The following is a 115,343-nucleotide window of genomic DNA, read 5'->3' on the forward strand; positions in this document are numbered from 1 at the left end:
CCATATACAGGGAGTCCTGCATAAACTACTTCGGAACTGCTTAAGGGGTGGAAAAGATGAAATTCTTTTTGGAGACTGCCAGCCTGGAGGAAATCAAGCTTGCTGATGCACTTGGTGTATTGGCGGGGGTGGCGATAAAACCGATGTCGATGGTTGGCGGGAATGTGTCGTTTCATGATAGGATCCGGGAGATGACCGAAGAGGTGTCAGGCCCTGTCGATGCAGCGGTTGTTTCGGAGCAAGCGGACGGAATGGTGGCAGAAGGCAAGGCCCTTGCCGGGATTTCTCCGAATGTCACGGTGAGAATACCGATGACAATAGAAGGTCTGAAAGCAGTCAAAATCTTATCTGGATTGAATATAAAGACGCATGTGACACTGATCTTTGATATGAATCAAGCGCTGCTGGCTGCCCGTGCCGGGGCTACATATGTATCGCCATGCATCGGGAGGCTCGATGATATCGGTCATAGCGGAATGGAACTGCTTGATGTCATAGCGGATGTTTTCAACCGGCATCAGATCAAGACAAGGATCATTGCGGCTTCCATCCAGCATCCCATCCATGTAACAGAGGCTGCAAAGCAGGGAGCGCATATCGCGACCGTTTCTTTTGAGGTTCTGAGGAAATTGGTCGAGCATCCGTTGACAGATGCTGGAATCGAATGATTTCTTGCAGACTGTAACAGTTGTATATAGTATAATTATGGTAAAATAGAGGAAACTAACGTTGCTGTTATCCTAAATGTGAGGAGTTCCTTATGCAGAAAATATTAGTAGAGGGCGGAAACCTTCTTAAAGGAAGAGTAAAGATCAGCGGAGCGAAAAACAGTGCAGTCGCACTGCTTCCTGCTGCTATACTGGCTGAGTCTCCGGTAACAATAGAAGGGCTGCCCGAAATTTCAGATGTTGAGACGTTAAGTCACTTGCTTGAAGAAATCGGCGGCAAAGTATCCAATACCGATCACGGTCTTACGATCGATCCATCTGCCATGACGTCCATGCCTCTTCCGAACGGAAAAGTGAAGAAACTCCGGGCTTCCTATTATTTCATGGGAGCGATGCTCGGACGATTCAAGCAGGCAGTCATCGGCTTGCCTGGCGGCTGTTATCTGGGCCCTCGACCTATCGACCAGCATATCAAGGGCTTTGAAGCATTGGGAGCAAAGGTGACAAATGAGCAAGGGGCGATCTACCTGCGAGCGGATGAACTGCGCGGAGCACGTATTTACTTGGATGTGGTGAGTGTTGGTGCGACTATCAATATCATGCTTGCTGCAGTGCGGGCGAAGGGGAAGACAGTGATTGAAAACGCGGCAAAGGAGCCGGAAATAGTCGATGTGGCCACCCTTTTGACCAGTATGGGAGCGAAAATCAAAGGTGCCGGCACCGACGTGATTCGCATAGAGGGTGTGGATCATCTTCATGGCTGCCATCATACGATCATCCCTGACCGGATCGAGGCGGGAACGTATATCATCCTTGCAGCTTCCCAAGGGGAAGAGGTTGTCATTGATAATGTCATCCCTGAGCATTTGGAGTCCTTGCTGGCAAAATTGCGGGAGATGGGCGTGGAGATCGCAGAAGGCGAGGAACAGCTGACTGTGCGCCCAGGGGCAAGGCTGAATAGTGTGGACGTGAAGACTCTGGTTTATCCTGGCTTCCCGACCGATCTGCAGCAGCCTTTTACAGCTTTATTGACCAAAGCGCATGGGACGGGTGTCATAACGGATACCATTTATCAAGCTCGCTTCAAGCACATCGACGAACTGCGGCGGATGAACGCGCAGGTGAAAGTGGAGGGCGGAGCCTCCATCGTCACTGGTGCTGTACAGCTGGAGGGAGCCAAAGTGAAAGCCAGTGATCTTCGGGCCGGAGCGGCATTGATCATCGCTGCATTGATGGCTGAAGGTGTGACGGAAATCACAGGCGTGGAGCATATAGATCGCGGCTATGAACATATCACGGATAAACTCCATGCACTGGGTGCCAACATATGGCGGGAAGATATGAGTGAACAAGAAGTCGAACAGTTTCAGAATTCCTGATCATGCAGAAAACAAAAGGCTGTACAAAGCAGGTGATGAGCAGCTGGTCTGTCCCATACGTGTCCTGCTTGGAAATCGAATTTTGTCGTCTGAACTTCATGATGAAAAGACTGGCGCGAGCCAGTCTTTTTTGAATCCCTCATTCAACTGAAAAATACAGTTGAATATTCAAGTGCGAAAATGTATTATTAGTTATGCTAAAAACGCAGCAAGTTTAAAAAAGCTGTATTGTGGTAAAAAATGATAGTTATAATCTTCTATTCTAGTTATACACTACCATCCTTCCTTTTCTTCCAGAGCTATGCGGGGACTCAAGCAAAACCTTGCACCTCTCTCGGTCCAAGATTGAATTAGATTCCACCAGTTTTGAAGCACCAATGAAGGATCATGATTTATACAGCCAAATAGATAAGGACAAGTCCTTAAATACAATAGGTGTGGTGATTTTGTGGCTGAACTATCCATTTCTCATCTAGAAACATTGACATTGAAAGAATTATACGCGATGGCACGTGAATACCGTGTTTCCTATTATGCGAAACTGACAAAACGCGAATTGATCTTCGCTATCCTGAAAGCGCAGGCAGAAAAGGATGGTTTTCTTTTCATGGACGGTATCCTGGAGATCATTCCATCAGAAGGTTTCGGATTCCTGCGGCCGATCAATTATGCTCCGAGCGCGGAGGATATCTATATCAGTGCGTCACAAATCAGACGCTTTGATTTACGTAATGGGGATAAGGTTTCCGGCAAGGTCCGTCCGCCGAAAGAGAACGAGCGTTATTACGGTCTCCTGCATGTGGATGCAGTGAATAACGAGGATCCGGAAGTGGCGAAGGAGCGTGTGCATTTCCCTGCGTTGACAGCTTTGTATCCGGATAAGCAGATGAAGCTGGAAACCGAGACCCGTAAAATTTCAACTCGCATCATCGATTTGATGACACCGGTTGGTTTCGGTCAGCGCGGATTGATCGTAGCTCCGCCAAAAGCAGGTAAAACAATGCTGCTGAAACAGATTGCAAATAGCATTACAACCAATCATCCCGATGCCAAGCTGATCATCCTGCTTGTGGATGAACGCCCGGAGGAAGTGACGGATATCGAACGCTCCGTTCATCCCGATGTCGATGTGGTCAGCTCCACATTCGATGAAGTACCGGAAAACCATATCAAGGTTTCGGAGCTAGTATTGGAACGTGCGATGCGCTTGGTCGAGCACAAAAAGGATGTCATCGTGCTGATGGACAGCATCACGCGCCTTGCCCGTGCATATAATCTGGTCATTCCGCCGAGCGGACGCACGCTTTCCGGCGGTATCGACCCAGCAGCCTTCCACCGTCCGAAACGTTTCTTCGGTGCCGCCCGTAATATCGAGGAAGGCGGCAGCTTCACGATCCTTGCAACGGCACTTGTCGATACAGGATCCCGGATGGACGATGTCATTTATGAGGAATTCAAAGGGACAGGCAATATGGAGCTGCATTTGGATCGTTCCCTTGCCGAAAGACGTATCTTCCCGGCAATCGATATGCTTCGTTCCGGTACACGGAAAGAAGAGCTGCTCGTACCTAAGGGACAGCTGGATAAGATGTGGGCGATCCGTAAAACCATGCAGGATTCCCAGGACTTTGCCGAACGCTTCCTGCGTCGTTTAAGGGCATCCAAGAACAATGAGGAGTTCCTTGCAAATATGGAAGAAGAAATGAAACGAAAAGGCACGAATAAGCGCGCCTGATTACATTGATTTCCTCTTGCATTGGAATGGGGAGACTGTTATAATCACGTTATGTGAGCTTTCACGACAGTTATCGGTCTCTCACAATAAACTCTGTTTCCTAGGGATTCAGGGCAAAAAGGAGTGCTAACGAATGAAAGAACAAATCCATCCGAAATATAACAAAGTTGTATTTCTAGATACTAGTTCTGACTACAAATTCTTGACTGGTTCTACTCAAACTTCCGACGAAACAATCGAATGGGAAGATGGCAACACTTACCCATTGATTCGTGTGGAAATCAGCTCAGCTTCTCACCCGTTCTACACTGGTAAACAAAAAGCTGATAAAGCTGGCGGCCGCGTAGATCGCTTCAAGAAGAAATACAACTTGAGCTAATAGCTTGAGATATGAAGAAGAAACAGGCAAACACCCTTTGCCTGTTTTTTCTGCTTCTAATGCCTTTCCAAGTTACCATTGCATGTACACTGATCATCCAGATATACATAAGTGGGATAGATATAGTATGGATAAAGATAGTGTACTTCGGCACTATCTTTTTTATTTGACAAGGAGAAATGACATGGCACAATTATTTTTCAAATATGGCGCAATGAACAGCGGGAAGTCGATCGAAATACTGAAAGTGGCCAATAATTACGAGGAGCAAAACAAGTCGGTTCTAATATTCACTTCCGGCATCGATACAAGGGATGAAGTCGGATATGTTTCAAGCCGAGTCGGGTTGCGCCGTAAGGCCATTCCGATTTTCGAGGAAACCGATATCTTGAAAATCGTGAAAGAACATGAACCGACACCGCATTGTGTATTGATCGATGAAGTGCAGTTTTTAAGCAAGGAGCATGTGCTTCAGCTGGCCGCAATCGTCGATGCATTCGATATTCCTGTCATGGGCTTCGGTCTTAAGAATGATTTCCAGAATGAGCTGTTCGAGGGAAGCCGATATATGCTCATTTATGCAGATAAGATCGAGGAGATGAAGACCATTTGCTGGTTCTGCGAACGGAAAGCAACCATGAACCTGCGGGTGGATGACAATGGCAAGCCTGTATACACAGGAGATCAGATACAGATCGGCGGCAATGACTCTTATTATCCTGTCTGCCGCAGATGCCACAGCAACCCGCCGCTTTGACCTTTACTCGATTGCCCAAGACCCGGGGAGAAGCTATAATAAAGCAAGGAAAGAGGTGTCGATATGCTAGATCGTTTACAAGCACTGGAAGACCGATATGAGAAATTGAACGAATTATTAAGTGATCCGGATGTGATCAGTGATACGAATAAATTGCGCGAGTTCTCCAAAGAGCAAGCTGGGCTGACAGACGTCGTGCAGGCTTATCGTGAATACAAAGATATCAGCACACAGGTGGAAGACGCCAAAACGATGCTTGCCGAGGAAAAGGATCCGGAAATCCTGGAAATGGCAAAAGCAGAGATTGCCGAATTGTCACCGCGCCTGCCGGAATTGGAAGAGCAGATGCGTATTTTGATGCTGCCGAAGGATCCGAATGATGATAAAAACGTCATCATGGAAATTCGCGGCGCAGCTGGCGGAGATGAAGCAGCGCTGTTCGCGGGCGATCTGTATCGTATGTACAGCAGATTCGCAGAAACACAAGGCTGGAAAACAGAGTTGCTGGAAGCGACTTCTACTGGAGTAGGCGGCTACAAGGAGATCATCTTCATGATCAACGGCGCAAATGCCTATTCCAACCTGAAATTTGAAAACGGTGCCCATCGCGTCCAGCGTGTGCCGGAAACGGAGTCCGGCGGCCGGATTCATACGTCGACAGCGACAGTGGTGGTGATGCCGGAAGCGGAAGAGGTCGAAGTGGACATCCACGATAAGGATATCCGGGTGGATACATTCGCATCCAGCGGTCCCGGGGGACAAAGCGTAAATACGACGATGTCCGCGGTCCGGTTGACGCACATGCCGACCGGGATCGTCGTGTCGATGCAGGATGAGAAATCACAGATCAAGAACAAAGAAAAAGCCATGAAAATCCTGCGTGCCCGGATACATGATAAGTTCCAGCAGGAAGCCCAGGCTGAATATGATGATGCACGGAAATCAGCTGTAGGTACAGGTGACCGATCGGAACGTATCCGGACATATAATTTCCCGCAAAACCGGGTGACGGATCACCGGATCGGGCTTACCATCCAGAAGCTGGACCAAATCCTCGAAGGAAAGCTCCATGAAGTCATCGACGCATTGATCATGGAAGAGCAGGCAAGAAAACTTGAGCAAATCGGAGAATAACCAGCCAAGCCTCATGGAGGCGCTGCAGGAAGCGGCGGCGTATTTACAAAGCCACAGCCGGGAGGACAGGGTGGCGGAGCATTTACTGTTATTCCATCTTGGAATCGATAAGACTGCGCTGTTGATGAAGCTGAGGGAGCCCATTGATCCAGTCCTCTATGCCGCCTTCCGGAAAGATGTTGAAGAGCATGCCAAAACAGGCATTCCGCTGCAGCATCTGACTGGAGAAGAGGAATTCCTTGGCAGGCGCTATTATGTGAACCGGGATGTGCTCATTCCGAGGCCGGAAACGGAAGAGCTGGTACTGGGTGTCGAAGCCATGATCAAAGAGCGTCTTGCCGGGCGTGATTTGACAATTGCCGATATCGGTACAGGAAGCGGAATCATCGCCACTTCTTTGAAGCTTGCTTTTCCGGAGGCTTCCGTCATTGCCACGGATATTTCCGAGCGCGCTTTGCTTATAGCAAAGAGCAACAGCCGTACATTGGGAGCTGACCTTACGTTGAAGCTCGGAAGCTATTTGGAGCCGCTGCGGGAGCTTGGCAAACGCGTCGATGTGCTTGTTTCGAATCCTCCTTATATTGATGAGGCGGATAAGGAACATATGACAGACACGGTGAAAAACTTTGATCCGGGTCTTGCTTTGTTTGCAGACGACAAAGGGCTTGCCGCTTATAAGGAAATCATAGCTGGGCTCCCTGAAGTACTCGCTTTTCCGGCTGTCGTCGCCTTTGAAATCGGCTGGCAGCAAGGAAGGGCAGTCCGTGACTTGCTGGCAGGGAGGTTCCCGGAGGCGGAAGTGGAAGTAAGACAGGATATCAATGGCAAGGATCGTATGGTATTTGCTTGGATACAAAAATAAGGGACCGTCCTTTTTGGGGCGCGGTCCTTTTTTGTATGCAAAAAGATAGATTCATAGGTTTAAATTGGGCCAAGCTGTTCATACTGGTACCATCAAACAAAAGGAAAGAGGTACCAATTATGAAGAAGCTTTTATTTTCCCTGACTGCAATTGTTCTATTATTCCTATATATCTTCTATCCGGGGAATAGTACAGAGGCTCAGGTGAGCAATGATTCCCAAGCAGTGAAAGAAATACCGGATGAAGCGATTCGTCTCCGCATCCTGGCTAATAGTAATTCCGATGAAGATCAGGAGCTGAAGCGACTCATCCGCGATGAAGTGAATGCCCAGATCAATAGCTGGGTAAAAGATATGACGGATATCGAAGAAGCTCGGAAGCTTATAGAAGAGCAGCTCCCAGAAATCAAGAAGACTGTTGCCCGTGTGTTGAATGAGCAAGGGAAAGCCCAGGGATTCAATGTGGAATATAGTGACAGGATTTCTTTTCCGGCAAAGCTTTATGGTTCCTATTTGTATCCGGCTGGTCAATATGAAGCTGTATTGATCACCCTTGGAGAAGGAGAAGGCGAAAACTGGTGGTGTGTGCTGTTCCCGCCCCTTTGCTTTCTGGATTTCTCGAGCGGTACGAGTGTGGCGGAGGCAGAAGGAAATGCCGATGCAGAGCCTGTGGATGTAGCTGCGGAGGAGACGCCCGAGGAAGAAAAGCCGAAGGTGAAGTTTTTCCTATTGGAATGGTTCAGCTAGATTCATATCGTGTTCCTCCCGTTCATATACTCTATCAGCCAGAAGTAGACGGGAGGAATTTTTGTGCAGTTGATACCTGCAAAAGCATTCGAGCTTTCCGAACTGGATGCTTTTTTCGGAAACAGTCTGCCCCGGTGGGAAATGGAGCAGCAGAAGCTGTATGAAGAAGGCTATATCATAGACACGGCGAATGGGTGGCGCGCTTTTTTCTGCTTGGAACAGCAGGACAAGGCTGTCCGGATCCACTCCATGTACGTCAGGCCGCCAGCCAATGGAACCATCATTTTGACTTGCATGGAGCTTGCCAGCATGGAAGCTAGGAGGCGTGAGGCCAGCAGCTTGCGGCTGATCAGTCATCATGAATCGCTGGATCAGCTGATGGATCTATACGGTTTTGAACCGAAGCAAGGCTGGTGGGAGAAAACGCTCTGACATTGGGGAATGGCATTCCATGTGGTATCATAGCTCATAGTGATATTTAGCAGAAGGAGCATCTGATCCATGATGGAAACGAAGCATTGGACTGTTTCGCAGCAGTCTCTCGACACAAACGCAATGGAGGAGGCAGCAGCCCTTCTTAGGAAAGGGGAAGCTGTTGCTTTTCCGACCGAGACAGTTTATGGCCTTGGTGCTGACGCAACGAATGAACAAGCTGTCCGGAAAATATTCGAAGCCAAAGGACGTCCATCTGATAATCCGCTCATCGTCCATGTAGCGGATAAACATCAGCTGAAGGATCTTGTCGAAGACGTTCCGGAAGTGGCGTACAAACTTTTGGAAGCATTCAGTCCGGGCCCGATTACACTTATATTGAAGAGTAAAGGAACAGTGGCGCCGAATGTCAGCGCAGGTCTTGATTCCATCGGTGTCCGGATACCAAGTCATCCGGTGGGCTTGCGTCTTTTGCAGGAAGTGGCTTTGCCGATTGCCGCGCCGAGTGCGAATATCTCTGGCAGACCGAGTCCGACCAAAGCGGTGCATGTGACCCAAGATCTGGATGGACGTATTGCCGGAATCATGGATGGAGGCCCGACAGGTATCGGCTTGGAATCTACCGTGGTAGACTGTACGGAAGCAGTGCCGGTGATTCTCCGGCCAGGCGGTGTAACGGCGGAAGCAATCCAGGAGGTGATCGGGACGGTGATGGTGGATCCGGGACTGGCAGGCAATGAAAAGGAGAAACCAAAAGCACCCGGGATGAAATATACGCATTATGCGCCGGAGGCCCCGCTGTATCTGGTGGATGGGAATATGCAGCAGCATGTGGAAAAGCTTACTGCAGCTGGTGAGAAAGTCGGTATCATTGCCACGGAGGAGCTTGCGCAGATGCTGAAGGATGAGCAGGTTCAAATCTGCGGGACAAGACAAGATCTTTCCACAGTGGCGGAACATCTTTATGATGCACTCCGACATTTCAAAAAATCGGATGTATCGATAATCCTTTGTGAAAGCTTTGAAAAGACAGGGGTCGGCACAGCTATCATGAATCGGCTGGAAAAAGCCGCGACAGGATGGATATAAGGAAAAGGGAATGTGCCTGATGGTCACGTTCCTTTTTTATTCCAATACAAGGAGGGAGATGATATAGCCGGATGCCGGCATAATCTGGTCAGTTTCTCTTACTTTCCTAAAGGACTTATTGCCATAATGGCCGATAGAGGAAGAAATAATATCATTTCGATATAGAATGGAGATTGCACTTACACAATAAAATAGCATGATGCTTATCAAGACGGCTGTTTTTCCTCGCATTCCTTCCCACCTCCACTTCCCGATCACGATTAAAAAGCAATAAAGGTTCCATTCCCATGACATGTAAGAATGCTTCACCTGTTGTATACTACTAGTAGCACCATTTTAGAAGCAAGGAGATATCTGGATGAAACTATTATTTGTTTGTACTGGCAATACGTGCAGAAGCCCGATGGCAGAAGCACTTGTACGGAAACGGCTTCCGCAGGTGGAGGTACAGTCAGCTGGTATATTCGCCCATGACGGATCCCCTGCTTCCCATCAGGCAGTGACAGTCATGGAAGAGGCGGGGGTGCTGTTCGACCACCAATCCAAGCCTGTCACGAAAGAACGAGTGGATTGGGCAGATTTGATCCTGACGATGACAGAACAGCATAAGCAGCTGTTGCTGGAGCAGTACCCGCATGCTGCCGGGAAACTGTACACATTGCCGGAGTATGCTTCCCAGGAGGCTGCCGGATCCTGGAAATCCCTGCAGGAAGCCTATGCCGACTTGGAAACGAAGCGAGTCCGTTTCGCCAGCAGCTACCAAGGGGATCCTGATGATTTCCAAAGTGATTTCATGCACGCCCATCAGCAGGAGATCCAGTATATCCAGGAGCTTGAGGCAAGTATGCCGGCGGCCGATATCATGGATCCTTTCGGACGGTCCGTGGAAGTTTATCGGGATACGCTGCATGAATTGGAATTCTATGTTGATAAATTGGCAGAAAAGATTCACAATGAGAAGTAGGTAAAAAGACTCTCATACCAAAATATCAGCATGGATGGTGGATTATGTCATGAAAAGCTTCAGTCTGCGTTTCAAACTGGCGATTTTCGCCACGGTTTTGGCATTGGTGACGTATAGTGTCAGTGCATTATTCATTTATATCGTGCACCCCTTTGTACAGCGATATTGGGATGTCGCCTCCCCAGTGCTCGTCCTGCTCACCCTTTTTCTAGGTGTGGTGTGGACCGGGATACTTGCCTTTTCAGCAGCGCGTTTCATTACGAAACCCTTGAAGGATTTGGAGAGGGTTGCAACAAAGGCGGCGGATGGCAGCCTGGATGAAGAATGGGAGGTTGTCCATTCCAATGATGAGATTGGTGCATTGGCAAGCGCCTTCCAAAAAATGCTCCATAACCTGAAATCGGTGATCAGTGACATCGATGCAAATGCAAAGGCGAATGATCAGTATGCCAAGCGGATTCAAAATGAAACATTGACTGCGTCTGAAAAGGTGATCGAGATCGATGAGATCATGCAGACTATGGCCGAGGGAGCTCAGTCTACCTCCGGGGCAGTCGGCAGTATTGTACAGTCTCTTGATAACGCTACGGCTTTGTCCGAGGATGTGCGTACAAAAGCGGACCATTCCCAGGATTTATCCAATGGCATGGTTGGGAAATTACACAGTTCGCAGGAAGTGGTAATGGATTTGGTGCATGGTATTCAGCGTATTGCCAAGAAGCAGGAGCATTCGATCGGGAATGTGAAGCAGCTTGAGAAGAATGCGTCGCAAATCGAGCAGATCATCCTCCTTGTCAGTGACATCGCAGAACAAACGAATCTACTTGCACTCAATGCTTCCATCGAAGCGGCGCGTGCAGGCGAGCAGGGCAGGGGCTTCGCAGTCGTGGCCGAGGAGGTCAGGAAACTTGCTGATGAAAGCAGGCAGGCAGCACAGGACATTTCCGTCAACATCAAGGAAATCCAGCAGAATATCGGACAGGTCGTGACGGAGATCGATGAACAGTTGGCGCTGGCCCGGAGTGAAGCAGAAAAAGGCTCCCAAAGCAGCGTAGTCATGGAGGAAATGACAGCTGCCATCACGCAGGTCGCCTCTTCGATCCGGGAGATAGGGAAGCTTACCCAGCAGCAGCGGGAAGAGATCGCTTCGGTTACGGAACAGTCCAAGGATGTGGCGCAGTTGGCAGAACAGGCATCCGCCGGTGCGCAGGAAGTGAGTGCATCTGTACAGGATCAAGCGTCCGTCATGCACAATCTTGAACAATTATCAGCATCGCTTGAGGAACAGGCAGGCAAGCTGAGGGATCAGATGAAACAGTTCCAGTTATCAAAACAAGCATCCGTACAACATGCGGAATTCGGAAGGAAGGATGAACAAAATGAAAGTGATTCTGACATCAGACCACGGTGGAGTAAATCTTCGTAAGGAAATTGCAGATCTTTTGACGGAGCTTAATATCGAATTTGAGGATACCGGCTGTGATTGCGAAGGTTCCGTAGACTACCCTGATTACGGGATACCGGCAGCGGAGAGAGTTGCAAGCGGCGAGTTCGATCGCGGTATCCTGATTTGCGGTACAGGAATCGGTATGAGTATTTCGGCAAACAAAGTACCAGGAATCCGGGCAGCTCTTGTACACGATGTTTTCAGTGCCAAAGCCACCCGCGAACATAATGACAGCAACATGCTGGCAATGGGTGAACGAGTGATCGGTCCTGGTTTGGCACGCGAAATCGTTCAAACATGGCTGGGAACGGAATTCACGGCGGGACGGCACCAGAACCGCGTGAATAAAATCACCGAATACGAAAACAAGTAAAAGCGAGGATGTACATGAAAGCAATCGCAGATCACACCAGGATCGTTGTAAGAGAGCTTGCATCATGCGGACATTTACATGAAGGGGATTTATTCCTGGTCGGGTGTTCGACAAGCGAAGTCGCCGGGGAGCGGATCGGCAGTGCCGGCAATATGGAAATTGCAGAACTGCTTTACCAGCAGCTGGAATGGCTGAAAAAAGAAACTGGCATAAATCTCGTATTTCAGTGCTGTGAACACTTAAATCGTGCTATTGTAGTAGAGAAGCATATCAGTCGGCAATACGGTTTGACCGAAGTTTCCGCGAAACCTGTTGCAAGAGCCGGTGGAAGCATGGCTGCTTGCGCTTATGAGCAGTTCGAGGACCCTGTATTGGTTGAAGATATCCGGGCGGATGCAGGAATGGATATCGGGGAGACGATGATAGGGATGCATCTGAAGCCTGTGGCAGTACCATTCCGTCTGAAACAGCGCTATATTGGCGGTGCCCGGATCAATACAGCCTATACAAGACCTAAACTGATCGGCGGCGCAAGGGCTGTGTACCCTGACTGACATCGGCGACGACATACATCAACAATACACGAGGAGGCATGTTTCGATGAAACATATTCAAGCGAATGATCCAGAACTATTCCAAGCTATTGAAGACGAGAGAGGACGCCAGCATGACAAAATCGAGCTGATCGCATCCGAGAACTTCGTATCCCAGGCTGTCATGGAAGCGCAAGGCTCCGTACTTACGAACAAATATGCGGAAGGCTATCCTGGCCGCAGATATTATGGCGGCTGTGAATATGTTGATGTAGCAGAAAATCTGGCAATCAACCGAGCCAAGGAAATCTTCGGTGCAGAACATGCCAACGTACAGCCGCACTCCGGGGCACAGGCGAATATGGCTGTCTATTTTGCCTTTTTGGAGCCAGGCGATACAGTTCTGGGCATGAACCTCAGTCATGGCGGCCATCTGACTCACGGCAGTCCAGTGAACTTCAGCGGTAAGCTGTATAACTTCACGGAATATGGTGTGGATCAGGAAACAGAGCAGCTGGATTATGAAGCAGTGCGTGCCAAAGCGCTCGAAGTGAAGCCGAAGCTGATCGTAGCTGGTGCCAGTGCCTATCCGCGTGCCATCGATTTTGCGAAATTCCGTGAAATCGCTGACGAAGCCGGTGCGTATCTTATGGTTGATATGGCGCATATCGCTGGTCTTGTGGCAGCGGGCGTACATCCTTCGCCAGTTCCTTATGCAGATGTTGTCACGACAACGACGCATAAAACATTACGCGGGCCGCGCGGCGGTATGATCCTGACAAAGGAAAAGTATGCTAAACAGATCGATAAAGCAGTTTTCCCGGCAATGCAGGGCGGTCCGTTGATGCATGTCATCGCAGCAAAAGCAATGAGCTTCAAGGAAATCCTCGATAATGATTTCAAAGCTTACGCACAGCAAATCGTCGATAATGCACAGAGGTTGGCGGAAGGTCTGACAAAAGAAGGCATTCGTCTCGTATCAGGCGGTACAGACAACCACTTGCTGCTGCTTGACGTGAGCAAGCTGGGTCTAACGGGCAAAGATGCTGAGCATGCCCTGGATGAAGTCGGTGTGACAACGAATAAAAACACGATTCCATTCGACAAAGAGGGTCCATTCATCACAAGCGGTGTCCGCATCGGTACAGCAGCCGTCACTACCCGCGGATTTGAGCTTGCGGAAATGGATGAGCTTGCCGGTATCATTGCCGATACATTGAAACATCATGATGATGAAGCCAAACTCGAAGAAGTGAGAGGCCGCGTCAAAGCGTTGGCTGATCGTTTCCCGCTTTATAAGTAAGCGAAAAAAGACAGCCGTGCACGGCTGTCTTTCAGATTGTAGAGAAATCCCAGTTTCTCTACAATCTTTTTTTATTCGATACTCTTCTGCTTTCTTTAAAGGGCTGTTTTATAAAAAAGATAGCCAGCCACCTACCTATCCTAGCTTTGCTAGGTGGTTGGCTATCTTTTTTATGTTCTGACAGGTCGCTGTCATCAGCGCCTGTTCCTGCACTTTTTCTCTTCCTCGTAACCTACAATAGCGAAGCCCGTGGAGTTGTTTCGCATCCGCAAAGCTTCGCTCTATCGTTTCTTTTCGCAATTTATATAATAACTTTCCTGAGTGGCTCAGGCGATTTTCCCGCACCCAATCTTTACTACCTTCCCAAACATGCCTTGTGATAACTTTTCGATGATTTCTTGATTTCGTACATGTGGCCAACAGTGGGCAAGCAGTACATTGTTTAGGGTCAGATGCGTATTCTTTATACCCTTCTCGATTTGTTGTTCGCAGAGGTAATGTTTGTCCGTTTGGACAAACATAATGATCTTTCTCTGGGACATACTTGAACTTCCATTTAGGCATTAATCCTTTAGTAGGATGAAAACGTCGGTGACCGATGACAGCGAAAATATTCTGTTCATTCAAGGCGTGACAGATTGGCGTAGTGAGATAACCGGAGTCCAGAGCGACAGCTTCCACATCAAAATTAAAGCGTTCCTTCTGTCGTTCAAGGCGCTCCAAATAAGGCCGTGAATCGTGCACATTTCCGGCCGTGACATGGACATCGGTAATAATATTATATTTCATATCCGTAGTTCTATGATCTAAGTAGAAAAAGCCTTCAGGCTTTCCTTCTCGATACATATAGCCACTCTCTGGATCAGTCGTGCTTTCTTTCACTACTTTCGTTTCTGTCACCTCCTCTCGTGACTTTAAAGCTTTTTTCCTTGTTTTGTACGTTCTTCTTGGATTGCTTTATCCAATTCTTCCTGATATGAACGAGTAGCTTCCTGTACTTCCTTCTTGATGAACTTTCTTTTATTCGCATTGGCTTTTAAGTGGGTGGAATCAGTGAATAAGACGCGTCCTCCAACCATACGATGCTTCATTGCCTGTTCTACAATTTCATCAAAGATTTGTTGGAAGATATCTGTGCCCTTGAATCGATTACAACGATTCCAGCTTATTGTAGAGTGGTGAGGGACTGGGTCCGTGAGTTTAAGTCCTAAAAACCAACGGTAAGCAATGTTTGTCTGGATTTCTTTCTCTAATTGCCTTTCGGAACGGATACCGAAAAGGTAGCCGATAAAGATCATTTTAAAGAGGACAAGAGGATCTAGGGAAGGACGGCCATTGTCCGCCGAATAATAAGGACGAACTTTTTCACGGATGAAGGAGAAATCTATGTGGGTTTCTATCTTACGCAATAGGTGGTTTTCAGGGACAAGTTCTTCTATAGTTACGATTTCAAGAGCTGTTTGGTCATTCTCTCTGGAATTTAACATCTTGGCACCGCCTTTTAGTCGTTTCTTCTATTATAAAAAAGTAAGAAAAAGAAGTGAACTCAAAATAAAAAGGCTGTCGAGACTTTCTCGACAGCCTGAAAGACAGCCGTGCACGGCTGTCTTTTTTTGTATGTGAATAAAAATTTGCTGGAGCAAGGAGCATGGGAGGATATTTTTGCAGAAGTTTTCATTTCATCGCTTTTGTCTCTTTCAGACCTTTACGCAATAAAAATAGGGAAATGCCGTAGACTATGATTGTGATTGGCAATAACATCGTCATGAAATTACGATAAACCTCCAATGAAAGAGATGGGGCGAATCGCCCAAAGACTTCCATGACGGACCATCCGATAGGGAAAATAACTGCTGAGAAGCTCATTGCTTTATAATTTGCCATTTCACCTTTCGTACTTTTAGATTCCTTCCTTTTGAAAGAACTGAAAATGATAGATAGAGCAATAAAATATAAAGGAACTACAATCAGCGCACTCATATAGCGGTGGACCCTCCCTCCTCATTTGTACAATCCAAATCATCAAAGTGATTCGTGAATTCCATTTATCTGGAATTGGCTATGCACTCCCAATATAACATAAAACCCTTCTATATTATGAAAATTTTACTTCATTATCACTCAACGCGGGGCATTTTCTGCTTTTCGGTTGATGTCCAGCTCCAAAAGCCAGGAACTGCGCCGGAAGCGATAAATCCCTGCGGAAGGAAAATGCGCCTACCTCCGTGCTTTCTGGCTTCCTTCTCCGTTCCTTACCGGCTTTTTCCGCTTTTCGGGTTTTCATTGCGTTCCTTATTCTCTTTCTGTATACTATTAAAGATTTGAATATTTTTAGAGGGAGTGTTCGGAATGGGTAATGTTTTTGTTTTGGATCATCCGTTAATTCAGCATAAGCTTACGTACATACGCGATAAGAATACAGGCACGAAGGAATTCCGCGAGCTGGTGGATGAGGTCGCGGCGCTTATGGCGTTTGAAATCACGCGTGATCTGCCGATGGAAGAGACTACGATCCAGACACCTGTCGTGGAAACGAAAACGAAGGTACTTGCTGGGAAGAAAATCGGTCTTGTGCCGATATTGCGTGCCGGTCTTGGGATGACAGAGGGTATCCTGCGTCTGATTCCAGCTGCTCGTGTGGGGCATGTCGGTTTGTATCGTGATCCGGAGACACTGCAGCCGGTGGAGTACTATATCAAGCTCCCTTCTGATATTGAAGAACGTGAATTGATTGTCATCGATCCGATGCTTGCAACGGGTGGATCTGCCAATGATGCTATCCACTCCCTGAAGAAGCGCGGGGCGAAACAGATTCGGCTGATGTGCCTGATTGCAGCACCTGAGGGCGTGGAAGTGATCAAGAAGGAGCATCCGGATGTGGATATCTATTTAGCTGCTCTGGATGAAAAGCTGGATGATCATGGCTATATCGTACCAGGTCTTGGCGATGCAGGGGACCGTCTGTATGGCACCAAGTAAAAAGAAAGTCATGCTAGTCTTCGGGACGCGACCCGAAGCGGTCAAGATGGCTCCGCTTGTGCTTGAATTGAAAAAGCGGCCGGAGCAGTTCGAGACGATTGTGACGGTGACGGCGCAGCAGCGTGAGATGCTCGATCAAGTCCTGGATATATTCGATATCAAGCCAGACCATGATCTGAATATCATGAAAGCACGCCAGAGCCTGGCGCATATCACAACCAAGGTGATGGAAGGACTGGACAAGCTTTACCAGGAAGCAAAGCCGGACATCGTTCTCGTCCATGGTGATACGACTACGAGTTTTGCGGCATCGCTGGCTGCTTATTATAACCAGATTCCAGTCGGTCATGTCGAAGCAGGCTTGCGTACATGGAATAAATACTCACCATTTCCAGAGGAGCTCAATCGGCAGCTGACCGGTGTGATTGCCGATTTGCATTTCTCCCCGACTGCCCAAGCCCGAAAAAACCTGCTTGAGGAAAATAAGGACGCAGAAACCATTGCGGTTACAGGAAATACGGCGATAGATGCTTTGAAGACTACCGTTGCACCGGATTATCGGCATCCCATCCTGGAGCAGGCGGATGGCAGACGCTTGGTGCTTGTCACGGCTCATCGGCGGGAGAATCTTGGTAAGAATATGGAGCATATGTTCACTGCAATCAGAAGAATTGCAGATGCACATCCGGATACACTGATCGTCTATCCGGTGCACTTGAATCCGGCTGTACGTGAAATAGCGGATCGGATCCTTGGGAACCATGAACGGATTCAGCTGATCGATCCGCTTGGGCTGATCGATTTCCATAACTTTGCTTCCCGGGCATACTTGCTTCTGACGGATTCCGGAGGCGTACAGGAAGAGGCGCCGTCCCTTGGGGTTCCTGTGCTTGTATTGCGGGATACGACAGAACGTCCGGAAGGAATTCAAGCCGGAACGCTGAAGCTTGCCGGAACGGATGAAGAAACGATATTCGATATGGCTGATCATCTGCTGACAGATGAACAAGCCCATGAAGAAATGTCACAAGCATCCAATCCTTATGGGGATGGACAGGCTTCGATACGAATCGCAGATTATCTCCAATATTATTTCGGGTTGCAGGCGGAACCTCCTGCACCTTTTGAACCAGCTGACTGAGTCAGCTGGTTTTTTTGTATAGGGAGTCATCACTCGTGCATCCTAATGGCACAAGGGGGGAGAGGCTGTGAAACGATTCAGCTTGTTGTTTATATTCGTATTCATCATGACAGGTTTCCAGCCGATTCAGGCAGCTGAGCAAAGGACAGTGATCATTGAACTGGATGAGGATGCAGCTGCCTATCGCAAGTATGTGGAACTGCATCACCCATTCATTGAAATCGTGGAAGAATTCGATACCCTGTTCCAGGGATTGGCACTCCGCGGGACAGATGCGCAGCTGCGTGTATTGTTTCAGAAGGGTCATCTCCTGCATATCCATCCTGTACAAACCTATGAGGCAACCTCGAGGGAAGGAGATATTCCTTTTGTGACACAGGAGTTCCTCGGATCAAAAGAAGCGGGTGTGACCGGCAAAGGGGTGAAGGTCGGCGTAATCGATACCGGCATCGATTACAAGCATCCTGATTTGAAGCGAAATTATAAAGGCGGCTTTGATGTGGTGGATTGGGATGATGATCCGATGGAGACAACGCCAAAAGAAGGGGAGGCAACCATCCATGGGACGCATGTCGCTGGTATAATCGCGGCAAATGGCCAAATGAAAGGCATTGCTCCCGATGCCGAGATATATAGCTATCGAGCATTGGGACCGGGCGGAACCGGAACATCGGTCCAAGTGATCGCAGCCATCGAGAAAGCCGTGGAAGACAAAATGGATATCATCAATCTATCCTTGGGAAGTTCCGTCAATGGACCGGATTGGCCGACAAGTCTTGCGGTGAATAAAGCGGTGGAAATGGGAGTGAGTGTCGTGACAGCCAATGGCAATGAGGGGCCAGCCAATTGGACGGTGGGATCCCCGGCGACTGCGACCAAGGCATTGTCTGTCGGTGCCATCACAACTCCCCAAAAATCAGCCGTTTTACATGAAAGCTTCCATAAGAAACTGATTCCGATAGTGCCGCTTCAAGGATCGGAACCGTGGCAGCAGCGCCGATCTTTGCCTATATTGGATGGCGGTACAGGAGAAAAAGAGCTTCCCGATGCAGCAGGAAGGATTGTCCTATTTAAAAGAGGGAAAATTCCATTTGCAGAAAAAGCCAGGGCGGCCGAGCGTGCAAATGCAGCTGCTGTCCTTATTTATAATGATGGAAGCGGTCCTTTGGAAGCTTCGATTGAAGATGGGAAGGAGCCGATATCCATTCCGGTTGCCGCTGTGACAAAAAAAGACGGCCAATGGCTCCTGGAAAATGAGGGGACTGTCCAGTTGGCGGCGAGGCAGATAGAGCTTCAGAACCGGATGGCCGCATTCAGTTCGAGGGGTCCTGTCACCAGGAACTGGGCAATCAAGCCGGAGATAGCGGCACCTGGGGCACCGGTTTGGAGTACCGTACCTGGCTCCGGCTATCAGGCACTGCAAGGTACCAGTATGGCTGCCCCTTATGTGGCCGGCGCGCTCGCACTGGTCAAGGAAGCACATCCGGAATGGACAGACGCGCAGCAAATCGGTGCGTTGCTGACAACAGCCCAGAAGCTCCTGAAGCCTGATGGGACACCCTATGACCCCATCGAGCAAGGCATGGGAAAAATGCAGCCGGCAAAAGCGATTGCCGCACCGTTGATCATCGAAAATCCATTGCTTCGGTTTGGAAAGTTCGATTCAAAGCAGGAAGCTGAGTATACACTGGTTGTCCATAATGTCAGTGACGTCCAGCAGCAGCTGCAGTTCGATTCTCCAAAAGCGGAGAGCGGAATCCGCTGGCAGCTGCCAATGAACGTTAAAGTGAATCCGCATGAAACAAAACGAATGAAAATCGGTCTTTCTGTCAATCCTGATATTCAGAAGGCTGGTTTGCATCAAGGCTATCTAGCGGCCAAGTATGGTAAACTGGAGCTGCAGCTGCCTTATTTATTTCTTGTGAAGCAAGCGGATTATCCGAAGGCGATGGGGCTCGAGATGGAATGGAAGCCTCTCGACCGGAAAGGTGAATATCGTTATCAGATCTATTTGCCGGAAGGTGCTGCTGAACTTCGGATAGATTTGTATGATCCGGATACACTTATCCATGACAGACGGCTTCTGATTAGAAAACATGTGGATGCAGGGCTGCTGAAAGGAAGCATGAGTAAAAGGGAGGCCGGGAAGCCCGGTGTCTATCTGGCAATGGTCCAGCTTCGCACAGAGGATGGAAAGTATGTGAATATCGAGCTGCCATTGTATTTGTCAGACCAGATGCTCGGTAAATAGTACAGACAAGTGAAGTATGTGTCACAGAATTGTCATATATGAGCTGTCGATAATCCTATATAATAGTAAGCGAAGGCCTATGCGTTTGAAGACGGATAGACCTTTGCTTATACGCCATAGTGGAAGCGCATCCAATGCTGTCATGGAAGGTAATTATTAACTTTGTAATTTATTTCACAATCTTGTATTGACACCATGAATAGGCCTATTGTATTCTATACATTGCGTGTGGTGGGCAGCTTGTATGATAAGTGAGGCGTGATTTGCGCGCAGCGTCCCTGTCGATCAGGCAATACACCGGCGCAGTAGAAGAATAATGGTGGACTAGCTATTATTATATACTTTTTATGGTTCGCAGGTTTATCCATCCTTCTTGTATTTGCCGCTTTCCATACATAAGTATCAAAGCAGTGAATGTATGTCTTAGACGCATGGGAGTAATGAAGATGCAGCAAGTCAATAAGATGATCCGTGCACGACAATACAAATGGATGCTATATCTACTGGCACTTTTGATGCTTGGGGCGGGCTTCACCCCGTACCAGCGCATTTTCCTCGGATTGTTTCTGGGGACCTCCGTCAGCTTCTTCTCCATGTGGCTTCTCCAACGGAAAGTAAGGCAGTTCACTGAAGCTGCCGCTACACATGGCAGAATACCGACCTTAGGCACCTTATCCCGCATGGCAGCGTCTGTGCTGGCAGTGATGCTTGCACTTCGTTTCGACGCTTATTTTCATCTTACTGCAGTGGTTATTGGTTTAGCTGCTGGCTACATCATTATCTTTATAGATAGTTTCTTCACGAGTTTAAAAGACTAGTAACGAAAGAGGTGAATTTAATTGAATCACGGATCACCAATGTGGAATAATGCATTCGGTATCGAATGGCTCGACTTCAACTTGTCGACATCTCTGATGACCATCATCTCCTCTGTAATAGTCTTTATCATTTGTGTACTGGGCAGCAGGAACCTGCAGCGCAGGCCTCGTGGATTCCAGAACGTGATGGAGATGCTAGTCGACTTCGTAAAGAAAGTGATTGGCGACGCAATGGACTGGAAGACAGGACAGCAATTCCTCCCGTTGGGTCTGACGCTTTTCATGTACATTTTTGTCAGTAACATGCTTGGTGTCATCGTCATGGTTGTAGTAGGCCACGATCTTTGGTGGAAATCACCCACATCCGATGCTGCAGCCACTATCACATTATCCACGATGGTCATCTTGCTCACCCATTTTTATGGAATCAAGATGCAAGGTGGAAAAGGGTACCTCAAGGGCTATCTCCGGCCGGTGCCATTCCTGCTTCCTATGAATTTGATCGAGGAAGTAGCGAATACATTAACGCTTGGATTGCGTCTTTTTGGTAACATTTTTGCAGGGGAAGTATTGTTATCCCTGATTGGGGAGTCCCTGGCTGGTTCCTATCCGCCATTTACGACGATCGCGGCAGTTGTGCCTATGGTCGCATGGCAGGGCTTCAGTTTATTCATCGGGACAATCCAGTCTTATATATTCCTTGTGCTGACGATGAATTACATGTCGCACAAAGTATCAAAAGCACATTAAAACAGTTTTCTTAAATATAAGGAGGAAATTTAACATGAGTTCATTAGCAGCTGCAATTGCAATTGGTTTAGCCGCACTAGGCGCAGGTATTGGTAACGGTTTGATCGTTAGCCGCACAGTAGAGGGGATCGCTAGACAGCCAGAACTTGCTGGAAGACTGCAAACTACAATGTTCATCGGTATCGGACTAGTAGAGGTCATCCCTATCTTCGCTCTAGTTATCGCGTTCATGGTAATGTAATTCACTTATCGCAAGTACTCTATAATTTGAATGAATGGCGAAATTCTATGTCTTGAATATTCGCCATTCTTTTTGTAAAGCCCGAAGGATCGGGAAAATGACAGTTCAGCTCGAAAGGAGTGGCACAGTTGCAAACACTTACGATTGGTGCTGCAGTAGGTGGATTACCTATCGGTAGCATGTTGGTTCAACTTATCAGCTTTATCATCCTGCTTTTGCTTCTGAAGAAGTTTGCATGGAAACCATTGATGAAAGTCATGCAGGACCGTCAGGAGTATATATCGAATGAAATCGATATGGCGGAAACAAGCCGCAAGGATGCTGAAGCAGCAGCAAAAACGGCTGCGGAAGAATTGAAACAGACGCGTGCTGAAGCACAGTCCATTATAGAAGAAGCCAGAAAAGCGGCTCAGCAGCAGGAAGAGAATATCATCGCTGCAGCACGCCGCGAGGCTGAGCGTCTGAAAGAGGCGGCGGTCGAAGATATCGCCAACGAAAAGGAAAAAGCGATGCAGGCATTGCAGGCACAAGTGGCCTCCCTTTCCGTACAGATCGCAAGCAAGATCATCGAGAAGGAAATTTCCTCCGAAGATCAGGATAAGCTTATCAGTGACTATGTGAAAGAATTGGAGCGATAAGCCATGCGTGATGTGACTATTGTAAAACGATACGCAGAAGCGCTATTCGAAGTGGCAGAGAACCGCGATATCGCGGAAACCGTGAGAACGGAATTGCACACAGCGAAACAAGTGGCACAAAACGATGCTGCCTTCCTCCGTTACCTGTCAGAGCCAAAGATAAGCTTGGATAAAAAGAAAGCATTGATTGAATCCAGTTTTGCCTCTGCAAGTATCGAAATTCGCAATACCCTGAAACTGTTATTGGATGCTGGACGCATCAGCAGCATCCCGCAAGTTGCGGATGCTTACGAAGCGCTGTATGAAGAAAAGCAGGGTACTGTCCAAGCAACAGTCCATTCCGTACGGGAGCTTTCCGAAGAAGAGCGCCGGACAGTGGCAGAGACTTTCGCGAAGAAACTCGGGAAGAAAACCGTTTCCATTGATAATAAGATCGATCCGGCACTGCTTGGCGGATTGAAAGTACGGATCGGCAATACCATCTACGACAGCTCGATTAAGAATAAGCTGACTCGTATCGAACGAAATTTAGTAAATGTGAGCAAATAAGGATAGAGGTGAGACCGCATGAGCATGAAAGCTGAAGAAATCAGCGCGTTGATCAAACAGCAAATCGAGAATTATGACGCTGAAATAGAAGTAAGTGATGTTGGCACTGTCATTCAAGTTGGTGACGGTATCGCACGTGTCCATGGCCTGGATAATGTAATGTCCGGAGAACTTATCGAGTTCGCAAACGGTGTCATGGGACTTGCACAGAACTTGGAAGAATCGAATGTCGGTGTCGTCATTCTGGGAGAATACAAAGGCATTCGCGAGGGTGATGAAGTTCGTCGTACAGGACGCATCATGCAGGTTCCTGTCGGACAGGAGCTCATTGGCCGTGTCGTGAATCCACTTGGACAGCCTATCGATGGCAAAGGCACGATCGAAGCGAGCAAGACACGCCCGATCGAATCCCCGGCACCAGGCGTAATGGATCGTAAATCTGTACATGAGCCGCTTCAGACCGGTATCAAAGCAATCGATGCCCTGGTACCTATCGGCCGCGGTCAGCGTGAGTTGATCATCGGTGACCGTCAGACTGGTAAGACTTCCGTTGCAATCGATGCAATCCTGAACCAGCATGACCAGGATATGATTTGTATTTATGTGGCAATCGGCCAGAAGGAATCGACTGTACGCGGTACAGTAGAAACCCTTCGCAAGCATGGTGCCCTTGACTACACCATCGTAGTTGCAGCAGGTGCTTCCGATCCTGCACCATTGCTTTACTTGGCACCTTATGCAGGTGTGGCAATGGGTGAAGAGTTCATGTATAACGGCAAGCATGTCTTGATCGTATATGATGACCTTTCCAAGCAAGCAGCAGCATACCGCGAGCTTTCCTTGCTTCTTAAACGCCCGCCGGGCCGTGAAGCATTCCCGGGGGATGTATTCTACTTGCACTCCCGTCTATTGGAACGTGCGGCTAAGCTAAGTGACGCCAAAGGCGGCGGTTCCATCACAGCCTTGCCATTCGTAGAGACGCAAGCTGGCGATATTTCCGCTTATATCCCGACAAACGTCATCTCCATCACTGATGGACAGATTTTCTTGCAATCCGATTTATTCTTCTCCGGTGTACGTCCTGCGATCAACCCAGGTCTTTCCGTATCCCGTGTAGGCGGATCTGCACAGATCAAGGCGATGAAGAAGGTTGCCGGGACATTGCGTCTTGATTTGGCTGCATTCCGCGAGCTTGAATCATTCGCACAATTCGGATCTGACTTGGATGCTTCCACACAAGCTCGCTTGAACCGCGGGGCACGCACAGTGGAAGTTCTGAAGCAAGGCCTGCATGAGCCGCTTTCTGTTGAAAAACAAGTGACGATCATCTATGCGCTCGTAAATGGCTACTTGGATGATATCCCTGTTGAGCAGGTTGTCCGTTTCGAGAAGGAATTCCATACGTGGTTCGCAGCTAATAAAGCGGACTTGCTGAAAGGTATCAGAGAAACCGGGAACCCGGCTGATCCTGAGCAGCTGAACAATGCTATCGAAGAATTCAAGAAGACATTCGTCGTAAACTAACATTTTCTATAAATTCCGGAATGCTGCACGTATTCCTTAGCGAAGGGAGGCTGCATGCGCCTTGGCATCCTTAAGAGATATCCAGAGCAAGATAAACTCTACCAAAAAGACGAAACAAATTACGAAAGCGATGCAGATGGTTTCAGCTTCCAAACTGACTCGTGCTGAGCAGAATGCAAAAGCTTTCGTACCATATAGTGAAAAAATGCAGGAAGTCGTGTCGCAGATCGCCGCATCAGGTGATGCGACACATCCAATGCTGCAGACACGCGCAGTCAAAAAGACAGGTTATTTTGTCATCACGGCTGACCGCGGTCTTGCTGGCGGTTACAATAACAACGTCATTCGTGAAGTGTATCGTACCATCCAGCACCAGCATGCTTCTGCGGATGAATATACGGTGATAGCTGCCGGACGATTCGGCCGTGACTTCTTCAGGAAGAATGATATGCCGATCGCCAAAGAAATCATCGGATTGCCTGATCAGCCTGATTTTGCTGATATCAAGCAGATTGCATCCGAAGCGGTGGAAATGTTCCTGGAAGAGGAAATCGATGAATTGGTATTGTTCTATAACCATTTCAACAGCGCCATCTCCCAGGAAGTGACTTCCCAGAAGCTGCTTCCATTAACAGATCTTTCTGCGGAAAACGGTCGTTCCGTACAGAGTATGTACGAATTCGAGCCGGATGCAGAAGGAATTTTAAAGGTATTGCTGCCTCAATATGCCGAGAGCTTGATTTACGGTGCGCTGCTAGATGCGAAAGCAAGTGAGCACGCAGCCCGTATGACAGCGATGAGAAATGCGACAGATAATGCCAACGAGCGGATTGATGAGCTGACACTTACTTATAACCGTGCACGTCAAGCAGCTATTACACAGGAAATCAGTGAGATTGTCAGCGGAGCGGCTGCGCAGCAATCTTAAGAATACAGATAGGAGGGATCCAGATGAGCAAAGGTATCATTACACAGGTTATGGGTCCGGTTGTGGATGTACGTTTCCCGAACGGCCACCTGCCTGCCATCTATAATGCACTAGTTGTCCAAGTGAACGAAACGACTTCTTTGACTTTGGAAGTGGCACTTCATCTTGGTGACGACAGTGTTCGTACAATCGCGATGTCTTCTACGGAAGGCGTACAGCGCGGAAAAGAGGTAGTGGATACAGGAGCGCCGATCAGCGTACCTGTAGGGGAAGCTACACTAGGACGTATTTTCAACGTATTAGGTGAAACGATCGATTTGGATGAGCCTATCCAAGGTGAAATCAAGAAGGATCCGATTCACCGGGAAGCTCCGGATTTTGAGAATCTGGCAACAGAAACGGAAATCCTTGAAACAGGTATCAAGGTTGTCGATCTGCTGGCTCCATACATCAAGGGTGGTAAAATCGGTCTCTTCGGAGGTGCGGGTGTAGGTAAAACCGTACTTATCCAGGAACTGATCAACAACATCGCGCAAGAACATGGCGGTATTTCCGTATTCGCTGGGGTTGGTGAGCGTACACGTGAAGGAAACGACTTGTACTTCGAAATGAAAGATTCCGGCGTTATCTCAAAAACAGCAATGGTCTTCGGTCAGATGAACGAACCGCCTGGAGCACGTATGCGTGTAGCCTTGACTGGTTTGACAATGGCAGAACACTTCCGTGATCAGGAAGGTCAGGACGTATTGCTGTTCATCGATAATATTTTCCGTTTCACACAAGCAGGTTCCGAGGTATCCGCATTGCTTGGCCGTATGCCATCTGCAGTAGGCTACCAGCCGACGCTTGCCACAGAAATGGGGCAGCTTCAAGAACGGATCACATCCACGAATGTCGGTTCCGTTACTTCCATCCAAGCTGTATATGTACCAGCCGATGACTATACAGATCCGGCTCCGGCTACGACATTCGCGCACTTGGATGCAACTACGAACCTTGACCGTAAGCTTTCCGAGCAAGGTATCTACCCTGCGGTGGATCCGCTGGCTTCCACTTCCAGAGCATTGGATCCGAATATAGTCGGCGAAGAGCATTACAATGTAGCGCGTCAAGTACAGCAAACATTGCAGCGTTACCGTGAATTGCAGGATATCATTGCGATTCTGGGTATGGATGAGCTTAGTGAAGAAGATAAACTTGTCGTTGCCCGTGCGCGTCGCGTACAGTTCTTCCTTTCACAGAACTTCCACGTTGCCGAGCAGTTCACCGGCCAAAAAGGTTCTTATGTACCTGTAAAAGAAACAATTGCAGGCTTCAAAGGAATCCTGGAAGGCAAATACGATCATATCCCGGAAGATGCCTTCCGCCTTGTTGGACGTATCGAGGAAGTGCTTGAACAAGCTGGCGTCAACCAGTAAGCAGCAATCATGCAATAGTAGGATAGGAGGGGCTCCTGATGAGTACCGTAACAACAAGCATTGTTACTCCTGATGGTCCTGTTCTGGAAGAAGACTATGAAATGGTTAGCTGTACAGCGGAAAATGGGGAACTCGGCATCCTGCCGGGCCACATTCCGTTGGTGGCACCATTGAAGGTTAGCTCGGTTCGTCTACAGATCCAAGGTCGTACGGATTGGGTTGCTGTCAGCGGAGGATTCCTCGAGGTCCGTCCTGACAGGATCACAATCCTTGCTCAGTCTGCTGAAAGAGCAAGTGACATTGATGTGGACCGTGCAGAACAGGCGAAGCAGCGCGCTGAGAAACGTCTGCAGGAAAAGCAGGCCAACTTAGATAAAATCCGCGCTGAACAAGCGCTTAACCGGGCAATCAATCGATTAGATGTCGCAACGCATGCCCGTTAAAGAAAAACAGCATTCCTGTCGGAATGCTGTTTTTTTTACTTGATTTCCTGGGCAATAATGATGGCGGACAATGGCATTTGCCGTTATAATTTGTAGGAAAAGCGTTTAATGGAACGGAAATTAGGATAAGAGGGTATTACATGTCTGACCTAGCAGCATGTACCTGCTTATCCGCAAAGGAGTGTAAGTTATGTTTGCTGTTTTAGGGCAGGACGCGCTGCTTGGGATAGCTTCCCATATTGCGTTCATGGCAATTACTTGGCGTATTTTGATGGGGATCAATGTAGATGCGTTGATAAAGAAGGGAAAAGTCTTCGAAGCAAGGATGCTGGTTATCTTCCTGACCATTGTCATCGGAACGACTGTCAGTAATGCGTTCCTTCAATTGGTCGGCTGGACCAAACAGCTTCAGTATCTATTCTAGTAATCTAGCAAGCATGTATAATCTCCATCTCCTGTGTTCATACTGTTTCTAAAATGGACGGACAGGGGAGAAAAAAATGAAACATTATCTTGCATTGATCGTAGTATTCATTATGTTGATCGGCAATGGTTTGGAGTCCCAAGGGGCGGGGATAGCTGAGGTATCAGAGGATTTGGATCGCATGTATACTGTCCTGGAAAGTGAAGGAACAGAGCTGCTTTCTTTTGAAATCACCATACGTGAGGCAATCTCCCAGGATGATTTGGAAGCCTATCTGGCAGACCTGGATGAAGCAGGTCCCATTTATGAACAAAAAACGGATAAAGCTTCTAAATTTATAGTACATACCCCCCATAAACAACACTCCATTGACGAACATATATTGTTGGTAGTACCTACAGATAAGGAATACCAGGCTGAACTCATCTACACAATTTCCGGTTCGGATTGGACGGATAAGGTACACCATTATGTCCAAGACAAGACGGCTGCTGCAGAATCACGATTTTTCACCCAGGATGCGACAAAATTCGCTTGTCTCAAAGCGGGTTTCGATGATAAAATAAGCGGTGGTATTTTGTTTCAGAATGTCATGGAAAAATTAGATGTTCAACCACTAACGAATATGCAAGATAACGTTTACACTACGACAACAGGGCATACAACACAATTGAAGGCCAGCCGTTCCTTGGCAGACAACATGAATATCCAGCTTGCGCTGCATGATGGGAATGGGCAATCAACCGTAACTGTAGGAACGCCTATCATAACGACTGAATATTAATATAGTGAAATTGGACGCGGAGGAGAATGAAACTTGGAAAAAATCATCGTCCGTGGTGGAAGGCAGCTTAAGGGATCTGTTAAGATCGAAGGTGCGAAGAATGCCGTACTGCCTGTCATCGCAGCAAGTATAGTTGCTAGTAAAGGAAAAAGTGTTATTCATAATGTTCCGGCTTTAGCCGATGTTTTTACGATCAATGAAGTATTGCGCAGCATGGGCGCAGAGGTTGTATTCGATAATGGAACGATCTCTGTCGATGCCGCCAAGGAGATGACGACGGAGGCACCTTTCGAATATGTTCGGAAGATGCGGGCGTCTGTATTGGTATTAGGCCCATTATTGGCTCGTTTCGGTCATGCGAAAGTGGCACTGCCGGGCGGCTGTGCAATCGGTTCCCGGCCTATCGATCAGCACCTGAAAGGTTTCGAAGCGATGGGTGCGAGTGTGCAAGTAGGCAACGGTTTTGTTGAATTACGCTCTGAAGGACGCCTGCAGGGCGCTAAAATATATCTGGATGTGCCTAGTGTAGGTGCTACAGAGAACATTATCACAGCAGCTGCATTGGCTGAAGGAACGACTATCCTGGAGAACTGTGCGAAGGAGCCTGAGATTGTCGATCTGGCAAACTATCTGAACAAGATGGGTGCAAAAATCATAGGTGCTGGTACGGAAACAATCCGCATCGAGGGTGTCGAAGAATTGACTGGCGCTGAGCATACGATGATTGCCGACCGTATCGAAGCCGGTACTTTCATGGTTGCTGCAGCAATCACACAAGGCGATGTCTTGATTGAAGGCATTGAGATTGAACATGTGCGTGCTGTTGTAGCCAAGATGGAAGAAATGGGTGTCATCATCAAAGAAGAAGCGAATGGCATTCGCGTCATCGGACCTGAGAAGCTGACTGCGACAGATGTCAAAACACTGCCTCATCCAGGCTTCCCAACCGATATGCAGTCGCAGATGATGGCTTTGATGCTATGTGCAGAAGGTACCAGCATCATCACTGAAACGGTATTCGAAAACCGTTTCATGCATGTGGAGGAATTCCGCCGCATGAATGCGAAGATCAAGATCGAAGGCCGCAGTGTCATCATGGAGGGCCCGACAGATTTGCAAGGCGCCGAAGTGGCAGCAACAGATTTGCGTGCCGGAGCAGCCCTTATTCTGGCAGGATTGATCGCAGATGGTTATACTCGCGTAACCGAGTTGAAGCATCTGGATCGCGGATATGTGAATTTCCATGGCAAACTGCAAGCGCTTGGTGCAGATATCGAACGGGTGAATGACGAAGTGTTCGAAGAAGCAGCCGCAGCCACAGTGGAAGAAACAACAACATATTAAGTGAAAACCGATAAGTCTCTTTGTTAAAAAGAGGCTTATTTTTTTTATCTTTTGTCAGAAGATCTTACCTACAAATTGGTAATTCTTCTTCCTAACAGTATAGGGCTATGCTATAATTATTTTGAAAATTCACCTAATATAGAAATTTTAAAAGAGGGGGATGGGATGAAGATATATCTGTCGGTAGACATGGAAGGGATCGTTGGTTTACCGGATCATACATATGTGGACAGCTCCAAACATAATTATGAACGGGCAAGGCGGATAATGACAAGAGAGGCAAATGATATCATCCAAGCAGCCATGGACGCCGGTGCAGAATACGTCCTTGTCAATGACAGCCACTCTAAGATGAACAATCTATTGGTGGAGGAGCTGCACGAAGAGGCTTATTTGATATCTGGAGAAGTGAAACCGCTTTCAATGATACAGGGATTGGATGCAACATTTTCGGGAGCGATGTTTACCGGCTACCATGCACGGGCAGGTCAATTCGGGGTCATGTCCCATAGTATGATTCACGGGGTCCGCAACTTCTTTTTGAATGATGAGCCAATCGGCGAGCTTGGGTTCAATGCATATGTTGCAGGCCATTATGGTGTTCCGGTCCTCTTGGTCGCGGGTGATGATCAAGCATGCCTGGAAGCAGAGCAGCTCATTCCTCAAGTGGTGACTGTCCCGGTCAAACAGTCATTGTCGCGCTCTGCAGTCCTGACGCTGACACCAAAAAAAGCCGGGAAGCTTCTTCGGGAGAAGGTGAAAGAGGCGATGGGGAAAGCGGCCGCTGCACAGCCGCTCGTCCCGCCGGAGAAAATTGTCCTGCGGATCGAATTCACCAATCATGGACAAGCGGAATGGGCACAGCTGATGCCTGGCACGTATTTGGAGCCGGGAACGACCATTGTCGCTTTTCCTGCCGCAGACATCATCGAAGCGTATCGCGCCATGCTCGTCATGACGGAGCTGGCAATGCATACGACCTTCAGTTAGGAGTGGAGAGCTTATGGGAATGTATCTGATTCGCCGTTTTTTTATCATGATTGCGACCATTCTCGTCATCGCGACATTGACATTCATCCTGATGCACAGCATACCGGGCAATCCGTTCACGACCCAGGATCGAAGCACCAGTGAAGCTGTCCAGGAGAATTTGAATGCGCATTATCATCTGGATGAGCCGATGATCGTCCAATATGGTATCTGGCTCAAATCACTGGCAACTTTTGATTTCGGTCCCTCCATCAAGCAGCCGACTGAAACAGTGAACGATTTGCTGGGGCGCGGGTTTCCGATATCGGCAGAGCTTGGCATGTGGACAATCACGATTGCGCTTATTTCCGGTATTACATTGGGCGTCCTGGCAGCATTGAAACATAATGGCATCATCGATTATATTGCGATGACATTGGCTGTATTGGGCATTTCGATACCGAACTTCATCCTGGCAACCTTGCTGATCCAGCAGCTGGCTGTCAATCTGCAGCTGCTGCCGGCTGCGACCTGGTCCTCACCGATGCATATGATCATGCCGATCATCGCTTTAGCGACAGGTCCCACCGCAATCATCGCCCGGCTGACTAGATCCAGCATGCTGGAAGTGCTGACGCAGGATTATATCAAGACTGCGCGGGCAAAAGGGTTGTCTCCGGCAAAGATTGTCATCAAGCATGCCTTGCGAAATGCGCTGATGCCGGTAGTGACGATTCTTGGAACATTGGTGGCTGCCATTTTGACAGGTACGTTCGTCATCGAACGCATCTTCGCCATCCCCGGCATGGGAAAGTACTTTGTTGAAAGTATCAATAACCGGGATTATCCGGTCATTATGGGTACGACTGTATTTTATAGTGCCTTCCTCATTTTCATGCTCTTTTTGGTAGATGTGGTGTATAGCATCCTGGATCCGAGAATCAAGCTGCATAAGAAAGGAGGCAGCTGAAATGGAGCATCCGAATAGACCGATCGAAACGACGGCCCGGCACGTGCCGGATGAATGGTTCCGGCCAATCGAGAAGGATTTGAAAAAAGCAGAAGAAGTGGCCCGGCCCAGTTTGTCCTTTTACAAGGATGCCTGGCTCCGATTGAAGCAGAACCGCTTGGCTGTCACAGGGTTGTTCTTTTTGATTGTGCTCATCCTGGCGGCAATCTTTGCCCCGATTTTCTCGCCTTATTCCATTTCGGAAGGGGCGCTTGCCAACCAGAATCTGGCACCATCTGCTGCGCACTGGTTCGGGACGGATAATCTGGGGCGCGATGTGTTCACCCGGCTTTGGCATGGGGCGCGTGTTTCCTTGTTTGTCGGAGTCGCAGCTGCTTTGATCGATTTCTTCATCGGCATAATCTATGGCGGCGTCGCTGGGTACAAAGGAGGACGCACAGATAGCATCATGATGCGTATCATCGAGATACTTTATGGACTGCCCCATCTGCTTGTCGTCATTTTGCTGCTGGTGGTCATGGGACCGAGCTTGTTCACCATCATTGTGGCACTGACGATCACCGGCTGGATCGGCATGGCCAGGATCGTCCGCGGTCAAGTGATGCAGCTGCGCAGCCATGAGTATGTGCTTGCCTCCAAAACATTGGGAGCCAGCACCGGTCGGATCATCCGCAAGAACTTACTGCCGAATACGATGGGGCCGATCATCGTGCAGATAACATTGACGGTTCCATCGGCAATCTTCGCTGAAGCGTTCCTCAGCTTTTTAGGACTTGGTATACAGGCTCCGAATGCCAGCTGGGGATCGATGGCAAACGATGGTTTGTCCGCCATCCTTTCGGGAGATTGGTGGCTGTTATTCTTCCCGGCATTGTTCATCAGTTTGACGATGTTTGCCTTCAATGTACTGGGTGATGGCTTGCGGGATGCGTTCGATCCGAAGCTGAGGAGGTGATTGGAATGGAAAAAATACTTGAAATCAAGGACTTGCATGTTCATTTCTCGACATATGGCGGTACTGTCCAGGCAGTCAGAGGTGTGAATCTGTATTTGAATAAAGGAGAGACGCTGGCGATTGTGGGAGAATCGGGGAGCGGGAAAAGTGTGACAAGCAACAGCATCATGCAGCTCATCCCAGCTCCATCAGGCAAGATCGTCCAAGGGTCCATTCATTTCAAAGGCAGGGATTTGGTACAGACCACCAAAAAGGAAATGCGGGGCATACGCGGTGTCGATATATCGATGATTTTTCAGGATCCGATGACAGCTCTCAATCCGACTTTGACTATCGGTGATCAGTTGACGGAAGGATTGAAGCAGCACGCATCAATCAGTAGTGAAAAAGCAAAGGAGAAGGCGCTGGAAATGCTCCGGCTTGTCGGTATCACCAGCCCGGAAAGCCGGCTGAAGCAGTACCCGCATCAATTCAGCGGCGGGATGCGGCAGCGGATCGTCATTGCCATGGCATTGATTTGCGAACCGGATCTGCTGATTGCCGATGAACCGACGACTGCACTCGATGTGACGATCCAGGCGCAAATCATGGAATTGTTCAAGGAGATCCAGGAAAAGACAGGTGTATCCATCATCCTTGTCACGCATGATCTTGGTGTCGTTGCCAGGGTAGCGGATCGTGTTGCTGTCATGTATGGGGGGAAGATTGTAGAGACCGGCAATAAGGACGATATTTTCTATCGTCCGCAGCACCCTTATACCATCGGTCTGCTGCAATCCGTACCGCGGCTCGATATGAATGACGATATGCTGCAGCCGATCGATGGGACGCCGCCGGATTTATTCGCACCGCCGCAAGGCTGCCCATTCACAGCCCGCTGTGCCCATGCGATGCAGGTTTGTGCAAGGGTCCATCCAGCGACCAGCCATCTTTCCGATTCACATCAAGTGGAATGCTGGCTGCAAGATGCACGTGCCAAAAGGCAGCCTGTCTGATCAAATACCAGAGGGGGAAAAAGGGATGAAAAGAAAATGGAAATTATCTACTGTAGCTTGTCTTGCTGCATTGATGCTTTTGCTGTCTGCGTGCACAGCGAATAACAGCGCTGGCGGCAGCGGTGATGGGGAGGGCGGAGAGGATAAAAAAATCCTGCGCCTGAATAATGGTCAGGAGCCTACATCACTTGATCCTCCAGAAGGCTTTGATAGCGTTTCGTGGGTGATGGTAAATAACTTGATGGAAGGGCTGACACGCCTTGATGAAAATCATCAGCCTCAGGCTGCCATTGCAGAGGATTGGGAAGTAAGCGATGATGGGAAGGAATATACGTTCAAGCTGCGCGATGATGCGAAATGGTCGAATGGGGATGACGTCACTGCCAATGATTTCGTTTATGCTTGGAAGCATATGCTCGATCCGGAGCAAGCATATCAGCCTGCATTCCTGGCGTATGTGATTGAAGGAGCGGAAGCATATAACAGCGGAGAAGGCAGTGCCGATGATGTTGCCATCGAAGCAGTCGATGATAAAACGCTGAAGGTGACACTGACTGCACCAACTGGCTATTTCTTGAATCTATTGACGAATCCGGCTTTCTTCCCGGTCAATGAAAAGGTTGCCGAGGAAAATCCGGAATGGTTCTCCGAAGCAGAGACATATGTAAGTAACGGGCCATTCAAGATCGATAGCTGGTCGCATGATAAAGAGCTGATCATGGTCAAAAACCCCGAATATTGGGATGCAGACACCGTGAAGCTTGATCAGGTGAACTGGGCGATGGTTGCTGACCGGAACACCGAATATCAAATGTATCAGAGCGGTGACCTGGACAGATCGTCCATCCCGGCCGATAATGCGAAAGAACTGATGGAAAGCGAGGAATTGGTGACCGAGGTACAGGCAGGCGATCAATTCCTGCGCTTCAATGTACAGAAGGAACCATTTACGAATGAAAAGATCCGCAAAGCCTTTGCGATGGCAATGAATCGTGATGATATCGTGCAGTATGTCCGTGGCATCGGCGAACAGCCAGCACGCGGTTTTGTGCCATATGGGTTCGAGACCCCGGATGGCGCAGATTTCCGTGAAGAGAATGGCGATCTTGTCCAAGATGATCCAGCCGAAGCAAAAAGGCTGCTGGAAGAAGGGATGGCTGAAGAAGGCTGGGAGGAGCTGCCGGCTGTGACCCTTACTTATGGCACCAATACAGAAAATGAACGATTGGCTGAAGGCATCCAGAGTATGCTGTCGGAAAACCTTGGTGTGGATGTCGAGCTGCAGACAGTTGAATCCAGTGTATTCAGTGAAGAGCAGACGAAATTGGTCTATCAATTATTCCGCGGATCCTTCCTTGCGGATTACGGCGATCCCGTCAACTTCCTGGAAAGCTTTACAACTGATTCTTCCTCCAACCGTACAGGCTGGTCCAACGAAGAATACGATAAGCTGATTGCTGATTCCAAAAAACAAACCGATGAGACAAAACGTTTCGGGATGCTGATGGAAGCGGAAAAGATCTTGATGGATGAAATGCCGATCGTGCCGCTGCACTTCTACCAGCATGTGTATTTGCAAAAGACGAATGTGAAGAATATCATCATGCACCCAGTCGGCTACTTGGAGCTGAAATGGGCTGATATTGAATAAGGAAGAAGGAAAGAAGTGGTGAAAGCCACTTCTTTTCCGGCTTCCGGACCATACATATAACAAGAGGAGGAGATGAGCGTGAAGCCGCCTGTATGGAAAAAAGGGGATACAATCGGGATTGCAGCTCCGGCAGGTCCGATTAAAAGAGAAGAGCTTGTGCGAGGCATCAAGATTGTGGAATCATTGGGTGTCCATGTGAAGCTGGGAAGGCACGTCCATGATAAGTATGGCTATCTTGCCGGTACCGATGCCGAAAGAGCCGCCGATTTGAATGACATGTTCCATGATGACGAAATAAAAGGGATCATATGTGCCCGAGGCGGCTATGGTTCCGGACGGATAGTCGAACTACTCGATTACGAAGTCATCAGACAAAAGCCGAAGGTGCTGCTCGGATACAGTGATATAACGTATTTACATACTGCGATACGGCAACGGACAGGGCTGATCACCTTTCACGGTCCCATGGTGGCTTCCGACATGGGGGAGTCCGGCTTTGCCAAACTGAGCTATGATCTGCTGCAGCAGTTCTTCATACCGCAGGAAATCGTCTATACGACCGCTATTTCCCGGCTGGAGGTCATCGTGCACGGCAAGGCCAGCGGACCCTTGGTGGGAGGCAACTTATCTTTGGTGACGAGCACGCTGGGTACACCAGATGAAATTGATACGAAAGGCAAGCTGCTGCTATTGGAGGATGTCGATGAACAGCCGTATCGGATCGATAGTATGCTGAATCAGCTGAAGCAGGCAGGCAAGCTTCGGCAGGCTGCAGGTGTCGTTATCGGGGATTTCACCAATTGCGACGCGAAAGATCCCGAAACGTCGCTGTCCTTCGACCAAGTACTGGTTGATTATTTCGCTGATTTGAATGTACCGATCATGAAGGGCTTTTGCATCGGCCACTGCAATCCGAATATTACGATCCCGCTTGGGACGGAGGCGACGATGGACACCGAGACGAAAACATTGCGTGTACAGGCAGGAGTGAGCGCATGAAGATTGCCCGGATAGATGTGTTTCAGTCAGCTGTGCCGTTAAAGAAAGCCTTCAAGACCGCGCTTCGAACAGTGACGGTTGCAGAATCCGTTGTGGTGAAAGTGACGACAGATGATGGTTTGATCGGCTGGGGGGAGGCTCCGCCGACACATGTCATAACCGGGGACAGCCTGGCGAGCATTCGATATGCCGTGAAGGCTGTCATAGAGCCGGCCATCCTTGGCATGTCGCTGCTGGAAAGGGATATGCTGCTCAAAAAGCTCCAGCAGTGTCTTATAGGCAATACGAGCGCCAAGGCAGCAGTGGATATGGCCTTGCATGATTGTATCGCACAGCATGCCGGATTGCCTTTATATCAATTCCTCGGCGGAGCCAGGGATACCTTGGAGACAGACTATACTGTCAGCGTCAATAGTCCCGAGGAAATGGCGGCTGATGCAGCAGCATTCGTAGAAGATGGCTTCCATACCTTGAAAATAAAAGTCGGCAAGAATGACATCGATACGGATATGAAACGGCTCCTTGCAGTCCGGGAGGCAGCCGGCTCCAATATCACGCTCCGGCTTGATGCAAACCAGGGCTGGGATACAAAGACAGCCATCCGCGCCATCAGCAGGATGGAGGACCTGGGATTGGATATCGAGCTTGTGGAGCAGCCTGTGGCAGCTGCCGACTTGAAGGGGCTGCAGTATGTGACAGCCAATGTCCAAACACCGATCATGGCAGATGAAAGCTTATTTTCCCCGCAGGATGCCCTGAAGATTTTGGAAATGCGGGCGGCGGACTTGCTGAATATCAAATTGATGAAAGCAGGCGGCATTCAGCAAGCATTGGACATAGCCCGCATTGCCGGGAGCCATGGTGTGGAATGCATGATGGGATGTATGATCGAATCCCGGATTGGTATCAGTGCAGCAGCGCATCTGGCAGCAAGCCAGACGCATATCACCCGTGTCGACTTCGATGCACCGCTCATGCTGCGGAATGATATCGTAACGGGAGGGGTCCGTTATGAAGGGGAAAGACTTATGCTGAATGCATCTCCCGGGCTTGGTATCCTGGCTGTGGATGCCTTGGAGGAAAAATGATATGAAAGAGCATATGATTGCTGTTTCCGTCGCGAATCTATGGACGCATCCCGGCTCGGCCAGGCAGGTGGATATGCCCATTGCCGGTAATCCAGCCGATCCAGCGCGCTGGGTGCATGAGCTGTCGCACGCTGACCGCTTGGAGCTCCATGAGAACGATTTGCTTCAGTCCCAAGTGCTATTCGGGACAACGGTATGGGAAGTGGGGAAAAAGGATGACTGGATCAAGGTTGTGGTTCCCTCCCAGTCCACGCCGAAAGAAATAAATGGCTATCCTGGATGGATTCCGGCCCGGCAGCTAGCGGCCCCTCTTCCGAAGACCGATCGCATGATCGAAGTAAGGGCAAAGCAGGGCACGCTTATCCTTGATGAGACTGGGGAAGGAATTCCGCTCAGTTACCTGACAAGACTTCCATTGGCACATGAATCAGGGACTGCCTTCTCGGTCCTGACACCGCTCGGCCCGGGGAGGATTTCCAAGTCTGAAAGCAGCTTCTGTGCCAAGCGGCAGGAGAGCGGATCGGAACTGATCGCCTATGCAGAACAATTCATCGGCTTGGACTATCTATGGGGCGGCATGAGCAGCTGGGGCTATGACTGTTCCGGCTTTGCTTATAATATGCATCTGGCCGGCGGATACACCATTCCAAGGGATGCCAGAGCACAGGCTCTGGAGGGAAAGCCGATAGCTTTGAATCAGGCAGAGCCAGGTGATTTGCTGTTTTTTGCATATGAAGCAGGGAAAGGGAGCATCCATCATGTCGGCTTCTATCATGGAAACGGAAAAATGCTGCATGCACCGAAAACAGGGAAACAAATCGAAATACTCGATTTGGCTGATACGGTTTACGAAACCGAGCTTTGTGCCATCAGGAGATATTGGAACTGATAGAGTGCCCGCGGCACTCTATTTTTTTTGGACAGATGTTCTAGCAAACCATGGAGGAAACATAGAGTAAAGAGTAGACCAGCTGATAAGGAGGTCCTCTATGCTCAAGAAGAAGCCAAGCAAAAAACGACGCATCAAGTCCCACATAGTCATCAGTATGCTGATTGTCTGTTTATTCGCTGTCATCGTGGCGCTCCCGACATTGATTGTAGTACCATTTATAGACCCCGGCGGAATGGAGAGGACGGCAACAGCGATGGAACAGGAAAAAGAAGTCAAGGAAACAGCTAATGTAGCGGTGGAAGTCAGCCGCACAGCAAGCAATACAGTCGAGACGGTCCCGCTCGAGACATACGTGACACGTGTGGTCGCATCCGAGATGCCGGCCGAATTCGAGCTGGAGGCACTGAAAGCACAAGCCGTCGCGGCCCGGACATATGTGGTGCGTTATATGGAAGATCATCAGGAAGAAAACCCGGAAGCGATCGAGGTATCCGATACCACAAGCGACCAAGTATACAAGAATGAAGACGAGCTTCGCCAATCATGGGGAAAGGACTATGAGGAGAAAATGGCCAAATTGACGGAAGCCGTGCAAGGAACCAGCGGGGAAATCATCACTTACGACGGGGAACCGATTACACCTTCTTTTTTCTCCACCAGCAATGGATTTACGGAAAATGCAGAAGACTATTGGGATAATCCGCTGCCTTATCTGAAATCAGTCGAAAGCCCATGGGATAAGCAGTCGCCGAAATTCGCAGACCAGAAAGTGATCGGAATTGCCGAAGCGGAAAAGCTTCTTGGAGTGGAAATCGATCCGAACAAACCGCCAGGCGAGCTGAAGCGAAACGATAGTCAGCGGGTAGCCGAGGTGGAAATTGGCGGCAAGCAGTTCACGGGCAGGGAAATCCGGGAGAAGCTGGGACTCAAATCGACAGATTTCACCTTATCCCTCAAAGATGATCATCTTATTTTCCGGACGAAGGGATATGGCCATGGAGTCGGCATGAGTCAATATGGTGCCAATGGCATGGCTGCCGAAGGGAAATCGTACAAAGAGATCCTGACATACTATTATACGGATACAAAGATTGATAAACTGCCCGCAGAAGGCGCAAAGCTGGTGTCGAAATAAGGTTGGGAAAATTTTCTGGAAGAAATGTATAGGAATCTATCTTTGTGACCACAATGGTTGCAGAGGTGATGATCTATGAAGGAAAAAAATAGCGTTTCAAAATCCAAATGGAAACGTCTTTTCCGTAAAAAATGGTTTTTCCCAGCATTGTATCTTGGTATTTCCGCTTTGCTATTAACCGCGGTATTGTGGTATCAGAGCGGTACGAACGAGCCTGAGCAGGCAGAAGATGATAAAGGTATCTTCGATTCTCTTGATTTCAATGGAGATGAAGAGGCTACGCCTGTAGCAGAACAGGACGAGGTTGTGAAGGCTCCTGTAGCAGAAGATGCAGAAGCAACAGTCGTAACTAAATTCTATGATCACAAAGCCGACAGCGAATCCCAAGAGAATGCACTCGTACTCTACGACAACAAATACTATCAAAGCACCGGAGTGGATTACGCTGCAGCAGATGGCGGAACTTTCGATGTCCTGGCAGCTTTGAGCGGTACAGTGACGGAAGTGAAAGAAGATGCCTTGCATGGGAATGTTGTCCAGCTGGAGCATAGCAATGGCGTTACGACGTATTATTCCAGTCTGGAAGATGTGAAAGTGGAAGTTGGTCAAGAAGTGAAGCAAGGCGATGTCCTGGCGACAGCAGGCCAAAGTCTGTTCGCGAAGGATAAAGCGACACATCTTCACTTCGAAGTTCGCAATGGAGACACAGCAGTAAACCCCGAGAGCTTCTTCAACCAGCCGGTAAGCAAGCTCCAGGAAGCGAAGGCAGAAACAGAAGCAGTGCAGGAAGAAGCAGCTGATACATCCAGCCAGAAGGAGCAAGAGGAGACGGAAGCACCGGCAGACGACGGTGCGGATGCCAATGCAGACCCAGCGGATGAAGCAGGTGATTCGGAAGAAACACCAGATGCATCCGATGAAGAAAAATCTCCTGAACAGGATGAGCAGCCAGAGGACGATGCAACTTCTTCTTCCTCCCAAGCTCAGACTTGAGCCAAAAAACACTCCGGGACCGGAGTGTTTTTTTATTTTTCGTTAGGTATAAAGCAGCCCACCGATATGAGCAGGAAATTCAGGAATTTGTCGAACGAATCCATCCTGAAACCGCTTGAAATAATCTGAAAAGATGGAATAATGAAATGGTGCCAAGCACAAGGTGAAAGTCTAAGTCAAGTGATACCATGGAGGTAAGATTGGGAAATGTGAGAGGAGAAAGGAACGTTGAATCGATCAAGTTTGCGTAAGGAAGCAACTGACTTGGGCAAGCTCTCGGCTGCAACAAGCCGGATGACTGATCTTTGGTCTTTCATTCAACTAGTGGAGACAAGTCATGACGTAAAGCAGATTACAGACCTGGCTGCAAGTTTCTGTATACAATCCGGATCAGCAGAAGTCATGCTTGCAGCGATGGATTTCCTGGGTATGAATTACTATGAGGAAGAGCTTCAGCTTATGATCGAAAGGAATAAGCATTGCCTGCATCAGCGAAACAGATCATATGCCCGTTTATATGAACTGATCATTCAATATCAGGCGTATAAGCTGCCGGGTGATGAATTTGAAAAGCAGATCAGCCGCCATCAAGCTGATTTTCCCGAAGCAAGGGCCTTGATTCTGATCGGCAGGATCTACCAGCATTTTCACTGCCACGATTATCATGCCATCGGCTACTATTTGGACGAATTGCAGGAAACGATCCTCCACATCAAAGACTATTTCCTGCGGATGATGATGACTGTCCGGATGGACAAGCTTTTGTTCCAGTATCATTGGAAGCGGAACGAATTGATCCTAGCCAGGAAACATAGCCGAAATATCCTCCATCATACATATCTACCAGGTCAGCGTGCCGTGCAGCATTACAAGATGGGATTGACCTTTCTTTTTGATGACAAGATAGCAAGCTTCTCCCATCTGGCAGAAGGAAGCAAGCTGGCAAAGCAGTACCATATCTCGTGTCTTGCCCAATTGCTCGACAGGCAAGTCCTGCCGATAGTGGCTGCTCATTTCGGCATTCCGCACGCGTATCTGACGGATGATCCGCATGCCCTCGCTTATATCGAATTCCAGCTTGGACAGATCGATAATGCAAGAAAGCGCTATCCCAAGTGGAAGCCTGAAAAACAGACTGCATTCTATAAATACTTCTATGGACTGATCCACCAAAATAAGGATTACCTGGTAGCATCCTATCACCTGTTCATCCGCCGACACAAAGACTTCTATTTTTCCCGTTTACCTATGTATGCCATCCAAAAAATCGATAACGACAGACCCTCCACGATGTAGGAGGGTCTTTTTTATGGAATAAAACCAAGGTACAGGTAATAAGATGATACAAACCAAAGCAAGTGTTTGAAGGGAACGAGTGTGAAGCGCTCAACGCCACAGATGTCCAAACAGCTATGACTTGCCAAAGAAAAGTACATATCCGGATTACTTCATCGCTTCTCATCTTGTCTCATGAACATCAAGAACCGTCAACTTAAGGAGGCATGGGCTGTGCATGATTATATCAAGGAGCGCACGGTGCGCATAGGCAAGCACATTGTGGAGACGAAAAAGACAGTACGCGTCATTGCAAAGGAATTCGGTGTATCCAAGAGTACCGTGCATAAGGACCTGACAGAAAGACTGCCGGAAATCAATCCTGATTTGGCCAATGAAGTGAAGGAAATCCTCGATTATCACAAAGCGATTCGTCATCTGAGGGGCGGCGAAGCGACCAAACTGAAGTATAAATTGGAAACCAATACCGACGCTCCGGCCTGAAACACGACTTTCATCCTGTAAAGATAGGACCATTCCTTTTCCAATATTCCTACTTTTATCCTTCTTTTCTTTCACAAATTGCTACTATTCTCCATGTTTTGTGCTAAACTATAAAATAAGTAGCATTATGTTCTCGAACGGATGCGACAAAGTTCTATCTTTACAGGGAGGATCTGAGGATATTGGCACGAGATATAGGAATTGACCTCGGTACGGCAAACGTACTAATACATGTAAAAGGAAAAGGAATCGTTCTGAATGAACCATCCGTTGTCGCGATGGATAGAAATACAGGGAATGTACTGGAAGTAGGGGAAGAAGCACGACGCATGGTAGGCAGAACACCTGGCAATATTGAAGCGATTCGTCCGCTTAAGGATGGCGTAATTGCTGATTTTGATGTGACAGAAGCGATGCTTCGCTATTTCATCAACAAGATCAATGTAAAAGGTTTTCTATCCAAACCGCGCATGCTGATTTGCTGCCCGACGAACATCACGAAAGTCGAACAAAAAGCAATCAAGGAAGCAGCAGAGAAATCAGGCGGTAAGAAGGTGTATTTAGAAGAAGAACCAAAAATAGCTGCAATCGGGGCAGGGATGGATATCTTCCAGCCAAGCGGCAATATGGTAGTCGATATCGGCGGCGGTACGACGGATGTCGCAGTTCTGTCCATGGGGGACATCGTGACTGCACAATCCATCCGTATGGCCGGGGATAAGTTCGATGCAGAGATCCTGCAGTATATCAAACGCAAATACAAGCTATTGATCGGGGAGCGCACAGCCGAGAATATCAAGATCGAGATCGCGACCGTCTTCCAAGGAGCGCGTCAGGAATCGATCGATATCCGCGGCCGGGATATGGTAAGCGGTCTTCCGCGCACCATCACTGTCCATTCGGAAGAAATCGAAGAAGCATTGCGTGAATCGGTTGCCTTGATTGTACAAGCGGCACGCACGGTACTGGAGCAGACTCCTCCAGAGCTGTCCGCGGATATCATCGATCGCGGTATCATCCTGACTGGCGGCGGCGCGATGCTGCACGGTATCGACCAGCTGCTGGCAGAGCAGCTGAAGGTTCCTGTCTTCATTGCCGAAGATCCGATGGATTGTGTGGCAAAAGGCACTGGCATCATGCTTGAAAATATCGACAAACTAGAGAAACGCAAAGTAGTTTGAGAAATTGACCTCTTCTGTATGCAGAAGAGGTTCAATTCGTTTAGGAATCTGCCGATATAAGTAATGGAAACCAATATTTTTGGCAATCAGACTACTTAGGAGGATCACACATTGCTGAAAGGATTATATACTGCTGCATCCGGTATGCTCGCCCAGCAGCGCAAGCAGGAAGTACTGTCCAATAACTTAGCCAATGCGAATACGAATGGATACAAGGCAGATCAAGGCCAGCTTCGGGCCTTTCCCGAAATGCTTTTGAAAGCGACGGAGAGCAAGCCGGCATCGGTCGATGATTCCCGCTACATTTCCGTTTCGAGGGAAATCGGGAGCATCAATTCAGGTGTGTATGTACAAGAGACGATCCCGAATTTCGTGCAGGGGGATTTGCGTGAAACAGGCATCAGTACGGATACGGCATTGGTGGATGGTGCATATCCGGATGAGAATGGCTCCGTCTTCTTCAACCTCCAAACCGCGGATGGGGAAGCCTACACCCGAAATGGCAGCTTTACGATCGATGCGGAAGGTTTCCTGACAAATGATCAAGGCAGCTACATATTGGATGCCGATGGAAACCCGATCCAGACGAACGATCAGACGTACACGATGACAGCTGATGGCACGATGCAATTCGCCGATGGCAGAAACATCCAGCTCGGATTGACTTACGTACAGGATGCAAATCTGCTGGACAAGCAGGGAGAGAATGTATATACCGCAAGTGAAGAAGCGCAGGCAGAAGATGCCAGGGCGACGGCCGGGGTTGCATACAACATCGTCCAAGGTGCCGTAGAGGGTTCCAATGTCGATATGGAGCAGACGATGACCGATATGATGCAGGCATATCGAACATTCGAGATGAACCAGAAGGTCATGACGGCTTATGATGAGAGTCTTGGAAAAGCAGTCAATGAAGTAGGGAAGCTGTAAAGGAGGAGCAAGATGAGCAGAATGATGACACAGGCTGCGGTAACGATGGGACAGCTGCAGCAGCGATTGGATTTGATCGCGAATAATATGGCAAATTCGAGTACAGCAGGGTATAAAGCGCAAACCTCCAATTTCTCTTCCTTGCTTTATCAGCAGCTGGACAATCCGCCGAATGATGAGGCGAACACGGATAACAGGAGCACAAGTGACGGCATCCGCATCGGCTCGGGAGCCTATATGAGCAGTACGAATCCGCTCATGACGAAAGGGACGATCCAGACGACAGATCGCAATCTCGATGCCGCATTGGTGAATGACAATCAATTTTTCACCATCACTGGACAAGACGGACAGCAGCGCTACACGCGTGCCGGGAATTTCTATCTTCAGCCGCAGCAGGACGGGACAGTGGCGCTGACAACAGCTGATGGAGACTTTGTCAACGGTGCCGATGGTCCTATTGCATTACAGCCTGATTTTGATAGTATTACAATCAATGACAGCGGAGAAATCGTTGTTGGCCGTAATGGCCAGACTGCTGTGGAAGCGAATCTTGAGATCATGGCAATCGATAATCCGCGCGTGCTGACCAGAACCGGCGATACGGCCTTTGAGCTGAATGATCCGGCACTTGCACGGGGATTGGCTCCGGATGAAGTCGAACTGCAGGCAGGCAGCCTGGAGGGCTCGAATGTCGATCTAAGTGAACAAATGACTGCAATGGTCAATACACAGCGCGCCTATCAATTCAATGCCCGTTCGATTTCCATGAGTGATCAGATGAGCAGTCTCATCAACCAGATAAGATAATTAGTAAGGAGCCAGAACGTTATGCCGAGTAATGCATCCAAACTCCAGACAAAGGAACAATATGAGAAGAAAAACCAGGCAGAAGGAGAGAAGGCGCCGAAGAAACAGCGGAGAAGGCTGTTCCCGATTTGGCTTCGCTTGCTGGTGGTGCCGATCATCCTCGTCATCTTCCTGCTGCTTGGCATGCTGTTTGGGTATGGAGTACTTGGAGATGGCAATGCACTGGACGTCCTCAAACGAGATACATGGACACACATCTATGATTTGATCAACGAGAAGTCCTGAAAAAGGCTTGCTCCCGATTGCGGGGCAAGCCTTTTTTTATGTCCTGCCCCTGCTTTTCCTGATCGCATAAATGACAAACAGGATGGCAGCGATGACGAGGAAGATATGGATGATACCTCCGAGAATATTGAAAATGACACCAATGAGCCAGAACGCGACTACGATGATGCCGATCCATAATAAAAGATTCAGCATTTGACCTACCTCCCAGCACTTTTATGGAACCATACCCCAACCTGGAAACACATGAAACATACAAGCTTCATTTTTGGTATAATACGTTAGGAAAGACAACCATTCAGGAGGCTCACCATATTATGTATGATGTACAACAAATCAAAGAAATAATCCCGCATCGCTATCCATTTTTGCTGGTGGATCAAATAACGGAAATCGAAGAAGGGAAACGTGCTGTCGGAAAGAAGAACGTGACGATCAATGAACCATTCTTCCAAGGGCATTTCCCTGATTATCCGGTAATGCCGGGAGTATTGATCATCGAAGCCCTTGCACAGACAGGTGCGTTTGCGATGCTGATGAAAGAAGAGAACAAAGGGAAGATCGGTTTTCTTGCCGGTGTCGACAAATGCCGCTTCAAACGCCAAGTAAAACCAGGTGATACATTGAAACTGGAAGTGGAAATCATCCGCCTGAAGGGACCGGTCGGCAAAGGAAAAGCGACTGCAACCGTTGATGGGGAGCTTGCTTGCGAAGCAGAAATCACATTTGCCATCAAATGAGGGAACGAAGCATACTGCTTCGTTCTTTTTTACTATTTTTTACATCTACTTTACATATTGGAAGACCGGTTTATAGTAATATAGTCTTGTAAGCCAATATTGGAGGGGGAAATCATGCAAATAGAAAAAAGGGATCAGTATATCATCAATCGCAATACCATAGCTGTCCTTCATCTGAATGATCCAATCTATCAAGCTCGTGTCCTCGAAGCCGATAAAGAAATTTGGGTGGAACAATCACCTCTTGCCATCATCGATCATAGCTGTATGCAATATGGCTCTTCCTATGAAGGCAGGGTGCATGCAATCGGCAGGCTGCTGCGGACAGATAAGAAGGTGCCTATCCCTGTGCATCCTGCTCATGGTGTTTTTATGCTTCCGACTTCCTCACCTACGAATTCCCATTGCGTCTGGCTGTCTTTCTATCACATACAATCCTACAAAGAAACAAAAAGCCGCACCCGAGTCAGCTTCTATAATGGTACCGTTTTGTTCACGGAAACATCGGAGCGCTCCTTCGACCAGCAATATAAACGGACGGGCACTGTCATTGCGCTGCTGAACAATGAGCACTTCTTCATAGGACAGTCACTTTCCTGAATGATCAATCGCTTCTTCTGCCGAAGCTGTTATGTTATCATGTAAACTATCATAATGAGCTTGAAAGTGGAGGAGGACACCTGTCTTATGCGCACCACATACACTGGAACAGACCTGATGGAGCAGCTGCTGCTTCAGCAGGATGAGCTTTTTGCATCAATCAGACGGGAGGATATTGCCCTCGATGCATTTTTAAGGCGGGAAGCAAGGCGGCCTGAACATCATCCGGTATTCCGCTATGTATTGAGACATTACATAGGCTTGGTCAATCCGAATTTAACCGAGGAATTCGAACAGACCTTTTTCCATCTGTTTCAAGAAGCTGCACGTCAGCCGGACAAGCGCAGCATTGTCGGTTTGACAGCAGCATTATTCGAAGTGAAGAATCGCCGGGGCAACCCTTCGATGCAATTTCCGCAAGTGACCCATATGCTGCATTTATTGAATGTCCATTATCCGATATATGATCCGGCAGTTACCGCGTTCCTCGGTATGCCGTCAGCTAATCATCTCAGCGGATTCGATAAAAAGATGGCTCGTTACATCGAGCAATACAAGCAGCTTTTCGAATGCTGCCAGTCCATCCTGCATGACAGCCGTTTCCAGGCATTGGCATCGGCATTCGACGAATATTTCCAGGAGCCCGGATATGAGGCGCCAAGCGATGCGAAGAAGCTGGATCTGCTGATACAGGCACTCTGCCGGACAAGCTGAGCACTTACAACGGTAAGTGCTTTTTTTTGTGGGAAAAATAAGGACTTGATGGATAGAGTTTGTAATCATATTTCATCCAGTTTGTGTTGTCATTACAGTTCTGTTAAAGCTATTGCGATATGGAAGGCTGAGGGTATATAAAGAAGAAAAGACGGATATGATTTCTTAAAAAAGAAAGCAGGTAGATGCAAATGACGAGAAACTATACCATCGACTTCTTCAAATGCCTAGCCATCTTCGGAGTCGTTTGTATCCATACGCATACATTCCGGGATACAGCCGTCCCCTTCGGAAATGGGGAAATTTGGGCATTCATCATTGATACTCTGGCGCGTTTCTCTGTCCCATTCTTCTTTGCCGCATCCGGCTATTTATTCGCTATGAAGCTGCAACGGACAGATGACACATTCGCGTATTTCAAACGCTATACGGGAAAGCTGATCGGTCTGCTTGCCGCCTGGTTTTCTTTTTATTGGATATATGATTTCATCAGGATGCTGGCCACTTCCTCCGGGACGATGAATGAGCAGAAAGCCCAGCTGACAGCTTATTTTCAGGATACCTTCCAGTGGCGTACATTGCTGGACGGGATATCCTATACGCAATATCAGCTTTGGTTCATGTTCGCTTTGATCTTTTCGATCATCATCATTTACGCTGCCTACAGGCTGCGGCTCCTGAAGCTTACCTTGCTGGCAGCTCTTCTGCTTAATTTGATCGGTCTCCTCGGACAATCCTACGGACCATTGTTTCACGTCACCATGGAGGAAACGACGAGAAACGGTATTTACTTCGGATTATTTTATACAGCGCTTGGTGCTTGCTTTGGATTGTATGAAAAGCAAATCATCCAGAAAGCCCAAGCAATCCGTTTGAAAACGATAGGAATGGTTATAGCTGCCGGTTTTATCCTGCAGCTGATCGAACGTTATCTCCTGCATTATGGACTGGACTTGCCGCAAGGGGAATATTTCATCAGCACGATTCCTTTGACGATAGCTCTCCTGCTGTTTACCCTAAAAGCACGGCATATCGGAAATCACCGCTATGTCAGCATAGTCGCAAAGAATGTAGTCGGCATTTATTTGATCCATACATTTTGGCGAAGTATTTTCGATCAAGCGCTGGATCAATCGAACATCACGCATACATTTGCCTGGGGCCTTCTATATGCCCCGATTCTATATGCGGTGTCCCTGCTGTCTTACATGGGCTTGCAATATATGAAAGGGAAGCTCAGCAACCCGACTGTCCCAAGACAAGCGAAGCCTCGTACTGCCCTGCGACCAAGCAACAGTCTCATCAAATAGACTGGCGTTTTGCCAGTCTATTTTTTTATTGTAAATATATGTGCAATTTTCTAAAAGTTACGGTAATCTTTTACTATATACATAGAAAAAGGATGACAAAACATGACATATCATACGAATCCTTTCCGTCTTCTGACAAATCCGAAGGAGACATTATTCAAGCTGCGGGAAGCGGAGGAGCTTCGCGGCCATTGGCTGTGGACGATTCTGATCCTGCTGGCATTTTGCCTGGTTTATGCAGCGCTCGGATGGGTGGGTGCTGGTACGGAGGCGTTGAATCAATTGAAATCAGACTACATAGGCTCGGATTATGAATACGCCAAGTTTTGGTTCATGATCGGACGGGCCGTCTCAGGGCTGGTTCTCGGATTGCTTATAATCTTTGTTGTGTCGCTTGTATTCTATCTTTTTTATGAAATTCCTTATCAAAAACTGCTGATCATCCAATTAAGCGCAAGCATGGTATTTCTGCTGGAAGCCGTCTCCTGGCTGCTTTTATTGCCGGCTGCCGGTCTGGAATGGGATCGTTCACCCTTCTCGCTCGGCATCCTTGCTGATTTGTTCACGGACAGACCTTGGATCATCAGCTTGTTTGGTGCCATATCTTTATTCCAACTGTTCATCCTGTATTTCCAGGCCAAGTGCCTGCTTGGGCTGTATCCGGCAAAACGCTGGCATGTATGGGCGGTTGCCGGCATGATCTATCTTTGTTATGTACTTCTGCTGACATTGTTTGGCGGTATCGGCAATAAGATTGTTGCCTTCATCTTCGCATAGGAGGTCTATATAGGATGATGAAAAAGCTAGTATTGCCATTGGGAATCGTCCTCGTACTGGTCAATATCGTCATTTTGTCCCTGGATGATGAAGGGCAGGTGGGCAGGACGAATTTCATACCTAAGTGGGAACAGGTGACAGCACAGGATGTAAAGGAGACTTTATCCGTCCCCGCTGTGCTGACATCTGCAGAAGAAGTGCCGGTCTATTTGGATCCGGAATCAGGGTCGATGTCCGAAATCCTTGTCAGGCCTGGTGATACGATTGAAGAAGGGGATGATCTCTTTACTTATAAAGCAGCTGATTATGGGAAGACATATCGCGAGTTGACGGCTGCGATCACAACGCTTGAGCAGCAGGCCGAGGCAGTGGAGCAGGCCATCTCGGCTGTGGAGGGAGCTGGGGACATCGAGGCAGCTGCAGCTCCTATGGAACCGATCGTGCCAACGGAGGATGGGGGAGATGCCGATGCAGCAAATGAGGCGCTGCGTCAGGCGACAGAAGAGCAGACAGCCCAAATGCAGGAGCAATATCGTATCGGTTTGGAAAAAGAGCTTGCCCAGAAGCATGCAGAGCTGACAGCAGCCGAGGCACAGCTGTCGGAATTGGAGGAAACAGGGGAGTATGTGACCGTGACGAGTCCTTCAGCCGGCACGGTGAAATCAGTCAGGCAAACCGGTGAGGGGCCGATCGTCACCTTGGAGAGCAAGGAGCTTGTCATTTCCGGTGAGCTGACGGAAGCGGAGCGCAAGCAGGTACAGGACGGGATGACGGTCGAAGCGAAGCTCCGTGACGGCGGTCCTGTCCTGGAAGGGGAAATCACGGATTTGGCGGAACAGCCTGTTGCTGCGGCACAAGAAAGCACTTATAGATTCGAAGCATTCTACGCTTCCGAAGAGGAACAAACTGATCAGCTTGTGGCTGGCTATCATTTGGATACCGATATCTTGCTTGATTTTGCCCGTCAGGCTCCGGCAGTCAAGCCAAGCCAAGTGAAAGACGATCGAATCTGGAAAATGGCAAATGGTCAGCTATTTACGGCAAAGGTGGAAATAGGGGCACAGAATGACAAGCAGGCTGCTGTCACCTCCGGTCTCGAAGCGGGGGCATTCATTCCGGCCAAGCAGGGAGATCACTATCAGAACGAGCCCTTCGTTACACCTTGGAAACCGCATCAGATGGCTTGGTCGACTTGGAAGGATTCATTTACAGGCTATGAATTCCTGCTTGGTTTGCTTGATCATTGATTGTAAATTGTTTTTAAAGAAGTGGTTGATTCTACTGCAAGCTTTGTCGAATAAGCGTACAATTTGTTTACAATCACGTACGTAAGGGGCACATTGTATGAAAGTTCATTTGATCGCAAATATGTATCCGAGCAAGCAGCACCCCAATTATGGGGTTTTCGTCGAAAATACAGAGAAGATCCTTGCCCGATCGGGGGTGGCTTTCGACCGCACCGTCGTTACCAAACAGGCCGGTTCGATCGGAAAATTGATCGCTTATGGAAGCCACTTCTTTAAAGTGATCGGCAAATCGTTATTCCGGAAATATGATGTCACTTATGTGCACTATGCAACACATAATTCCATACCAGTATTGATTGCCAAGAAATTGAATAAGAAGATGGTCATCTATACGAATGTGCATGGCAGCGATGTAGTGCCGGAGTTTAAGAAACGGCAAAAATATCAGCCCTATGTGAAGCGGCTGCTGGAAGAGTCGGACACTGTCATCACACCGAGTGCTTATTATAAGGAGCTTGTGCAGCAGAAGTATGGGTTGACGAATCGAATTGAAATATTTCCTTCCGGCGGTATCGACAAGCAGACCTTCTTTGAAAAGGAAACAAAGCTTGCGTGCCGAGAACTGGAAATAGATCCTGCTTACAGCTATATCGGATTCGTCGGCCGGATCGATCGCGGAAAAGGCTGGGATGTCTATTTGAAGGCAGCCAAGCTGCTGAAGGAGCAGGGGAAGCTAGGGAACTGCAAGTTATTGTTCATCGGTGATGGCCTGGAAAAAGAAAGCTTCGAAACAATGGTGGACAGCTATGGCTTGCGGGATCATCTTGTCCATTTCCCGCTTTTGTCCCAGCAAAAGCTGAACAGTGTATACAACAGCATGACTGTGTTCTGTTTCCCGACGATGCGGGAAGGGGAAAGCCTCGGTCTAGTCGGTCTGGAAGCGATGGCTTGCGGTACGCCTGTGATTGGCAGCAGCATGGCTGGTCTGCTGGACTATATGGAAAATGGCCGCAACGGCTTTCTGTTTGAGCCGGGTTCGGCAGAGGGGCTTGCGGCAAGCATTGATACTTATATGGAATTGCCGGAAGAGGCAAAGCAATCCATGCGGGAAGCTGCAAAGCAAACAGCTGCCGCTTATGAAGTCGAGGCGATCAAGCCTCGTTTGACGGAAATTTTTTCTGTATGAAGTCCAACTGTGGTTGGGCTTTTTTATTAAGTGATTGTAAAATCAGGCTTGGCATTGTTAAGTTTGTTCTGAGCATCTAGTAAATTCCGCCTGCTCTTTTTATAGTTTAAAAGAAGCATTACAAAAATCGACATAAGCGTATTGTACTGCGAATCTAGCAAAGAAAGAGGGTAACAGGTGGAAAGAAACAGAGCGACGTATCTCATTGTCTTTTGTGCTGGTCTATTTCTCACATGTATGGCATGGATCCTGCCGGCTGATGTGCAGGCAGAATCGTCCAGCCATACTTTTTCAACTGGCACTGCGACGGTACAATTGCCGGATGGGAAAACAGTCGAAGTTACGAATGATAAAAATGGTACGCTCCGAATCATGGGGGATGCCGGGACACTTTATGATTCCACGATTCCAGATGCCGATATAGCTTCCATCCAGGAAGCCGAGATGGCTGACGATTCCTATTTGATTGTTGAATATCGTACGCATGGTACTGCCCAAGCCTTGCAATTCGATGTGTTGCATGTGACAAGCGAAAAGCTGGAACGCATTTATCAATCTGATTTATATGAAGGGGCAAGGCTCACTGTTGCGAAGGACCGTTCCGAGCTTGAAGTCAGCTATCCGAAAATCGAACAGGATGTGCCGCTTGCCGAGCCAAAGGAAGTATATATCGAGGCATTCACGGTAGCACAGGAGCAAGTGACGAAAGAAGATAAGAGAACGGAACCGGCAGAAAGCAGTACAAAGGCACGTACATTCCGTGCAAGTGCAGCCGGATATACGAACCCAAGCTATGACACGATCAGCCGTAAGCTGACAGCGGCAGCCGTCAAATATGATGTGCCGCCGGAAATCGTCAAATCCATCGCTTTCCGTGAAAGCGGATGGAAGCAGTATTGGACTGGCACCACGCCTGCGTATCAGGATTCCTGCAGCGTTTCGGATGGATCGAATGTAGTGATCGGCTACGACTGCATCGGTATCGGGATCATGCAGGTCTCTGACTATGATCGAAGCGACAAGCAGGAAATCCAAAAGCTGATGCACGATATCGATTATAATATCGATCGCGGTATGCAAATTTTGAAAGATAAATGGAATGAAGCCAATGCAAAAGCCGAATCCACTCTAGCCTATAATCTGATACCGAAAGTCAATGACGGGAATCCTGATAAGCTGGAAAACTGGTACTTTGCCATTCTGGCATATAATGGCCGCCTGGAGCGGAATGATCCGATAGCCAATCCGCAGACTGCTTACCAGGAGCTTATTTATAAGGAAATGGAAAATAACTCATTGGTTGCAACGACGCCATTCCCGACCCACCTTTTAACACCGGGCAGGATCAGCGGGAAGCTTGGTTCCTATTTCTCCTTCCAGACAAATCAAGTATCCACTCCCGGCCCATTGCATGAAAGCACCCAGAATTATGGGAATGGAAGCACGGTTTACGTGACTGCGGATAAGCTTACATTGCGCAGCAGCCCGAATGGGTCAGCCATCGGCACCTTGCCTCGCGGTGAGAAGCTGACAATCACTGGAGGCTATACTGCCAATGATTCCAGTGTAAATCATTATGTCTGGTACCCTGTACGCACCAGCAGCGGGAAAACGGGATATGTAGCAAGCGGTTATCTGAGCAAGGATCCAGTAGTCGTACACAATCTGGAAGGTGCCCGCCGCAATGCTACAAGCGCAAGCATCTCCAACTTTGGCTGGCACTTGGAATCTCCAGAAGCAGTCGTGCTTGGCCGCAGTGACCTGCCAATCGATGCCTTTACCGGAAGCGTGCTGGCAGCACAGCTGGATTCACCGCTTCTTTTGACTGACCAGGACAAGCTCGAACAAGTGACCATTACCGAAATAGAGCGTCTGGATCCTTCCACGATCTATATCGTAGGCGCAGAACCAGCCATTTCGAAAAGTGTCGAGAGCAGCCTGCGTCAGAATTTCCCTGATAGCAGGATCGAGCGTGTAGCTGGTTCCCATCGATATGCGACAGCTGTAAAAGTGGCAGAAGAAGTAGCGTCGGTTTCAAGTAAGCCATCGGAAATCTTCCTGGCCGTCGGAGATGAGAAATCCCCTGATGCCCTGACAATCGGGCCGCATGCAGGAAGCGAAGGAATCCCTATCCTGCTTACAAGAACGGATCAGCTGCATGATGAGGTTAAGAACTATATCAAACGTAATGGTATCAAAAAAGTGACGATCATCGGCAGCGAGACCGTCGTTTCAAAACGTGTATCCGATCAAATCAAGCAGCTTGGTGCATCGGTCGGGCGTGTATATGGCCCTGATCGTTATTCGACAAATGCAGCGGTGATCACGAAGTATCATGGAACCAATCCGGATCAAGTATTCTTCGCTAACGGGCAGACGACAGTGGATAGTCTGTCAGGTGCCCCGCTGGCAGCCAAGTATGATGCCCCGATTGTCCTGACAAGACCGGATGCTGTAACCAAGCCGACAAGGGCCTTCCTCAATAAGATCGGCGATCAGCCGGAAATCTTCTATCTCGGCTCTGATGCCGCGATAACAGACAATACACGCAAGGAACTGGAAGGAATATTGCGGTAGGAAAAAGGCGCGAACATTAGCAGTGTTTGCGCCCTTTTTGTGATAATAATAATTTCAATAATTAGAAAAATATAGTATAGTGAGAGTATCACAGTAAAGGAGGCATTTTCATGAAGAGTACTGGGATTACGAGACGGGTCGATCATCTAGGCCGTGTCGTCGTGCCGAAAGAAATCAGAAGAGAGTTCGGCATAGAAGAGAAAGATCCTGTTGAAATTTTTGTCGAAGGCGACAAGATCATCTTCCGAAAATATCAGCCTGGTTTTACTTGTGCCGTAACGGGAGAAATAACACCGGAAAACAAGCAATATGCAGATAATCTGTATTTAAGTCCGGAAGGTGCCCGTATCCTCTATGAAAAACTTAAAGAAGAATTTGAGTCCAATTAAAAAAGACGAAGCGGACAGTATTCTGCCGCTCGTCTTTCTTTTTTAGACGGAAGTTGTACCTTGGCCGCCATCGATCCTGAAATAAGAGCCGGTGATGAAGCTGGACCGGGCAGAGGCAAGGAATAGTATCAATCCGGTCACCTCATCGACTTCCCCATATCGTTTCATCGGCACACTCGCTTCAAAACCGCGGCGTGCCGCTTTCTCATTTCCTTTGGCTGCCTTTGTCTCGATGGCAGACATCCATTCCGTATCGATAGAGGAAGGACAAACGGCATTGACACGGATACCATACTCTGCGACCTCCAATGCTGCAGTCTTATTCAGTCCGAGTATGGCATGCTTCGAGGCTACATAGGTGCTCATGCCGGGACCGCCAAGCAGACTGCCGCTGCATCCTGTATTGACTACCACGCCGCTTTCCTGTTTTGTCATGACACGCAATACATGTTTCAATCCGAGGAAGGCGCCGACTACATTCACCTGGAGCACTTCCTCCATACTTTCTACCGTTTGTTCCGTTATATGGACGAAATCGCCGCTGATGCCGGCATGGTTGATAAATACATCAATTCGTCCGAACCGGCGGCATGTCGCCTTGACAGCATTCTCGATATCTGTCTCTATGGTAACGTCTGCAGGGAGCAAAAGTTTGTCTGCTTCGATGGTTGCAGTGGCTGCTTCCAATGCCTCCTCTGAAAGATCGAGCAGCGCAAGCTTCGCGCCTGCTTCCGCAAAAGCTCTCGCGACCGATGATCCAATAGCGCCGGCAGCACCAGTGATCAATACAACCTGTCCTTTGAATTCCTTCACTGTGAGAGCCCCCTTTGCTTTTTATATGGAAGTAACTGACTGAAATTTTCAACAATCCATTATCATAGTAATCTTAGCGCATTGACAGCTAGGTAACAATGCTCAATAATCTAGGTATTGTAACCTAATCAACAAAGAGACTTATTACATATAACAAAGAGATAATTAATAAACAACGAAGGCGGTTTTGTTAATGAAAGTGAAGACTGACCGACGCAGCAGAAGAAGTGTGAAGGCGCTTAAAAAGGCGTATGTGGATTTGATTCTGACCCAGGAGGATAAACGGATCAGCATTCAGCAGATTGCGGATCGAGCTGACTATAATCGCGGCACCTTTTATAAGCATTTCACTGATAAGGAGTGTCTGAAGGAAAGGATCCTTAACGATTTCCTGGATGGCATAGCCGTTGCATTGCTGGAGCCGTATAAAGACAGGGCTTATGTCGACCTGCAGGAGCAGGCTCCTTCGACGATGCGTATATTCACCCATATCTATGAAGAAAGAAATGTCTTGAAGGCATTGCGGATCCTTTATCCCGATATGGGGGAAAAGATGCTGGACGTCTTTGTCCGATGCTTATCCGGTGCGTTTTATCTGGAAACGGAAAGTCCGCGGATCCCGGTTGATTATGACTTGATGATCCACTTCCAGATGGCTGCCACTGTCGGCTTCATCATGCGCTGGGCAGATACGGACTTCAAATTTTCCACCTTGCATGTTTCGGAACAATTTACGGAATTGGTGCGGGTCCGCCCCTACCGATTAGTCAATACAACGATAGAAAAAGAAGACGGCTCCCAAACATAAGGCGGGAGCCGTCTTCTTATATGACAAGGCAGGCAGCGCCGGCGACAAGCAGGCCGACACCGGCTATTTGCTTTAATTTGATATGCTCTTTCAAAAGATAATACGACAGCAATAGCGTCCATACATAGGTTATGCTTGTCAGCGGAAAGACGATGGAATAAGGCAGCATCGTAAGCACATATATATTGATCAAGGCAGCAGAACCGTAACACGTCAGTCCGGCCAGCAATGTCCGATACGTAGGTACGGACGGGTCGCTTGCCCGTTTGAAGAAAAATCCTCCGCCAGCTCCGAGTATGGTACAGGAGAGCAGCAAGACCCAGCTAATTTTCCCCACCCCCGATCAAGATTGCCCCGACAATGATCAATGCTGTTCCGAGTATATGCGTGGCTGATATATGTTCATCCAATAGAATCGCGCCCATTATCAATGCAAATACATAACCAAGGCTCAACAGCGGGTGCAGCACGCTAAGCTTGCCAAAACGGAAGGCGATCATCATTGTCACCGCTCCTGCCCCATAGCAGATACAGCCAATCAGGAGCGGGATGTTGATATTTCCATCTGCGATTTTCCATAATAACTGACCGACACTTGTAAAGACGGCCGACAAAAGAATCAGGGCGATACCCAGTTTCTGCTTGTCAGGGCTGTCGTGTCCGGGCTGTGCGTTCTCCATCGCCGGGCTCCTTTCCCTTTTTATACAGACAGGCAAACAGGAGGAAAAAGATGCTCACCATTGCATTGCTGACTTGATAGCGATAGTCCTGTGCCGGCAAACCGACAAGGATTGTAGCAGTGTTGAACAGGACAGGCAAAATCGGCAGCCAAGCAATCGCCCCGAGCTTGCGGGATGCAATCAAGCTGAACAGGATGATGAGGATGCTGAATACCGCCGGGCGCCAGAAAAGCTCTTCCGTATGGTAGCGGGATGTTTCCAATCCGTATTCCAATACATCATATAATGTCTGGCTCACCGGTTTTGTTTCCAGTCCCATTTCATTCGGATCAACATCGATCGTGTACGGATTGGTGTAGCCATCAATCGGTTTATTGATTTGCCATACCAGGGAAGTTTGCTTGAGATAGGCCTCGATGACGATGGCAGGATTCTGCTTGACGATATCGAACCAAACCGATAAGTACTTGCCCATATCTGCCACGATGACATCATCCTTGAAGTTGTCATGGAATTTGATCCGATCCGTCAGATAGGGATTATACGCATCCCAATCCTCAATGGGCAGGATCGTATCCAAATAGGCAAGCTGCTCTTCAGTCAGCTCTCCATCCTGGGAGACCACCGCAGCAATTTGCTGAGTCGGGATGCTCATGGATTCATTAGGATTGGCAGATTGGATATCATAAGCCGTAAATACCGGTCCGGTGACAACTATATAAAGTGCCGAGACAAGCACAAGCGGTGTCAGCAGCTGCTTCCAGCTGCGCCGGTAAACGAGGAGCATCCCAATGGCAGTTAGGACGGCGATCGGCAGGCCGTTATTACGGAAGAAGGCAATGCCTAGCAATGCGACAGTGAATATTGCTATCCCGCTCCACGTCCGCAAATTTTCCCCTTCCTGCAATATCGTCTTCATGACAAAGATAGTCAGAAAGACGATGAAGATGCTATAGACGACGTCCTTCCATAGAATGGTGGAGAAGATGCCATTGATCGGCAATACAGCCCATAGAAGAGCCGCAACCCAGGCGATTCTCTTTCCAAGTCCGTATTGACGGAAGGAATAAATCCCATAAGCATACACAAACGACATGAGAAGGATTTGGAATATGACGATGACAGCCGGCGAATCCCAAATCTGCGTCAGCACCAAAATCACCATCGTATATGCGAATGGATGCCAGTTGTTAAACTCCATATTCTCCACTTGCCGCCAATGGTTCAGTGAATCCGGACTCATATTTCCAGGGAAGAAGGCAAGCAAGTAAAACATCCAAACGAAGATCATCGGCAGCATATACCATAGGATCTGCCACTTGCTTACGTCTGTCCGCTGCCATCTGCTGCCCCCTTTCAGCAAGAGGAAGGCGATGAACGAGAAGAAACAGAAGATGGCCGCAAGTGAAATGAGGTCGATGATGACTGTCTCATACCAAGGCCGATTGACGAACAGCGGCCAGTCCATCAGGCTGATCAGCGTATAGAGAGAGAGTAAAGCGATGCCTGCCGTTATATAGCGTTTTTCCATGACAGACTGGATGATCTGCTTGCGATACCGGAGAAATGCATAAAAGAAACCTATGCCGACAATGGAAAGGACGACATACTTCAAAAGGGATGTATCCTGTCTGGCCTGCATGATGGCTAATACAGAAATAGTGGCTGCAAGACCTGCAGCCACACTGATCAAAAGGTTTGGAACGCGCGTCATTACATGGAGCCCCCAGTTCTCGTCATACCTTGGACAGGTTTTGGTTTGCTTTCTGCCTGGATCCGGTTCATTTCCAATTCATATTGTTTGCGATGATTGGATGCCACCGTATCCAATATGGCACCGCAAGCAAAACTCAGCACCGACAGGACGACCAAACCGACAGCGAGGATGGCGGAAGGTACCCGGGTGATGTACTGTGTGGCAAAATATTCTGCAATCACCGGGACGCCGACAGCTAATCCGAGTAAGAGAAACAGGGCGGACCAGGCTGTGAAGAAGAGCATCGGCTTGTATTCCTTGAACAGCGAGAAGATTTTATACAGCACCTTGCGGCCGTCAGCCAATGTGTTCAATTTTGAATAGCTTCCTTCCGGGCGGTCCCGATAAATGATCGGCACCTCGACGATCGACAGCCGCTTATCAAGGGCATGGATGGTCATCTCTGTCTCAATCTCGAAGCCCGGGCTCATGATCGGCATTGTCTTCACGAAAAGACGATCGAAGGCACGATAGCCGGTCATGATATCGGAAAGCTTCTTTTTATATAGGAAGTTGATACAGTTTTTCACCATCGTATTGCCGAGGTTATGGAATTTGCGTTTATTCTCTTTTACGTAGGTGCCGTTGGACAGCCGATCGCCAATGACCATATTGGCGCGTCCTTCCTGAATCGGGGCAATCAGGTCATGGACGAATTCAGCAGGATATGTATTATCCCCATCGACCATCACATAGCAGTCTGCCTCGATATTCCGGAACATCGAACGGACGACATGCCCTTTTCCTTGCTGGTACTCATGGCGGACTATGGCGCCATGCCGCCGGGCGATCTCACTCGTCTTGTCCTTCGAATTGTTGTCGAACACATAGATGTCCGCATTCGGCAGCTGATTACGGAAGGCATCGATGACATCGCCGATTGTTTGTTCTTCGTTGTAGCATGGAATCAATACAGCTATTTTCACTACGTACACTCCATTCCTTTTCTAGGATATGTCGAACCAAGTCTAGCAAAGGATTATTATGCAACTGTTAATCAATGGTGAAGTAATTGTAAATAGTATGAATATACGAATATTTTGTAAAGTTATGCCCGAGCCCAGTAACTGGAAGGGATGGAGTTGTGTTACCCCCTGCTGTCTACGTTAAGTTACTGTAAATTGCCTTGAAACGGCTTTCTATTCAGTCTTATAATTTACCCAGCAATACGCATCCATTGAGCTACATGCTGCATGGGCAAATAGAGAGAGGTCCTATCATGAAGTCGAAACTTCGCATGGCAAGCCTGCTGCTGCTGTTCGTGACCCTCGTGCTGAAGGTTTCCGGGTTGATCAGGGATATGCTGATAACCAATTATTTCGGAGCCGGCAGCGAAGCGGACGCTTATTATGCAGCCTTTGCATTACCGAATATGTTCATTCTTTTCCTGACAACAGGAATGAAGAGCGCATTTGTTCCCAGTTATATCAAATACAAGGAAAAGGACAGGGGGCTGGCGCATCTCCAGGATGTCTGGAAAGGCACGCTCCTGTTCAGTTTGCTGATATCGATCGTTTTCATTTTCATAGCGCCGCTGTATATCGGACTGCTGTATCCGAATTTGGCAGGCGACAACGCGCAGATGGCAACGATCATGACAATCATTTTCCTTTCATCTTTATCATTCGTCGGCGTCAATGCCGTACTGGAGGCATACTTCGATGCGGAGAACAGATATTACTTATCGGTACTCGCACAGGCGATCGTCCTCTTGGGGACCATCGGAAGTGCTCTTCTCTTCGCGGATGAGATAGGAGCGTATGCTTTTGCTTTCGGCAATTTGGCAGGTGTCATCCTGAGCTTGCTTTTCAAGCTGGTGCTGTTGCTGCCAAAACGAACGCTCTCGCTTAGGGGCAGGATTGATTGGGCGGAAAACAAACAGTTTTACCGCATTTTCATCCCGGTAGCGCTCACGGCGATGATTGGGCAGATCACCCTGCTGATCGATAATTCATTTGCCAATATGCTTGGCAGCAGTTTCGTTACATATTTGAATACGGCTAAGAATCTGACGCAATTCCCGCAGAATATCGTCGGGGTGAGCATCGGCACAATCGTATTCCCGCTGCTTGCCGCCGCATATGCCAAGCAAGATATGGCTGGCTTCAAGGCGAACATCACCCGCGGTTTGCAGATTATGTATTTCGTTCTGCTGCCCGTACTGACAGGCATGATGCTCTTGATGCCGGAGATTGTCTCCCTCCTGTTCGAAAGAGGGAATTTCACCTCGCACGATGTTGGGGAGACAAGCACAGCAGCTTACTACTATTTCGGGACGATATTGTTCTACAGCCTGGTCATCATCATCAACAATGGTTTTTATACGATGGAAAAAGGTCATTACATGATGCGGCTCGGGTTCCTATCCATCGGCCTGAAGTTCTTGCTCAACTACTTATTCACGGAAAGCTTCGGTTTTATCGGTATACCGCTTTCTACATCGGTGACGGGTTTGGTTTATGCAACTGCCTGCTTCCTCCTATTCCGGAAGCTCACGGGCGGGATACCTGTACGGGAGATGCTCACGGATGTCGCCAAGACGACTGCCGGGGTGCTGATCATGGGGGGCGCTGTCCTTCTGATCAAAGCCATGTTGGGCGATGCACAGCCAATCCTGACGATTCTGATCTGTGCAGCAGCAGGAGTCATCGTATTTCTGATCTGCGTATTCCTGATGAAAATCAAATCATTCTATATCTTATTGGGAAGAGGCGGCTCCGCTGCTGAGTAATTGGCAAGAGTGGCACGAAGGAGGACAATCATTTTGCAAGCTCTGACAGAAAAACTCAAAGACAATCATCATACATTCGAAAAACTGTTCATTTTCTTCATCTTAGCTCAGCCGTTTCTCGACCTGCTGTCGTATTTCGGGATTCCAGTATCCAATCCTGTCCGGCTGCTCGTCATACCAATCGGGGCACTGTATATGCTTGGTTATCCAAATCGGCGCTGGAGCAGGAATACCCTCATCTATATGACCTTGCTTGCCGTATACTTTGCCATCAATTTCGGCGTCAGTATGATCTGGAAGGATCCTGTTTCAGCTGTTGGCGAGCTGACATTCATCCTGAAGACGTTCTTCTTCATCACTGCACTGCTTGTTTATGTGATGATTTTCCGGCATATCGGCGGGAATCGGGAATGGCAAGTGATGGTGCCGAAATATCTATTCATCAATACGAGTGTCGTCAGTTTGGTGATGCTCCTTGCCGAGATAACAGGAACCGGGAAACGGAGCTATGATTACTTGGAAAAGCAAGGGCATTCCGGCTGGTTCTTTTCCGGCAATGAAATCAGTGCCATCTTGGGCATGGGTTTCTGCGGTGCGATGATTTACTATCTATTCATAAAGAAAAGCAGCTTTGCACAAATTATATGTACAGTTCTGATAGCGGTCATGATATGGGCGATGCTCACGATCGGCACCAAGGTCGCTTTCGGGGCAGCCTTGCTTGTGCTCGGGCTTGCATTCATCGTTCTTCTTGTACAGGCAATCATCGAACGAAGGAACTTCATCCAGGCCGGAGTCGTCCTTGTCCTGCTGGCAGTCACAATCCTCGTCTCGCCTGAGATGCCGATCGGAAACAACCTTGGCTTATCAGTCGATATGGCAAATGAAAAAGCAGCCCAGCAGCAAGAGGCAGAGGCCCCTCCGATACCGGCAGAAGGGGAAGAAGGAGAGGCTCCGCCTCCCGGAAGTGTCAGGCAGTGGAGTTCCTGGCAGCTCATGGCACTGAATGGCCGGGAAGAATTCTTCGGTACCGTGCTTTATTATTTCGAGCATGCACCTGTCATTCAGAAAGCATTCGGTATGGGAATCGGCGGGAACTATACCGGGGAAGAACCAAGGATAATCGAGATGGATATCCTGGACTGGTTCTTTGGCTTCGGATTTATCGGGACACTCATCTTGGTACTGCCATTGGTGTTTGTCATCGGCAGCATCCTGGTCTTCATCTTCAAGCAGCGATTCCGGACGTTGAACGCGACAGCATTGTTCAGCGGAATCGGGGCTTGTATCGGTCTCGGTGCAGCATTCATTGCCGGGCACATCCTGTCATCACCGGCATCCGGATTTTATTTGGCATTGTTCCTCGGGTTCCTGTATGGCTTGCTCAAGCAGAAACCAGGGAAATTCTTTCAATAGATATCACCTTAACTGGAATGGAGCGAATCAGTGATGAAAAAGAAAAAGTTGCTTCTGATTTCGTCTATCGGCGGACATTTGACACAGCTATTGCAGCTGGAGCCGCTATTCAAGGAATATGACTATCATATCGTGACAGAAAAATCCGAAATAACGGAACAAATGAAAGGCAAGCATCCGATGAGCTTTCTTGTTTACGGAGCTCGCAATTATCCTTTCCGCTATATATTCAAGTTCAGTTACAACATCATAAAATCCGTTTTCCTATTCCTTAAGCATCGTCCGGATGTTGTCATCTCCACAGGGGCTCATACATCCGTGCCGATGTGCTACATCGCCAAACTGTTCGGGAAACGCGTCATCTTCATCGAGAGCTTTGCGAAGTCCACTTCCCCGACCATATCAGGCAAGCTGATCTATCCGATCGCCGATTTGTTCATCGTCCAATGGGAAACGATGAAACAGATTTATCCAAAAGCGGTCTATGGGGGGTCCATCTATTGATACTGGTCGTCTTAGGCACACATGAGCTTCCTTTCACGCGTCTTCTCAGGGAAGTGGAGCGGCTGAAACGGGAAGGGATCATCACAGATGAAGTCATCGTCCAAGCAGGACATACGAAGTTCGAAAGCGATTTGCTGACAATCAAGCCATTTGTCAATTATGAGGTCATGGATCAGCTGATGGAGGATGCACGATTGGTCATCACACATGCTGGTACCGGTTCGGTCATTTCAGCTTTGAAAAAGGGCAAGAAGGTCATTGCAGCAGCCAGGCTGAAAAAATACGGGGAGCATAATGATGATCACCAGCTGCAGCTATTATCCATTTTCCTGGAACAAAGGCATATCCTGAGCTGGGGAGAAGGGGAAGATCTGGGCGAAGTGATCCGGCAGACGGAAAGCTTCGAGCCTGTCCCGTTTCAATCTGGGAAAGAGCGGATGTTCAGCATCCTAAGCAATTTCATCAAAGAAGCTTGATAAATGTAAACGAAATGTAAAAGCGCTGGAGCCGTTCATCATGTAAAATTTACATTGTGTGTAATTGTGTTTTGTCAACAGAAACCTTATAATGGTACAGAGCATGTTAAGAATACTGTCGAAATCTAGTAAGTTATGATACTTGGATTATAATAACAATTATGGAACGATTTGCAAGCTATTTAGGAGGATACGAATGGTACACATAACGCCTTTAATCATGGCGCTGGCAGCGTGCTTCATCCTTTCGGTCGCGCTGACGCCTATGGTGAAAAAGCTGGCATTCGCAATCGGAGCAACGGATAAACCAAACGCCAGGAAAGTACATCAGAAAATCATGCCGCGATTAGGCGGATTGGCCATTTACATCAGTTTCGTCATTGGTTACCTGATATTTATGCCGAATGATTCGAATACGGCGCCGATACTGATTGGAGCTACGATGATTACGCTGATCGGTGCTTTGGATGATAAGTTCATCCTATCGGCAAAAGTTAAATTCATCGCACAGATTGCAGCTGCAACTGTGACGGTGCTGGGCGGTATTCAAATCGACTTTGTAACACTGCCATTCGCTGGCCGCATCGAATTCGGTGCTTGGGCTATCCCGATTACGATTTTGTGGATTGTCGGTATAACGAACGCCATCAATTTGATTGACGGTTTGGATGGATTGGCAGCAGGAGTTTCAGCCATCGCATTATTCACGATTTCCATGATAGCGATCAGCATGGGAAACCCGCTGTCTGCAATGATGGGCGTGCTCCTGTTAGGCAGCACACTTGGCTTCCTTGTCTTCAACTTCCACCCGGCTAAGATATTCATGGGGGATACTGGAGCATTATTCCTCGGCTATATGATTGCCGTATTATCGGTAAGCGGTCTGTTCAAGAACGTTGCCTTGTTCTCCTTGGTCGTGCCGATCATCATTCTCGGTGTACCGATCTTGGATACGACATTTGCAATCATCCGCCGGATTGTGCAGAAGAAGCCTCTGTCAGCACCGGATAAGCTGCATTTGCACCATTGTCTCTTGAATCTAGGATTCTCTCATCGCCAGACTGTTATCGTCATCTATGCAATCAGCGGGATCTTCAGCATGACAGGCGTCCTTTACACAGAAGTCACCATGTGGGGCTCGACAATCCTGATCATTGCCTTGGCAATCCTGATCGAATTGATCGTCGAGATCACTGGATTGATCAGCGACCGCTATCGTCCGATCCTCAACATGGTAGGTTTTCCAAAAGTGACGGAAGAAGAACAGCAGCGCAAGCAGCATCAGTAATAATGAAAGACCCCTTCTCCAAAAGGAGAAGGGGTCTTTCATTTTACATAAAAAATCACGCTGATAAACATCAGCGTGAAGTTTGTGTGGACGGGTTGGCAGTAGCTGCAACGGCCGGATTGGACATATACATTGCTTGGACCAGCTGTTCACTTGCATGCCCGTTCGAATATTGATTCCATTGTCTGGAGAAAGCGTGCACCTTCTCTAATTGGAAGGCGTTCTTTTTAATCACTTTAATTATCGATTTTGTATCCCTGACCATAGGTCCCGGTAAAGATTCGAGGTATTCATCCGATACGCCGCGTTTTTTCTGATAATCCTCCAAATCATATGTGAAGAAGATGATCGGGCGATGAAGCAGCGAATACTCGAAAGGTATCGAGGAATAGTCGGTGATCAAGATATCCGTCACTAAAAGCAGCGGATTGATATTCTTATAGTGTGTGACATCAATTACAAAGTTTGGATAGTAGTTTGCCAGATCCCAAGTAACAGCAGGGTGAAGGCGCAGGAACAAAACATATTCCTGTCCCAGCTCCCGGTAAAGCTGCTCGATATCAAGCTCGATTTTAGGCTTGGCCAGTTCATCATCCCGGTAAGTGGGAGCGTAAAGGATGACTTTTCGCTTCTTGATGATCGGGTATTGCTCGGCAAGTTCTTTTTCGATTTGTGCAATCCTGCTGTCATCGAAGAAGAAATCGGTACGCGGCATACCAGTTCGCAGTATATTGGCATTCGACAGTCCGAAGCTCTCCTGGAAGATGGATGCCATCTTTTCGGACCCTACCGTCACATACGTAAATCGGCTGTATACTTGCTTGAATCGTTCTTGGGCTTTCGGGCTCCTTGTCTGGACGGAAGGATCCTGCAAGCCGAATTTCTTCATTGCCCCTGCAGCATGCCATAGCTGGATGCATGTGACATTGGGCTTGAAGTCGGTTACGGCCAGAAATCCGAAATAATTATCCACCATCACGACGCGCGAAGTGGCCAGATGGTATATGCTTTTGATAAAGCCGCTCATATTCGCCATGGCAAAAGGTATGATCTCCGCATCAAGATCAGTGAATTCTTCCCGGCAGGAAGGAGTCTTCAGTATGACTATTTCTCCCGCATTCCATTTTTCAAGCGATTTAGCCGTATACAAAACATTATCCCCAAAAGAGGAAACCAAGGTGGTTTTGTTCTTTTGGGGAAACAGCTTGAAAAATATGAATAGCGTCTTGAAGAACGCTAGATAGAGAGAAATAGCTAATTCTCTAACCATTATTCACTTCTAGAAGATCGTCTTTGATCTTAGAAGTGGAGATACCGACTGTACGCGGCAGGTAAACGACTTCGCAATATTCTTTAAGGAAGTCGAATTTGCCTTCCCAGTCACTGCCCATGACGAATACATCAATATCATGTTCCACGACATCGCGGACTTTTTGATCCCAGCTTTCCTCTGCGATGACTTCATCCACATAACGAATCGCTTCCAGGATCATTTTGCGGTTTTCAAAGCTATGGTAAGACTTCTTGTCTTTCAGCTTATTGAATTCATCTGAGGAGATGGCCACGATAAGATAATCGCCCATTTCCTTCGCGCGGCGAAGTAAGTTCACATGGCCCCAGTGCAACAAATCAAATGTACCGTACGTAATTACTTTCTTCATTGTTGTGCCTCATTTCCTTTATAGTTTTGGTTTTCATATATAAAAGTTGTCTTCATCTTCTTTGTCACAGTGCAATTATAAATCATAACATTTACACCTATTTAACATTATATTTACATTTTAATTAAATTTCAAGTCTGCTATGATAATAGAATGCAAATATATGCAAGTATTGTCGAAAACGGATACATAATTACCTGGATTCCCTGTATTTGGTTAAGAAAATGTATAAATGACTAGGGATGAAACATGCTAAGGAAGAGCAAAAAATCCTTTTAAAATACGAAGTATGTGTAAAGAACTTTACAAATGCATTGTTGAATTACCTACATATGAAATTTATAATAAGGATTGGATTGCAAGTTGAGAGGAGAAGTACTGCATGGAAAACATCAGCCTTCGAAATAGGAGAGCCATCTCGGTTCGGATCGATGCGGGGATTTTCTATATGGAGATTCCGATCAAAGCCTCCTATATCGCTGATTATGAAACTTATCGATTCCTATTGCTGAATCGCTATACAAATGAAGAAATTTACCTGACTTTTGAAGAAGATCACAGTGTGGATGAATATACGATTTGCAAAGTGACATTGGACCCTGCTGAACATTCCCAAATACTGCAGGATGGAGTTATGTGGGATTTGTATGTGGAACGGGAAAATGAAGGGGAGACGAAGCGGGCGCGAATCTCCAATCCGCCGGAGCATCTGCAATATCATTCTTATTTCATACCTGGAACGGACAAGGTATTTTATCCTTATCGCACCGGGAAAGGGAATGTATCTTTCCGGATGAATGACTATGTGTTCTTTGCCAATCTGGAAGAAGTACATTTGAAGAAACAGGGTGTCCTTCATTTTTCTGGCTCCTTTAACTATGCTCCGCTGTATCAGGAGGATGGTTACAAGCTGGAAGATATCAAACTGGTCGTGACAAACAATTTGAATGAAGAGGAAGAACAGGTATACCCGCTTCAATTCCAGGAGCGTGAAGACTTGGCAGATAAATACGCAGGTAATGAATTGCTCCGTCATTCCGGTTTTGAAGGGGAATTCGATATAATTCCGCATGTCGATATGGATGAGAGGAAGTTCCTTAAATTTTACGTGGAACTCACTTATTCAAAAGACGGAAAAAGACGCACCATCCGCAGTATCCGGATGCGCCACCTGAAGAAAGACCGGACATTGCCAGTGTCAGTGAAAACAACGGTGAATGGCAAGAAATTCCGATTGACGGCAAGGTTGACGAAGAAAAAATATCTTTCCGTCCAGACGTCTGAGTATTTCTTTATTCGCGAGAGTATATCGCGGGCAAAGCGTAAATGGGTCCACATCCGCCGGGGGAAATTCCTCAAGAATAGCTATAAGCAGGTATTCAAGCTATTCGGCGCCATCCTTCCGGTTGATAAGAAGCTGATGGTTTTCGAAAGTTTCCTTGGAAAACAGTACAGCGATAACCCGAGGGCTATTTATGAGTACATGCGTGAAAATCATCCGGAGTACAAAATGTATTGGAGCTCCGATCGTCGAGCGGTTCCTTATTTTGAAACAAAAGGTGTGCCCTATGTACGCCGCTTCTCGATTCGCTGGTTATTCCTGATGACGCGGGCTCGTTATTGGGTATCAAACAGCCGGCTGCCATTATGGATTCCAAAACCAAATCATACGATTTACTTGCAGACTTGGCACGGTACGCCTTTGAAACGGCTTGCGGCGGATATGGACGAGGTTCATATGCCGGGAACGAATACAGAGAAATACAAGCGGAATTTCTTATTCGAAGCATCTAAATGGGATTATCTTGTTTCCCCGAATGCCTATTCCAGTGAAATTTTTGCGCGGGCATTCGGCTTTGACAAGGAGATGCTCGAAACGGGATATCCGCGAAACGATTTCCTTTATACACATAATAAGCCAGAGAACATAGCTGCGCTGAAGAAGAGCTGCGGACTTTCCGAGGATAAGAAGATCATCCTGTACGCACCGACGTGGCGGGATAATCAGTTTTATCAAAAAGGGAAGTATAAATTCGATTTGGAGCTGGACTTGGAGCGCATGCGCCAAGAATTGGGTGATGAATACATTGTTGTCCTGCGGCTGCATTATCTTGTGGCAGAGAATCTGGATCTTTCCAGCTATGAAGGATTTGCGTATGACTTCTCCAAGCATGAGGATATCCGGGAGCTTTACTTGATGGCAGATATGCTGATCACGGATTATTCTTCCGTATTCTTCGATTATGCCAACCTGCGTCGTCCGATGATGTTCTTCGTATATGATCTGGATGATTATCGGGATAATCTCCGCGGCTTCTACTTCGATTTCGAAGAGAAAGCACCGGGACCTTTGTTTAAGCATACAGAACAGATCATCCAGGAAGTGAAGCGGATCGACAGGGAAGGCTACCAGCCGGATGAGCGGTTTGAAGCATTCTATAACCGATTCTGTTACCTGGAGGATGGAAGAGCCTCCGAACGTGTCGTGAAACAAGTGATTAAATAAGATGAACCACCGTCAAATTCCTGGCGGTGGTTTTTTAATAATTTTCTTGGGATGTCAATCAATTTCAATAAATTGGAAATTGTTGAATCAATGGAATCATTTTTAATGTAAATAAAGTGATAATTTAATAATAGATTGTAAAGTTTTGTTTAGTTTTGTAGAATTATAGATAAATAGGTAATTAGTTACCTATTACATACCATTGTTACCTATTCCTAGTAAAAATGAAGGAGTGGTGGATGAGGTAATCGTACGATACATAAACCGCGATGCAATGGCGTTTGAACATTGAAAATTGAATATTCAGGAGGGTGAAATGAAGAAATTCACGTATGCACTCATCTTTTTGCTTCTATTCGGCTTAGTATCTCCAGCGAGGTATGTGTCTGCACAAGAGACGTTAAATTCCGAGCAGCAGACAGAAGCTATCCAGCAAACGGATGAGTCACAGACAGAAGAACCGGTGACCGATGCTCCGGAAGAACAATCCGGACCTGTAGATGAGACGGCTGATGACTCGGAAGCCATCCCAGCTGAAGAAGGATCTGAAAACAGTGAGGGGGACGTTTCGGAGGAAAGCGGAACGGTCGATGGAGATCAGCAGACTGAGGAAGATGTGAAGCAGGAAGAAGAAGCAAAAGCAGATTCCCAGCCTGCTGAGGAAGAGGAAAAAGCCCAAGAGGAAGACGCAAAAGCCCAAGAAGAAGAGGCAGATTCGCAAAGTGAAGAGAAGACAATGCGAGCTGCGGCTGTTGATCAAGCTGAGCCTGTGGAAAGCTCAGCTGATTTGATGGGGCATTTGCGTTCCAATGCGGTGATTTATCCTGAGCTTACTGATACGAGTAAGTCCACAGGAGCTGTCGCGGGCGGTTATACGGACATTGTTTACTACATCAAGAAACAAGCTGAATGGAATGATGATACGTACTATCTCATTAGTAAAGAGCCAAGCAGTACTTCTGGTGTCATCGGGTGGGTAAAAGCCTCCGAGATGAGTACCCATACTCACGCTGTCGTGAACAGCGAGAAGCAGACATTTGTGATAAATGGATCTGGAAATGCATACAGCAAGCCTTGGGGAGGATCGAAGGATCTTGTCTATACGCTTAGCGAGTACAAAGGACAGCAGCTCCATGTAAGCGCTGAAGAAAAAGTCGGCAGCAACACTTGGTACAAAGGGACACTTGCTGGCAAGACTGTCTATATTCATTCTGCATATGTAGATGAATATGAGCCCGTGAAGATAGAAGAGGAACAGAAAACCAGTCTTCTTGGTCATTTAAGGACAAAAGCGGTCATCTATCCTGATATCAATGATCCTTCCTCTGCAATCGAAGCTGTAGCTGAAGGTTACACTAGTGCCGTCTACTACATCAAGAAGCAGGCGAAGATAAACGGCGAGCTGTACTACTTGATCAGCAAAGAACCAAGTGCGACCAACGGCGTCATCGGCTGGGTAAAAGCTTCTGATATGTCTACGCATACACATAAGACGGTGGACAAAAACAAGAAGACATTCACTATCAAGGAAACTGGGCAAGCATTCACGAAGGCTTGGGGAGGATCGAAGGATCTAGTCTACAACCTTAGTGATTTAGAAGGTGAAACCTTCTATGTGAATTTGACGGAGACTGTCGGCAGCAACACGTGGTACCGTGGTATGCTGAATGGGAAGCAAGTGTTCATTCATTCTGCATATGTGACTGCATATGATCCGGAAATTACGGAACAGCGTACAAGCAAGCTCGGTCATCTCCACGCTGACGCAGTGATTTATCCTGACTTGAAGAACCCTGCATCCACACTTTCAGCTGTTGATGACGGCTTCACCGATGCTGTGTATTACATCAAGAAGCAAGCGTCCCTTGCTGGTGAGCTTTATTACTTGATCAGCAAGGAGCCAAGTGCAACCAACGGTGTCGTCGGATGGGTGAGGGCGTCAGAAATGTCTACACATGATCATACGACAATCAGCAAAGAACGGAAGGGCTTCCTGGTAAAGGGTTCTGGTCAAGCGTTTACCAAAGCTTGGGGAGGATCGAAGGATCTAGTCTATAATCTATCAGACTATCAGAATGAAGTTTTCCAAGTGGATCTGACAGAGACCGTTGGCAGCAACACGTGGTATCGCGGAACGCTTGATGGTAAAAAAGTATTCATTCACAGTGCATATGTCCAAGAGGTGAGCGAGACGAAAATAAGCCGTCTTGGCCACTTGAAATCAAATGCTACCGTTTACGATAACTGGGCAGATACATCCAGCGGCAAAAATGCTGTTGAAGCAGGCTTGACTGACGCTGTTTACTATATCAAAGCGCAAGTGCAAGTAAACGGAACAACCTATTACAAAATCAGTAAAGAGCCAAGCAGTACAAAAGGTGTCGTCGGCTGGGTCAAATCCACCGAGATGTCGACGCATGAACATACGACCATCGATAAGACTGCCAAGACATTCTATGCGAATGGAAAAGGCAGCTCCTATGCAAAAGCATGGGGCGGAGCGAAGGATTTGGTCGTAAGTGATATGTCCAAATATGAAGGAAGCACATTCCGTGTCAACCTGACGGAAAAAGTCGGCAACAACATCTGGTACCGCGGTGTCCTGGATGGGAAGACGATGTGGCTGCATGAATCATATGTAGTCGAGAGCTATAACAAAGAAACGCAATATGACTTGACGCTGGAGGAAGCGGTGGCCATTCAAAGAACTGCATCTCCGCAGACAGATAGTGAATATAAAACATATGTCTCCGCTCAATACATCAATAGCAATAATGAAGTGACAGCGGATCTCCTGAATGTACGCGGCGGTCCGAGCACAAGTTATTGGGTAGTAGGGACATTGTCCAAAGGGGCGAAAGTCAATATCATTGGACAAACTGGCAGCTGGTACCAAATCGAGTTCACCAATTCCCGTCAATGGGTGAATGCCAGCCCTTCCGATGTCGAGTATTATCTTGATCCGAACAACTTCATCAATGATGAAAAGCAGCGTTTCCAGTTCCTTGATCTGACGAGATCAAGTGGGGCGGATGCAGCTACGCTGAATAAGTATCTGGCTGGAAAAGGGACGCTTGATGGACAAGGACAAGCATTCATCGATGCTGCCAAGCTATATGGCATCAATGATGTCTACTTGGTGTCCCATGCCACTCTTGAGACAGGCAATGGTACATCCACACTGGCTCAAGGAGTGAAATATAACGGTACAACAGTCTATAACATGTATGGCATTGGTGCGTACGATGATTGTCCCGTTCAATGCGGTGCCAAACGGGCGTATGACGAGGGTTGGACATCCCCATATCTCGCCATTGTCGGAGGAGCACAGTATATCGGGAATGGCTACATCAATTCAGGTCAAAACACATTGTACAAAATGCGTTGGAATCCTGAAGCAATGGCTGAAACCGGTACTTACGGCAAGCAATATGCCACTGACATCGGCTGGGCATCCAAGCAAGTTTCCACCATGTATAATCTGTATCAAAATCTAGGTATTTATACCTTGTATCTTGATATACCACACTATCGTTAAATCAGGAAAGCACATTATCCAATGCGGATAATGTGCTTTTTTGTTAATTAATATTTCAAATTGTAAATTTTTTGTCGATATATTATGAGAAAAGGTTTTTAGCAATAATTTTACATCATTTTACTTCCTAATCCAGAATGGCCAAAAAGGGGGCAGGCGGAGAAATTGATGGCTATGATCATTTTCAAATACGGGAACAGAGGGCAGACATGAAAAAAATAATAAGCGTGATGGTTGTCTTTGCAATATGTTTTAGCATTATGCCGGCGGGGATTTTTGCACAAGGGCATGATGTTCAGAATACAGAAGATGTTGCGAGTGATCCGAATGATACCAGCGTGACAGGGGAAGAAAGCTCCGAGGATACGCTGAGAGAGGATCAAGCTGAAACGGATGTATCAGAAGAGGGCGATTCGTCAGCTGAAGCTGAGGCTCAGGATGAAGCAGCAGCCGGACAGGAACAATCGGATCAGCCAGTGACAGAAGAGGCGGAAGTGAAGGTCGAGTCAGCAGAACCGTCAGGAAAACAAACCGGAACCTCTGTAACAGAACAGGCTGAAGCAAAAGAGCCGGAAGCTTCAGGGCAGAAGGAAGAAGAGCCGAAGTACAACGAGCTCGGGATCAAAGAGGGTACGATGGTTTACGGGATGGATATCAGTAAGCTATCGGCAGAGCAGCTGCAGTACATACCAATAGACTGGCGCGATGGCATCGATGAAACCGAAGCGGAATCCACTTCGGAGCCAAGGATCTCCAAACGAGCAAGCTATCCGGATGTAAACGATTGGATCAAAAAGAACTCGCCAGCCGCTGCCTCTATTGAATATGAACATAAGAGTCAGTTCGCCAGATTCAATTATCGGTACGGGAGAGGAGCGGTGGAAGGTGTCGTAGCACATGAAACTGCCAACCCGAATTCCTCCATCCGATCAGAAATGAATTATATGGTGAAAAACCATCATAATGCTTTTGTTCATGCATTCGTCGATCATGGCAATATCATTGAGATCCATCCGACAGATCTAGGTGCATGGGGAGCCGGTTATTATGCAAACCAGCGCTTTGTCCATGTTGAATTGGTCCGGGAAAATAATTTTGAAGATTTTGCTGAATCAATCAACAATTATGCAGACTATATCGCGTATGTTTTGGCTAAATATGATCTTGGTGTGACAAGTGCGGAAGCGAATGGAAGAGGTACATTGTGGTCGCATAATGCGGTCAGCAAGTTCCTTGGCGGTACGAACCACGTCGATCCGCATGGATACTTTGCACAATACGGATACAATTGGAATGACTTCGTCAAGCTTGTGACCGAGAAATATAATCAAAAAGCAATCAAATACAGCAAAACCAGCAAACTGGGTCATATCAGATCTGCAAGTGCGAGAATCTATCCGAATCTGTCGAATCTGTCCAGCAGCACCCAAGCAGGAAGCGGTAAGACAAATCAAGTTTATTACATCAAGAAAGAAGCAAGTGTCAACGGAACTACTTATTATCTAATGAGTACGGAACCAAGCGTTTCTGCCGGAACAATCGGCTGGATGAAAGCCAAAGATGTAAAAGTGCATGATCATAAAGGTGTCAACCGTGATAAATCCATGTACACAATCAAAGGAGTCGGGGAAGCCTTTGACAAAGCGTGGGGCGGCTCCAAGAACAAAGTATATGACTTGGCATCGATGAAGGGACAGGTATTCACTTCCAATCTCACCGAGAAAGTCGGAAATAATACCTGGATACGCGGTATGCTCAAGGGCAAGGAAGTATGGGTGCATGCCAGCTTTGTTACAGATAAAAGAAAAGAAAGCAATACAAGCAAGCTGGGCCATCTGCGGACGGGTGCCAAAATTTATGAGGAAGCCAAGACATCGGCAGCATATCGAAATGCCGGAAGCGATGATTATAATCAGGTTTATTACATCAAAAAGCAGATCGAAAGAGATGGTCAGCTGTTCTATCTGATCAGTTATGCTCCGAGCAGGACGAAGGACGTGGTTGGCTGGGTCAAAGCAGAGCAGATCAAAACACATGCTCATACAGGTGTGAGTAAGCAAGCGCAGACGCTCTACTTGACTGGTGCCGGCAAATCATACAATAAAGCCTGGGGAGGCAGTAAGAACCTCGTTAACAGCAACTTATCTGCATCAAGAGGGAAAGCCTTCAAAGTGAACCTTACAGAAAAGGTCGGAAATAATATTTGGTACCGAGGCACACTGGATGGCAAGCAGATGTGGCTGCATAGTTCCTATGTGTCCGCCAAGGAAGAAAGCAAGATAAGCAGGCTTGGTCATTTGAGGGCGAAAGCGCTCATCCTGACTGCGCCTGGTATTGCAGCGGGGGCAAAGGATGCCACTGATGGCTATACGAATCAAGTTTATTACATAAAGAAACAAGCGGTATTCGATAAGAAAACATATTATTTGATCAGCCATGAGCCCAGCAGCACAAGCGGAACAATTGGCTGGGTGGAAGCAAGTCAAATGAAGGTATATTCCCATGTGACTGTCGATAAGGAAAGCAAAACATTTGCAGTCAGGGGGACAGGCAGCGCCTATACAAAAGCCTGGGGCGGATCAAAAGATTTTGTTTATGATCTCAAGAACCATGCCGGCAAGGAATTCAAGGTCAATCTGACAGAGAAGGTCGGAAGCAACATGTGGTACAGAGGATTGTTGGAAGGAAAAGAAGTGTGGATCCATTCAGCATATCTGAAATGAAAAATCGCACCATGCCAGTGAGCGTGGTGCGATTTTTTGTTACAAAATGCAGGAATTAGTTGTAAAATAAAGAGAGTGTTAAATAAGTGTAAATATCGGAGGACAAAATGAAGTTGAAGTATACAATCGCAATTCCCGTTTATAATGATGAAAATACAATCAGAGAATGTCTGGACAGTATCATCAACCAAACTATCGATAATGACAAATTGGAAATCATCTGTGTAAATGATGGTTCTACTGATCAAAGTCCAGCTATCCTTGAAGAGTATAGCAATACATATAGTTTTGTGCGTGTGGTGCACCAAGAAAACAGTGGTTCACCGAGCGGCCCGCGAAACAAAGCAATTGAACTTGCAACAGGTGATTTCATTTTCTTTGTAGATGGTGATGATTATCTTGGTGAAGAAGCTTTGGAGCGGATGGAGGAAAAAATCCTTCAATACGATAGCGATATCGTAATCGGAAAGTATGTCGGCATCAACAGGGGGGTTCCGCAAGCCATTTTCCGGAATCCCGATAATTTCAGTTTCTATGGCTCCAATGCGATGTATACGGTGAGTGTGCAGAAGCTATTTCGTGTAAGCCTGCTGCGGGAGCATAATATCCGATTCCCGGAGCATTATTCATTGGGGGAGGATCAGCCATTCATTATCCAAGCCTATGCATATTCCAACTCCATATCCATTGTGAAAGATTATCCGTGCTATTATTTGACGAATAATCTTACTGTTGGACGGGAGCAGTTGACGAAAAAACCGATTACTGGACGCATTTATATGCATCAATTCGAAGAGACGCTTGCAGCAGTCGCGAGCTTGAATCTTCCGAAAGAGAAAAAATTGCGCACTTACTATCAATATTTGACTCGTGTGTTGAACATCGAGCTTCGGACGACGATTACACGGTCATTTCAGATGGAAGATAAGCAATTCATCTTTGATTCCTTGAAAGCATTGATCAAGCAGCATAATTTCCTGGAGATTTATCCGAATTTCAATACAAGGGAGAAGCTTCTGCTGCGGATCATAGAGCAAGGGGATCTTGAAGATCTCATCAATTTCTGGTATGCGGAGCGTCATCCAGGCAATATGCAAGTCTTCCATGGTTTGATTTATCCGAAGGCAGAGAAAGCTTACGAATTAGCCAAGGCTGAAACATTGTCCTTCCATCGTTCCAACAAGCTTGCAGCTGCTGTGACACGTATACAGAAAAAAGCAGAAGGCTTGCTGATAGAGGGGTACAGTTATCATACCCTTGTCGATGCTTCAGAGGAGCAGCTTTTCCTGAAGCTAAGTGACAGGGATAGTGAACGTGTGACGTCACTTGCGGTTCAAAAAGGAGCCTATGACACAGACAGCCCGATTCCTGTGAATCCTGAAGTGATGCAGGAACAGATCATTTCCCTGTTCCATGTTGTCATCCCATCATCGGCATTGGAAAGATTGGATGCCGAGAATGGCATCGTCGATCTGCATCTTATCAGCAGAATCGAGAACTATACAGCCATCGCACGGATCATTGGGGAAATACCGCAGCATTCGACTGCCAAGCTCACATCCTCGAAGCAAAAAAATCATTTGTTGAATGTGACGACCTATGATACGAAGCACGGCAACTTATCCTTCAAACTGAAGGATACGGCAAAAAAGAAACCGAAACAGCCAAGCAAAAAACAGCGTGTCGTCAACAAAATCAAGCGGATGCTGAGGGCTTGACCTGGGTTATCGTTTCAAAAAACATCCGTGTTATGCTATCTTAGATGAACAATAATTCCGCTTAGGAGGACACAGCAATGAAAACACCAATCTTCGTCTTCAACTCATTGAATGTGAAACGCGGTGGGTTGACAAAAGCGGTATTGAAACGTGCCAACCTCTTGGCAGACCATTACGCTGAGGTTGTTTTCTTTACACTTGCTTATCAACAGGATCATAAAAATATCATTGAAAAACTTTATGAATCCGGACAGCTGGACAGGCGCATCAAGGTGAGGAATTTCTACACCGACCTGCTTGGTGTGGAGCTTGTGACAGCGCCTGTGCAAATGCCGGTGGAGCTTCCTGGATACAGTCATATTGTCGATAAGAAGAGTAAATTGCCTGCTTATCGCTATTATAATAATGGGTTGTATGAGCAATACCGCCGATTTGAAAAAGATGGTTCACTTAAACTGATTGATTATATGGATGAGAGCCGTACAAGACAGCGAAGGGAAGAATACCTTCGCAATAATCGCCTTATCAGGGCAAGTCATATGGACATGACTACCAATAAACCTAAGCTGCACAGATATTTCCATACAGACGGTACCTGCAAGGTTGCCGTTTGGATCGATGAATCTGGCGAGGAAGGCAAAACGATCTTGTTTGACCATGACAAGGAATTTGCCAAAGTGCAGCATGCCTATGCCTTTTGGATCGAGGAGGCTGTAAAAGAGTATGAGGAGCCAGTCCTATTGTCGGACTCCAGGAAAACGGACGAAACGGTTCTGCGGGTGAAAAGCGATGTCGAGAAAATCGGAGTCGCGCATAGTTCCCATATCGCTGCCCCGTATAAAGATGACTCCGAGACGAAAATTACATGGCATGCTTTCTTCGAGGGAATCGATGATTACGACAAAGTGGTTGTCTTGACGGAGCATCAGAAGAAGGATATTATTTCCAGGTATGAAGTGGATCCAAATAAACTGCATGTCATTCCGCATGCTGCCCCGCCGACCGTACCTGCTTCAGGGGAGAGTGTGGATCCGCATCTAGCAGTGTCCCTGTCCAGGTACTCGCAAGAGAAGGCTGTCGATGAAGGCATCCGTGCCTTCCGTCATGTGGTTGACAAGCTGCCGGATGCCCGTTATCACATTTACGGCTTCGGACCATTGGAGTCACAGCTGCAAAAACTGATCGACGAATTGGGACTGCAGGATAATGTGAAGCTGATGGGCTTCACCACCGATCCGGCAGCTGCCTATCAATCCGCAGCCTGCTCGATCCTGACATCCAATTATGAAGGATTCGGGATGGTACTGACAGAGAGTATGGCGGTGGGAACACCAGCTATTTCCTATGATATGAAATATGGACCACGGGAAATCATCCGCGACGGAGTGGACGGCTTCATCGTGGAACAAGGCAATCAGCAGCAGCTTGCTGACCGGATCCTTTCCATTATGGAGGATCCGGCACTGCGCAGTGAAATGGCAAAGAAAGCAGTCGATATCACAGGGCGTTTCAGTGAGGAAAACTATGAACAGTCTTGGATAGAGCTATTTTCTTCGCCATCCGAGTCGAATAGTAAGAAGAGATCACTATTCGGTTTTTTGAAAAAATAATCCATTTCATATTGGATATCAACAAAATGCTTGGTACGGTGCTTCATAGCATACCAGTAGGAGGAAAAAATGATGAAGACCCCTATATTCGTGTTCAATTCACTGAATGTGGAGCGAGGCGGCCTGACGAAAGCAGTGATGAAACGGGCGAATATTCTCGCAGACCATTACGGGAAAGTTGTTTTCTTCACACTGGCTTTTCAGCAGGACCACAAGAATATCATCGAAAAGCTGTATAAATCCGGACAGTTGGATAGAAGAGTGGAAGTAAGGAACCATTATACGGATCTCTTGCATATCAGCAAAGTCGATGACCCGAAGGAAGCATCCGTTGAAGTAGGGCAAATGCATAAGATACAGGATAAAAATAGCAAGCAGCTTGCTTTTCGTTATTATGAGGACGGCATCTATAAGCAATATCGCCGTTTCAATGGAGACGGAACGCTGAAGCTGATCGATTATATGGATGAAAGCCGCACCCGATTGCGCCGGGAGGAGTATTTACGTGATGGCCGCCTTGTGCGGACAAGTCATATGGATAAGCTGACGAATAAGCCTAAATTACACCGTTATTTCCTGGAAGATGGTACATGCCGCATCACCGTTTGGGTGAATCCATCCGGCAGCGAAGGCAGGGTCATCGTTTTCGGTGAGGAAGATATCGAATATGAATCCATCCATCATGCATATGCTGCCTGGATCGATAAAGCGGTACGGGACTATGAGGAGCCAGTTCTCATGTCCGATTCAAGGAAGACGGACGAAACAGTCCTGCTCGTCAACGCAGATGCGGAGAAAATCGCTGTCGCGCATAACAACCACTTTGAGCCGCCTTATGATGAAAGTGCGAAAACGAAGAAATCCTGGAAGCATTTCGTGGAAGGCATCAATTCCTTCGATCATGTGGTCTTCCTGACACATGAGCAGGAGAAGGATATCACCTCTCGCTATGATGTCACGACGAAGCTGCATGTCATTCCGCATGCAGCTCCTGCAACACCAGCTGCCAAGCTTGCATATCAGCCGAAGGTGGCTGTCACGCTGGCTCGTTTTGAAGGCCAGAAGCGGCTGGATGAGGGAATTGCAGCGTTTAAGCATGTCGTGGAGGAGATTCCGGATGCGGAGTACCATATCTATGGCTTTGGACCGCTGGAAGAAGAGCTGAAGGCTCAAATCAAGCGTCTTGGCTTGGAGGGGAATGTGAAGCTGTTAGGCTTCTCCTCTGATCCGGCAGCTTCCTATCAGTCCGCTGCCTGCACCATTTTGACGTCCGATTTTGAAGGTTTTGGTATGGTCCTGACAGAGACACTGGCTGCTGGTACTCCTGCAGTAGCTTATGATATCAAATACGGACCCAAAGATATCGTAAGAAATGATATCGACGGTTATCTGGTCAAAAAAGGCGACCAAAAAGCGCTTGCCGAAAAAGTGGTGGCCATCATGAAGGACCGCGATCTTCGTGACAGACTTTCAGCCAGGGCGACGGAAGTCATCGAGCGATTCAGTGAAGAGAGCTTCAAGAAGGATTGGGTCGAAATGTTCGGTCAAACCTACACGCCGACAGAGGATGACAAGCCGACGGAGAAGAAACGATCGTTCTTTGGATTTGGCCGTAAATAATGAAAACAGCCGGTATATTACCGGCTGTTTTCTATTTGTGTAAATTCTATGTGAATAATTGTAAAGTTTCTGTTTTCATGGCATAATGAGTAGGTCTATCATACGAAGATTCCTACCAGATGGTTTGATCTTGAAAGGTTGTTACAAGTGTGTCAAATCAAGAAATCGTAGAAATAATGGATATTCCTTTCAATAAATTAACGCAAAAAGAGCTATTGCAGCAGCATCTCTACCCGCGGATCGATTCCGGGGAACGCACGTATATCGTGACTGCCAATCCAGAGATCGTCATGCAGACAAGGGAAGATGCAGCGTATAAAAAAAGCGTCAAAAGCGCTGATTATATCATTCCGGATGGAGCCGGGGTCGTCATTGCTTCCAAAATGCTCGGCAGCCCCATCGAAGAGCGCGTCACCGGCTTCGACCTGATGTTCAAGCTGCTCAGTTATGCCGAAAAGCATAACCTCAGCTGTTATTTCCTTGGGGCCAAACAGGAAGTGAATGAGCGGGCCGTAAACCGGGTACGCTCCCAGTATCCTGGTATCCGCATCGCAGGAAGCCACCATGGCTATTTCAGCGAGGACGAAGACGCATCGGTGGCAGGGCAAGCGGCGGCTGCAAAACCGGATTTGATTTTTGTCGCAATGGGGTTCCCAAGGCAAGAGAACTTCATCGCAGCGAATCAGCATCTGTTCGAAAAAGGTGTATTCATGGGTGTCGGCGGTGTATTCGATATACTGGCCGGTGAAATGAAACGCGCACCGCGAGCATGGATAAAACTGAATTTGGAATGGCTATACCGTCTGATCAAGCAGCCTTTCCGCTGGAAACGAATCCTTAAGGCATTCGAATTCATGTTCCGTGTATTGATACGCAAATAAAAGACCGAAAGGCATATGATTGCCTTTCGGTCTTTTTTAGTTGGATGAGCCTGCGATGGCACGCTCGCGATATGCTTCTTTTTCTTTCTTGGACATCTTCTTATATTCGTTGAGGAATTGATCGTATCTGGGGATGACTTCATCAATGGAGCCATATTCCCGGACTTGTCCGAATTCCAGCCAGAGGATTTTATCGCAGAACTGTTTCATCTGTCCGAGCGAGTGACTGACGAATATCATTGTCTTGCCCCTGTCCTTGAATTCATGCATTTTAGCAAGGCTCTTCTCGGCAAAGGCTTTATCTCCTACGGACAAAGCTTCATCGATGATCAGAATGTCAGGGTCGATATTGACAGAGATGGAGAAACCAAGACGTGATTTCATCCCGCTGGAATAGTTTTTCACCGGCTGGTCGATAAACTTCTCCAGCTCGGCAAATTCGATGATCTTCGGTTCAAGCTCGGCAATTTCCTTTTTGGTCAAACCAAGCATCAAGCATTTCAGCTCGATGTTCTGCCTGCCTGTCAAATCACCCTTCAAGCCTGCAGAAACAGCAATCAAAGCCGCCTCCCCATTCAAGGTGACAGAGCCGGTCGTCTCCGGCACGATGCCGGCAATGATATTGGAAAGTGTCGATTTACCGGATCCATTGATGCCGATGAATCCAACTACATCGCCTTTTTCAGCTGTAAAGCTGACATTGCGCAAGGCGTAGAAGTCTTCCCCGTATTCTTTGGGGAAAATGATATCCTTGATACGATCCGAGCTTTTGCTATATAACTTATATTTTTTGCTTACATTTTCAACGATGATTGATTTATCCATAAAAATCCCTTTCTAATTAGAGAAAGTCGATAAAGTGTCTTCTGAAACGGACGTGCAAGGCAGCACCGATCATGAAGATGATTGCAGTGACTACCCAGAAATAGATGGTGTATTCCCATGAATTAATGAAATACCAGCCATTCTGCCCCATCAATGACGCACGGTAGCCCTCGACGAGATAATAAAGCGGATTAAGCTTCATCACTATAACCAAGGGATCAGGAAGCTTGTGGGAGACCCAAAGGATAGGCGTCAGATATAACACCATTCTCAGAGTAGCTTGCAGAAGCAGCTGGATATCCCGGATAAGGGTTGTAAGAGTCGTCATAAGCAGCACGAATGCATAAGTGAATGCAAAGGTCGCAATCATGAAATATGGTAACTGCAGCATATAAATGCTGATTGGATAACCAGTGATTTGCATCAGGATTATTGTCAAAACTACGAGTATCAGATGTGGATAGAACTTAGAGAAAATCGTGATATTTGGAATCACGCTCATCGGAAAATTCATTTTTGATAACAATCGCAGTCTGCTATAGATTGATTTAGCACCCTGGGTTGCTGCCGGCTGGAAAAACATCCAGATGATCAGACCAGAAACGAGCCAAGGGAAGAAGTCGAAATAGCCGCCTGAAGGATTAGGGATCTTACGTCCTTCACCACCGCTGATCAAATAACCGAAAACAAGCCAGTAGATGGCGATTTGAATAACAGGGCTGATTATTTCCCAAGCCAATCCGAGATAGTTGGCATTATTGTTATTCCTAAGTTCATAAAGCGAAATACGTCGAATGAGATGAAAATGCTTGAATTGTTCTTTTAGAACAGTGATTGCTGATTTCATGAGAAAGTCCTTCCTGCTAGGATGTTCTTTTGTTCAGACCTCTTAAATTATACTAGCAACAACCTTAGAAAACAATTTTAATTTACATTGGCTTTACAATGGAGCGTAAGGCATCAAAAGGAACTGCCACCCGGTAAGAAGGGTGGCAGTCTTGTTTTGGTTATGGCGTTGTCGCAGTTCCTGTCGAACCGACTGAGGTACTGTCATTTGTGCCGGTACCTGTCGAATCATCGTAGGTCGAACCGCTGGAACCGCTGGTTGTACTGTCGGAGGCACCTGTATCATAGCTCGAAGTGCCGCTTGATTCTGTGCTGCCATCTGTAGCAGAACCAGTGCCGGTCGTTCCGGCAGATCCAGTGTTTCCAGTCGTTCCAGTGGTGCTGTCAGTCGTCCCGGCATCAGAACTGCTGCCGGTCGTGCCAGTGCTGTAGTCGGTTGATCCGGTGCTTCCGGTAGTACCGTCGCTTGTCGTCCCGGTACTGTCAGTGGAAGGATCTGTTGTACCATCCGTTGTTCCGGTACTATCATAAACCCCGCTGCCATCTTCCGTTTCCACGCTATCGGTGTCCACTTCCTCGGGCAATCCGAGATGTTCCCGAAGCTGCTTCTGGACATCTGCGAGGGAAGTTGGGTCGACCTGGTAGTACCAGATGCCATCGGATAGTTTTCCGCCGGTGCCGTCCAGATTCAAGGTGTTGATCGTCAGGTCATTGCTTGTGCCGTAAGAGATGAAGCTCTTGATCTGGTCGAATGTCAGGCTTGTGCTCAGGTTGTCCCCTACATCCTGAATCAAATCGTCATATTTGAATACCGAGCCGGCAGATGATGCTTTCGTTATCATGGCCTTGATGATCTCCTGCTGGCGCTTTCCGCGTTCGATATCATTATCATAATGGCGGGTGCGCGCAAGGGCCAATGCTTCTTCGCCATTGAGTTCCTGCAGACCAGCCTCCAGGTGGATGGCATCTTTCTGGTCCTTCGAGTTCTGCTCATACAGCTCGTATGGAACATCCACTTCTATACCGCCTAGTGTATCGATGATATCCATGAAGGCGTTGAAGTTGATTTCAGCATAATAATCCACTGGGACGTTAAGGAAATTCTCGACGGTTTCCACACTGGCCTGGGCGCCGCCATATGCATGCGCATGGGTGATTTTCGTCTTGCGGTTCACTTCAGGTACATAAACGTATGAGTCGCGCGGGATGCTCAGGAGATCGACGCTGTGCTCTTCCTTATTGAAAGTGGCAAGGATCATCGCATCGGAGCGGGAATTCGACTCATCACGTGTATCGCTGTCATCCACCCCCATGAATAGAATCGATACATTATCCTCGACGGGATCGACTGCTGCATCGCGCAATGCCGATTTATCCCGCGCATCGTCGACATGGGCATTCTGGATCGCATTGGCTGCAGAGGTCCATAGATGTGCAGCATATGCAGCGCCTCCGGCTCCAAGGATCAGGATCGGGATGAGCAGAAGCATCAAAACTCGTTTTTTATTTACTTTTTTCTTCACTATTCGCCTGGGAGGCTGCGGTTGGTAAGGTGACCTTCTCGACATGATTAAACTCCTTTTTTTACTGATATATCTGAATGTTTATTCATTGAATTGCTGGTGAAGTCTACCTATAATCAGAACATGCTAACCTTAATTGTACTATGAAACAGTTACAACGTAAAATTACTATTATATTACAAGGACATCCCGCTTGCAGCTGGGAAAGTGCGGGGCTGATGACCTTTTTTCTAAACTTTTTCCACACTTTTTTGGGGCGCATCCCGATTATAGCTGTGAAAGGAGGGAGGAATATGGCAGTCATCGCAACACATGATAATACACGCCTCAGCATTGTTTTTTTCGATGGCACCGATCCGGAGACAGGCAAGGACAAATACAAAACAAAATCTTTTAACAACATCAGGCTTGATGCGACACCGGATGAACTGCATGCATTCGCGGATGCATTAGTACCGCTGCAGCAGCGGGAATTTTACGCAGTGGAAAAGAACGACCACTCCATTCTGCGTCAAGAGTGATTCGACAAAAAAAGGAGGAATGATGCATGAAGAAACTGGATCTGCAGTTTTTGAATGAAGAGGGCAAGACAGTGACCATCAGCCTGGAGCAGCCAGTCGAGCCATTCGACGAGGCGGCGATCAATCAGGCAATGGACACTGTCATCGCACAGAATGTCATCTCATCGAGCGGCGGAGCGCTTGTCTCAAAAAAAGCAGCCCGCATCGTCGATCGGACCGTACAGGAAATATTCTGATCCATAAGGAGTGCGTGCTCAGGGAGCTGCACTCCTTTTTTATGAGAAAGGAGGCGTTCCGATGGAACCATGGCTTGCAATCATAAAGGAATTCGGATTCCCGGCCGCTGTGACCTTCTATTTGATGCACCGGATCGAAACCAAACTGAATACGCTGATTGCTTCCATCCATAGTCTGCCGGAGAAGCTGAAGTGAACTGTGTTTAATGATATCGGGACCGCAAATGACTTTACTGACATCCCTCTGGAAAGCAGCGAGTTGCACTGGAAGATTGACGGATGTTGTGCAAGAAAGCAAATAGGCCCTACAATGTAAAAAATGAATATAACTAAAGAGAATCCAGATCCAAGCCTATAATTGATGTAAGAAAATCCTGCCGTTGCTGTGGAAAGGAAGGACCAATGATCCTTAAGGAAAATGATTTCTTTGTTGGTTTGTGGAAGGCCATTCTGGTTTCGGGCCTGTTTTATGCAGGTCTGCTGTCCATGTATTTTCTGTTCACGAGATAATCGTCTGTGCAGAGCGATCAGGTGCTGAAATGACTTATCTGCGGGCGGTACCGTATTAAAAAATGTTCGAAGGATGCCATTGAATCGGCATCCTTTTTTTGCCCTGCAACATTACAAAATCTTCATGTATATTTAACAGCAGCTTCACGGCTGTAAGCTATGATGACAATCATACATATTCTAATGATGGTCGAGGTGGCAGAAATTGAAGCGTTGGAAGAAATGGACAGCCATGTCGCTGGCGGCGGCAAGTTTGACGATACCGGCCGTAGGGCATGCAGAAGACCTGAAAGCCTACAGCCAAGATCGAGGACAAGCACTTCAAGTAGAACAGATTGGCCGCTATGACAGCGGCAGCGGGATTGGAGAAGGCGGTACGGAGATTGTTGCATATGATAGTAAGACAAAACGCGCTTTCTCGGTGAATGGGGCAGCGAGAGCTTTGGATATTTTGGATTTAAATGGATTGAAAGAAGGAAATGAAGAGATTCCGCTGCTTAAGCGTGTTCCGCTTGAATCATTCGGAGTGAGTGCTTCTGATGTAACGAGTGTCGCCATCCATCCGGAAGGGGAGTATATCGCAGTCGCTGTCCCAAGTGAGGCAAAGACCGATCCGGGTCATGTCGTATTGCTCGATACCGATGGGAATAGACTTGCCAGTGTCGAGGTCGGGGCTTTACCTGATATGGTGACCTTCACGCATGATGGGACGAAGGTACTCGTTGCCAATGAAGGGGAGCCTTCGGATGATTACACTGTCAATCCGGAGGGTTCTGTGAGCATCATCGATGTTGCAGATGGATTGGACAACCTGACAGCGGAAACGGCAGAATTCACTGATGACATCGTGGATGAGGATGTACGCAAAGTAAATCCCGATCCGGAAAACTCTTCATATGCGGAAAACTTGGAGCCGGAATACATAACCGTGGATAAGGATGATCGTTTTGCGTATGTTGCCATCCAGGAAAGCAACGCGATTGCAAAGCTGGATTTACAGTCGAATCGTTTCACGACGGTGAAGAGTCTTGTATTTAAAGATTTTTCCCAAGAAGGGATGGAGCTCGACCCATCCAATAAGGATGATGGCATTCAAATCGACAATTGGCCTGTACTCGGCATGTATATGCCGGATGGGATGACAGCCTTCGAATCAGGCGGGAAGACATATATCATCACCGCGAATGAAGGGGATGCCCAGGATTGGGAAGGCTTCTCGGAGGAAGTCCGAGCAGCTGATTTGGCGGCAGAAGACGCGTTTGCCTTGAATGCAGATTTGTATGAAGGATATACACAGGAGCAGCTCGATCAGCTAGTGCAAAATGGATTGTTCGAGGATGAGCAGTTAGGCCGTCTGAAGACAAGCATCGCGGCACCGAAAAATGCAGATGGAAAATATGAAGCTGTATACGGCTACGGCGGAAGGAGTTTTTCCATTTGGGATGCAGACTCCTTACAGCAGGTGTACGATAGCGGTGCTGATTTTGAAAAAATAACGGCTGAAGCGATTCCGGAGTATTTCAATACGACAAACGATGAGGACAAGCTTGATAATCGCAGTGACGACAAAGGCCCAGAGCCGGAAACAGTCATCACCGGGGAAGTGGATGGGAAAACATATGCCTTCATCGGTCTGGAGCGGACAGGCGGTATCATGGCTTATGATGTGACCAATCCTGCCAGTCCGGCGTTTTCAACATACTTTACGAGCCGGAATTTCCAAGGAGATGAAGCACCCGTGGATGGTGGCAGCGGGGATGTTGCGCCGGAAGGACTGACATATATCCCGGCTGCCGACAGCCCGACTGGCCAGACGCTGCTGCTGGCGGCACATGAGGTGTCCGGAACGATTGCGGCTTATGCATTGGGGGAGAAGCCGGCGGAACAGCCGGAGCCTGTGCCGGAAGAGGAAACTGCACCACCAGCAGCAGAACCGAATGAGCCGGAACCGGAAGAGCCCGCAGAAGAGGAGGATGCACCGGTAAATGAAGAAGAAATGCCGCAAGAGCAAGATGAGTCTGAGCGGGAGGCAGAGAAAGCAGAAGAACCGGCAGCTACGGGAACGGATAATACGACAACAGAGCCGGCATCCGATGAAGAGGCAAGCGCGGAGACAGCAGCTTCCGCGAAATCAGATACGGATGATGAAAAAGGTCAGCCATTACCGAATACCAGCACCAATGCATTCAATTGGATGCTGGGCGGGGCAGCGCTCGCTGCTGCTGGTGTCATATTCTTTGGAATCAATAAGATGCGCAAGCGCACATGAGGAAAAGCAGTCACCGAATGGTGGCTGCTTTTTCGTTTCTTAGCTATAGTGTTTTGAAAATGTTAGCAGTATAATGGCTATGTATTCGCTTACAAAGGAGGGAGCACATGGCTGTATTATCATTGATTTTCTTGGAAGTAATTGCGCCTTTATTGATTCTCCTTGCAGTCGGCATCATCCTGCAGCGAAAATTTTCATTACAGCTGGGGACCTTGTCCAAGCTGCTGACGTATTGCTTCCTGCCTGTGAACGGTTTTATCAATATGTATCAAAGCAGTATGCCGCTTGCTGTGTTCGGACAAATCATTCTCTTTTTGCTGTTGTTCACGACGTTTTCCATTGGTTTCACGGAGATCACAAGCCGGCTGTTCAAGCTTGAACGCGGGGTTGCAGCCACCTATAAGAATAGTGTGGTGCTGATGAACTCCGGAAATTACGGAATCCCTGTCAGTCAGCTCGTTTTCCAGAACAATCCGCTCGGGGTCTCGATCCAGCTGATCGTCATGGTATATCAAAACCTGCTCACCTTTACATACGGTCTTTACAATATGGTGAGTGTAAAAGCACAGGGAAATGCCATTTTGAAGGAACTCATCCGACTGCCGATGATTTATGCCATCATCCTCGGGGTCTTATGTGCGTCATTCCATATAGACATTCCAATCGTGCTTTGGAACCCGATTCAGTCGATCGCGGACGCCTTCCTTGCTGTCGCCTTGATCACACTCGGAGCACAAGTGGCACAAATCAAACTGCAGCGCCCGCATATTGTACTTTATTTGAGTACGGCAGCCCGGCTTCTGATCGGACCTGCCGCAGCCCTGGGCATCATTTACTTATTGGGATTGGATGGTACGGTGGCGCAGTCGCTGTTCATCGCAAGTTCGTTCCCGACTTCACGGAACAGCTCCATTTTTGCCTTGGAGTATAACAATAATCCGGATTTGGCTGCCCAGACAGTATTGATGACGACCATCCTGAGCAGCATAACCGTCACCATTGTTGTATATCTGGCAGGAATCTTGTTCGGATAAGGATATTTTGATAGCGGAAGATAAAAGTTTTAGGAGGAAAGATACAATAGGATTAACAGAAATGGGAATTCGGGATCGATAAATAGTATAACTCAGAACGGAAATATAGGTTATACTATTTAATCTGTGTGAGGCGTTTATTAGGATGCAAACACAGGGGATCTGCCTGGATCTTGGCAGCAAAAGCTGTGACAGGCTTGTTTTGTCTGCTGCCAATGTATTTTCTTACTTAAAAAAGTAACAAAACTATTGAAATCATTTTTGGAAGCGCATACAATGGATGTAATATATTATGCAACGCTGCTTAGGATTTGGGGGAATTGTTTCAGGAGACGATGAGGGGGATTTAGCATGTTAGCTATAATGGGTTTCTTGATGGTCTTTCTATTCATGTATTTGATTATGACAAAAAAGCTATCTGCGTTAATTGCGCTGATGATCATTCCAGCGATTTTCGCTGTACTGACAGGGCATGCCTCTGAATTAGGGGAGATGTCACTCCAAGGCATCACAGACTTGGCACCAACCGGTATCATGCTATTATTCGCGATTCTTTATTTTGGAATCATGATTGATGCAGGTTTATTCGATCCAGTCGTCGGCCGCATTTTGAAAGCGGTCAAAGGGGATCCGACGAAGATCGTCATCGGTACGGCTGCGCTTGCACTTGTCGTATCCTTGGATGGGGATGGGACGACAAGTTATATGATAACGGTTTCTGCGTTCTTCCCGCTGTATCAGCGGCTGAAAATGAATCCGCTCATCCTGCCGGCAATTGCGGTCATGTGTGTGAGCTTGACCAATATGGTGCCATGGGGCGGACCGACTGCGCGTGCTGCGGCTGCCTTGAATGTGGATGTAGGCGATGTGTTCGTTCCGCTAATCCCGACTATGATCGGCGGGGCAATCTGGATATTCTTCACTGCATTCATCCTGGGTCGCCGGGAAAAGAAACGTCTTGGTGTCGTTACATTCGATGATGCAGAACGGCGCACTTTGCAGCAGCAGGCTGCCACGGTCGATGCTTCGCTGAAGCGGCCGAAGCTTCTATGGGTCAACTTTGCACTGACAGTTGTCTTAATGTTCGGTCTAATCAAGGGCATCATGCCGCTGCCGGTATTGTTCATGCTAGCATTTGCCGTTGCCATCACAATCAACTATCCGAACCTGAAGCAGCAGAAGGAACGTATCGCCGATCATGCCGGCAACGTACTCGCCGTCGTTTCCCTCGTATTCGCTGCCGGTATTTTCACGGGTATCCTATCCGGCACCGAGATGGTGGATGCAATGGCATCCAGCCTCATTTCCATCATTCCGGATTCATGGGGACCAGCATTCAGCATCATCGTAGCAGTCACAAGTATTCCCTTTACGTTCTTCATGTCCAATGATGCGTACTATTTCGGGGTTGTACCGATTCTTGCAGAAGCCGCTGCCAACTATGGCTTCTCGGCAGCTGAAATCGCGAGGGCATCCCTGCTTGGGCAGCCTGTCCACTTGCTCAGCCCGCTTGTACCAGCAACCTATTTGCTGGTCGGGATGTCGAAGGTCGACTTCGGGGAATTCCAGCGATTCACGATCCTGTGGGCGACAGGAACTGCATTTGCCGTTATTGCGGTGGCTATCGTAACGGGGATAATATTCTAGGAAATATAAAAATACCGTCCGGAATGGACGGTATTTTAGTGAGAAGCTTTTGCCGGGCCTCTGCCTGCGCCTGCGGCTTGTCAATCGGCCAGTTTTCTTTATACTTTCAGGGATAAAACTTTAACAGAAAGCAGATTCGACGCAGGTAAAGTTTTTAGGAAGAAAGTATAAGTGCAACTAGGCCTCTGCCTGCGCCTGCGGCTTGGCAGTCGGCCAGTTTTCTTTATACTTTCGGGGCATAAAACTTTAACAGAAAGCAGATTCGACGCAGGTAAAGTTTTTAGGAAGAAAGTATAAGTGCAACTAGGCCTCTGTCTGCGCCTGCGGCTTGGCAATCGGCCAGTTTTCTTTATACTTTCGGGGCATAAAACTTTAACAGAAAGCAGATTCGATGCAGGTAAAGTTTTTAGGAAGAAAGTATAAGAACAACTAGACCTCTGTCTGCGCCTGCGGCTTGTCAGTCGGCCAGTTTTCTTTATACTTTCCAGGGATAAAACTTTAACTGAGAGCAGATTCGACGTAGGTAAAGTTTTAAGGAAGAAAGTATAAGTGTAACTAGGCCTCTGCCTGCGCCTGCGGCTTGTCAGTCGGCAAGTTTTCTTTATACTTTCCAGGGTATTTTAACTGAAAGCAAATACCACGTAGTCAGAGCTTTTAGGAAGAAAGTATAAGTGCAACTAGGCCTCTGTCTGCGCCTGCGGCTTGCCAGTCGGCCAGTTTTCTTTATACTTTCCAGGGATAAAACTTTAACAGAAAGCAGATTCGATGCAGGTAAAGTTTTAAGGAAGAAAGTATAAGTGCAACTAAGCCTCTGCCTGCGCCTGCGGCTTGTCAGTCGGCAAGTTTTCTTTATTTCGCTTTAAAATGTGCCACAGCGCTATAAAAGCGGCGGCCGTTTTCGTCTATATGCATATTGTGAGAGACGTGATGGAGCTCCAGCAGGATTGCTTTGTTGTGCTGGATCTGTTCGTTGATTTTCTTTTCCAAGGTGGCCAAGTCATTTGCTTCGAAGAACTCGACTTTGTCTTTCAGCATTTCCAAATCTAGCATGATTTCGTTCCTTTCTATTACAGCTTTCACCCTATTATATTATGCATGGGATATTTCGGGAAACTGGAATACAGCAGGGAGCAGCTCTGGTTTATTCACAAACAAAGTATCACGTTCGGTATGCTTGTGGCTGATAGGCTCCAAATCCGGGAAGGTCGGCGTGAAATGGAAAATGACCTCGGTAATGCCGTCCTGGGCGACGTAATCTTCTATTTGCTTCCAGACAAGCCGGGTCTGGCTGATCACTTCGTATAAGTGCATCGTCTGCCCGATCTTTTTATAAATCAGCAGGGCGGCCGGCTCCAACAGCTCGATGATCTCGATTTCCGGATCATACAATGTGTGGAAGCCGAGGAGATGCTGGGCATCCGATATGTCGAGAATATCCGACTGCGGGCAGCGTTTGCCATAGCGGTCAAGCAGCACGACCATGTCCTGGGGATTGGCAGCAGGCTGAAGCTTGCGATAATCCGGAACAGGACGGAGCTCAGGGGACACTGGAATGGAAAACAAATATTCCTCGACAGCAGTGAAGCCAAGCTTCCCATAGAATCCTTCCATCCCTGGCCGGGAAAACAAATAAATCAAATCGGTCTCATCCTCATATTGCTGGATGACACGCTGCAGCAGCTTGGTAGCCAGGCCTTGATTCTGATAGCCAGGGTCTGTCATGACAGTGCCGATCTGGATTGCCTTCCTTTTCTGTTTGTGGATATGTACTGTGAGCGCGCTTACAGAAACATTTGCAACGATCTGTGCATCGTCTGCGAAGGCATGTGTATGATAGCGCTCATTCCACAGACCGCTTTCATATAATAATTCAAAATCGAAGCCGAAAGTTTTTCTGGCTAATTTATTAAAACTTTTACGTAAATTCTGTTCATGTGCAAATGCAGTTACTGCTTGCAAAGCAGTCATCATGCATCCCCCATTTCTGACAAACTAATCTGGATTTTAAGATTATTAATATTTCTATTTTATAATAATTTTCGTAATTGTACAGTCTGCGCTATCTGTTGACGCAGAAGGAGAAAACTTCCATAGTAGAATAAGAGAGACGAATGAGGTGATAGTTTTGCGATATGGAGCTATTGAAGCTGGCGGTACAAAATTTGTTTGTGCTGTCGGAGATGAGCATGGGAATGTGGAGGAACGAGTCTCCTTCCCTACAGCAAAACCGGAAGAAACAGTCCAGCAGGTGCTCGGCTTCTTCCGTGATAAACAAATCAAAGCGCTGGGTGTCGGTGCTTTTGGACCGGTCGATGTGAAGGAAGACAGTCCTGGCTATGGTATGATCGGCAACACACCGAAGCTGGAGTGGAAAGATTATCCGCTGCTGTCTGAGCTCAAAAGCAGGCTGGGCGTGCCGGTCAAGCTGGATACCGATGTGAATGCAGCTGCTTTAGGGGAGTATATGCACGGGGCGGCAAAAGATGCCGGAAGCTGCTTGTATATCACAGTCGGGACAGGCATCGGGGCCGGAGCCATCGTCAACGGGGAAACGTTGCGGGGCTTTTCGCATCCGGAAATGGGTCATATGCTGATCAGACGGAGTCCGCATGACGCCTACCCGGGGAAATGTCCGTATCATCGTGATTGCTTGGAAGGCCTCGCCGCAGGCCCTGCCATCGAGGCCCGCTGGGGGGAGAAGGCGCAGAAGCTCTATCACCAGGAGGAAGTCTGGCAGATGGAAGCCTTTTATTTGGCGCAGGCAATCATGAACTACACCTTGGTGCTAAGCCCGGAAAAAATCATCATGGGCGGCGGCGTCATGAAGAAGGACGGGCTGCATGAGATGATCCAGCAGGAGCTGGAGCAGCTTATGCATCAATATGTCCCGCTTCCGGAAAATTACCTCGTCCCGCCTGGATTAAAGGATGACGCAGGTATCGTCGGAGCACTCATGCTGGCAAAAGATGCTCAACGAATAGAGGGATCAGGATGAAGTACTTCGCAGCATTTCTGAAAATGGAGAAGCCGGAATTGAACCAGCAATACCGCCAGGCGCATTTGGATTTCCTGGCCGATATGGATGAGAAGGGGTATATCTTCGCCAGAGGGGCATTTGCTGACGGCGCAGGCGGTCTGGTTATCTATCAAGCAGCGGATGAGGCCGAAGCGAAGCGATTGGCTGAGCAGGATCCATATTTGATCAATGGCGTCCGCAGCTTGGAGCTGCATGAATGGAATAAGGTCTAAACTTTACCATTTCTGTAAGTGAAAGCATGCTATAATTTAATTGATAATTTAGGAGAATCGAGGGATATGCTATGAAAGTGCTAGTTACTGGCGGTGCCGGCTATATCGGCTCCCACGCGGTGGCCAGACTCCTGGAAAAAGGACATGAGCCTGTAATCATCGATAATGTGATGACCGGCCATTTGGCAGCAGTCAACAAGAATGCGGTCTTTTATGAAGGGGATCTTCGCGATGCAGCATTTTTGGATGATGTATTTGCGAAGGAAAAAGTCGATGCAGTCGTCCACTTCGCTGCCAGCTCCCTTGTCGGGGAATCAGTCGAGGAGCCGCTGAAGTACTTCGGCAATAACGTCTATGGTATGCAGGTCCTGCTGGAAGCAATGCGCAGGCATGACGTCAAAAAAATCGTCTTCTCTTCCACAGCTGCTACATATGGAGATACGAATGTCGTTCCATTGACGGAGGATTTGGATACGAACCCGGAGAGTCCTTATGGCGAGTCCAAGCTGATGATGGAAAAAATGATGAAATGGTGCGACAAAGCTTACGGTATCAAATTCGTCTCCCTGCGCTACTTCAATGTCGGCGGAGCACATCCGGACGGAAAGATCGGGGAAGATCACAGCCCGGAAACACATTTGATTCCGATCATCCTGCAAACAGCACTCGGACAGCGGGAATATATCACCATCTTCGGCGACGATTATCCGACAGAGGATGGAACATGCATCCGCGACTACATCCATGTCATCGACTTGATCGATGCCCATCTGCTTGCTCTTGAATATCTGGATGATGGCGGCAAGAGTGATATCTTCAACCTCGGCTCCAGCCAAGGCTTCTCTGTCAAAGAGATGATCGACGTTGCCCGCACCGTCACGGGCAAAGAAATCCCGGCCAAAGTCGGTCCGCGCCGAGCTGGCGATCCGGCAGTCCTGATTGCCAGCTCTGATAAGGCGAAGGAAATACTGGGCTGGAATCCAACGCGCACGGATATGAAGGACATCATCGGTGATGCCTGGAGATGGCATCAGAACCGGCCGAATGGTTATGATGCATAAAATGACACAGCAAAGAACTGCCGAATGATTTCGGCAGTTCTTTGTCTTGCACGGAGTCCATCGGCAGTGACTTTATGGAAAAAGGGGATATAATATGCATGACATTACAACAATCGAACTCATTTTGGAGGATTTCACAAGTTTCATCATACCTTCTGCATGCATAACAACATTGCAGCTGAGCCACAAAGAGCGTCATCCAAGCAATGACCATGGCGATAAAGTATTAGGCTGGCGTGCAGATGGTGTGGTATTGGGATTGAGCAGTGCAGTCAATGTCCCGACGATCATCCAAGGGAGCAAGGTTATGATGCCTTTTGACAGAATAAGAAAGTATGAAGATATAACCCATATCCAAATTGACTATATACATGGGAAATCAGATTATATAACTGTGCCATGGCCTGGAGAAAGCGATATAAGCAATGATATACAGCACTCCATTGTGAATCAGGAGAATGGTGATTTAGAGATTGAGATTGGATAGCATTCGACTTCCCCTCTCTCCTTACCGTGTATAACGGTAAACCAACACATCTTTACCATAGCGTGTCATCGTTTTCCACACCACCATCCCTATTTTCTCCGCAACCCGGCGGGACGCCATATTATCAGGGAAAATCAATGCAATCACACGCGCTTTATCCAATTGATGAATGGCTGTATCCTTAAACGCTGCAGCAGCCTCGGTGGCAAACCCCTTTCCCCAATGATCCGGAGCGATCCAATACCCGACTTCCAGCTCCATCACACCATCGATTTCCTGCGGGACCAATCCTGCATGGCCGATTTTCTCACCTGTGTCTTTCTCGATCAAAACCTGCAGACCCAAGCGATCATCCCCTTTTGTGTGGGATAAATTCCAGTTGAAAAACAAGCGGGCGCCTTCCTTGGTCCTTGGTCTTCCATTTCCGATATAACGGACAACCCTCGGGTCGCCCACCAAGCTTTCCAGGAAAGTCATATCGTCCGAGGTATAAGGACGGATGAGCAGTCGTTCGGTTTCATGCATATTTCAGCCTCCTTTTCGTCGTTTCATGCTTAGAAAACATCGATTCAGGTAATAGGTAATATAGTGATATGATAACTATAGCAGTTCATACATAAAAAAGGAGTGAGGAAAGTGGCAGAAGCGACATTATTGATCGATGCGAAGCAAAGTCTGGCAGAAGGACCTTTTTGGCGGGAAGAGACAGAGGAACTGTATTGGGTCGATATCAACGGCAAGGCCATCCATGCTTACAATACGAAGACGAAGGAGCATCGGGAAATCCCGGTCGATCAGAAAGTTGGCGCGGCTATACTCAAGAAGGATGGCGGCATGATCCTGGCAATGGAAAACGGGATTTATGAAACGGATAGCGAACTGAAAGCAAAAGTGCTGCTTCATAGCCCGGAGACTGACAGACCCTCCAACCGCTTCAACGATGGCAAGGCCGATCCATACGGCAGACTTTGGGCAGGAACGATGCCGGAAAAAGGAAGCGGTTATAAAGGGGCTTTTTATCGGATGGAGCTGGATCAGACGCTGACCCGCATCATTGATGGCATCGGGAATTCCAATGGGCTTGCCTGGAGCCCGGATCACAAGTATTTTTATTACATCGATACACCGACAGGCGAGGTGCAATGCTTCGATTACGACGGAGAGAAGGGGGAAATCAGCAATCCGCGCACAGCTGTTTCATTCCAGGATGGAAAACCGGACGGCATGACGATCGATGAAGAAGGCAAGCTATGGATTGCCCATTACGGCGGCTCCAAGGTCTCGCGCTGGAATCCGGAAACAGGCGAGCGGCTGGAAGATATCCATCTGCCGGTCACCCAAGTGACAAGCTGCACCTTCGGCGGCCCGGAACGGAAGACATTATATATCACGACAGCAAGACAGAACCTGACCGAAGAGGACTTGGAAAAGCAGCCCCTTGCTGGCGGCATATTCGTATACGAGACCGATGTTGTCGGAGCACCCAACTATCGATTCGGAAAATAAAAGAACCGGCGGATGCCGGTTCTTTGTTTTTGGTATTAGAAGTCCGTAAGCGCAGGAGCATTAGGTAAAGAGCCTTTTACAGCTTGATCAGAGAATGAATAACCTGCTACTGAGCTAACTAGGGCAGCAAGTACTAGAAATGCGGCGATGCGTTTCTTTGTCATTATTATCACCTCCTTGAATGGAACATGACGATATTATTCTGATACCCCAAAGCTAATCGGTAATAGTAATTAGCTTTTTCAAAGTTCTTTTCATTACTGTAATATGTTGCGATTTCATCAGCGTATTTTTGCAATTCATACATACGGTTATGTTCTTTGAAATACTCTATTGCGCTTTTTAAGGTAGAGATGTAGCTGTTTGGATTAAAGTTAGCAGCATAGAGTATTTGGAAATGCCAGTAGTAATCTTGGTCATTCTCCTTACCGACTCGCTTCAATCCTATCTCGCAAAGTTCTGCACCTTTTTCGTTTTTTCCTTCGGCAAATGCAATTTTCGCCAGGAGGTATACACTGGATATATAATCGTCAAAATTCTCATGTGTCAGCGTTTTTTCCAAATAACGCTTGGCGGCTGAGTAAAGACCTTTATTTTCATAGAGCAAACCAAGGTTATGATAAATACTCATCTGAACCATTATATTCTGTTTTGTATTGGTATCCTGTAATGCGGAATGCAGGTATTCTTCCGCTAAATCATATTCACCCATATCGATATAATTAAGAGCGATGAGATTCTTCATCCGTGTCAGCTTCTTCTCATAAGCTGGATACAGCTGATAGATATAAATCGCCTTCTCCGCGTAGATAGCGGATCGATTCGTATAATCCAGATAATAAAGCGCAGAAGCAAACAGATCGAAGAATTCCGCTTTTTCTATTTCATCGTGGATATAGCCGAGATAGGATTCGACTTGTCCATATTCTTCGATGGCATTGTAATAGTCTTTTGTCGAATAGAGATACATGCCTTTGAATAGGTGCAGGTAATAGAGATGTTCTTCTTTGAGGTAGGGGGAGAATCCTTCTACTTGGCTGATGAGTTTTTCGGCTTCCGCGTGATTCTTGCAGAGAATATGATGGCGGCTATGGATCAGAAGTGCCAGCTTGACGACGTCGTCATTCGCTTCCCCTTTCGCGAGCTGTTCGGATACTTCCGCTTTCAGCTTTTCCGCTGCTTGGACTTTTTTCAATTTGATGTTCATATACCACAAATTGAGCAGTTCCCTTAGCTCTTCTGAGTTGAATGTGACGTCAGAACGCATCAGTTACACTCCCTAGTCTGTAAGTTTTTGCCTATTACAAGCATAGCATGTTTCCTGGCGGATTTTTATTGGGAAAGTAGGTCGAATTTTGCGACATTAATAAGCTGTTTTCCGTCATGGATATACTTCCTCAGGAAAGCTGAGCTATAATCTGCTAGACATAAAAAGGCCTCCGTCCATTGGAAACGGAAGCTGATGGATTTTAAGAAACGAAAGGCTCCTTCTTTCTTACAGCCTGTGATTTTGTAAGCCGGGCCAGGAATAGGAAGGAGAGAATGGAAGACTTTTGGAATAGGACGCCGATTAGTAAAGGGATGCCTATACCGATGATGGTGTACGGTATGACCCCGTATCGAAGATCAAATAGCATCGCGATGAACATATTCACTGGAACATGGAGATACATGATGGTGACAGTGCGGACGCCCAATCTGCTGATCCAGCCAAACAGTCCATGGCTTGCAATCCGGACGCATACAGACAAAAGCAAAAGGACAAATGATAGGGGGATGATCAGATCCAAAAATATATGGTGGAAGATCCTATACTTCAGGTCGAGCTGAAATATAAATACCCCGAAATAATCCAGTGCAAGGAATGTACTGGAAATAAGGAAGCAGACAAGCAGCACTTTCCAATCCGCCATCCATTTTTTGATCCATGTCTTGCAGTAATAACCTGCTGCAAAATATGCTGCAGTTACAAGCGCGACATCCATATTAAGGGGGAAGGCCATGTCCGGGAAACAGGCTGCCAAAAGATGTGCCAATACATAGCCGCCTCCAATACAGCTTACTTGGATTGCAAGCGTATAGCGGAGCACATATCCGAAGAACAGCCGAGTCAGTAATAGGCAGGTGATGAACCAGAAGACAAGATGTGCGCCTTCCAGGATCTTTCCCCCATAAAGGAATTGGATGGACGTGTGTAACAGGTAGTCAATGGATGGATGAAAAACAAGGAATGATAAAATGAACAAGATACCGTATGAGGCATAAGGGATGAGCAGTTTCTGCATTTGTATCCTGCTCCATGCTTTATAGTTGAAATCCCCTGCGTATTTGAAGATGAGTCCGCTTACAAAAAAGAAAAAGGGCATACGGAACCAGGCTAGAAAGTGGTTTACTTCCAAGTGCCCGGAATGCCCGATCACAACCAAGATGATGCTCAATCCTTTTGCAATATCAATCCAATTTTCGCGATTGCTCATCGATTTAAGGCTCCCTATGGACTTTTACATAAAGTATACAGTACATGTGATTTTCGTTCCATATGGTGCTTCATGCAAGGTGCTGTGTCTCTTTGCGCTGGATGAACCGCAGCCGCAAGAAGAAGCCGATCGCAGCACAGGTCAGTCCGAGTGTGATGCCGACCCAGAAGCCGAATGGTTCCAATGTCGTGAAGCGGGACAGCAGATAGCCGCTCGGCAGACCGACGATCCAATAGGAAATGAAAGCAATGATGAACGGGATGGTCACATCCTTATAGCCGCGCAGCACACCTTGAAGGGAGGCCTGGGCTGCGTCGGAAAACTGGTACATGATCGCAAACAGCATGAACTGCATGGCAAGCAGGACGACAGTGCGATCAGAGGTATAGAAGTAGCTGATTTGTTCCCGGAAAAGGAACAATAGCAAGCTCAAGATACCGATGATGACAAGAGCGGAACCAACACCAAGGATAGCGTATTGTTTTGCATGGTCCATCCGGCGGGCTCCGACTTCATAGGAGATGACGATCGTCATGCCGATCGAGATGCTGAGCGGCACCATGAACATCAATGTCGTGAAGTTCAGCGCTGTCTGATGGGCGGCGATGACTGTCGTATCGAATAACGAACCCATCAGCAAGGTGACGACACTGAAGATACTTGCTTCAAAAAACGTACTGAGCCCCATCGGCACGCCGATTTTCAATTGTTCCTTCCAAGCCTGGAAGGAAATCTTATACCAGCGGACGAACAAATGATGCGTGCGCATTTCCTTCAGCTTGAATGTCAGGAATACACTGGTACCGAAGATGAACCAATAGGTGAAGGCTGTAGCATAGCCAGCCCCTGCCCCGCCTAGCTCGGGGAAGCCGAAGTTCCCGAAAATAAGCAGATAATTCAGCAGCGCATTGATGGGCAAGGCCATCAGCAAAACCGTCATCGATACTCTTGTGTAGCCCTGGGCATCAAAGAAATTACGCAAAACGGCACTGGCAAACAGCGGAATGATCCCGATTGCGAGTCCATGCAGATAATCCGTTGCCACAGTATGTACATCCGCACTCAAATCCATGATCCCGAGCACTGGCTGGAGTGCAAATGCCCCGACGAACAGCACAACCAACGAAATCAAGATTGCCAAATAAAATCCTTGCATGACTGTCCGTCCGACATCGCTGCGGCGGTTGTTGCCGATCAGCTGCCCGACCATCGGCGTGATGGCCAGCATGATGCCGGTCAATCCCGTATAAACGGGCATCCAAAGGCTCGACCCGACAGCCACACCAGCCAAATCATCCGTCCCTGCCCGGCCCGACATCATCGTATCCAGCACCGTCATGGCATTGTAGCTGATCTGCGTCACCAGGATAGGCCATAATATGTGAAAGAATAAAGACGCTTTTTCGCGTAACGTGTTCGTAGGATACATCTGTCCTCCTCCTGTTGTCAAAAAAAAGTGAAATCACAGCAACTAGTGTAACATACCCCCTGATGTAAAGCACTTTTGCTCTGGTGCTAAAGTTTCAGAAAGCCTGTGGATAAGTCGTTTGATTTTCAGCTGGGAGGGTACATAATAAGTAACAGCATCTGCCCAGACAGGAAAGGAGTGGTAAGAAATGACTTACCCTTCATTGACGTTAAGCGTGCAGGATTTTGTCGAGCGAACAAAAAGAGGCTCGTCCATCAATGATAAATATTTTTTCGTTTTCAACCGCAAACCGATTGTGGCGAAGATAAATATAGGAAGCCATAAGATCGAAATACCCGATCTGCATGATATTGTGCTCGAGAAAGGGAAGGATGGCAAAAACAGCCTATTCTTCATGCCCCAATCCTTCATTTATGAAAACCCGAAAGCCAAGCGGACATTGGACGATATGCCCCGCATCATCCTGGAAGGAAAAGAACTATCGATGTCGATGGAGCAAAATGAAGAAGCCTACACAATGACGATCACCATTCGTTAGTGTAGGCTTTTTTTATATCTTGATGGAAATATGACAGAAGAAGGATATCCGGTAAAAAGATGAAACCAATCTGTCCCTCCATTCGTCTATCAAGTAACAAACATAGGAGGGAACGACATGTTCCAAATGGTTTTCTTTTCTCTAGGTGTCCTTGTCCTGCTGTTCCTGGTGGCAGAACTCGCCCGCCAGCTGACAGACCTTCGCCGGCTCATCTCACCGGAAAGCAAAAGAAAAAAGCCTGGGACAGAAGATCCTGTCCCAGGCTTTGGTGATCAATAGAAACGTTTGTAGCTATCGAAATGCTTGCTGTAGTAAGGGTTGCTTGTGCTTGTGATGCGTACGCCATCGTTATCCGCATGGATGAACTGACCGCCGCCAAGGTAGATACCCATATGGGAGATGCCAGATTTGTACGTACCTTCGAAGAAGATCAAGTCACCAGGCTGCGGTGAGTTTACATGGTAAGAACGGTTGTAGTAACCTTCCGCAGATGTACGGGAGATATCATACCCGGCATTCTTGAATGCGTAGTAGATGAATCCGCTGCAGTCGAAACCAGCAGTTGTGGCTCCGCCCCATACATATGGTTTGCCAAGCTGGGATTTAGCAACGCTGATCAGCTTGTCCACGCTCTTGGAAGTGCTTGCGGAATCCACTTGTGTGTTGTTCGCAGGCTTTGAAGAAGAGGAACCGCTACTTGCTTTCCCATTGATCTTCAATGTCTGACCGACGCGGATGACATCGGAAGACAGGTTGTTCCAGCTCTTCAGGTTCGCAACGGAAACACCGTGCTGATTCGCGATCTTCCATAGTGAATCACCGGACTTCACTTTGTAAGTGGAAGAAGGGCTGCTGCTGGATGAGCTTCCGGAATTGGAAGAAGAACTGTTGGAAGAAGAACCGCTTGCCGAAACCTTCAGCTTGTCCCCAGGATAAATCAAGTCACCGGAGATATTGTTCCATTTTCTCAAATTGCTTACGGAAACTTTGTGTTTAGCAGCAATACCGCTCAGCGTATCACCGGATTTAACCGTGTAAGTGGAAGCGGAGCTGCTGGATGAACTTCCGGAATTGGAGGAAGAACTGTTAGAAGAAGAGGAAGAACCTCCTGCTGAAACTTTCAGCTTGTCACCAGGATAAATCAAGTATCCGGAGATATTATTCCATTTTTTCAAGTCGCTCAAAGAAACGTTATGCTTGGCCGCAATACCGCTCAGCGTATCACCGGATTTAACAGTATATGTAGATGCACTGCCAGAAGATGACTTGGAACCAGAGTTAGACGAGCTGGAAGAACCAGAAGTCTGCAAAACTTGGTTAGGGAAAATCAAATCGTTTTTCAGATTATTGATTTTCTTTAATTCAGAAACGGACATGTCATATTTGTTTGCGATCTTCCAGAGCGAGTCGCCCTTCTGTACCTTATACGAAGCAGCGTCAACAGTTGTGGCATATGAACTAGCAATTACCGCAGTTGCAGCAAGGGTAACAATCGTCTTTTTCATTCTAGTAACTTTCTCCTTTATTTTCATAATCCATAGAAATTAATCATACTATAGCATATTTTGGCACATAGATTACCAGAATTTACGTCATTGTAATGTAACTGTAATATTAGGGTCGTATATTGTAAGGAAATGTAGAATGGATGTTATTGAGGGTTTCCAGATAGTATGTTACTATTTTTACAGTTTCAGTAAGCGGATAAGGACTTTTGTACGAGTTGTCATTTGTCCCCTCGGATAATGTTTTATCTTTTAGATGGGGGGAAGTATAATTCGTATGAAACACTCAATGCGCATTCTACATATATTACATAAAGAGGTGCAGAACGTATGAAAATCAAAAAGGCCATCATTCCAGCTGCAGGTCTTGGAACACGCTTCCTGCCAGCAACGAAAGCACAGCCGAAGGAAATGCTGCCAATCGTCGACAAACCGACAATCCAGTACATTGTCGAAGAAGCGGTGAAATCCGGCATCGAGGACATCATCATCGTCAGCGGACGGGGTAAACGCGCGATCGAAGACCACTTCGACAAATCCTACGAGCTCGAAGATCAGCTGATCAAAAAAGACAAGATGAAGATGCTCGAGGAAATCCAGGACATCACCAATCTTGCCGACATCCACTATATCCGCCAAAAAGAAGCAAAAGGACTTGGCCACGCCATTTCCACTGCCAAGAAATTCATCGGCAACGAGCCTTTCGCAGTCTTGCTAGGCGATGACATCGTAAAAACGGAGGGCACACCGGCATTGAAACAATTGACGGAAGCCTTCGAAAAATACCGCGGTTCCGTCGTAGGCGTACAGCAAGTGCCAGATTCCGAAGTATCCAAATACGGCGTCGTTGCACCACAAGGTTCCACAAGCGAACCAAACTTGATGCAAGTAAGCGACCTCGTCGAGAAGCCGAAGAAGGAAGAAGCACCTTCCAACTACGCTATCATGGGCCGCTACGTATTGACCCCGGAAATATTCGATATCCTGGAAACTCTTCCTCCTGGTGCAGGCGGGGAAATCCAGCTTACCGATGCCATCAAAGAGCTGAATAAGAAACAAGCTGTCTACGCTTGTGAATTCACTGGGGATCGCTATGATGTCGGGGATAAATTCGGATTCATCAAAGCGACGATCGAATTCGCCCTGGATCGCCCGGATCTCAAGGATCAGCTGCAGGATTATTTGAATAAATATGTCGTAGCAGAAAATAACTAATACAAAAAAACGAGTCTAATCTGATAGACTCGTTTTTTTGTATATTTTTTTGTAATTACATGCCCCTGAATGGGAAAATTGTGGTATACTCTTCTATGTTTTTGAAATAAAACCATTAAAAAGGAACTAATACATTATACGGGTAAAACAAGAAAAATCAACAGAAATATGTAGCGCTTACATCCTTTCGACAAAATCTGTCATTGCAAGGCTTGGGAAACCCGATATAATAAAAAAGTACTCATTTCTTTCAAAAAGTTAGCAAAAGTTAGTGTTTTTATTTGTCTTTGTACTCATCACTTTAGCATTATTCATCGGAGGGACATGAATGGAAGAGACAATCTCTTTAAAGGAAATTTTTGCAGTATTAAGAAAACGGATGTTAATGATTTTATCATTGATCATTGCATTCGCCGCAATTGCATTGCTGGTCAGTTATTTTCTGATCACCCCTACATATAAAGCGAGTTCATCCATTGTGGTGAATCAAGAAGAAAATGTGGATGTTTCCGCATTGAATAATGCGATTCAGTCGAATATCAGTTTGATCAATACATATAAAATCGTCATGACCAGTCCTGTCATCTTGGATGAGGTAGCGAAGGAAATGAATCTCTCCTTATCTTCAAGCGAGTTGGCAGAGAAATTGGAAGTCACTTCGGAAGCCGATACACAAATCATCACAGTCACTGCTACGGATACGGATCAAGCAGAAGCAGCTGAGCTGGCAAATACTACTGTCACAGTTTTCCAGAATGAAATTCCTGAATTGATGAATCTAGAAAACGTAAAACCACTATCCCTGGCGGAAACAGTGGAAGACCCATCACCAGCAAGCCCGAATATCCTCTTGAATACAGCAATTGCACTTGTATTGGGAGCAATGGTCGGGATCGGTCTGGCATTCCTATTGGAATATCTGGATAACACGGTTAAAACAGAAGCGGATATCGAGAAGCGGATCGGCGTTCCGGTCATAGGCGTCATCAGCCATATGACGGAAGACGATATGAAAACCAATAAGCACTATGCATCCGAAACAAATAGCAGACAAGTCAGGAGAGAGTACAGTGGCCAAAAGAAAAAAACAGTTTAAGACGAATGTCCGATCTCTCATAACAAAGTTCAATCCAAAATCACCTATTTCTGAGCAGTACCGCACCATCCGAACGAATATTGAATTTGCTTCCGTGGATCAGGAGATGCGCTCTTTGTTAGTGACTTCTTCCGGTCCATCAGAAGGTAAATCATCCACTACAGCCAATCTGGGTGTTGTATTTGCTCAGCAGGGCAAACGCGTTCTTCTGATAGATGGGGACCTTAGAAAACCTACAGTACATTACACTTTCAAGCTAGATAATCGAACCGGTCTAAGTACGGTACTTGTCGGGGAAAAAACTCTCGAAGAAACGATTAAAGAAACCGATGTGCCCAATTTACAAATACTTACTTGCGGCCCGATCCCCCCGAATCCATCCGAATTGTTAGGATCCAATGCGATGAAACAAATGCTTCAGAATGCCCAGGAAACCTATGATGTCGTCATCTTTGATACACCGCCAGTACTGGCTGTTACAGATGCACAGATCCTAGCAAATATATGCGATGGTTCCATCATTGTAGCAAGAAGCGAACAGACGGAATACGAAGCCATTCAGAAGGCGAAGGATCTTTTGGAGCCAGCTAACGCAAAGCTTCTCGGTATTGTACTGAATGACGTTCCGCAGAAGAAATCAACTACGTATTACTACTATGGAAGCTAACTCAATGGGATATATCCTCGTTTTAACGAGGATATATTTTCGGGGAATTAATAGGAAAAAGGTCATCGGCATTTCCTGTTTAATGGAAACAGAAAGGTGAGGATAGTGTGATAGATATTCATTGTCATATACTTCCGGGGGTTGACGATGGGGCTCGGACGTTGGAAGACAGTATTGAGATGGCGAGAGCGGCATCTGAGCAAGGCATCCATACCATAGTAGCTACGCCACATCACCGTAATAATCATTTTAATAATCATAGAACGGACATCTTGACTAAAGTTGATGAACTAAATCATGTGCTACAGCAGGAGAATATACAAGTGAAAATTCTTCCTGGCCAAGAAGTGAGAATCTATGGTGATTTGATTGATGGATTGCAAGTTGAGGAGATTTTACCTGTAAATATTAAAACTCCTTACATACTTGTTGAACTCCCCACTTCAACTGTTCCTAAATATACGAATAGATTACTTAATAATTTACAAGTAGAAGGGTTTACGCCAGTAATTGTCCATCCTGAGCGGAATAGTGAACTAATCTCAAAACCGGATAAACTTTATGAATTAGTCAAAAGTGGTGTACTAACTCAAGTGACAGCGGCGAGTTTAGTGGGAAAGTTTGGAAAGAAAATTCGAAATTTCAGTCATGAGATTATTAGTGCGAACTTATCGCACTTCATTGCCTCTGACGCTCATAATCTCCAAAATAGGGGGTTTGTTATGAGAGAAGCTATGGAAGAACTAGAGGAATTTTACGGTGCGGATATAGTATACACTTTTCTTAATAACGCTGAGCAATTGGTCAATGGAGAAACTGTAATTGGCGATATACCCAATAAAATTATCAGGAAAAAATTTTTAGGTATCTTCTAGTGTAAAGGGGGTTAACTAATGGGAGAATCTAAGCAACAGATTCTTAAAACTACCGAAACTGGTACAATTTTATTAAACGAGAAAGACAATTTAACATATCTTATAACAAAAAGATTATTGGACATTATTTTGTCTATAGTTGGTATTGTATTACTTTTACCATTGTGTATTATTATAGCAATCATTATTAAGATTGAAGACAGTAAAGGAGCAATCCTATTTAAACAAATTAGGATTGGACAAAACGGAAAAAAATTCTATATGTACAAATTCCGCTCTATGGTATCTAATGCTGAGAATATGTTGGAAGATTTATTAGATAAAAATGAAGCAAGCGGTCCACTTTTTAAAATAAAAGAAGATCCGCGTATAACGAGAATTGGAAAGTTTATAAGAAAAACAAGCATCGATGAACTACCACAGTTGTTAAATGTCTTAAAAGGTGATATGAGTTTAGTGGGACCACGTCCTGCATTGGAAAGGGAAGTAAAACAGTATAATTCGAATCATATTCAAAGATTAAAAGTAAAACCGGGTTTGACATGTTACTGGCAAGTTAAAGGTAGAAGTAACCTCGGATTTGAAGAACAAGTAGAGTTAGATTTACAGTATATAAATAATAGGAATCTTTTGCTAGATATCAAATTAATATTTCAAACTTTATTTGTCTTGTTCGGTTCTAAAAATGCTTTTTAAATAAGGAGAAATAAGTTGGGAAAAATATATATAAACGGAAGATTCCTTACACAAAAGACAACAGGTGTACAAAGAGTAGCAATAGAAACAATAAAACAAATAGATTTGCTGTTAGATAAGTATAGGGAGTACAATATAACACTTCTTGTTCCAAAAGGTAGTATTATCACCATTGAACTTAATAATATTATTGTAAAACAAATTGGTAAGAATAAGGGGCATATTTGGGAACAAATTGATTTACCTTTGTATGTGAAAAAAGAAACCCTCGTTAATTTCTGTAACACTGCACCTGTTTTTAAGAAAAATCAGATTGTATATATACATGATATGGCAATTCAAGATGCACCAGAAGGATTTTCAAAAAAGTTTGTATTAGTTTACAAGCTTTTATTTAAAAAAATTACACGAAATGCAAGAAAAATAATTACGGTTTCTAATTTCTCTAAAGAGAGAATCTTGAATTATTATCCAAATGTACATAATAAGATATCAGTCTCGTACTTAGGCGTTAACCATTTTTCTCTTGATTACAACAAACGAAAAGACCTGGAGATTCTTAAGAGTTTTAAATTGGTTGAAAGAAAGTATTTTCTTGCAGTTAGTAGTGCCAATCCAAATAAAAATTTTTCGATAATTTCACGCATGTTAGCTGAAACTTCTAATAATTGGGAGGAAGAATTTGTCTTTGTAGGTTCTAATAACTCAACGGTTTTTAGAAACAATAATATAGAGACAAAAAGTATAAGATATTTGGGGTATGTTAGTGATGATGAACTCCATGCTTTATACAGGAATGCTAGGTTATTTATATTTCCATCTAAGTATGAGGGGTTTGGTTTACCACCGATTGAAGCAATGAGATTAGGGTGCCAGGTAATAGCTAACAAAAGTGCTTCTATACCTGAGATATTAGAAGACAAAGCAAGATATTTTGATGGTGATAGTATAAATTCACTTGAGCAAGCTCTTAGCAATATTAATAAGAATAATCAGATTAGTAGAACTGAGTTAATGAATTTTGTAAACGAGAAATATAATTGGAAAGAAACTGCTTCTCATTTAATGAGAAAAATAAAAGAGATACAGGGAGATATAAGATGAGAGTTGCTATTGTGCATGATTGGCTAGTTACATATGCAGGAGCGGAAAAAGTTTTAACTGAAATATTAAGATTGTACCCTGAAGCTGACTTGTTTTCTCTTGTGGACCATTTTAATGAAGAAGATAGGAAGAAGATTTTTGGTAAAAAAGCAAATACAACATTCATACAAAATCTCCCTCTTTCAAAAACTAAATATAGAAATTATCTATCTTTAATGCCATTTGCAATTGAGCAATTAGATCTTTCGGGATATGACTTAATTATTTCAAGTTCTCACGCAGTAGCTAAAGGAGTTATCACAGGCCCTGATCAATTGCACATTTCATACGTTCATAGTCCAATTAGATATGCTTGGGATTTACAGTATCAATACTTAAAAGAAGCAAATTTAAATAAAGGTTTTAAGAGTTTAATAGTTAAGAGGATGCTTAAAAAAATAAGAGATTGGGATTATAGAACATCTAATGGAGTAGATTATTTTTTATCAAACTCAGATTTTATAGGGAAAAGAATCTGGAAAGTTTACAGGAGGGAAAGCTATACCATCTATCCTCCAGTTGAGATTAACAGTTTTAATAATGATATTTCGATAAAACGAGAAGACTTTTATCTTACTGCTTCAAGAATGGTTCCTTATAAAAAAATTGACTTAATAGTGGATGCATTCAATGAGATGCCAACCAAAAAATTGATAGTAATAGGTACAGGGCCTGATTTTAAAAAGATTCAAGCTAAAGCTGGACCGAATGTTACATTATTAGGATATCAATCTTTCAAAGTCTTGAAAGAACATATGCAAAAAGCCAAAGCATTTGTATTCGCTGCTGAAGAGGACTTTGGAATAACCCCTGTGGAGGCACAAGCATGTGGTACCCCAGTTATAGCATATGGCAAAGGGGGCTTACTAGAGACAGTACATGATATTGATAGTGATAAACCAACAGGTGTGTTTTTCAGAAAACAGACTATAGAAGACATACAAAAAGCTGTAAGCACCTTTGAAAAGAATTATTCAATAATCTTATCTTCTAATTGTAGGAGTAATGCAGAAAGATTTTCGCCAGAGAACTTTAGAGATAAGTTAGAAAATTACGTTTCATCTAAAATGAAAGAAAAGTGGAAAGTGTCTGGAGGATACAAATGATCAAAGTTAGTTTTGTACTCAATTGTATAAATAAATTGGGTGGGACTGAAAAGGCGACTATTGATTTGGCTAATTTATTAGCTATAAATAATTATCAGGTACATATAATTAGTTTATACAATAAAATAAATACAGAGCAAAACACTTACAATCTCCATAAAAATATTAAGGTCAGTTTTGTTTTCCCAAATACAATATATTTAAAAAAGCCTTTGATTTTTTATAGGTTAAAGGACTCGTTCAGTAAGAAAAAGGTTGAAAATATAATTAAATTATTGGAACCGAACTATGTGCTATACACAGATATTAAGCAAATTCCTTTTTATAGGACGACATATAAAAAGATATTAATGGTACATAACAGTTACGAATTTTACAGAACAGGTTTAGTTACCAAGAAATTATTAGATAAGAACTATAAAGAAATTGATAACATAATCTTTCTGTCAAGTGAAGATCTACAAAAGTATAAAAATGAATTTGATAATCCTGGAAATGCAGACTATGTTTATAATATAAGTAATATTTCTCCTGAAGTTAGAACGAATCATCATAATCGTACGATAACTTACTTAGGTCGAATAGATAATAATCAGAAACAGCTTGATCAATCACTAGATATTATCAAGAAACTTATAGATAAGAATTTGTTCAATGATTGGATCTACAATATATACGGGAGTGGGCCAGATCAAGCAAGCGTGTATAAATTTATAAAAGATCATAATCTTGAAGATAGAATAAAGCTGAAGGGAACTACAACAGATGTTGAAGAAGTTTTATCAAAAACTGATATTATGATACTTACATCGAAATATGAAGGGTTGCCAATGGCATTAATAGAGGCAGCATCTAGTGGCGTGCCTATAGTCAGCTATGAATGTTCAGATGGTATAAAAGAAATTGTTAAGGATAACTTCAATGGCTATCTGGTGAAAAATAATGATAGGGAAAAATTCGTTGAAAAACTAGGTGATTTAATTCAGAATTTAGATAAAAGAGTAACTATGGGTAATAATGCTATTATCCAAGTAAAAGAGAAATTCTCTGAAGAGAGTATTTTAGAAAAGTGGAACAAAATTTTAAAATAAAGAGGTAGACAGATAAGTGGGGAATTTTAGTTCTATCAAAGTAAAAAATATATATTTTCTATTGTTTGCAATTGTTTATTGGTTAACAGTATATGCTGTATATAACACTAATCAAGACGCAATAAGCAATTTAAAGATATTCTCTCTAGTACTATTAATATTAAATATAATAGTCATAATTATATCCCGTAAAATCCCAATACTATTAATTATATCTTTGTTCATGCTGAACTACAGCTATGTATTAACCATTCCAGCATACTATTATCCCACAAAAATATCAGGTATACCTTTCTATAATGATAATTCGTTATTGTTAGATATTGTAATTCAATGTAGTATAGGAATGTTTTTTCTAATATGGTTTATATTTGTTAACAGTAAAGAACTGTATAGAAATAGATTTCTACAGGACAAAATAAATGAATATAGTGAGAATAAAAACGATAGTCTTGTCAGCTTTTTTGGGTTTGTAGGTTTTCTAGTGATGATTACTTTGAATAATTCTGGAAAGCAAACAAGTTTACCGTTATCGTTAACTTTTGAATATATTTTCATCTTTATATTTATCTATAGAATTTACTCAAAGAACAATTTAACAAACAAGATAGTTGTACATATCATGCTTATTAGTGTAGGTATAAAAACACTGATGACATCTGGCAGGATAGAATTAGTTGAAGCATTAGTTCTTCTATTTATTTTCTACTATGAAAAAAGGATACGGTCATTATTCATAATAATAGGTTCAATTTTATTGAATATTTTTCTTGAGTTTATATCAATTATTAGAACTGGCGGAGATGTAAGTTGGTCTTCTAGTAAATTTTTTTTTAATAGATCGAATCCTCCTACTTTAATATTGGGTAATGAAGGTGACGTCACTCAGTCATCAATGGCAATGGTGGGCGTTATAAAGGATTTAATTGTAGATAATAGTATGAGATTAAATTCATTTGTTGATATGATAATTAGTCAATTCTTTCCCTTAGGAAGTTTTGAATCTTTTCATCCAAATGTAGCAAGATATATACAGGAAATTACGGTTACTTTAGGTGGTGGATTTATATATTCACAATGGTATTTTTGGTTAGGAATCAGTGGAGTTATAATTTGTTGTATTTTAATAAACTATATGTTTAGAATTGCTTACTTAGCTAGACATGTCTCTCCTCTAACTATAATGGCAATATATTCATTGGTTTTATTTGTAAGGTGGTATGCTTATTTCTTTGATTTCCTAATTAAGATTCCTTTGACTTTATTTGTTTTATTAGTTGTAATTGGAATTATTACTGGTAGGAATTCACTAATTCACAATAAATCCTTAATTTCAAGTGTTAAAAGGATGTGACGATTTTGACTTTTTTGAAGATTTTTAAGAGAATTAGATCTCAACTCATTAAAGCATATTATAAGTTCATTTTTGGAAAGAGAATTAGTTTTAAAGGTAAATTCATTATAGGAAAAAATTTTGTTGTGGATATTATGGGAAAAAATTCCAATATTAATTTTGAAGGTGATTTTGTTTGTAGAAATAACGTTTATTTTGTGTCTCAGAATGGAGATATAAATATTGGTAAAAATGTATTTTTTAACAATGGCGTTTCGGTAAGTTCATTAGAGCGTATCAGTATTGGTAGTGACACTTCACTTGGAGAAAACGTCAAAATTTATGATCAAGATCATGAGTTTAGAAAGATTAAGAAGATAAATGTTAGTGGCTACAGGACGATGCCTGTGATTATTGGAAACAATGTTTGGATAGGTTCAAATGTAGTTATTCTTAAAGGAGTTAAAATAGGAGATGGTTCTGTTATAGCAGCAGGATCTCTTGTCACCAAAGATGTTCCGGAAAATTGTCTATATATTGAAAAAAAACAAGCAGTGATACGCGAAATAGAAAGAATTTGATAGCGAGGTGAGTTATTTGAATGAAGGTGTTTCAGTTATAATGACATTTTATAATGAGAAGATTGAATGGATTGAACAAAGTATTAATTCAATAATTAACCAAACACATAACAATCTTGAGTTAATTTTAGTCTATGACAATCCAGAATATAATTCACTCTTTAACAAAGTTCAAAGTTTAGTACACAACAATAAAAAAATAAAATTGTTCAAAAACAAAAAAAATATCGGTCTTGCAAGAAGTTTGAATTTTGCTATAAAGCAAGCCAAATTTGATTATATTGCAAGGATGGATGCAGATGACATCGCAGAAAGAGAAAGAATATCAATACAATTAAAATCTTTGAAAGATAATAAAGCTGATATAATAGGATCTAATTGTATATTAATAGACGAAGAGGATAACGAATTAGGAATTACAAATTATCCTACAGATCCAAAAAAAATAAATATTTTGCTTCCTTATACTAATTGTTTAGCACATCCAACTTGGCTTGCACGGAAAATACTCTTTTTAGAGTTAGGTGGATATTTCAACTACAAGTGTTCCCAAGATTATGACTTATTATTAAGGGCCAGAAATAAGAAATTTAAATTAATTAATACTGAAAACAATTTATTGAGATATCGAGTAAGACAAAATAGCATAGGAAACTCGAGAGCATTGAATCAATACTTAACGGCCAACTATATTAGAAAAGTAAATAAAAGTAAATCGTATGATGAAAAATTAGTAAGAAACTTTGAATTGACTAAAGAATCAAATCGTACATTTTTAGAGATTATTAATTCTCCTAAGAATGTAGGCTCTATCAGTAAGATAGCTATGGAATTGCTCATACCTTTTAGACATAAATACGGTCTGAGTTACTTAATCAATTTATATCAAACCCGAATAATAAAACATTCTATCGCGAGGAATTAAATATGGGTATATTTAGTAAAGATTTTCAAGCGTATTCAAATAAAAAAATTAATTTACTAAATATAATTAAACTATATTCAGTAAATATAAGCTATAGAATCTGTGTTAATTATAGAATACAGTGTTTTTTTAGGGATAAACAATGTATTAAGTTGGCAGTAATGCTTAAAAATAGAAACTATATAAAATACGGTGTTGAAATCGGTATCAATACAGTTATTGGCGAAAATTTAAGAATACACCATCCAACTGGTATTGTAATAGGTGATAGAGCAATGATTGGGGATCGTTTTGAGATATACCAAGGGGTAACATTAGGTCAGAGAAATGGAAGATACCCAACTATATTGAATGACGTTACTATATATCCGCAGTCTTTAATATTGGGAGATGTAAAACTAGGCAATTATTGCATAGTAGCAGCTAATAGTCTAGTCTTAAAGAATTTGGATGATAACTCATACTATAAGAGTAAGAATGATTATTTTGTAGAGGAATTATTGAATGAAAAAAGGTAGTGCAGCAAACATTCTGAGTTTTATAAGTGGTCCAATTATTTCTGCGTTGATAGGTTTAATTACTATCCCTGTTACTACGCACTTACTTTCAGTTGAAGATTTTGGGAAGTTAAATTTATTTCTAATAACTCAAACATTTATTTATATGTTTATTTACTTGGCAATGGATCACTCATTTGTGCGATTTTACAATGAATCTAGCGGTAGCTCTTTATTGGTGAATACTCTAGTTATCCCCGTAATTGTAACAATAATTTTAATTGGAAGTACAATATTCCAGTTAGATAATATATCGCAATTGTTATTCGGAACAAATGATTATTTGTTAGTTGTTTGTTTACTAGTATCTATTCCTTTCGGTATTCTAGAACGATTCTCTCAATTAATAATAAGAATGGAAGAAAAAGGATCCCTGTTTGCTAGTTTAATTATTTTTTCAAAGTTAATTATTCTTACACTAATAATTATATTTTCTTTGTTTATCAACTTAAATTACATCT

General features: G+C 46.1%; 116 protein-coding genes (1 of these 116 only partly in view). 94 read left to right on the forward strand and 22 right to left on the reverse strand.

Features of this window, described 5'->3' with window-relative positions:
• The first annotated feature begins 56 nt into the window (after positions 1-56).
• From fsa to MHI54_RS11885, 10 genes are all read left to right on the forward strand, one after another.
• Positions 57-668, forward strand: coding sequence for a fructose-6-phosphate aldolase (gene fsa / locus MHI54_RS11840; RefSeq protein WP_340081535.1), 612 nt, complete (start codon positions 57-59; stop codon positions 666-668).
• A gap of 92 nt (positions 669-760) precedes the next feature.
• Complete coding sequence (locus tag MHI54_RS11845) at positions 761-2,047, forward strand: UDP-N-acetylglucosamine 1-carboxyvinyltransferase (RefSeq protein ID WP_340081536.1); 1,287 nt, start codon at positions 761-763, stop codon at positions 2,045-2,047.
• A 448-nt stretch (positions 2,048-2,495) separates the two neighbouring features.
• Entirely contained in the window at positions 2,496-3,782 is a 1,287-nt protein-coding gene (rho, locus tag MHI54_RS11850) for a transcription termination factor Rho (RefSeq protein ID WP_095214195.1), read from the forward strand.
• A gap of 133 nt (positions 3,783-3,915) precedes the next feature.
• Complete coding sequence (locus MHI54_RS11855) at positions 3,916-4,161, forward strand: type B 50S ribosomal protein L31 (protein WP_095214194.1); 246 nt, start codon at positions 3,916-3,918, stop codon at positions 4,159-4,161.
• Positions 4,162-4,345: 184 nt separating this feature from the next.
• Positions 4,346-4,918: a thymidine kinase gene (locus MHI54_RS11860; protein ID WP_095214193.1), complete on the forward strand. Its 573-nt coding sequence runs from the start codon at positions 4,346-4,348 to the stop codon at positions 4,916-4,918.
• Between the two features lie 63 nt (positions 4,919-4,981).
• Entirely contained in the window at positions 4,982-6,052 is a 1,071-nt protein-coding gene (prfA, locus tag MHI54_RS11865) for a peptide chain release factor 1 (protein WP_340081537.1), read from the forward strand.
• Positions 6,033-6,914 carry a peptide chain release factor N(5)-glutamine methyltransferase gene (gene prmC / locus MHI54_RS11870; RefSeq protein WP_340081538.1) on the forward strand — a complete coding sequence of 294 codons (882 nt, stop codon included), beginning with the start codon at positions 6,033-6,035 and terminating at the stop codon, positions 6,912-6,914. The genes prfA and prmC overlap by 20 nt, the downstream gene beginning before the upstream one ends.
• Positions 6,915-7,033: 119 nt before the next feature.
• Positions 7,034-7,660, forward strand: a complete 627-nt coding sequence (gene spoIIR / locus MHI54_RS11875; RefSeq protein WP_340081539.1) for a stage II sporulation protein R — start codon at positions 7,034-7,036, stop codon at positions 7,658-7,660.
• A gap of 63 nt (positions 7,661-7,723) precedes the next feature.
• On the forward strand, positions 7,724-8,092 hold the full coding sequence (locus tag MHI54_RS11880) for a hypothetical protein (RefSeq protein WP_340081540.1): 369 nt from the start codon (positions 7,724-7,726) through the stop codon (positions 8,090-8,092).
• Positions 8,093-8,161: 69 nt separating this feature from the next.
• Positions 8,162-9,181: an L-threonylcarbamoyladenylate synthase gene (locus tag MHI54_RS11885; protein ID WP_340081541.1), complete on the forward strand. Its 1,020-nt coding sequence runs from the start codon at positions 8,162-8,164 to the stop codon at positions 9,179-9,181.
• A 36-nt stretch (positions 9,182-9,217) separates the two neighbouring features.
• Here the strand turns inward: MHI54_RS11885 and MHI54_RS11890 are convergent, their stop codons facing one another.
• Positions 9,218-9,412 (reverse strand): hypothetical protein, encoded by a 195-nt coding sequence (locus MHI54_RS11890; protein WP_095214189.1) that lies wholly within the window; start codon positions 9,410-9,412, stop codon positions 9,218-9,220.
• Between the two features lie 127 nt (positions 9,413-9,539).
• On the opposite strand from MHI54_RS11890, the gene MHI54_RS11895 reads away from it, so the two are divergent.
• The 5 genes from MHI54_RS11895 to glyA are packed head-to-tail and all read left to right on the forward strand — an operon-like array spanning position 9,540 to position 13,801.
• Complete coding sequence (locus tag MHI54_RS11895) at positions 9,540-10,145, forward strand: low molecular weight protein arginine phosphatase (RefSeq protein ID WP_095214188.1); 606 nt, start codon at positions 9,540-9,542, stop codon at positions 10,143-10,145.
• A 49-nt stretch (positions 10,146-10,194) separates the two neighbouring features.
• Positions 10,195-11,571, forward strand: a complete 1,377-nt coding sequence (locus tag MHI54_RS11900; RefSeq protein WP_340081542.1) for a HAMP domain-containing methyl-accepting chemotaxis protein — start codon at positions 10,195-10,197, stop codon at positions 11,569-11,571.
• Positions 11,525-11,965: a ribose 5-phosphate isomerase B gene (gene rpiB, locus MHI54_RS11905; protein ID WP_095214186.1), complete on the forward strand. Its 441-nt coding sequence runs from the start codon at positions 11,525-11,527 to the stop codon at positions 11,963-11,965. The genes MHI54_RS11900 and rpiB overlap by 47 nt, the downstream gene beginning before the upstream one ends.
• A gap of 14 nt (positions 11,966-11,979) precedes the next feature.
• A complete protein-coding gene (locus tag MHI54_RS11910; RefSeq protein ID WP_198946005.1) occupies positions 11,980-12,519 on the forward strand; it encodes a TIGR01440 family protein in 540 nt (179 codons plus the stop codon).
• Between the two features lie 46 nt (positions 12,520-12,565).
• Positions 12,566-13,801, forward strand: a complete 1,236-nt coding sequence (glyA, locus tag MHI54_RS11915) for a serine hydroxymethyltransferase (RefSeq protein ID WP_340081543.1) — start codon at positions 12,566-12,568, stop codon at positions 13,799-13,801.
• Between the two features lie 135 nt (positions 13,802-13,936).
• Here the strand turns inward: glyA and MHI54_RS11920 are convergent.
• Together MHI54_RS11920 and MHI54_RS11925 are read right to left on the reverse strand one after the other, a co-directional pair.
• Positions 13,937-15,288 (reverse strand): IS1182 family transposase gene (locus tag MHI54_RS11920; protein ID WP_340081544.1). Its coding sequence is split into 2 segments (ribosomal slippage): positions 13,937-14,721 and positions 14,721-15,288, totalling 1,353 coding nucleotides; the frame shifts between segments, so codons are not numbered across the junction.
• Between the two features lie 187 nt (positions 15,289-15,475).
• Complete coding sequence (locus MHI54_RS11925) at positions 15,476-15,685, reverse strand: hypothetical protein (protein ID WP_340081545.1); 210 nt, start codon at positions 15,683-15,685, stop codon at positions 15,476-15,478.
• Between the two features lie 465 nt (positions 15,686-16,150).
• Here MHI54_RS11925 and upp point away from each other — a divergent pair, with 465 nt between their 5' ends.
• The 31 genes from upp (at position 16,151) to MHI54_RS12080 (ending at position 45,665) form a co-directional block, all read left to right on the forward strand.
• Positions 16,151-16,780 (forward strand): uracil phosphoribosyltransferase, encoded by a 630-nt coding sequence (upp, locus tag MHI54_RS11930; RefSeq protein ID WP_095214182.1) that lies wholly within the window; start codon positions 16,151-16,153, stop codon positions 16,778-16,780.
• Positions 16,767-17,921: a UDP-N-acetylglucosamine 2-epimerase (non-hydrolyzing) gene (gene wecB / locus MHI54_RS11935; protein ID WP_340081547.1), complete on the forward strand. Its 1,155-nt coding sequence runs from the start codon at positions 16,767-16,769 to the stop codon at positions 17,919-17,921. Before upp ends, wecB begins: the two co-directional genes overlap by 14 nt.
• Positions 17,922-17,988: 67 nt before the next feature.
• Positions 17,989-20,172 carry a S8 family serine peptidase gene (locus MHI54_RS11940; RefSeq protein WP_340081548.1) on the forward strand — a complete coding sequence of 728 codons (2,184 nt, stop codon included), beginning with the start codon at positions 17,989-17,991 and terminating at the stop codon, positions 20,170-20,172.
• A gap of 446 nt (positions 20,173-20,618) precedes the next feature.
• On the forward strand, positions 20,619-20,990 hold the full coding sequence (locus tag MHI54_RS11945; protein WP_095214179.1) for an ATP synthase subunit I: 372 nt from the start codon (positions 20,619-20,621) through the stop codon (positions 20,988-20,990).
• Between the two features lie 21 nt (positions 20,991-21,011).
• Positions 21,012-21,740 carry a F0F1 ATP synthase subunit A gene (atpB, locus tag MHI54_RS11950; protein ID WP_095214178.1) on the forward strand — a complete coding sequence of 243 codons (729 nt, stop codon included), beginning with the start codon at positions 21,012-21,014 and terminating at the stop codon, positions 21,738-21,740.
• Positions 21,741-21,774: 34 nt separating this feature from the next.
• Entirely contained in the window at positions 21,775-21,981 is a 207-nt protein-coding gene (gene atpE / locus MHI54_RS11955; RefSeq protein ID WP_095214177.1) for a F0F1 ATP synthase subunit C, read from the forward strand.
• Positions 21,982-22,160: 179 nt separating this feature from the next.
• On the forward strand, positions 22,161-22,619 hold the full coding sequence (gene atpF, locus MHI54_RS11960; RefSeq protein WP_095214316.1) for a F0F1 ATP synthase subunit B: 459 nt from the start codon (positions 22,161-22,163) through the stop codon (positions 22,617-22,619).
• 3 nt (positions 22,620-22,622) lie between these two features.
• A complete protein-coding gene (locus MHI54_RS11965; protein WP_340081549.1) occupies positions 22,623-23,168 on the forward strand; it encodes a F0F1 ATP synthase subunit delta in 546 nt (181 codons plus the stop codon).
• An 18-nt stretch (positions 23,169-23,186) separates the two neighbouring features.
• Positions 23,187-24,692 carry a F0F1 ATP synthase subunit alpha gene (atpA, locus tag MHI54_RS11970; RefSeq protein ID WP_095214175.1) on the forward strand — a complete coding sequence of 502 codons (1,506 nt, stop codon included), beginning with the start codon at positions 23,187-23,189 and terminating at the stop codon, positions 24,690-24,692.
• Between the two features lie 61 nt (positions 24,693-24,753).
• On the forward strand, positions 24,754-25,620 hold the full coding sequence (atpG, locus tag MHI54_RS11975) for an ATP synthase F1 subunit gamma (RefSeq protein ID WP_095214174.1): 867 nt from the start codon (positions 24,754-24,756) through the stop codon (positions 25,618-25,620).
• 23 nt (positions 25,621-25,643) lie between these two features.
• A complete protein-coding gene (gene atpD / locus MHI54_RS11980) occupies positions 25,644-27,038 on the forward strand; it encodes a F0F1 ATP synthase subunit beta (protein ID WP_095214173.1) in 1,395 nt (464 codons plus the stop codon).
• Positions 27,039-27,076: 38 nt separating this feature from the next.
• Complete coding sequence (locus MHI54_RS11985; RefSeq protein WP_143594444.1) at positions 27,077-27,481, forward strand: F0F1 ATP synthase subunit epsilon; 405 nt, start codon at positions 27,077-27,079, stop codon at positions 27,479-27,481.
• A gap of 190 nt (positions 27,482-27,671) precedes the next feature.
• Positions 27,672-27,905 carry a DUF1146 family protein gene (locus tag MHI54_RS11990; RefSeq protein ID WP_095214171.1) on the forward strand — a complete coding sequence of 78 codons (234 nt, stop codon included), beginning with the start codon at positions 27,672-27,674 and terminating at the stop codon, positions 27,903-27,905.
• 76 nt (positions 27,906-27,981) lie between these two features.
• Positions 27,982-28,689, forward strand: a complete 708-nt coding sequence (locus MHI54_RS11995) for a YwmB family TATA-box binding protein (protein ID WP_340081553.1) — start codon at positions 27,982-27,984, stop codon at positions 28,687-28,689.
• 33 nt (positions 28,690-28,722) lie between these two features.
• A complete protein-coding gene (gene murA / locus MHI54_RS12000) occupies positions 28,723-30,033 on the forward strand; it encodes a UDP-N-acetylglucosamine 1-carboxyvinyltransferase (protein WP_095214169.1) in 1,311 nt (436 codons plus the stop codon).
• Positions 30,034-30,198: 165 nt separating this feature from the next.
• Positions 30,199-31,023 (forward strand): M55 family metallopeptidase, encoded by an 825-nt coding sequence (locus MHI54_RS12005; RefSeq protein ID WP_095214168.1) that lies wholly within the window; start codon positions 30,199-30,201, stop codon positions 31,021-31,023.
• Positions 31,024-31,036: 13 nt separating this feature from the next.
• Positions 31,037-31,972, forward strand: a complete 936-nt coding sequence (locus MHI54_RS12010) for an ABC transporter permease (protein ID WP_095214167.1) — start codon at positions 31,037-31,039, stop codon at positions 31,970-31,972.
• A gap of 1 nt (position 31,973) precedes the next feature.
• Entirely contained in the window at positions 31,974-32,927 is a 954-nt protein-coding gene (locus MHI54_RS12015; RefSeq protein ID WP_095214166.1) for an ABC transporter permease, read from the forward strand.
• Positions 32,928-32,932: 5 nt separating this feature from the next.
• Complete coding sequence (locus MHI54_RS12020) at positions 32,933-33,922, forward strand: ABC transporter ATP-binding protein (RefSeq protein ID WP_095214165.1); 990 nt, start codon at positions 32,933-32,935, stop codon at positions 33,920-33,922.
• Positions 33,923-33,947: 25 nt separating this feature from the next.
• Positions 33,948-35,573, forward strand: a complete 1,626-nt coding sequence (locus MHI54_RS12025; RefSeq protein WP_095214164.1) for a peptide ABC transporter substrate-binding protein — start codon at positions 33,948-33,950, stop codon at positions 35,571-35,573.
• A gap of 72 nt (positions 35,574-35,645) precedes the next feature.
• Complete coding sequence (locus tag MHI54_RS12030) at positions 35,646-36,572, forward strand: LD-carboxypeptidase (protein ID WP_340081555.1); 927 nt, start codon at positions 35,646-35,648, stop codon at positions 36,570-36,572.
• Positions 36,569-37,660 (forward strand): dipeptide epimerase, encoded by a 1,092-nt coding sequence (locus MHI54_RS12035; RefSeq protein ID WP_340081557.1) that lies wholly within the window; start codon positions 36,569-36,571, stop codon positions 37,658-37,660. The genes MHI54_RS12030 and MHI54_RS12035 overlap by 4 nt, the downstream gene beginning before the upstream one ends.
• Position 37,661: 1 nt before the next feature.
• Positions 37,662-38,549: a C40 family peptidase gene (locus tag MHI54_RS12040; protein WP_340081558.1), complete on the forward strand. Its 888-nt coding sequence runs from the start codon at positions 37,662-37,664 to the stop codon at positions 38,547-38,549.
• 100 nt (positions 38,550-38,649) lie between these two features.
• Positions 38,650-39,687 carry a stage II sporulation protein D gene (gene spoIID / locus MHI54_RS12045; protein ID WP_340081559.1) on the forward strand — a complete coding sequence of 346 codons (1,038 nt, stop codon included), beginning with the start codon at positions 38,650-38,652 and terminating at the stop codon, positions 39,685-39,687.
• Positions 39,688-39,762: 75 nt separating this feature from the next.
• Positions 39,763-40,680, forward strand: a complete 918-nt coding sequence (locus tag MHI54_RS12050; protein WP_340081560.1) for a M23 family metallopeptidase — start codon at positions 39,763-39,765, stop codon at positions 40,678-40,680.
• Positions 40,681-40,908: 228 nt separating this feature from the next.
• The gene (locus tag MHI54_RS12055; protein WP_095214159.1) at positions 40,909-41,976 is read left to right on the forward strand and encodes an AimR family lysis-lysogeny pheromone receptor; all 1,068 of its coding nucleotides are present in this window, start codon (positions 40,909-40,911) and stop codon (positions 41,974-41,976) included.
• A 213-nt stretch (positions 41,977-42,189) separates the two neighbouring features.
• Positions 42,190-42,459: a sporulation transcriptional regulator SpoIIID gene (gene spoIIID, locus MHI54_RS12060; protein ID WP_038564118.1), complete on the forward strand. Its 270-nt coding sequence runs from the start codon at positions 42,190-42,192 to the stop codon at positions 42,457-42,459.
• 179 nt (positions 42,460-42,638) lie between these two features.
• Entirely contained in the window at positions 42,639-43,640 is a 1,002-nt protein-coding gene (locus tag MHI54_RS12065) for a rod shape-determining protein (protein ID WP_095214158.1), read from the forward strand.
• Positions 43,641-43,751: 111 nt separating this feature from the next.
• Positions 43,752-44,570 (forward strand): flagellar hook-basal body protein, encoded by an 819-nt coding sequence (locus MHI54_RS12070; protein WP_340081562.1) that lies wholly within the window; start codon positions 43,752-43,754, stop codon positions 44,568-44,570.
• Between the two features lie 12 nt (positions 44,571-44,582).
• Entirely contained in the window at positions 44,583-45,380 is a 798-nt protein-coding gene (locus tag MHI54_RS12075; RefSeq protein ID WP_340081563.1) for a flagellar hook-basal body protein, read from the forward strand.
• 21 nt (positions 45,381-45,401) lie between these two features.
• A complete protein-coding gene (locus MHI54_RS12080) occupies positions 45,402-45,665 on the forward strand; it encodes a DNA-directed RNA polymerase subunit beta (RefSeq protein ID WP_095214155.1) in 264 nt (87 codons plus the stop codon).
• Positions 45,666-45,701: 36 nt separating this feature from the next.
• Here the strand turns inward: MHI54_RS12080 and MHI54_RS12085 are convergent, their stop codons facing one another.
• A complete protein-coding gene (locus MHI54_RS12085) occupies positions 45,702-45,860 on the reverse strand; it encodes a lmo0937 family membrane protein (RefSeq protein ID WP_198946004.1) in 159 nt (52 codons plus the stop codon).
• Between the two features lie 122 nt (positions 45,861-45,982).
• Here MHI54_RS12085 and fabZ point away from each other — a divergent pair, with 122 nt between their 5' ends.
• From fabZ to MHI54_RS12130, 9 genes are all read left to right on the forward strand, one after another.
• Positions 45,983-46,405, forward strand: coding sequence for a 3-hydroxyacyl-ACP dehydratase FabZ (fabZ, locus tag MHI54_RS12090; protein ID WP_095214154.1), 423 nt, complete (start codon positions 45,983-45,985; stop codon positions 46,403-46,405).
• 114 nt (positions 46,406-46,519) lie between these two features.
• Positions 46,520-47,005, forward strand: a complete 486-nt coding sequence (locus tag MHI54_RS12095; protein WP_095214153.1) for a competence protein ComK — start codon at positions 46,520-46,522, stop codon at positions 47,003-47,005.
• 87 nt (positions 47,006-47,092) lie between these two features.
• Positions 47,093-47,719 (forward strand): hypothetical protein, encoded by a 627-nt coding sequence (locus MHI54_RS12100; RefSeq protein ID WP_095214152.1) that lies wholly within the window; start codon positions 47,093-47,095, stop codon positions 47,717-47,719.
• Between the two features lie 185 nt (positions 47,720-47,904).
• Entirely contained in the window at positions 47,905-49,029 is a 1,125-nt protein-coding gene (locus MHI54_RS12105) for an acyltransferase (protein ID WP_340081565.1), read from the forward strand.
• 102 nt (positions 49,030-49,131) lie between these two features.
• Entirely contained in the window at positions 49,132-49,806 is a 675-nt protein-coding gene (locus MHI54_RS12110) for a hypothetical protein (protein ID WP_340081567.1), read from the forward strand.
• 14 nt (positions 49,807-49,820) lie between these two features.
• Positions 49,821-51,053, forward strand: a complete 1,233-nt coding sequence (locus tag MHI54_RS12115; RefSeq protein ID WP_340081568.1) for an efflux RND transporter periplasmic adaptor subunit — start codon at positions 49,821-49,823, stop codon at positions 51,051-51,053.
• A gap of 97 nt (positions 51,054-51,150) precedes the next feature.
• A complete protein-coding gene (locus MHI54_RS12120; RefSeq protein ID WP_095214148.1) occupies positions 51,151-52,239 on the forward strand; it encodes a glycosyltransferase family 4 protein in 1,089 nt (362 codons plus the stop codon).
• Between the two features lie 177 nt (positions 52,240-52,416).
• On the forward strand, positions 52,417-54,816 hold the full coding sequence (locus MHI54_RS12125; RefSeq protein ID WP_340081569.1) for a cell wall-binding repeat-containing protein: 2,400 nt from the start codon (positions 52,417-52,419) through the stop codon (positions 54,814-54,816).
• A gap of 110 nt (positions 54,817-54,926) precedes the next feature.
• The gene (locus MHI54_RS12130) at positions 54,927-55,205 is read left to right on the forward strand and encodes an AbrB/MazE/SpoVT family DNA-binding domain-containing protein (RefSeq protein WP_095214146.1); all 279 of its coding nucleotides are present in this window, start codon (positions 54,927-54,929) and stop codon (positions 55,203-55,205) included.
• A 42-nt stretch (positions 55,206-55,247) separates the two neighbouring features.
• On the opposite strand, the gene MHI54_RS12135 is transcribed toward MHI54_RS12130, so the two are convergent.
• Complete coding sequence (locus tag MHI54_RS12135; protein WP_095214145.1) at positions 55,248-56,018, reverse strand: SDR family NAD(P)-dependent oxidoreductase; 771 nt, start codon at positions 56,016-56,018, stop codon at positions 55,248-55,250.
• Positions 56,019-56,211: 193 nt separating this feature from the next.
• Between MHI54_RS12135 and MHI54_RS12140 the strand changes: the two genes are divergently transcribed.
• Positions 56,212-56,826, forward strand: a complete 615-nt coding sequence (locus MHI54_RS12140; protein WP_158221434.1) for a TetR/AcrR family transcriptional regulator — start codon at positions 56,212-56,214, stop codon at positions 56,824-56,826.
• Positions 56,827-56,842: 16 nt separating this feature from the next.
• On the opposite strand, the gene MHI54_RS12145 is transcribed toward MHI54_RS12140, so the two are convergent.
• Genes MHI54_RS12145 through MHI54_RS12160 form a run of 4 tightly spaced genes read right to left on the reverse strand, consistent with a single transcriptional unit; the run spans position 56,843 to position 60,188 of the window.
• Entirely contained in the window at positions 56,843-57,163 is a 321-nt protein-coding gene (locus MHI54_RS12145) for an EamA family transporter (RefSeq protein WP_095214143.1), read from the reverse strand.
• Positions 57,150-57,506 (reverse strand): EamA family transporter, encoded by a 357-nt coding sequence (locus MHI54_RS12150; protein ID WP_340081573.1) that lies wholly within the window; start codon positions 57,504-57,506, stop codon positions 57,150-57,152. Before MHI54_RS12150 ends, MHI54_RS12145 begins: the two co-directional genes overlap by 14 nt.
• Positions 57,472-59,220: a DUF6020 family protein gene (locus MHI54_RS12155; RefSeq protein WP_340081574.1), complete on the reverse strand. Its 1,749-nt coding sequence runs from the start codon at positions 59,218-59,220 to the stop codon at positions 57,472-57,474. Before MHI54_RS12155 ends, MHI54_RS12150 begins: the two co-directional genes overlap by 35 nt.
• Positions 59,220-60,188, reverse strand: a complete 969-nt coding sequence (locus tag MHI54_RS12160; RefSeq protein ID WP_095214140.1) for a glycosyltransferase family 2 protein — start codon at positions 60,186-60,188, stop codon at positions 59,220-59,222. Before MHI54_RS12160 ends, MHI54_RS12155 begins: the two co-directional genes overlap by 1 nt.
• Positions 60,189-60,481: 293 nt before the next feature.
• Between MHI54_RS12160 and murJ the strand changes: the two genes are divergently transcribed.
• The 5 genes from murJ to MHI54_RS12185 all read left to right on the forward strand — a co-directional run bounded on the left by murJ (position 60,482) and on the right by MHI54_RS12185 (position 65,677).
• Positions 60,482-61,993, forward strand: coding sequence for a murein biosynthesis integral membrane protein MurJ (gene murJ / locus MHI54_RS12165; protein WP_158221433.1), 1,512 nt, complete (start codon positions 60,482-60,484; stop codon positions 61,991-61,993).
• A 33-nt stretch (positions 61,994-62,026) separates the two neighbouring features.
• Complete coding sequence (locus tag MHI54_RS12170) at positions 62,027-63,409, forward strand: O-antigen ligase family protein (RefSeq protein WP_340081575.1); 1,383 nt, start codon at positions 62,027-62,029, stop codon at positions 63,407-63,409.
• Between the two features lie 33 nt (positions 63,410-63,442).
• On the forward strand, positions 63,443-63,913 hold the full coding sequence (gene pssD / locus MHI54_RS12175) for a PssD/Cps14F family polysaccharide biosynthesis glycosyltransferase (protein WP_095214137.1): 471 nt from the start codon (positions 63,443-63,445) through the stop codon (positions 63,911-63,913).
• Positions 63,910-64,389 (forward strand): PssE/Cps14G family polysaccharide biosynthesis glycosyltransferase, encoded by a 480-nt coding sequence (gene pssE / locus MHI54_RS12180; RefSeq protein ID WP_340081576.1) that lies wholly within the window; start codon positions 63,910-63,912, stop codon positions 64,387-64,389. Before pssD ends, pssE begins: the two co-directional genes overlap by 4 nt.
• Before the next feature lie 196 nt (positions 64,390-64,585).
• Complete coding sequence (locus tag MHI54_RS12185; protein ID WP_340081578.1) at positions 64,586-65,677, forward strand: MraY family glycosyltransferase; 1,092 nt, start codon at positions 64,586-64,588, stop codon at positions 65,675-65,677.
• A 70-nt stretch (positions 65,678-65,747) separates the two neighbouring features.
• On the opposite strand, the gene MHI54_RS12190 is transcribed toward MHI54_RS12185, so the two are convergent.
• Positions 65,748-66,827, reverse strand: coding sequence for a CDP-glycerol glycerophosphotransferase family protein (locus MHI54_RS12190; RefSeq protein WP_340081579.1), 1,080 nt, complete (start codon positions 66,825-66,827; stop codon positions 65,748-65,750).
• A 112-nt stretch (positions 66,828-66,939) separates the two neighbouring features.
• On the reverse strand, positions 66,940-67,338 hold the full coding sequence (gene tagD / locus MHI54_RS12195; RefSeq protein WP_095214133.1) for a glycerol-3-phosphate cytidylyltransferase: 399 nt from the start codon (positions 67,336-67,338) through the stop codon (positions 66,940-66,942).
• Positions 67,339-67,720: 382 nt separating this feature from the next.
• On the opposite strand from tagD, the gene MHI54_RS12200 reads away from it, so the two are divergent.
• From MHI54_RS12200 to MHI54_RS12230, 7 genes are all read left to right on the forward strand, one after another.
• Positions 67,721-69,844, forward strand: a complete 2,124-nt coding sequence (locus tag MHI54_RS12200) for a CDP-glycerol glycerophosphotransferase family protein (protein ID WP_340081580.1) — start codon at positions 67,721-67,723, stop codon at positions 69,842-69,844.
• Between the two features lie 316 nt (positions 69,845-70,160).
• Positions 70,161-73,382 (forward strand): GW dipeptide domain-containing protein, encoded by a 3,222-nt coding sequence (locus MHI54_RS12205; protein WP_340081581.1) that lies wholly within the window; start codon positions 70,161-70,163, stop codon positions 73,380-73,382.
• A gap of 209 nt (positions 73,383-73,591) precedes the next feature.
• The gene (locus MHI54_RS12210) at positions 73,592-76,105 is read left to right on the forward strand and encodes an N-acetylmuramoyl-L-alanine amidase (RefSeq protein ID WP_340081582.1); all 2,514 of its coding nucleotides are present in this window, start codon (positions 73,592-73,594) and stop codon (positions 76,103-76,105) included.
• A gap of 107 nt (positions 76,106-76,212) precedes the next feature.
• Complete coding sequence (locus MHI54_RS12215) at positions 76,213-77,823, forward strand: glycosyltransferase family 2 protein (protein WP_095214129.1); 1,611 nt, start codon at positions 76,213-76,215, stop codon at positions 77,821-77,823.
• A 77-nt stretch (positions 77,824-77,900) separates the two neighbouring features.
• Positions 77,901-79,433, forward strand: a complete 1,533-nt coding sequence (locus MHI54_RS12220; protein ID WP_340081583.1) for a glycosyltransferase — start codon at positions 77,901-77,903, stop codon at positions 79,431-79,433.
• A 69-nt stretch (positions 79,434-79,502) separates the two neighbouring features.
• A complete protein-coding gene (locus MHI54_RS12225; RefSeq protein WP_095214127.1) occupies positions 79,503-81,053 on the forward strand; it encodes a glycosyltransferase in 1,551 nt (516 codons plus the stop codon).
• A gap of 149 nt (positions 81,054-81,202) precedes the next feature.
• Complete coding sequence (locus tag MHI54_RS12230) at positions 81,203-81,934, forward strand: WecB/TagA/CpsF family glycosyltransferase (RefSeq protein ID WP_340081585.1); 732 nt, start codon at positions 81,203-81,205, stop codon at positions 81,932-81,934.
• Between the two features lie 36 nt (positions 81,935-81,970).
• Here MHI54_RS12230 and tagH read toward each other — a convergent pair whose 3' ends face one another.
• From tagH to MHI54_RS12245, 3 genes are all read right to left on the reverse strand, one after another.
• Positions 81,971-82,759: a teichoic acids export ABC transporter ATP-binding subunit TagH gene (gene tagH / locus MHI54_RS12235; protein ID WP_095214125.1), complete on the reverse strand. Its 789-nt coding sequence runs from the start codon at positions 82,757-82,759 to the stop codon at positions 81,971-81,973.
• A 16-nt stretch (positions 82,760-82,775) separates the two neighbouring features.
• Entirely contained in the window at positions 82,776-83,606 is an 831-nt protein-coding gene (locus MHI54_RS12240) for an ABC transporter permease (RefSeq protein ID WP_340081587.1), read from the reverse strand.
• Positions 83,607-83,766: 160 nt separating this feature from the next.
• Complete coding sequence (locus tag MHI54_RS12245) at positions 83,767-85,128, reverse strand: LCP family protein (RefSeq protein ID WP_340081588.1); 1,362 nt, start codon at positions 85,126-85,128, stop codon at positions 83,767-83,769.
• 293 nt (positions 85,129-85,421) lie between these two features.
• Between MHI54_RS12245 and MHI54_RS12250 the strand changes: the two genes are divergently transcribed.
• The 6 genes from MHI54_RS12250 to MHI54_RS12275 all read left to right on the forward strand — a co-directional run bounded on the left by MHI54_RS12250 (position 85,422) and on the right by MHI54_RS12275 (position 91,345).
• Positions 85,422-85,649 carry a DUF1659 domain-containing protein gene (locus MHI54_RS12250; RefSeq protein WP_095214122.1) on the forward strand — a complete coding sequence of 76 codons (228 nt, stop codon included), beginning with the start codon at positions 85,422-85,424 and terminating at the stop codon, positions 85,647-85,649.
• A gap of 26 nt (positions 85,650-85,675) precedes the next feature.
• Complete coding sequence (locus tag MHI54_RS12255; RefSeq protein ID WP_340081591.1) at positions 85,676-85,885, forward strand: DUF2922 domain-containing protein; 210 nt, start codon at positions 85,676-85,678, stop codon at positions 85,883-85,885.
• Positions 85,886-85,946: 61 nt separating this feature from the next.
• Entirely contained in the window at positions 85,947-86,081 is a 135-nt protein-coding gene (locus MHI54_RS12260) for a YvrJ family protein (protein ID WP_095214120.1), read from the forward strand.
• 519 nt (positions 86,082-86,600) lie between these two features.
• Positions 86,601-88,664: a choice-of-anchor I family protein gene (locus MHI54_RS12265; RefSeq protein WP_340081593.1), complete on the forward strand. Its 2,064-nt coding sequence runs from the start codon at positions 86,601-86,603 to the stop codon at positions 88,662-88,664.
• 107 nt (positions 88,665-88,771) lie between these two features.
• Positions 88,772-89,698, forward strand: a complete 927-nt coding sequence (locus MHI54_RS12270) for an AEC family transporter (protein ID WP_095214118.1) — start codon at positions 88,772-88,774, stop codon at positions 89,696-89,698.
• Between the two features lie 351 nt (positions 89,699-90,049).
• Complete coding sequence (locus MHI54_RS12275) at positions 90,050-91,345, forward strand: citrate:proton symporter (protein WP_095214117.1); 1,296 nt, start codon at positions 90,050-90,052, stop codon at positions 91,343-91,345.
• Between the two features lie 849 nt (positions 91,346-92,194).
• On the opposite strand, the gene MHI54_RS12280 is transcribed toward MHI54_RS12275, so the two are convergent.
• Positions 92,195-92,395 (reverse strand): DUF2536 family protein, encoded by a 201-nt coding sequence (locus MHI54_RS12280; protein ID WP_095214116.1) that lies wholly within the window; start codon positions 92,393-92,395, stop codon positions 92,195-92,197.
• Positions 92,396-92,434: 39 nt separating this feature from the next.
• On the reverse strand, positions 92,435-93,316 hold the full coding sequence (locus MHI54_RS12285) for a GNAT family N-acetyltransferase (protein WP_340081595.1): 882 nt from the start codon (positions 93,314-93,316) through the stop codon (positions 92,435-92,437).
• Positions 93,317-93,470: 154 nt separating this feature from the next.
• Between MHI54_RS12285 and MHI54_RS12290 the strand changes: the two genes are divergently transcribed.
• The 4 genes from MHI54_RS12290 (at position 93,471) to MHI54_RS12305 (ending at position 96,142) form a co-directional block, all read left to right on the forward strand.
• On the forward strand, positions 93,471-94,340 hold the full coding sequence (locus tag MHI54_RS12290) for an ROK family protein (RefSeq protein WP_340081596.1): 870 nt from the start codon (positions 93,471-93,473) through the stop codon (positions 94,338-94,340).
• The gene (locus MHI54_RS12295) at positions 94,337-94,594 is read left to right on the forward strand and encodes a YciI family protein (protein ID WP_095214113.1); all 258 of its coding nucleotides are present in this window, start codon (positions 94,337-94,339) and stop codon (positions 94,592-94,594) included. Before MHI54_RS12290 ends, MHI54_RS12295 begins: the two co-directional genes overlap by 4 nt.
• Positions 94,595-94,665: 71 nt before the next feature.
• The gene (galE, locus tag MHI54_RS12300) at positions 94,666-95,655 is read left to right on the forward strand and encodes a UDP-glucose 4-epimerase GalE (RefSeq protein ID WP_340081597.1); all 990 of its coding nucleotides are present in this window, start codon (positions 94,666-94,668) and stop codon (positions 95,653-95,655) included.
• A gap of 94 nt (positions 95,656-95,749) precedes the next feature.
• Entirely contained in the window at positions 95,750-96,142 is a 393-nt protein-coding gene (locus MHI54_RS12305; protein ID WP_340081598.1) for a hypothetical protein, read from the forward strand.
• A gap of 21 nt (positions 96,143-96,163) precedes the next feature.
• On the opposite strand, the gene MHI54_RS12310 is transcribed toward MHI54_RS12305, so the two are convergent.
• A complete protein-coding gene (locus tag MHI54_RS12310; RefSeq protein WP_340081599.1) occupies positions 96,164-96,667 on the reverse strand; it encodes a GNAT family N-acetyltransferase in 504 nt (167 codons plus the stop codon).
• Positions 96,668-96,778: 111 nt separating this feature from the next.
• Between MHI54_RS12310 and MHI54_RS12315 the strand changes: the two genes are divergently transcribed.
• Complete coding sequence (locus tag MHI54_RS12315; RefSeq protein WP_340081600.1) at positions 96,779-97,648, forward strand: SMP-30/gluconolactonase/LRE family protein; 870 nt, start codon at positions 96,779-96,781, stop codon at positions 97,646-97,648.
• A gap of 35 nt (positions 97,649-97,683) precedes the next feature.
• Here MHI54_RS12315 and MHI54_RS12320 read toward each other — a convergent pair whose 3' ends face one another.
• From MHI54_RS12320 to MHI54_RS12335, 4 genes are all read right to left on the reverse strand, one after another.
• On the reverse strand, positions 97,684-97,812 hold the full coding sequence (locus tag MHI54_RS12320) for a hypothetical protein (protein ID WP_340081601.1): 129 nt from the start codon (positions 97,810-97,812) through the stop codon (positions 97,684-97,686).
• A gap of 5 nt (positions 97,813-97,817) precedes the next feature.
• Positions 97,818-98,915 (reverse strand): hypothetical protein, encoded by a 1,098-nt coding sequence (locus MHI54_RS12325; RefSeq protein WP_340081602.1) that lies wholly within the window; start codon positions 98,913-98,915, stop codon positions 97,818-97,820.
• 202 nt (positions 98,916-99,117) lie between these two features.
• Positions 99,118-100,125, reverse strand: a complete 1,008-nt coding sequence (locus MHI54_RS12330; RefSeq protein ID WP_095214107.1) for an acyltransferase family protein — start codon at positions 100,123-100,125, stop codon at positions 99,118-99,120.
• 70 nt (positions 100,126-100,195) lie between these two features.
• Positions 100,196-101,554, reverse strand: coding sequence for an MATE family efflux transporter (locus MHI54_RS12335; RefSeq protein WP_340081603.1), 1,359 nt, complete (start codon positions 101,552-101,554; stop codon positions 100,196-100,198).
• Positions 101,555-101,741: 187 nt separating this feature from the next.
• Here MHI54_RS12335 and MHI54_RS12340 point away from each other — a divergent pair, with 187 nt between their 5' ends.
• Together MHI54_RS12340 and MHI54_RS12345 are read left to right on the forward strand one after the other, a co-directional pair.
• On the forward strand, positions 101,742-102,092 hold the full coding sequence (locus MHI54_RS12340; protein WP_340081605.1) for a hypothetical protein: 351 nt from the start codon (positions 101,742-101,744) through the stop codon (positions 102,090-102,092).
• Positions 102,093-102,209: 117 nt separating this feature from the next.
• Positions 102,210-102,371 carry a hypothetical protein gene (locus tag MHI54_RS12345; RefSeq protein WP_158221429.1) on the forward strand — a complete coding sequence of 54 codons (162 nt, stop codon included), beginning with the start codon at positions 102,210-102,212 and terminating at the stop codon, positions 102,369-102,371.
• Here the strand turns inward: MHI54_RS12345 and MHI54_RS12350 are convergent.
• The gene (locus tag MHI54_RS12350) at positions 102,365-103,597 is read right to left on the reverse strand and encodes a peptidoglycan endopeptidase (RefSeq protein WP_095214104.1); all 1,233 of its coding nucleotides are present in this window, start codon (positions 103,595-103,597) and stop codon (positions 102,365-102,367) included. The two genes, MHI54_RS12345 and MHI54_RS12350, sit on opposite strands and share 7 nt — an antisense overlap.
• A gap of 330 nt (positions 103,598-103,927) precedes the next feature.
• Here MHI54_RS12350 and galU point away from each other — a divergent pair, with 330 nt between their 5' ends.
• The 13 genes from galU to MHI54_RS12415 form a co-directional block, all read left to right on the forward strand.
• Positions 103,928-104,812, forward strand: a complete 885-nt coding sequence (galU, locus tag MHI54_RS12355) for a UTP--glucose-1-phosphate uridylyltransferase GalU (RefSeq protein WP_340081606.1) — start codon at positions 103,928-103,930, stop codon at positions 104,810-104,812.
• A 328-nt stretch (positions 104,813-105,140) separates the two neighbouring features.
• A complete protein-coding gene (locus tag MHI54_RS12360) occupies positions 105,141-105,908 on the forward strand; it encodes a Wzz/FepE/Etk N-terminal domain-containing protein (RefSeq protein WP_340081608.1) in 768 nt (255 codons plus the stop codon).
• Positions 105,883-106,575: a CpsD/CapB family tyrosine-protein kinase gene (locus tag MHI54_RS12365; RefSeq protein ID WP_340081610.1), complete on the forward strand. Its 693-nt coding sequence runs from the start codon at positions 105,883-105,885 to the stop codon at positions 106,573-106,575. The genes MHI54_RS12360 and MHI54_RS12365 overlap by 26 nt, the downstream gene beginning before the upstream one ends.
• 107 nt (positions 106,576-106,682) lie before the next feature.
• Positions 106,683-107,450, forward strand: a complete 768-nt coding sequence (locus MHI54_RS12370; RefSeq protein ID WP_340081612.1) for a CpsB/CapC family capsule biosynthesis tyrosine phosphatase — start codon at positions 106,683-106,685, stop codon at positions 107,448-107,450.
• A gap of 18 nt (positions 107,451-107,468) precedes the next feature.
• Entirely contained in the window at positions 107,469-108,146 is a 678-nt protein-coding gene (locus MHI54_RS12375) for an exopolysaccharide biosynthesis polyprenyl glycosylphosphotransferase (protein ID WP_340081613.1), read from the forward strand.
• A gap of 15 nt (positions 108,147-108,161) precedes the next feature.
• The gene (locus MHI54_RS12380; protein WP_340081615.1) at positions 108,162-109,250 is read left to right on the forward strand and encodes a glycosyltransferase family 1 protein; all 1,089 of its coding nucleotides are present in this window, start codon (positions 108,162-108,164) and stop codon (positions 109,248-109,250) included.
• Complete coding sequence (locus tag MHI54_RS12385; protein ID WP_340081616.1) at positions 109,247-110,395, forward strand: glycosyltransferase family 4 protein; 1,149 nt, start codon at positions 109,247-109,249, stop codon at positions 110,393-110,395. Before MHI54_RS12380 ends, MHI54_RS12385 begins: the two co-directional genes overlap by 4 nt.
• Positions 110,392-111,486: a glycosyltransferase gene (locus MHI54_RS12390; RefSeq protein WP_340081618.1), complete on the forward strand. Its 1,095-nt coding sequence runs from the start codon at positions 110,392-110,394 to the stop codon at positions 111,484-111,486. Before MHI54_RS12385 ends, MHI54_RS12390 begins: the two co-directional genes overlap by 4 nt.
• Before the next feature lie 16 nt (positions 111,487-111,502).
• Entirely contained in the window at positions 111,503-112,840 is a 1,338-nt protein-coding gene (locus tag MHI54_RS12395; protein WP_340081619.1) for a hypothetical protein, read from the forward strand.
• A gap of 5 nt (positions 112,841-112,845) precedes the next feature.
• Complete coding sequence (locus MHI54_RS12400; RefSeq protein WP_340081622.1) at positions 112,846-113,400, forward strand: acyltransferase; 555 nt, start codon at positions 112,846-112,848, stop codon at positions 113,398-113,400.
• 16 nt (positions 113,401-113,416) lie between these two features.
• Positions 113,417-114,325: a glycosyltransferase gene (locus tag MHI54_RS12405; RefSeq protein WP_340081624.1), complete on the forward strand. Its 909-nt coding sequence runs from the start codon at positions 113,417-113,419 to the stop codon at positions 114,323-114,325.
• 2 nt (positions 114,326-114,327) lie between these two features.
• Complete coding sequence (locus tag MHI54_RS12410) at positions 114,328-114,843, forward strand: serine acetyltransferase (protein WP_340081626.1); 516 nt, start codon at positions 114,328-114,330, stop codon at positions 114,841-114,843.
• Positions 114,830-115,343 carry the 5' portion of an oligosaccharide flippase family protein gene (locus tag MHI54_RS12415; RefSeq protein ID WP_340081628.1) on the forward strand. 890 nt of this gene lie beyond the right edge of the window, so 514 of the gene's 1,404 nt are visible here — the first part of the coding sequence; its start codon is at positions 114,830-114,832; its stop codon lies beyond the right edge, outside the window. The genes MHI54_RS12410 and MHI54_RS12415 overlap by 14 nt, the downstream gene beginning before the upstream one ends.

It is taken from the genome of Terribacillus sp. FSL K6-0262 (assembly GCF_037977385.1).
In the GTDB taxonomy this organism is placed as follows: domain Bacteria; phylum Bacillota; class Bacilli; order Bacillales; family Amphibacillaceae; genus Terribacillus.

What these genes read in the sequence shown, in the direction of transcription:
- rpiB (WP_095214186.1), top strand. Translation starts at nt 11,525, where the DNA reads ATGAAAGTGATTCTGACATCAGACCACGGTGGAGTAAATCTTCGTAAG.
- atpE (WP_095214177.1), top strand. Translation starts at nt 21,775, where the DNA reads ATGAGTTCATTAGCAGCTGCAATTGCAATTGGTTTAGCCGCACTAGGC.
- MHI54_RS12305 (WP_340081598.1), top strand. Translation starts at nt 95,750, where the DNA reads ATGCATGACATTACAACAATCGAACTCATTTTGGAGGATTTCACAAGT.
- MHI54_RS12390 (WP_340081618.1), top strand. Translation starts at nt 110,392, where the DNA reads ATGATCAAAGTTAGTTTTGTACTCAATTGTATAAATAAATTGGGTGGG.
- MHI54_RS12130 (WP_095214146.1), top strand. Translation starts at nt 54,927, where the DNA reads ATGAAGAGTACTGGGATTACGAGACGGGTCGATCATCTAGGCCGTGTC.
- fabZ (WP_095214154.1), top strand. Translation starts at nt 45,983, where the DNA reads ATGTATGATGTACAACAAATCAAAGAAATAATCCCGCATCGCTATCCA.
- MHI54_RS12150 (WP_340081573.1), bottom strand. Translation starts at nt 57,506, where the DNA reads ATGGAGAACGCACAGCCCGGACACGACAGCCCTGACAAGCAGAAACTG.
- MHI54_RS12410 (WP_340081626.1), top strand. Translation starts at nt 114,328, where the DNA reads ATGGGTATATTTAGTAAAGATTTTCAAGCGTATTCAAATAAAAAAATT.
- MHI54_RS12155 (WP_340081574.1), bottom strand. Translation starts at nt 59,220, where the DNA reads ATGACGCGCGTTCCAAACCTTTTGATCAGTGTGGCTGCAGGTCTTGCA.
- MHI54_RS12295 (WP_095214113.1), top strand. Translation starts at nt 94,337, where the DNA reads ATGAAGTACTTCGCAGCATTTCTGAAAATGGAGAAGCCGGAATTGAAC.
- MHI54_RS12270 (WP_095214118.1), top strand. Translation starts at nt 88,772, where the DNA reads ATGGCTGTATTATCATTGATTTTCTTGGAAGTAATTGCGCCTTTATTG.
- MHI54_RS12095 (WP_095214153.1), top strand. Translation starts at nt 46,520, where the DNA reads ATGCAAATAGAAAAAAGGGATCAGTATATCATCAATCGCAATACCATA.
- MHI54_RS12340 (WP_340081605.1), top strand. Translation starts at nt 101,742, where the DNA reads ATGACTTACCCTTCATTGACGTTAAGCGTGCAGGATTTTGTCGAGCGA.
- MHI54_RS12375 (WP_340081613.1), top strand. Translation starts at nt 107,469, where the DNA reads ATGGGAGAATCTAAGCAACAGATTCTTAAAACTACCGAAACTGGTACA.
- pssD (WP_095214137.1), top strand. Translation starts at nt 63,443, where the DNA reads ATGAAAAAGAAAAAGTTGCTTCTGATTTCGTCTATCGGCGGACATTTG.
- MHI54_RS12075 (WP_340081563.1), top strand. Translation starts at nt 44,583, where the DNA reads ATGAGCAGAATGATGACACAGGCTGCGGTAACGATGGGACAGCTGCAG.
- MHI54_RS12360 (WP_340081608.1), top strand. Translation starts at nt 105,141, where the DNA reads ATGGAAGAGACAATCTCTTTAAAGGAAATTTTTGCAGTATTAAGAAAA.
- MHI54_RS11985 (WP_143594444.1), top strand. Translation starts at nt 27,077, where the DNA reads ATGAGTACCGTAACAACAAGCATTGTTACTCCTGATGGTCCTGTTCTG.
- MHI54_RS12015 (WP_095214166.1), top strand. Translation starts at nt 31,974, where the DNA reads ATGGAGCATCCGAATAGACCGATCGAAACGACGGCCCGGCACGTGCCG.
- MHI54_RS11995 (WP_340081553.1), top strand. Translation starts at nt 27,982, where the DNA reads ATGAAACATTATCTTGCATTGATCGTAGTATTCATTATGTTGATCGGC.
- MHI54_RS12020 (WP_095214165.1), top strand. Translation starts at nt 32,933, where the DNA reads ATGGAAAAAATACTTGAAATCAAGGACTTGCATGTTCATTTCTCGACA.
- fsa (WP_340081535.1), top strand. Translation starts at nt 57, where the DNA reads ATGAAATTCTTTTTGGAGACTGCCAGCCTGGAGGAAATCAAGCTTGCT.
- spoIID (WP_340081559.1), top strand. Translation starts at nt 38,650, where the DNA reads ATGCTCAAGAAGAAGCCAAGCAAAAAACGACGCATCAAGTCCCACATA.
- MHI54_RS11890 (WP_095214189.1), bottom strand. Translation starts at nt 9,412, where the DNA reads ATGCGAGGAAAAACAGCCGTCTTGATAAGCATCATGCTATTTTATTGT.
- MHI54_RS12330 (WP_095214107.1), bottom strand. Translation starts at nt 100,125, where the DNA reads ATGAGCAATCGCGAAAATTGGATTGATATTGCAAAAGGATTGAGCATC.
- galU (WP_340081606.1), top strand. Translation starts at nt 103,928, where the DNA reads ATGAAAATCAAAAAGGCCATCATTCCAGCTGCAGGTCTTGGAACACGC.
- MHI54_RS12345 (WP_158221429.1), top strand. Translation starts at nt 102,210, where the DNA reads ATGTTCCAAATGGTTTTCTTTTCTCTAGGTGTCCTTGTCCTGCTGTTC.
- galE (WP_340081597.1), top strand. Translation starts at nt 94,666, where the DNA reads ATGAAAGTGCTAGTTACTGGCGGTGCCGGCTATATCGGCTCCCACGCG.
- MHI54_RS11945 (WP_095214179.1), top strand. Translation starts at nt 20,619, where the DNA reads ATGCAGCAAGTCAATAAGATGATCCGTGCACGACAATACAAATGGATG.
- MHI54_RS12050 (WP_340081560.1), top strand. Translation starts at nt 39,763, where the DNA reads ATGAAGGAAAAAAATAGCGTTTCAAAATCCAAATGGAAACGTCTTTTC.
- MHI54_RS11895 (WP_095214188.1), top strand. Translation starts at nt 9,540, where the DNA reads ATGAAACTATTATTTGTTTGTACTGGCAATACGTGCAGAAGCCCGATG.
- MHI54_RS12255 (WP_340081591.1), top strand. Translation starts at nt 85,676, where the DNA reads ATGAAGAAACTGGATCTGCAGTTTTTGAATGAAGAGGGCAAGACAGTG.
- MHI54_RS12225 (WP_095214127.1), top strand. Translation starts at nt 79,503, where the DNA reads ATGATGAAGACCCCTATATTCGTGTTCAATTCACTGAATGTGGAGCGA.
- MHI54_RS12385 (WP_340081616.1), top strand. Translation starts at nt 109,247, where the DNA reads ATGAGAGTTGCTATTGTGCATGATTGGCTAGTTACATATGCAGGAGCG.
- MHI54_RS12205 (WP_340081581.1), top strand. Translation starts at nt 70,161, where the DNA reads ATGAAGAAATTCACGTATGCACTCATCTTTTTGCTTCTATTCGGCTTA.
- atpD (WP_095214173.1), top strand. Translation starts at nt 25,644, where the DNA reads ATGAGCAAAGGTATCATTACACAGGTTATGGGTCCGGTTGTGGATGTA.
- MHI54_RS12185 (WP_340081578.1), top strand. Translation starts at nt 64,586, where the DNA reads ATGGTACACATAACGCCTTTAATCATGGCGCTGGCAGCGTGCTTCATC.
- MHI54_RS12310 (WP_340081599.1), bottom strand. Translation starts at nt 96,667, where the DNA reads ATGCATGAAACCGAACGACTGCTCATCCGTCCTTATACCTCGGACGAT.
- MHI54_RS12215 (WP_095214129.1), top strand. Translation starts at nt 76,213, where the DNA reads ATGAAGTTGAAGTATACAATCGCAATTCCCGTTTATAATGATGAAAAT.
- MHI54_RS12115 (WP_340081568.1), top strand. Translation starts at nt 49,821, where the DNA reads ATGATGAAAAAGCTAGTATTGCCATTGGGAATCGTCCTCGTACTGGTC.
- MHI54_RS12275 (WP_095214117.1), top strand. Translation starts at nt 90,050, where the DNA reads ATGTTAGCTATAATGGGTTTCTTGATGGTCTTTCTATTCATGTATTTG.
- MHI54_RS12005 (WP_095214168.1), top strand. Translation starts at nt 30,199, where the DNA reads ATGAAGATATATCTGTCGGTAGACATGGAAGGGATCGTTGGTTTACCG.
- MHI54_RS11860 (WP_095214193.1), top strand. Translation starts at nt 4,346, where the DNA reads ATGGCACAATTATTTTTCAAATATGGCGCAATGAACAGCGGGAAGTCG.
- MHI54_RS12085 (WP_198946004.1), bottom strand. Translation starts at nt 45,860, where the DNA reads ATGCTGAATCTTTTATTATGGATCGGCATCATCGTAGTCGCGTTCTGG.
- MHI54_RS12100 (WP_095214152.1), top strand. Translation starts at nt 47,093, where the DNA reads ATGCGCACCACATACACTGGAACAGACCTGATGGAGCAGCTGCTGCTT.
- atpA (WP_095214175.1), top strand. Translation starts at nt 23,187, where the DNA reads ATGAGCATGAAAGCTGAAGAAATCAGCGCGTTGATCAAACAGCAAATC.
- MHI54_RS12105 (WP_340081565.1), top strand. Translation starts at nt 47,905, where the DNA reads ATGCAAATGACGAGAAACTATACCATCGACTTCTTCAAATGCCTAGCC.
- MHI54_RS12025 (WP_095214164.1), top strand. Translation starts at nt 33,948, where the DNA reads ATGAAAAGAAAATGGAAATTATCTACTGTAGCTTGTCTTGCTGCATTG.
- MHI54_RS11845 (WP_340081536.1), top strand. Translation starts at nt 761, where the DNA reads ATGCAGAAAATATTAGTAGAGGGCGGAAACCTTCTTAAAGGAAGAGTA.
- MHI54_RS12250 (WP_095214122.1), top strand. Translation starts at nt 85,422, where the DNA reads ATGGCAGTCATCGCAACACATGATAATACACGCCTCAGCATTGTTTTT.
- MHI54_RS11885 (WP_340081541.1), top strand. Translation starts at nt 8,162, where the DNA reads ATGATGGAAACGAAGCATTGGACTGTTTCGCAGCAGTCTCTCGACACA.
- MHI54_RS12335 (WP_340081603.1), bottom strand. Translation starts at nt 101,554, where the DNA reads ATGTATCCTACGAACACGTTACGCGAAAAAGCGTCTTTATTCTTTCAC.
- MHI54_RS12260 (WP_095214120.1), top strand. Translation starts at nt 85,947, where the DNA reads ATGGAACCATGGCTTGCAATCATAAAGGAATTCGGATTCCCGGCCGCT.
- MHI54_RS11900 (WP_340081542.1), top strand. Translation starts at nt 10,195, where the DNA reads ATGAAAAGCTTCAGTCTGCGTTTCAAACTGGCGATTTTCGCCACGGTT.
- MHI54_RS12240 (WP_340081587.1), bottom strand. Translation starts at nt 83,606, where the DNA reads ATGAAATCAGCAATCACTGTTCTAAAAGAACAATTCAAGCATTTTCAT.
- MHI54_RS11925 (WP_340081545.1), bottom strand. Translation starts at nt 15,685, where the DNA reads ATGGCAAATTATAAAGCAATGAGCTTCTCAGCAGTTATTTTCCCTATC.
- MHI54_RS12350 (WP_095214104.1), bottom strand. Translation starts at nt 103,597, where the DNA reads ATGAAAAAGACGATTGTTACCCTTGCTGCAACTGCGGTAATTGCTAGT.
- MHI54_RS12285 (WP_340081595.1), bottom strand. Translation starts at nt 93,316, where the DNA reads ATGATGACTGCTTTGCAAGCAGTAACTGCATTTGCACATGAACAGAAT.
- MHI54_RS11990 (WP_095214171.1), top strand. Translation starts at nt 27,672, where the DNA reads ATGTTTGCTGTTTTAGGGCAGGACGCGCTGCTTGGGATAGCTTCCCAT.
- tagD (WP_095214133.1), bottom strand. Translation starts at nt 67,338, where the DNA reads ATGAAGAAAGTAATTACGTACGGTACATTTGATTTGTTGCACTGGGGC.
- MHI54_RS12010 (WP_095214167.1), top strand. Translation starts at nt 31,037, where the DNA reads ATGGGAATGTATCTGATTCGCCGTTTTTTTATCATGATTGCGACCATT.
- MHI54_RS12140 (WP_158221434.1), top strand. Translation starts at nt 56,212, where the DNA reads ATGAAAGTGAAGACTGACCGACGCAGCAGAAGAAGTGTGAAGGCGCTT.
- MHI54_RS12200 (WP_340081580.1), top strand. Translation starts at nt 67,721, where the DNA reads ATGGAAAACATCAGCCTTCGAAATAGGAGAGCCATCTCGGTTCGGATC.
- murJ (WP_158221433.1), top strand. Translation starts at nt 60,482, where the DNA reads ATGAAGTCGAAACTTCGCATGGCAAGCCTGCTGCTGCTGTTCGTGACC.
- upp (WP_095214182.1), top strand. Translation starts at nt 16,151, where the DNA reads ATGGGTAATGTTTTTGTTTTGGATCATCCGTTAATTCAGCATAAGCTT.
- MHI54_RS12040 (WP_340081558.1), top strand. Translation starts at nt 37,662, where the DNA reads ATGAAAGAGCATATGATTGCTGTTTCCGTCGCGAATCTATGGACGCAT.
- MHI54_RS12030 (WP_340081555.1), top strand. Translation starts at nt 35,646, where the DNA reads ATGAGCGTGAAGCCGCCTGTATGGAAAAAAGGGGATACAATCGGGATT.
- MHI54_RS12080 (WP_095214155.1), top strand. Translation starts at nt 45,402, where the DNA reads ATGCCGAGTAATGCATCCAAACTCCAGACAAAGGAACAATATGAGAAG.
- MHI54_RS11965 (WP_340081549.1), top strand. Translation starts at nt 22,623, where the DNA reads ATGCGTGATGTGACTATTGTAAAACGATACGCAGAAGCGCTATTCGAA.
- MHI54_RS11855 (WP_095214194.1), top strand. Translation starts at nt 3,916, where the DNA reads ATGAAAGAACAAATCCATCCGAAATATAACAAAGTTGTATTTCTAGAT.
- glyA (WP_340081543.1), top strand. Translation starts at nt 12,566, where the DNA reads ATGAAACATATTCAAGCGAATGATCCAGAACTATTCCAAGCTATTGAA.
- MHI54_RS12210 (WP_340081582.1), top strand. Translation starts at nt 73,592, where the DNA reads ATGAAAAAAATAATAAGCGTGATGGTTGTCTTTGCAATATGTTTTAGC.
- MHI54_RS12325 (WP_340081602.1), bottom strand. Translation starts at nt 98,915, where the DNA reads ATGCGTTCTGACGTCACATTCAACTCAGAAGAGCTAAGGGAACTGCTC.
- MHI54_RS12035 (WP_340081557.1), top strand. Translation starts at nt 36,569, where the DNA reads ATGAAGATTGCCCGGATAGATGTGTTTCAGTCAGCTGTGCCGTTAAAG.
- spoIIR (WP_340081539.1), top strand. Translation starts at nt 7,034, where the DNA reads ATGAAGAAGCTTTTATTTTCCCTGACTGCAATTGTTCTATTATTCCTA.
- MHI54_RS12120 (WP_095214148.1), top strand. Translation starts at nt 51,151, where the DNA reads ATGAAAGTTCATTTGATCGCAAATATGTATCCGAGCAAGCAGCACCCC.
- MHI54_RS12220 (WP_340081583.1), top strand. Translation starts at nt 77,901, where the DNA reads ATGAAAACACCAATCTTCGTCTTCAACTCATTGAATGTGAAACGCGGT.
- MHI54_RS12320 (WP_340081601.1), bottom strand. Translation starts at nt 97,812, where the DNA reads ATGACAAAGAAACGCATCGCCGCATTTCTAGTACTTGCTGCCCTAGTT.
- wecB (WP_340081547.1), top strand. Translation starts at nt 16,767, where the DNA reads ATGGCACCAAGTAAAAAGAAAGTCATGCTAGTCTTCGGGACGCGACCC.
- MHI54_RS12280 (WP_095214116.1), bottom strand. Translation starts at nt 92,395, where the DNA reads ATGCTAGATTTGGAAATGCTGAAAGACAAAGTCGAGTTCTTCGAAGCA.
- MHI54_RS11910 (WP_198946005.1), top strand. Translation starts at nt 11,980, where the DNA reads ATGAAAGCAATCGCAGATCACACCAGGATCGTTGTAAGAGAGCTTGCA.
- atpF (WP_095214316.1), top strand. Translation starts at nt 22,161, where the DNA reads ATGTTGGTTCAACTTATCAGCTTTATCATCCTGCTTTTGCTTCTGAAG.
- prfA (WP_340081537.1), top strand. Translation starts at nt 4,982, where the DNA reads ATGCTAGATCGTTTACAAGCACTGGAAGACCGATATGAGAAATTGAAC.
- tagH (WP_095214125.1), bottom strand. Translation starts at nt 82,759, where the DNA reads ATGGATAAATCAATCATCGTTGAAAATGTAAGCAAAAAATATAAGTTA.
- MHI54_RS12110 (WP_340081567.1), top strand. Translation starts at nt 49,132, where the DNA reads ATGACATATCATACGAATCCTTTCCGTCTTCTGACAAATCCGAAGGAG.